Origin of the sequence: Xanthomonas dyei, from assembly GCF_002939865.1 — a bacterium.
In the GTDB taxonomy this organism is placed as follows: Bacteria; Pseudomonadota; Gammaproteobacteria; order Xanthomonadales; family Xanthomonadaceae; genus Xanthomonas; species Xanthomonas dyei.
Genome location: NZ_MDEE01000006.1, coordinates 57,233 through 145,884, shown reverse-complemented (window position 1 = coordinate 145,884; position 88,652 = coordinate 57,233). Strand labels below are relative to the sequence as shown.

Genomic DNA, 88,652 nt, shown 5'->3' with positions numbered 1-88,652 from the left:
CAGCGGTCAACGTGGTCTTGCCATGGTCAACGTGACCGATGGTGCCGACATTGACGTGCAGCTTGGTGCGCTCGAATTTAGCTTTTGCCATGGGTGCAAGTTCTCGGTAATCGTTTGGAGTTTAAGACGATTGAGTAATGGTGCTCACGAAAGGAATCGAACCTTCGACCTCCTCCTTACCAAGGAGGTGCTCTACCGACTGAGCTACGTGAGCGAGTTTTGCATTATGCCATGCATTTGCGTTCAATGGAGCGGGAGACGGGAATCGAACCCGCACCATCAGCTTGGAAGGCTGAGGTTCTACCGTTGAACTACTCCCGCGCCGGGAACTGCATGCCACAACATGAAACTGGTGGAGGGAGGTGGATTCGAACCACCGAAGGCGTAAGCCAGCAGATTTACAGTCTGCCCCCGTTGGCCGCTTGGGTATCCCTCCAGCTTTTACTACCGGACCGTAGCGCGGTGAGGCGATTCGGTTCGGGGTGAAGCAGCCCGTTATTTTGTTATGGGACACACCCGGTGTCAACAAAAATTTTGAACCCTTCGTCACTGCTGAATACGCGCGACGCTCGGCGCCGCACGCACCGGATCAGACGTTGAAACGGAAGTGCAATACATCGCCTTCCTGGACCCGATATTCCTTGCCTTCCAGGCGCAGACGACCCGCGTCTCGCGCGCCAGCTTCGCCGCGATACTTGATGAAATCATCGAAGCCGATCGTCTCGGCGCGAATGAAGCCCTTCTCGAAATCGGTATGGATGACCGCCGCCGCCTGCGGTGCAGTGGAGCCAGCCCTGACCGTCCACGCGCGGACTTCCTTGACGCCTGCAGTGAAGTAGGTCTGCAGGCCGAGCAGCGTGTAAGCGGCGCGAATGACGCGATTCAGACCGGGCTCGCTCAAACCGAGATCGGCCAGAAAGGTGTCGCGATCTTCATCATCGAGCTGGGACAGCTCTTCTTCGATGGCGGCCGAGACCGGCACCACTTCTGCACCCTCGGTGGCGGCGTGCGCACGCACTGCGTCCAGGTGCGGGTTGTTTTCAAAGCCGTCTTCCAGCACGTTGGCGATGTAGAGCACCGGCTTGAGCGTCAGCAGGAACAGGTCGCGCACCAGCGCCTTCTCTTCCTCGTCCAGACCCGCTGCACGACCGGATTTACCCTCGGCCAGCGCGGCCTGCAGCTTGGCCAGCACCGGCTTGCGTGCCGCTGCGTCCTTGTCGCCGCCCTTGGCGCTGCGTTCGGCGCGGTTGAGCGCCTTTTCCACGCTGTCCAGATCGGCCAGCGCCAGCTCGGTATCGATGGTTTCGATATCGGCGATCGGGTCGACCTTGTTGTTGACGTGGATGATGTCGTCGTTCTCGAAGCAACGCACCACGTGGGTGATCGCATCGACTTCGCGGATGTGCGCCAGGAACTTGTTACCCAGGCCTTCGCCGCTCGCCGCACCGGCAACCAGGCCGGCGATATCGACGAACTCGACCGCAGTGGGAATCAGCTTCTGCGGCTTGACGATCTCGGCCAGCTGGTTGAGGCGTGGGTCCGGCACCGGCACGATGCCGACGTTCGGCTCGATGGTGCAGAACGGAAAATTGGCCGCAGCGATGCCCGCCTTGGTCAGCGCATTGAACAGAGTCGACTTGCCGACATTGGGCAGGCCGACGATGCCGCATTTGATACCCATGGGTCACATCCGGGATTCGGGATTCGGGAGTGGAGATTCGTCGCCGCGCGGCTGCGAATCCCCACTCCCCAATCACGCGTCCCTGGCGGTATGCAGGCGCTTCATCGCTTCGTTGAAATTGCCGCCCATCGCCAGCGGCAGCACATCGATGGCCGCATCCACTGCAGTACCGATCGCCGCGTCATCGTCACGCCCTGCCCGCCCCAGCACCCACGGCACAACACGGTCCTTGTGACCAGGGTGACCGATACCGACGCGCAAGCGGTGAAATTTGCCGTGCCCGAGCAGGCGGATCGTGTCACGCAGGCCGTTCTGACCGCCGTGTCCACCGTCGAACTTGAGCCGTGCCGTGCCCGGCGCCAGATCCAGTTCGTCGTGTGCGACGAGCATCTGCTCCGGTTCGATCTTCCAGAACCGCAGGGCGGCGGTGATCGATTTGCCACTGAGATTCATGAAGGTGGCCGGCTTGAGCAGCCAGACCGGTTGCCCCGCGATATCGACCTTGGCCGTTTCGCCGAACAACTTGCTGTCCAGACCCCAGCGGGCGCCACTGCGCTCGATGAGGGCATCGACGAAACGAAACCCGGCGTTGTGCCGGGTTTGCGCGTGTTCCGGGCCCGGATTGCCGAGCCCGACGATCAGCCGAAGTGCAGACATGCCAGTCACCGCGGCCGATTCCCCGCAGATGCGAGGAACCGGCCGACGGATTACTTGGTTTCTGCGCCTTCGCTGCCTTCTTCACCGGCAGCGTCTTCTTCTTCGACGCGCACGTGCTTGGCAGCAACCACGGCAACGTCATGTTCCTTGCCCAGCTTCAACTCGGGGATTTCCACACCGGCCGGCAGCTTGATTTCGGACAAGTGGATCACGTTGCCCACTTCCAGCGCACCGAGGTCGACTTCGATGAACTCCGGCAGATCCTTCGGCAGGCAGACCACCTGGACTTCGTTGAGCTCGTGGGTCACGACCACTTCGCTCGACTTACCAGCCGGCGAAGTTGCTTCGTTGACGAAGTGCAACGGCACCGCGGCGCTGAGCTTCTCGTTGGCGCTGACGCGCTGGAAGTCGATGTGGATGATCAACTGCTTGAACGGATGGCGCTGCATGTCACGCAGCAGCACCTGCTGCACGTCGCCATTGAGGTTCAGGTCCAGGATCGACGAGTAAAACCACTCGTTCTGCTGGGCGAGCCAGATCTGCTCGTGGTTGAGCTGGATGCTGACCGGCTCGAGTTCGCCACCGTAGACGATGGCCGGAATGACGCCAGCGTGACGTAGGCGGCGGCTCGCACCCTTCCCCTCGTTCGCGCGGCGCTCGACCTTGATTTCGTGAGTCTTTGCCATGTTGTTTCACTACCTAGATTGGAATACCGCCTCGCGGCGATGAAGCGTCTCACCCGCGACCAGGAGAGACGTAGTACGGCACCCGGAGATCCGGGCGCCGAATGGGATATCAGTCGACGTAGAGCGAGCTGACCGATTCGCCGAAGGCGATGCGGCGGATGGTCTCTGCCAGCAGTTCGGCCACGCTCAACTGACGAATCTTCGGGCAGGTACGCGCCGCTCCGTTCAACGGAATCGTGTCGGTGACCACCAGCTCGTCGAGCTGTGAGTTATTGATGTTGTCCACCGCCGGGCCGGACAGCACCGGATGAGTGATATAGGCCACCACCTTGAGCGCGCCGCGCTGCTTGAGCGCTGCGGCGGCCGCACACAAAGTGCCGGCGGTATCGACCAGATCGTCGACCAGCACGCAGGTCTTGCCCTGCACGTCGCCGATGATGTTCATCACGGTGGCGACATTGGCGCGCGGACGGCGCTTGTCGATGATGGCCAGATCGGCGTCGTCCAGGCGCTTGGCGACGGCGCGCGCGCGCACCACACCACCCACGTCGGGCGAGACCACGATCAGGTTGTCGGTGCCGTAGGCGCGCCAGATGTCGGCCAGCAGCAGCGGCGAAGCGTAGACATTGTCGACCGGGACATCGAAGAAGCCCTGGATCTGGTCGGCATGCAGGTCGACCGTCAACACGCGGTCGGCCTCCATCGCGCAGATCATCTTGGCGGCGACCTTGGCGGTGATCGGCACGCGCGAGGAGCGCATGCGACGGTCCTGACGCGAATAGCCGAAATACGGGATCACCGCAGTCACCGAGGCGGCGCTGGCGCGCTTGAGCGCGTCGATCAGCACCAGCAGCTCCATCAGGTTTTCCGCGCTCGGCGCGCAGGTCGGCTGGATGACGAACACTTCCTGCCGGCGCACGCTCTCCTCGATCTCGACCTGCACTTCGCCATCGGAAAAGCGCGTGACCAGCGCTTTGCCCATGCGCACACCGAGCTCCTTGCAGATGCTCTGGGCAAGCGGCTTGTTGGCATTGCCGGAGAACACCAGCAGGTTACGTTGGTCTTGCATGGGATCTCTCGGGCGGCGGCGAAGAGCGGGCGGGCGATGGTGGAACGGGAGAGCCGACCTAATGCCGGGCTTTTCTTTGAACCCCCGCACATGGAAGTGCGAGCTGTTGCAGAGGGACCTGCATGTACGACTTTTGCAGAGGGACCTGCATCAACAACTGGCAGGGGCGGTAGGATTCGAACCTACGAATGCCAGGATCAAAACCTGGTGCCTTGGGCCTCTTGGCGACGCCCCTGCATCAAAACGTTGTTGCATCCAGTGCGTCGAGCAATGGCGAGTGCGCTGCACCCTCCACCACCCACGCCCGCAGGCTGTCCGGCAACTGCGCCAAGGCCTGCTCTGCGGCAGCACGCGTGGCGAATTCGACGAAACACCCACTTCCCGACCCGGTCAAACGTGGCGTGCCGATCTGGGATAGCGCCTGGAACACAGCCTCGACGGCGGGTTCGCGGCGCCGCAGGACCGGCTCGAACGCATTGTCGAGCAGAGAACCGGAAGCGAAGTCCGCTATTTTCACGGGAGCAGCATCCCGCGTCAATTCCTGTGATTGAAATAACGCCGGCGTGGGCACGTGAACGCCTGGATCGACCAGCACATACGCGGCCTGCGCAAGCGCAATCGGGGTGAGTTGCTCGCCCACGCCCTCGGCCCAGGCATTGTGTCCGCGGACGAAGACCGGCACGTCCGCACCCAGCTGCAGACCCAGCGCGGCCAATGCATCGACCGGCAAGCCCAGGCTCCACAAGGCGTTGAGCGCGACCAGCACAGTTGCCGCGTCCGACGAACCGCCACCAAATCCGCCACCGGCGGGGATGCGCTTGTCGACGCGGATCTCCGCACCCGCCCGCGAGCCGGTGGACGATTGCAGCAGGCGCGCGGCGCGGATCACCAGGTCATCGTCTTCAGCGACGCCGGGCAAACTGTCGCCGATGCGCCGGATCAGGCCGTCGCTGCGCAAACGAAGATGAATGGTGTCCCCCCAGTCCAGCAGCCGGAACACGGTCTGCAGCAGGTGGTAGCCGTCGGCACGGCGCCCGACGATCTGCAGAAACAGGTTCAGCTTGGCCGGCGCAGGCCACGCCGACCAGCCGTCCAGCGCTGCCATCAGGGCGATACCGTCCACTGATCCACCAGCAGACGGACCTTGGCGCTGCCGTTATGGGCTTCGATGCGTTGCGGCAGCGTGGGCTGGCCGTCGCCGGCCGGCGCCCAGGCGAGAAATTCGATGGTCCAGCCATCCTGTTGCACGGTGCGCGGGCGCCCGGCAGCGTCGAGATCGACGCGCTGCGTGCCGGCATCGGCAATGCGCAGCGCGCGCACCCAGTCCGGCATCTGATTGAACGGGATGGTCCAGCCGGTCGCTTCCAGCAAGACCTGCTCGGCATCTGGGCCGCTGCGCGGACCGCCGTCCAGCCCTTCGAGCCGACCGGCGCCGGTAGTGGTATCGCCGGTGAGCACCCAGCTCTGCCGGGTCACCGGGGCACTGAGCTGCACGCGGTACTGCGGGCCGTTCTGCTGCCAGTCGATGCGTCCGCTGCCGCCGTTACGGTCCTTGCTGATCGCTACCCGCCCCTGAAACGACCATTGCGGATGGGCCTGCAGCCAGGCCTGGCGCGCCGCTTCGGCAATACGTGCTTGATCCGACACGCGCTCGACCACCGCCGCGCCGCCGCCCTGCCCGCGCGGCACGCTGACGCAGCCGGACAGGCCGACCAGCACCAGCCCGCTCAGGGCCAGCGCGCGTCGTACAGCGCTCATAGCCCGAACTTTTCCACGGCGCGTTGCAGCGCGCGGTTGTCAGGATCCAAGCGGCGGGCTTCGTCGAAGTAGCGCCGCGCCTCGTCCTGCTTGCCGCTGACCCACAGCACCTCGCCCACGTGCGCGGCGATTTCCGGGTCCTTGACCAGCGCCCAGGCGCGGCGCAGCTGCACCAGCGCTTCCTTGGTGCGGCCCATGCGATACAGCACCCAGCCATAGCTGTCGACGATGGCCGGGTTGTCCGGGTCGGCGGTGCGGGCGCGGTCGATCAACGCCAGCGCTTCCTTGTAGCGGGTGGTGCGGTCGGCCAGGGTATAGCCCAGCGCGTTCAAGGCTGCGACATTCTCCGGCTCGGCGACCAGGATCTTGCGCAGGTCGGCCTCGGCGCGCGCCACGTCGTCGCGACGCTCCCAGGCCAGGCCGCGGGCGTACAGCAGCGCACCGTCGTCCGGATACGCGGCCAGGCCACGCTCGAAGGCATCCAGCTCGCCCGGGGCGTCGTCGGCACGCTGATGCAGCTCGGCTTCCAGCACATAGGCATCGCGACGGGCATCGTCGTCGGCGCTGGCATCGCCCTGCAATGCACGCACTTCGGCCAAGGCTTCCGGCTTGCGACCCAGCTCGTACAGCGCGCTGGCGGCGCGCAAGCGCGCTTCGCTCAGTTGCGGCCCACCGGGCACGCCGCGGTACCACTCCACCGCTTCGTCGTAACGTTTGAGGAATTCGGCGATCTTGCCCAGCAGCAGGCGGCGGTCCGGGTCGGGCTTGGTGGCGTTGCTCTTGAGCTCGCCATACAGCGCCTCCAACGCGGTGCGGTCCTTCTCTTTGGCCAGCATGGACGCGCGCAGGCCGTAGGTCTGGGTGTCCTGCGGCCCGGTGGACAGCACGCGCGCGGCCGCTTCGGTCTGGCCCATGGCGTCGTAGGCGAAGGCCAGCGCGCCGCGCAGCTCGGAATCCTTCACCGCCTGCGGTTCGACGTTCTTCAGCAGCGCCAGCGCTTCGTCGTTCTTGCCTTCCTGCTGCAGCTGGGTGGCATGCAGCAAGGCCACGCGCGGCTCTTCGGGGAAGCGGCGCACCACTTCGTCGACGATGCGTTTGGCCAGCGCCGGGCGCTCCATGCGCAGCGCGAGCCGGCCGAACTCCTGCCACACCTCGATCTGGTTGGGGATGGCGCCGGCCTTGACCAGGTCTTCGAGTACGTCGGCGGAGGCTTCCGGCTCGCGGCCGCCATTGGCCAGCGCGATCAATGCAAAGCGCCAGCCGCGCGGGTCGGGTTCTTTGAGCAGGCCCAGCAAGTCGCGGCGCGCGGTGCGCAGATCGTTACGGCGCAGGGCCAGCGAGGCTTCGGTGCTGCGCATCGACATCGACGATGGCGCGCGTGCGCGCCATAGCGCCAGGGCTTCGATGGCACGCGGGTCGTCGTTGGCCAGCATGGCGATGCGGGCGGCGCGCTCGGCCAGCCCGGCGTCGCCGGCCTCGGCCTTGGCGGCGTCCAGATAAGCGCGTGCAGCTTCGTCCAGCTGCCCGGCCTGCAAGGCGAATTCGCCGGCGAGCACAGGTTCCAGCGAGGTGGCGCCGGCACTGCTGGCGGGTGGAGCGGGCGGTGCTTTCTTGGGTGCTGCCGTGGCGTTGGCGGACACTGCTACCAGCAAAAGAACACTCAGGATGCGAATCGGTACAGGCATCGGGGGCAACCGGGCCGTAAAATGGGGCCCTGAATGGCCGCCAGCTTATCGCAAGCAACTGAACAATGACGTTGTGGGTGCTCGGACTGAATCACCAGACCGCACCTGTGGACCTGCGCGAACGCGCGGCGTTCGCAGGTGACGCGCTACCGCGCGCGCTCGAATCGTTGCGGGCCTTGCCGCAGGTGCGCGAGGCCGCGCTGCTGTCCACCTGCAACCGCACCGAGCTGTATGCGGTGGCCGACGATGCACAGGCGCTGGCCGGCTGGCTGGACGCGCATGCGCCGGGATTGAGTAGCTATCTGTACCAGCATCAGGATGCCGACGCGGTGCGCCACTTGTTCCGGGTCGCTACCGGGCTGGATTCGATGGTGCTGGGCGAGCCGCAGATCCTGGGCCAGGTGAAAGATGCCTGGGCGGTGGCGCGCGCGCATGGCGCACTGGGCAGCGGGTTGGATCGGCTGTTCCAGCAGACCTTTTCGGTGGCCAAGCGGGCGCGGACCGATACCCGTGTCGGCGCCAACCCGGTGTCGGTGGCCTCCACCGCCGTGCGCCTGGCACAGGAGTCCTTTGCCCGGCTCAACGAATCGACCGTGTTGCTGGTCGGCGCCGGCGAAACCATCGAGCTGGCCGCCAAGCACCTGAGCGAAGGCCGCGTGCGGCGCCTGTTGATCGCCAATCGCACCCTTGCGCATGCGCAGACACTGGCCAGCCAGCACGGCGGCTATGCCTTGCCGCTGACGGATCTGGAACGCCACCTGGCCGAGGCCGATGTGGTGTTTTCGGCCACCGCCGCGCGCGAGCCGGTCATCACGCGGGTGCAGGTGGAACAGGCGCTGCGTGCACGCAAACGCAAGCCGATGCTGTTGTTCGACCTGGCGGTGCCGCGCGACATCGAAGCCTCGGTAGCCACGCTGAGCGATGCCTACCTGTACACCGTGGACGATCTGGAACGCGCGGTCGAAGACAACCGCCGCAGCCGCCGCGAAGCCGCAGACCAGGCCGAGGCGATCATCGACCTGCAGGTGGCGCGCTATGTCGAGACCGTGCAGGCCAACGCGCGCCAGGCACCGCTCAAGCGGCTGCGCGCGTTCGGCGACAGCACCCGCGACGAACTGCTGGCCAAGGCGCGTCAACAGTTGAGCAACGGCAAGCCGGCCGACGAAGTATTGGAGCAGCTGGCGCATGCGCTGACCAACCGCTTGTTGCACCCGCCGACCGCCGCGCTGCGCGATGCCGCGCTCAACAACGACCTGGAATTGACCAGCGCGGCCGACCGGCTGTTTCCGGAAAAGCCCGGTTATCAACATCCCCCTGTAGCTACCCCGATCGTGAGGACTGATGACGCCGACCCTGCGCCGTAAGCTCGAAGCGCTGGCCGAGCGCCGCGAAGAACTGCAGCACCTGTTGTCCGACCCGGACGTGGTCAACAACAACGACAAGTTCCGCAGCCTGTCGCGCGAGCTGTCGCAACTGGAGCCGGTGGCCGTTGCGCTGGAAGACGAGGCGCGCGCCAAGGCCGACCTGAGCGCGGCCGAAGCCATGCGCAACGACCCGGAAATGCGCGAGTTGGCCGAAGAGGAGATTGCTGCGGCACAAGCGCGCCTGGACGAACTGGATGCGCAGCTGGCATTGCTGCTGGTCCCGCGCGATCCGCGCGACGACGGCAATCTGTTCCTGGAAGTACGCGCCGGCACCGGCGGCGACGAGGCCGCGATCTTTGCCGGCGATCTGTTCCGCATGTACGCACGTTATGCCGAGCGCCAGGGCTGGAAGGTCGAAATCGAATCCGACAGCCCCGGCGAGCACGGCGGCTACAAAGAAGTGGTGGCGCGCGTGGTCGGGCGCGGCGCGTATTCGCGGCTGAAGTTCGAATCCGGCACCCATCGCGTGCAACGCGTGCCCGCAACCGAGTCGCAGGGCCGTATCCATACCTCGGCGGCGACGGTGGCGATCATTCCCGAAGCCGACGACGTGGAAGAGATCGCGATCAATCCGGCGGATTTGAAGGTGGATACCTTCCGTTCGTCCGGCGCCGGCGGCCAGCACGTCAACAAGACCGAATCGGCCATCCGCATCACCCACGTGCCCAGCGGCGTGGTGGTGGAATGCCAGACCGAGCGCAGCCAGCACGCCAATCGCGACAAGGCGATGAAGCGCCTGAAGGCCCAATTGGTGGAAGCCGAACGCAGCAAGGCCGCAGCGGCCGAAGCGCAGACGCGCAAGTTGCAGGTGGGCAGCGGCGACCGCAGCCAACGCATCCGCACCTACAGCTTTCCGCAGGGCCGCATCACCGACCACCGTGTCGAAGGCCTCACGCTATACGACCTGCCCAACATCATCGAAGGCGATCTGGATGCGTTGGTCGCACGGTTGCTGCACGAGCATCAGGCCGACGAACTGGCGCGGTTGAGCGACAGCCCGTGAGTGCCAACGTCCCGCGCGAGCTACTGCAGCTGCGCGAAGCGGTGCAGCGGCAGCCCGGCGATTTCGTTGCGTGGTTGATGCTCGCCGATGCCGAACTCGGCATGGGCGGCATCGCAGCTGGCGAGTTGGCCGTGCAACGCGCGTTGGCCTTGCATCCCGGCCACCCGGAAGCGATCGCGCGGCTTGGGCGCGTGCGTTGGGCGCAACAGCGGCGCGCCGAGGCGTCGCGTCTGCTGCAGCAGGCATCGGACCTGGTGCCGCAGCATCCGGGCATTGCGCTGTGGCTGGGCCATGCCTTGGAAGACGCCGATCAGCCGGAGCAAGCGGCAGCAGCCTATACACGCGCGTATCACCTGCTGCCCGACGAGCCGTACATCGCCGCGCAGCTGCTCAACTGGCGACGTCGTTTATGCAATTGGCGCGGTCTGGATGCCTTGGCCGCGCAGGTCCGTAACGCCGTGGCGCATGGCGCAGCGGCGGTGGAGCCGTTCGCGTTCCTGAGCGAAGACGCCACTGCGGCCGAGCAACTGGCCTGTGCGCGCACGCGCGCGCAGGCCATCGCTTCAAGCCTGCAGCCACTGCCACCAGCTGCGATCCGCAGCCGCGGCGGGTTGCGCGTGGGCTTCGTGTCCAATGGCTTCGGCGCGCATCCCACCGGTGTGTTGACGGTGGCATTGTTCGAGGCATTGCAGCGGCGCCAACCGGAGCTGCAGCTGCACCTGTTCGCGACCAGCCACGACGACGGCAGCGCGATTCGCGCGCGCCTGACCCAGGCCACGACGCTGCACGATGTCACCGCGCTTGGGCATCTGGCCACCGCCCAGCACATCCGTGCGCAGGGCATCGACGCGTTGTTCGATCTGCGCGGCTGGGGCGGTGGCGGACGCCCGGAAGTCTTCGCGCTGCGGCCGGCGCCGGTGCAGATCAATTGGCTGGCATACCCGGGTACCTCGGGTGCGCCGTGGATGGACTACGTGCTGGGCGACGCCTTTGCGCTACCACCGTCGCTGGCGCCGTTTTACAGCGAGCAGGTGCTGCGCTTGAACCGCGTGTTTCAGCCGTCGGACACCACGCGCACGCCTGGCGAGCCGCCATCGCGCACCGCGTGCGGTTTGCCCGCGCAGGGCCGGGTGTTTTGCTGTTTCAACAACAGCTACAAACTCAATCCGCGCAGCATGGCGCGCATGCTGGCGGTACTGCGTGCGGTGCCCGGCAGCGTGCTGTGGCTATTATCGGGGCCGGGCCAGGCCGATGCGCGGCTGCGTGCGGCAGCACAGGCGCAAGGCGTGGATGCGCAGCGCCTGGTCTTCATGCCGAAGTTGCCCCACCCGCAGTATCTGGCGCGTTACCGGCACGCGGATCTGTTTCTGGATACGCATCCTTATAACGCGCACACCACCGCCTCCGATGCGTTGTGGGCGGGTTGCCCGGTACTGACCACGCCCGGCGAAACGTTTACCGCGCGGGTGGCGGGCAGCCTCAATCAGTATCTGGGGCTGGAAGAGATGAACGTGGCCGACGACGCTGCATTTGTGGCCAAGGCAGTGGCATTGGCAAGCGATGCGGATGCGTTGGCCGATCTGCGTGCGCGGCTAGCTGAGCAACGACAGCGCAGTGGCGTTTTCGATATGGATGGCTTTGCGGACGATCTTGCGGCCCTGCTGCAGACGATGGCGCGGGAGCGTGGTTGGTTGGGGGTTTAGATGGTGGTTGGTGGGATGCGGCGCTGAAGCGATGGTGTGGGCCGCTGTGGCTCAAGGCGCGATTTAGAACAGCTAACAACACTACTGTGCAGCCGCCAGGCCGGCGCGGCCGGTGCTCGGTGCGGCATGGATCGCTCCGTACACTCCGGTTCTGAGCGCGTCATCCACACCTACCTGACAACTGCTCGCTACGTTTGTTACCCGCTCTTACTGCAGCGGCATTAGGCCAAAAACTGCCGATAGACCTGCTCGCTTCTCTCGTCGGGAGAAGGTGGCGCGCAGCGCCGGATGCGGGTGCGAGCAAGCCTGCCATGCGCAGGCTGCGACCGATCGCCGATCCTCGGGGCTCTGCTGATCGCTGCGGCCTTGTGCTCAGCTATGTAGCAAGTGCTGCCATTGAGGCTTCGCCCGTACCCTCACCCCAACCCCTCTCCCGCAGGAGGGGGGCTTTTGTCACTGCACGCTGAGAGTCGCAGCGCGCGTAGTGGCTGACGCTCGATAGCCCAACACTGATCGACGTCCACCATTGACCGAATTCCAGCAGTGAGCGATCCCCACCGCTCGGCTTCCCTCAAATTCACACCGCGGCGCTGTACCCGGCCGCGGCAGCTGGTTACGCTGCGGCCATGCCTTCTACTCCCGACTTCATCCCCCTGCGCCTGTGCGTGCTGACCGTGTCCGACAGCCGCACGCTGGCCGACGACCGCTCCGGCGATTACCTGGCCGATACCCTCACCCAGGAAGGCCACGTGCTGCACGACCGTGCGCTGTGTCCGGACGACCGTTACCGCATGCGTGCAATTGTTTCTGCGTGGATTGCCGATGCGCAGGTGGACGGCATCCTGGTCACCGGCGGCACCGGCTTTACGGGCCGCGACAGCACGCCGGAGGCGATCACACCGCTGCTGGACAAGATCATGCCGGGCTTCGGCGAGATGTTCCGCGCCATCAGCATGGAAGAGATCGGCACGTCTTCGCTGCAATCGCGCGCGTTTGCGGGGCTGGCCAATCACAGCTTCGTATTCTGCCTGCCCGGCTCCACCTCGGCGTGCCGCACGGCGTGGGAAAAGATCGTAGGTGCGCAGTTGGATGCGCGCACCAAGCCGTGCAATCTGGCGACATTGCGTCCACGGCTGGGCGAATAGCCTGGGTGTTCGATCGCCGAACGGAACCTGCATGTCGCACCTGAAACGCAAGGCCTACAAAAAGTTGCTGGCACCGCTGCAGTTGGAGTTGGTCGGCATGGCGCGCTGGCTGCGCCACACCAATCAACGCGCCCTGGTGCTGGTGGAAGGCCGCGACACCGCCGGCAAGGGCGGCGTGATCCAGACCATCGCCAGCCATCTCAATCCGCGCCAGTGCCGGGTGGTGGCGCTACCCAAGCCCAACGACCGCGAAAGCACGCAGTGGTATTTCCAGCGCTATGTGGCGCATCTGCCGGCCGGCGGCGAGTTGGTCCTGATGGACCGCAGCTGGTACAACCGCGCCGGCGTGGAGCGGGTGATGGGCTATTGCACCGACGCGCAATACGAGGCGTTTCTGGAGCAGGCGCCGCGCTTTGAACAGATGCTGGTCGATGACGGCATTCTGCTGTTCAAGTACTGGTTGTGCGTGGACCAGGCCGAGCAGGAAGAACGCTTTGCCGAGCGTCACGAAGACCCGCTCAAGGGCTGGAAGCTGTCGCCGGTAGACTTGCAATCGCGCACCAAATACGACGATTACACCGCCGCGCGCGAGCGCATGCTCGAAGTGACCCATATCCCGGATGCGCCGTGGACGCTAGTGGACTTCAACGACCAGAAACGTGGCCGGCTGAGCCTGATCCGCGATCTACTGGATCGGCTGCCGGATACTTCGGTGCCCGACGAGCCGCTAGCGCTGCCGCCCTTGCACGGCAAACCGCACAAGGAGCGCTACGGCGTGCTGGAACCGATCGACGATTACGCCGGCCAGTCCTGAGAGACTTCGTCGCTGGCCGCGGTGGCGCGCGGCAGCGGATGCAGGCCGGCCTGGCGTTCGGCCTGCTCGGCCTGCAGCACCAGCTGGCTCAGGCGCTGACTAAACAACTGCATGAAACCGCGGTGCAGCGGGCGCATCGCTTCCATATAGTCCACATCGTCGGCCTGCGCGCCGAGCGGGCTGCAGGACGACAACAGCACTTCATCCAGGCGCAGGGCGCTGTCGGGCAAACGGACCAGCGCAGCGCGGCGCAACCAGTCGCGCATGCCTTCTCGGTATTCGGCGGCCAGGATGTAGGCCACTTCGACCTGGTCAAGGTCCACGTCCGGGTTCCATGCCAGCACCTGGATCACCTGCGAGCGCTCGTCCAGCATGCGGCCTTCGGCCACCAATGCATGCAGTTGCTGCAGCAGCCGCCACTGCACGCCGGCCGCATCGCGTTGTGCGGCAGGCATCGCCTCGATGGCCAAGGCCAGGCGGCGTGCGAACAGGGCCGGCACATCGGCCAGCACGATCGGGCCCGCGTCGGCGCCCAGCAGAAAGCGCTCGGTGCGCAGTGCGGCGGTGTCGGGCAGGTAGCCGTCCTGCAGTGGGCGCATCACGCCGTGATCGAGCAGCGACAGCACCACGTCGAGCCAATAACGGCGCTCCTGCTGCAGAGTACGGTTGACCGAGGCGTTTTGCCAGGCGATGCGCACTTCGTCCAGGCGTGCGATGCAGGCCTGGGCGTCCAGTCCATCCCATGGCGCGCGGGTGGCATCGTTGGGGTCGAAGGTTTCGGCGCTGAGCATGCCGGCGCCGAAGCGGTGCCAGGCGGCGCCACGCTGGGTGTCGGTCGGGTCGAGGCGGGGGGTGGCAGGCGCGGCCGGAGCCGCCGGGCGCAGCAACGCCGCATAGGCATCGGTCCACGATTCGGGCAGGCGTGCCGACATCGGGTAGGTCGCCGATGGCTGCACCAGGCCGCGACGGGCCAGACGCAGGCTCCACGCCACCGCACCGATCACGATGCCGCCGAACGTCCACGCCAGCAGCCAGCTGGTGGCCGCCTGTTCGGGCTGCAGGACGCGGGTGGACGGCTGCACGAACAACAACCAGCCACTGCCCAGCAGCGCGCCGAGATACAGCCACGGCCCGACCTGCGTCAGCTGGCGATTGCGGCGATGTGCCGCCGGAGCGTGCCCGTCGTTGTGATCTTGAGATGGAGCGGCCATTACATTCCCCTGAACGCCTGATCGCGTTGAGAAGGTTATCGGCGACGCAACGCAACACTGTTGCCCCGCCGTGGCGGCACGCACTCAGCCAGTTACAAATTCTTCAGTCGGCGGACCCGCGCACGCCGTGCGTGTCACCGACGTCACCTGCGCCGCTGGCGGGCCCTGCCACAGCCAGATTTCCAACGCATCCAGTGCGGCCTGGCTGCCGGCGGCGACCACCTCCACGCTGCCGTCCGGCTGGTTGCGGGCGTGCCCGTACAGGCCCAGCGCCAGCGCGCGCTCGCGGGTGGAGGCGCGGTACCACACGCCCTGCACTGTCCCGCTGACCACAAAGCGCGCCGCCTGCATCACCCCGCCTTGCCGGTGATGCCGACCGCCGCTTCGATGTCGCGGGCGGTGACCGGGCCGAGAAACTGCTTGGCGACCTTGCCGTCCGGACCGATCAGATAGGTCATCGGCAGGCCGCGTGGCGTGGCGAAGTCCTGCGGCGGCTGATACGGGTCCAGGATCGCCACCGGGTAAGACACCGGGTGATCCTTCAAAAACGCCTGCATGTCGGCGGCGGTGATGTCTTCATAGGCAAGGCCGACCACTTCGACGCTGTCGCGCATGGTGTGCAGTGCCGACAGCTCCGGCATTTCCTTCAGGCAAGGCGCGCACCAGGTGGCCCAGAAGTTGACCACCACCCACTTGCCGCGATGCGCGGCCAGGTCGTAGGTCTCTCCCGACACCGTGGGCAGCGACAGCTTGGGCATCTCGGCGGTCTGCTGCACCACCGAGGTATTGGCCGCGCTTGCCGGGTCAGCGGCGGGTTTTTCGGGTGTCTGGGTGGTTGCGGCAGGCGCAGCCGCCGAATCGGCTGCAGCGGGGGTGCCCTCGCCGGTAGGCTTGCAGGCGGTCAGGATCAACAGCGGCAACAGCAGCGCGCATGCGCCGCGCACAAGGCGCATCGTCATGGAGGATCTCCGGGGAGGTGGGTGTAGAGGTCGCCGACCGGTTGCGCCAGCACACCGCGCAACGGTTGACGCAATTGTTCCAGCGCGGCGGCGGCGGCCTGGCCGTAGGCATCGTCGCGGCACGGCAGCGGGCGGTCTTCGATCGGCACGCGCAGCTGGCAGTTTTCGTAGAGTTCGGCCATTGGCACCACGTCCAGATCGCGCGCCAGCAGCCATTGGCCGCGTTCGTCGCGCCGCAGCAGGCGGATGCGTTTGAGCTCGCACAGCAGCTCCTGCATCAGCGTGTCGGTGAGCATCGGCTCCAGCGCCAGGATGCGGTCTTCGTCCAGGCCATTGCCGTGGATGCGCGCCTGCCGGAACCGGCCGAGCAGGCGCAGCAGGCCATAAATTTCGAAGCCCGGCGGCAGGCGCATGGCTTCGGGCTGATAGCGGAATGCGGACATCGACGACGCCAGCGACGCGCCCAGCAACACCGACACCCAGCTCAGATAAATCCACAGCAGCAGGATCGGCAGCGCCGACAGCGCGCCGTAGATGCGCTGATAGGTCTGGAAATTGCCCAGATAGAAGCCGAAGCCCCACTTGACGATTTCCATCAGGATCACCGCCAGCAGCGCGCCAGGCAGCGCGTGCCGCAGGCGCACCGCATGCTGCGGCACCACGCGGTAGATCAGCACGATGCAGACGAACTCCACCGCCATCGGTGCCAGCCGCCAGGCGAATTCGGCCAGCCACTGGCCTTCGGTGGTGCGGAACAGCGGCAGCGCGAACACGTAGGCCGCCATCGCCATCGAGGCGGCGGCGAGCATCGTGCCAAGGGTCAGCACGGTCCAGTAAATCAAGAACCGCGTCACCTTGGGCCGCGCGGCAGCCACCCGCCAGATGCTGTTGAAGGTCTGCTCGATGCTGTGCAGGGTGATCAGCAACGAGGCCACCAGCGCCACCATACCGGCGACGGTGAACTTGCCCAGATCCTCGAGCGAGCGGTTGAGATAGTTCTGCACCGAGCGCGCGGCGCCGGGCACGAAATTGTTGAAGATGAAGTCGGTGAGCGCGTCCTTCCACTCGTTGAATGCAGGAAACGCCGACAATACGCCGAACACCACGATGGCCAGCGGCACCAGCGCAAACACCGTGGTGTAGGCCAGCGAGGCCGCTGCCTGGAACAGGCGGTCGTCCAGAAAGCGGCGCCACAGAAAGCGCCCGAAGCTCACCGTCCGCGCGCGATCGCGCAGACGCTCTTTCCATTGGTGGAGTTTGTTCACACGCGACATCGCGCAAGGGTACCCGATGCGCCGTCATCGCGGCCTTGTCGCACCTGCGGCGTGCAGGCAGGCGGCGGCATGGCCGATACTGCGGCAACTCAACAGGCGGCAGAGGCACGATGGCGGAGATTCTGGTGCTGTATTACAGCCGCGGCGGCTCGGTGGCGCGGCTGGCGCGGCAGATCGCGCGCGGCATCGGCGAGGTGCCGGGCATGAATGCGCGGCTGCGCACGGTGCCGCCGGTGGCTGCGGTCACCCAGACCAGCGCCCCACCGGTGCCTGACGAAGGCGCGCCGTATGTGGACCGCGTCGATCTGGCCGAATGCAGCGGCCTGCTGCTGGGCAGCCCGACCCGCTTCGGCAACATGGCCGCACCGATGAAACACTTCCTCGACAGCCTGGGCGCCGAATGGGCCACCGGCACCCTGGCCGGCAAGCCGGCAGGCGTGTTCACCTCCACCGCATCGATGCATGGCGGCCAGGAATCCACCCTGCTGTCGATGCACCTGCCGTTGCTGCACCACGGTTGCCTGATCGTCGGCATCCCGTTTACCGAGGCCGCGCTCAGCCACACCACCAGTGGCGGCACTCCGTACGGCGCCAGCCATGTGTCCGGCGCCGCTGGCGACCCGCAACCCAGCGAGGACGAAACCCTGCTGGCGCGCGCGCTCGGCCGCCGCGTGGCCGACATCGCGCGCCGGCTCGCCACGCCGTGAGCCTGCGCGCCGTGCATTGGCTGCTGACGCTTGCGCTGCTGGCGCTGGCGGTGGTGTACGTGATCTGGTTTCACGACGACCCGCATCGCACCGCCGCCTTGCTGGTCTTCGCGCTGCCGCCGGCACTGACCGGCGTGCTGGCCGTGCGCAGTGCCCGTGCCCGCTTCTGGGCCGGCACCTTTGCGCTGGGCTGGTTCAGTCACGGCGTGATGGCGGCCTGGAGCCAGCCCCACGTCCGTGGGCTGGCGTGGCTGGAACTGCTGCTGGCGCTATTGGTCATCGGGCTGGTCAGCGGGCCCGGCGTTGCCGCGCGCTTCGGCAAGAAACGTACCCCGCGCTAACGGCTGCGCCCTGCAGCGCGGGGCGCCGCGCCGTATCATGACGGCCCTCGCGCGGCCTGCACCGCGCACGTTTGAAGGATTGGCAGCAATGGAAGACCTCCTGATCGTCACCACCGGTGGCACGATCGACAAGATCTACTTCGACGACAAATCCGATTACCAGATCGGCGACCCGCAGATCGGCCAGATCCTCAAGGAGCTGGGCGTGACCTTCCGCTTCTCGGTCATTCCGATCATCCGCAAGGATTCGTTGCACATCACCGATGCCGATCGCGAGCTGATCCGCGCCACCATTGCCGCCCAGCCGACCCGCCACGTACTGATCACCCATGGCACCGATTCGATGGTGGCAACCGGCAAGGTGCTGCAGTCGATCGTCGACAAGACCATCGTGATGACCGGCGCGCTCAACCCGGCGCGTTTCCGCGGCTCGGATGCGGAGTTCAATATCGGTTGCGCGGTCGGTGCGGTGCAGTCGCTGCCGGCCGGCGTCTACATCGCCATGAACGGGCGGATCTGGAACCCGGAACAGGTTCGCAAGAACGTCGCTGCCAACCGCTTCGAATCGGTCTGAGGCGATGAGCAAGGCCACCCGCGCGACCAAGGCATTGGACGCTGCCGGCGTGGCCTACGTGCTGCATCCTTACGACTATCAACCCGACGCAGATGCCAAAGGCCTGCAGGCGGCAAACGCGCTGGGGCTGGCGCCGCCGACGGTGCTGAAAACATTGATGGCCTGGGTCGACGACCTGGCCGTGTGCGCGGTCATTCCCTACAACCGGCGCCTGTCGCTGAAACAACTGGCCAGCGCGTGCGGCGGCAAGTCCGCTCGCATGATGGACGTGGCCGATGCCGAACGTCGCACCGGCTACAAGGTGGGCGGTATCAGCCCGCTCGGCCAGCAACGGCAGGCACCGGTGCTGATCGAAGCCACCGCGCTGGACGCACCGGCGCTGTGGATCAATGCCGGCCAACGCGGGTTGCTGCTGGAATTGCCCGGCGCGCAGCTATTGCAGGCCCTCAGTGCACGGGCTTGCGTGCTGTGCGAGTAGGAGCGGTCAACAAACCGTAGCGCGCCCCCGTCAGGTCCGCATGGACGGCATGCTCAGCACCGGAACGTACGCGTGGCACAACCGCAGCCAGCATCGGCCGCGCCCACCTGGTGGCGAGCGCAGCCGGTGTGTCGGCGGCCTTACGCCGCATCGGCAGCGGTGTTCCCGCGATACTCAGTACGCCGCCGTGACGCTGACGCCTGAAAACGCCAACGTCGCTTTCAACCGCACGTAATACGTGCCGGCCACCGGTGCGTTCAGCGTGCAGCTGTCGGCATTGCCCGGCAGCAGGCTGCGGCAGGTGTAGGCGGTGTCGGTGGGCAGTGCCGCTGCGCGTAGCGACAGATCGGCATTGCCGCTGCCCCCGTTGAGCGCCACCTTGAGCGCGCGCGTGCCGGCCGGCACATCGATCTGGTAATACAGCACATCCGACTGCGCTGCACTCAATCCGGTACGTGCCGCATTCCTGGCCAAGGTGGTCGACGCGATCACCGCCGCCACCGCGCCATCGGCATTGACCAGCCCCGCACCGCACCCCTGCGTGCAGGCAATCGGCAACGGCCGGGCGCTGCTCTTGAGCAGTGCTTTCACCGTGGCCGGCGTGAGCGGATTCAGTGCCACCGACTGCATCAGCGCCACCACGCCAGCCACATGCGGCGCGGCCATCGAGGTGCCGCTGTAGGACGCGTAGGCCGCAGTCCCCGGCACCGTGGTGCCGCTGTTGAGCGTGGAGACGATGGCCTGCCCCGGCGCTGCAATATCCACGCCTTTGCCGAAGTTGGAGAAGCTGGCCTTGGCGCCCGCCGAGGTGGTGGCCGCCACTGCGATCACGTTCGGGCAATTGGCCGGCACGCTGGTGGCCACATCCATATTGCTGTTGCCTGCCGCCACCACCACCGAGCTCCCCCGCGTCACCGCACCGGCGATGGCCGTGCTCAGCGTTGTCGAACAACTCCCCGCACCGCCCAGCGACAGATTGATCACCGTGGCCGGATTCGGATTGGCCGGCGCACCGGTGACCTTGCCGCCCGATGCCCAGACGATCGCATCGGCGATATCGGACATGTACCCGCCGCAGCGGCCCAATACGCGCAGCGGCAGCACCTTGGCATTGAACGCCGTGCCGACCACGCCGCCTGCATTGTTGCCGACCGCCGCCACGATGCCGGCCACATGCGTGCCGTGCCAGCTGGAGCTGGAGGCGGACGCACCGGGCCCGCATTCGTTTGCCGCCGTCCAGTCGCCCTGGTCGGCGGCAGTGGCGTCGCGCGCATTGCCGTCGCGCGCGGTCGCCGGGTCGACGATGAAGTCGTAGCCGGGCAGCACATTGGCGTCCAGATCCGGATGTTTGGTGATGCCGGTATCGATCACCGCCACCACGATGCCCTTGCCGGTGGTGCGGTCCCATGCCGGCCGGATGTTGAGACCGGCGGTGCTGGTGCCCATCGCCCACTGCTGGGACACGCCGGGATCGTTGGGCACCAGCAAGGGGCGCATCAATACGTCCACTTCCACACGTTTGACGGCCGGGTCGGCGGCAAGGCGCCGCATCAGGCTTTCCGCATCCACGCGATCCAGTTTGCGATCGGCCACCAACAGCATCGGGCCGGTGCTGAGCCGGCGCGTGGCGGACAACCCCAGCACGCGCCCGCGCTGTGCAGGCACGACGCTGGCGATCTCGCGCCACGGCGCAGACAGGCCGGTCGCGCGGCTGCTGCCGACACGGTCCTTGTAGCTGACGATGAAACGTTGATGGGTGGAACTGGACGCCAGCCCTTGCAGACTGACCTCGCCGGCCGTGGCATAAAACGTGCAGGACAACGCACAGACAAACACAGCGTGGCGCAGCACACCAACCGAGACATGCGACATGGATCAACCCTCCCCAAGGCGTTGAACGTTCGGAAGACAACGCGCTGACACCCTCTGCGACGCGCACTGCCTGATCGTGGGGCGGTTGCACACGGCCATACCTCACGTCGGCTGGCTATCGGCATGCCATCCGCGTGGCTGAAGCGGTCGGTAGTCAATGCCAAGCGCTTTGTTCAGCCATTGCCGCCGCCGGTTGACCAATGCCCAGGTCTGGCCAAGGCCCAAACGCACACTGCCCCGCCGAAGCGGGGCAGTGCAGGTTTCAAAACACCGACAGCGGCGTCGGGGCCGGCCCGACGTCGATGCCGGCGGTCAGGCCGGCATCGCGCCTCGCCGTCGCCTTACGGGGTCTGGCTGACCGCACCGGCCGCGTTGACGATGCCGGCACCGCAGCCGCCCGAGCAGGCACCCGGCAACGGACGTGCGGTGTTCTTCAGCAGGGTTTCCACCGCCGCCGGCGTCAGCGGACGGCTGGCCGCCGATTGCACCAGCGCAACCACGCCGGCCACGTGCGGGGCCGCCATCGAGGTGCCGTTGTAGGACGCGTAGCTGGCGCTGCCCGGCGTGGTGGTACCGCTGTTCAAGGTCGACAGGATCGCCGAGCCCGGACCGGAGATGTCGATGGTGCTACCGAAGTTGGAGAAGCTAGAACGCGCGCCGGCCGAGGTGATCGACGCCACCGAGATCACGTTGGCGCAGCTGGCCGGGGTGAAGTTGGCCACGTTGGCATTGCTGTTGCCGGCCGCCACCACCACCGTGGTACCGCGCGACACCGCACCGTTGATGGCGTTCTGATAGGTGCTGGAACAGGTGCCGTTGCCGCCCAGCGACATATTGATCACCTCGGCCGGATTGGCGTTGGCCGGTACGCCGGACACCGTGCCGCCGGAGGCCCACACGATGGCGTCGGCGATATCGGAGGTGGTGCCACCGCACAGGCCCAGGGCACGGATCGGCACGACGCGCGCATTGAACGCGGTCCCGGCCACACCGGTGCTGTTGTTGGTGACCGCGGCAATCGTGCCGGCCACGTGGGTACCGTGCCAGCTCGAGTTGGAAGCCGGCGAACCCGAGAAGCACTGGTTGGCTGCGCTCCAATCGCCCTGGTCGGCCGGATTGTTGTCGCGGCCGTTGTTGTCGCGTGCGCGCGCCGCATCGCTGATGAAGTCGTAGCCCGGCAGTACATTGGCGTTGAGATCCGGGTGGCTGGTGATGCCGGTGTCGATCACCGCCACCACCACGCCGGTGCCGGTAGCGGTGTCCCAGGCCGGGCGCACGTTGATGCTGGACGCGGTGGTGCCGAAGCCCCACTGCTCGGACAGCCGCGTGTCGTTCGGGGTCAGGGTCGGATACATGATCTGGTCGACTTCCACATAGTCCACGCTCGGGTCGGCGGCGATGCGGCGCATCAGCGTTTCGGCCTCGGCACGGTCCAGGCCACGGCTGGCCTTGAGTACTTCCGACCCCAGCGCAGTGCGGCGCACGTGACTCAGACCCAGCGCGCGACCGGCGCGGGCCGGCACCGCGCTGGCGACGGAATTGAGCGATGCGCGCATCGACGTCGGACTCACTGCCGGGCTGCTGCCGTCCTTGTACTTGACGATGAAGCGGTCCAGCGTGGGCTGCGATTCCAGGCCAGACAAATTGACCTGACCGGCAAACGCCGGCACGGCCAGCAGGGAGGTCAGCGCGGAAACACCCAGCACCACCAGTGCGCGTGCAGGTGCACGACGTTGCGACACATTGGACATCGATCGTTCCTCAAGAAGTAGAAGTGCCGCAGCTGCGGCGAGATGACCGAGCCCTTGCCGCAACACCGCGGATCGGGCCGGACGAAACGGGCGATGACGCCCGTCGAAACGACTGACCGGTGTCCATTCCGGCCGAGCGGCACTGCCCTGCCTGCGCCTGCCGAAACGGCAGACGTGGGCGGACATCGCAGATGGGATGTAGCGCTGGGTCGGCGCTGCCTGGCCAGCCGGCCAGACAGCGCAACAGCGTCGAGCGGCAACGTTTAGTAGCTGGCGCTCAAGGTCACGCCAGAGAACGTGCTGTACGCCTTGACCCGCACGTAGTACGTGCCCGATGGCGCGCTGATGCTGCAGGTTTCGGCATTGCCGCTGAGGTACGGACGGCAGGCGTAGGTGGTGTCGGTCGGTGCGCTGCCGGCGCGCACGTACAGGTCTGCATCGCCGGTGCCGCCGCTGATCGCCACGGTCAGCGTGCCGCTGCCGGCGGGAACGGCGATGGTGTAGTTCAGCTCCGCACCGCTGGACGCGCCCAGGCCGGTGACCGGCGTGCCGTTGGTCAGCGTGTTGCCGGTTCCGCCACCGCCACCGCCGTTGCTGCCGCTGATGGCCGCCGTCACTGCGGCGTCGGCATTGACGATGCCGGCGCCACAACCGCCGGAACAGGCACCCGGCAACGCGCGCGCGGTGTTCTTCAGCAAGGTTTCCACCGCTGCCGGAGTGAGCGCGGTCGGTGCGACCGACTGCACCAGCGCGACCACGCCGGCCACATGCGGCGCCGCCATCGAGGTGCCGTTGTAGGACGCGTAGCTGGCACTGCCCGGGGTGGTGGTGCCGCTGTTGAGCGTGGACAGGATCGCCGAGCCGGGCGCTGACACATCGATGCCGGCACCGAAGTTGGAATAGCTGGCCTTGGCGCCCGCCGAGGTGGTGGCCGCCACCGCGATCACGTTGGCGCAGTTGGCCGGCAGCGAGCCGGACACGTTGGCCGAGCTGTTGCCCGCCGCCACCACCACCGTGGTACCGCGCGACACCGCGCCGCTGATCGCGTTCTGCATGGTGGTCGAGCAGGCACCACCACCGCCGAGCGACATGTTGATGACCTCGGCCGGGTTGGCGTTGGCCGGAATGCCGCTGACGCTGCCGCCCGACGCCCAGACGATGGCGTCGGAGATGTCCGACAACGAGCCGCCACACTTGCCGAGCACGCGCACCGGCACGACCTTGGCGTTGTAGGCGGTACCAGCCACGCCGGTACTGTTGTTGGTCACCGCGGCAACCGTGCCGGCCACATGGGTGCCGTGCCAGCTGGAGTTGGAGGCCGGAATCCCGGTGCCGCACTCGTTGGCGGCATACCAGTCGCCCTCGTCCGCAGGGTTGCTGTCGCGTCCATTGCCATCGCGCGCAGCCGTCGCGTCGCTGATGAAGTCGTAGCCGGGCAGGATGTTCGCAGCGAGGTCGGCATGGGTGGTGATGCCGGTATCGATCACCGCCACCACGACGCCGGTGCCGGTCGCCTTGTCCCAGGCCGGACGGATGTTGAGGCCGGCGTTGGTGGTGCCAAAGCCCCATTGCTCGGACAGCCGGGTGTCGTTGGGTGTCAGCGTGGCATGCAGGATCTGGTCGACTTCCACGCTCTGCACATTCGGGTCGGCGGCCAGCTGGCGCATCAAGGTTTCGGCCTCGGCGCGGTCCAGCGCGCGGTCGGCCTTGATCAATTCAGGCCCCAGCGCCAGACGGCGGACAGAAGCCAGGCCCAGTGCCTTGCCGGCCTTGGCCGGCACCGCACGTGCGGCGGTGCGCAGCGAAGTGCTCAGCACGGTGGGACTGGCCAGCGCCGTGCTGCCGTCCTTGTAGGTCACGATGAATTTCTGATGGGTTTGGGCGGTGGCAAGACCGTCCAGGTAGACCTCGCCGGCAAACGCAGGCGTTGCCAGTAGCAGGCAAGTCAGGGCGGTGGCGCCCAGGACGGTAAGCGTGCGCGGACGCTTGCGGAAAGACTCGTTCGACATTGAATTCCCTTCCAAATCAAAGAGAACCGCCTTGGCGGTGTAATCCGGCACCGCCTACAATAGGTCGGCGCCGAGTCCCCGGAATCAATCCCCTGTTATCGATCCGTTCAGCGAACCTATCTCACTGCAACCAAACTGTACAATACGAAATCGACACTTTTGAAACTTGAATATCATTTTTGTGACAAAAATCATGTCTGTTCAGCCCGCTTCCCACAGTTTTTTGACCGTCAGCCTGTCGGCGTGCTGCACGGCAGGCAAAAAAAAGCCCCTGCGCTGACGCGCAGAGGCCTGTTTTTGACGCTTTAGCGCTGACTCAGGACAAGCGCACCAGCCAGCCATGCCGGTCCGGCACGCGGCCGTACTGGATATCGGTCAATTCCTGGCGCAGCGACATGGTCACCTCGCCCGCCGGCGCGGACAGATCGCCCACCGCAAAGCCGTCACCCTTGAGCTCACCGATCGGGGTGACCACCGCGGCGGTGCCGCAGGCGAATACTTCAGCGATTTCGCCCGACGCCACACCCTGCTTCCATTCGTCGATGGACACCTTGCGCTCGACCACGCGCATGCCGCGGTCGCGGGCCAGCTGCAGGATGCTGTCGCGGGTGATGCCTTCCAGGATGCTGCCGGACAGTTCCGGGGTCACCAAGGTGCCGTCCTGGTAGACCAGGAACACGTTCATGCCGCCCAGTTCTTCGATGTACTTACCTTCCACCGGGTCCAGGAACAGCACCTGCGAGCAACCCTGCGCATAGGCTTTTTGCTGCGGCAGCAGCGAAGCGGCGTAGTTGCCGCCGCACTTGGCCGCGCCGGTGCCGCCCTTGGCCGCACGCGCGTATTCGGTGGACAACCAGATCGACACCGGCGCCACGCCCTTGGCGAAGTACGGGCCGGCAGGACTGGCGATGACGTAGTACGAGGCCTTGTGCGCAGCGCGCACGCCCAGAAAGGCCTCATCGGCAATCATGAACGGGCGGAAATACAGGCTGGTTTCCGGCGCCGACGGCACCCAGCCGGCGTCCACGGCCACCAGCTGGCGCAGCGATTCGACAAACAGGTCCACCGGCAATTCCGGCAGGGCCAGACGGCGCGCCGAGCGCTGCAGGCGCTCGCCATTGGCCTGCGGGCGGAAGGTCCAGATCGAGCCGTCGGCATGCCGGTAGGCCTTGATGCCTTCGAAGATCTCCTGGCCGTAATGCAGCACCGAGGCAGCCGGGTCCAACTGCAGCGGGCCGTAGGCACGCACTTGCGCGTCGTGCCAGCCCTGCTCGTTGTTCCAGGAAATGGCGACCATGTGGTCGGTGAAATGCAGCCCGAAGCCGGGCGCGGCCAGGATCACGGACAGTTCGTCGGCACTGCGCGGCGACGGAGAACGGGTGGAAGCGAAGGACACGGACACCGGAAGATTCCTGTATGGCGGGCGAAAGGACGCGGCGCCACATCTGCGGACATGGCGCCTGACGATCAGAGCATGCCGGTCTCGAGACGGGCCGCTTCGGACATCATATGCCGGCCCCACGGCGGGTCGAACACCAGCTCGACATCGGCCTCGGCAATGGTCGGGATCATTTCCACCTTGCTGCGCACGTCGTCGACCAGGATCTCCCCCATGCCGCAGCCGGGCGCGGTGAGCGTCATCTTGACGTCCACCCGGCGCTGGTTGTCCTCTTCGCGATGGCTGACCACCGCCTCGTAGACCAGGCCCAGATCGACGATATTGAACGGAATTTCCGGGTCGAAGCAGGTACGCAGCTGCTGCCACACCAGCGCTTCCACTTCTTCGTCGCTGGCGTTGGCGGGCAATTCCAGCCCCGGCGGGGCCTCCTTGCCGATCGCATCGCCATCCTTGCCGGCAATGCGGAACAGATTGCCTTCGACAAAGACCGTGTAGCTGCCACCCAGGGCCTGGGTGATATAGCCATAGCTGCCTGCGGGCAGGGTCACCGAATCGCCCTGCGGCACCATGACGGCATCGCAATCGCGTTCGAACTGGACGGGTTCGCTGCTACGGGAGTACATGGGCTGGATATGGGGCCGCGCCGGGTGCGCGCAAGTCGGCCATTCTAGCCGACCGTGGTGGCGCCACCGCCGCCGGCCGCCCATTCCATCGACGACGCTGCATTCCATCTGCCGACGCAGTGCATCGCAAAGTGCGGCATGCGCTCTATCATGTGCGCACTGTCAGGAGCTCCAATGCCGCCCACCTCCGCGTCCGCCAGAAGCGCCCACTGGCTCTGGCCCCCGCTCCTGTTGCTGGGAAGCGTCACCGCCCTCATCGCCTGGCTGCTCATCGCCCTTGCGCTGGGCAACCAGGCCGGCTGGATGGCAGTGCTGGTTGCGCTGGAAGTGGCATGGATGCTGCGCCTGGGCACGTTGCGCGCCGGCCGGTTGCGGATTGGCGTGGCGGTGGCGACCACCGCACTGATCATCGTCGGCGCCAATTGGGGCATCGCCTCGGCGCAACTGGGCGGATCGCTGGGCCTGGACCCATGGACCTCGGCGCAGAAAATGGGCCCGCGCCTGGCCTGGACCCTGCTGCAACTGGCCACCAATGCGTTCGATCTGTTGTGTTATTTCGCAGCGGTGCTCGTGGCGTGGTGGGCTGCGCGCTGAATCAGGCGCGTTTGTCGCGGTAGCCCAAGCACAGATGTGTTGAAGCGGATGCCTCAGTCACACAGATCCAGATGGCGCTGTTCTTCGAAGGCTGTCATGCCTCATTGTGCCGACGCAGCGATGCCTGAAGCTCTGCAACTTGGCTGCAGGCCCTTACCCGCCCACCCTCGCGGGACACGCTGCAAGTACGTCCTTGTAAGCTCTTTGGCGGCATCCATGCCGCCAAAGGTCACGCGACGGTGAGCGGGCAAGGACCAGTCAAGCTGGTCGGTGTGTGTGGTTGCGAGCAGGGCATGACGTGCGCTGATCGGCTCACTTTGCGTCTGCCAGCTTCTCACCACATTCTCATCGCAAGCCGAGCAGCAGACCGGCTTTCAACACGCAATCCAAAAACTTTCGTTTGCATAGCGCAGCGCAACACCCGCAGCACGCTTTCAAGAAAGCAGCCGACCAACTCTCTGGTGCGGTGTCCTCGCCGCTTGCGGGACCCCTGGCGGCATGGATGCCGCCAAGGAGCCTCCACGGACGGATTCACGGCGTGTCCCGCAAGCGGTGAGGGCACCGCGCCCTCGACGAGCTGAGCGTTGGACTACCCCTGAACACTGCTGCGATTCGAAAGCTCGGCAGCTTATGTGCGACTGGCTGGAGATTGCGGATGGCTCACGCGTGAGCTGCCGATCTGGGCCTTAGCTGCGAGGAACTTGGCAGCGAGCACAGCGCCCTAGACCAATCGGCTTCTCAAGTGCATCCGCGACATCAGTCGTACGAGGCCTCAATGCCCGCCCCCATCCAGCGCCTTCAACTCGCTGACCAGCGCGCTGGCCGCTTCGGCACCGTCTCCGTAGAGCATGCGGGTGTTGTCGGCGTAGAACAGTGCGTTTTCGATGCCGGCAAACCCGGTGCCCTTGCCGCGCTTGATCACCACGGTGTTGCGTGAATTGACCACGTCCAGGATCGGCATGCCGTAGATCGGGCTGGCCGGGTCGGTCTTGGCGACCGGGTTGACCACGTCGTTAGCGCCGATCACCAGCGACACATCGGTGCTGGCGAACTCGGGATTGATGTCGTCCATATCGGCGATCAGGTCGTACGGCACGCCGGCTTCGGCCAGCAGCACGTTCATATGCCCGGGCATGCGCCCGGCGACCGGGTGGATCGCAAACTTCACCTTGACCCCGCGCGCGATCAGCCGCTGCGCAAGCTCCCAGATCTTGTGCTGCGCCTGCGCCACCGCCATGCCGTAGCCGGGCACGATCACCACCCGCTCGGCGAAGGCCATCATCGCGGCAACATCGCCGGCCTCGATGGGTTTTTGCGCGCCACTGATTTCCTGCGCCTGTCCGCCGCCACCGAAGTTGGAAAACAGCACGCCGCTGATCGGCCGATTCATCGCCTTGGCCATCAGCCGGGTCAGCAGGATGCCGGCCGCACCCACCATCATGCCGGCGATGATCAGCGCTTCGTTACCCAGCACATAGCCTTCGAACGCCACCGCCAGGCCGGTAAAGGCGTTGTAGAGCGAAATCACCACCGGCATGTCGGCACCGCCGATCGGCAGCGTCATCAACACGCCTAGCGCGAGCGCCATGGCAAAGAAGGCGATGATCGCCAGCGGCTGCAAACTGGTGGCGGCCCAGATGCCGAGCGCCAGGACCGCGAGCGCCACCAGCAGATTGACCGCCTGCTGGCCGGGAAAGGTCACCCGTCGGTCGAGCCGGCCATCCAGTTTGGCCCAGGCGATGATCGAGCCGGACAACGACACCGCTCCGATCGCCGAGCCGATCACCGCCAGCATCACCGTGGTGGTGTCCGGCCGCCGCGCCGCCAGCTCGGCGATCGCCTGCGCGCTCCAGTGCGCGGTGTCGCGATTGGCAAAGAAGGAAAACCGCAGCAATTCCACCGCGCCGATCGCCGCCGCCGAGCCGCCGCCCATGCCGTTGTACAGCGCCACCATCTGCGGCATGTCGGTGATGGCCACTTTCCTGGCCGACCACCACGCCACCCCGGTGCCGATCGCCAGCGCTGCCAGGATCAGCGGCACGTTGCGCAGTTCCGGCAGGAAGAACGTGGCCACCGTGGCGATCAGCATGCCCAGCCCGGCCCAGCGGATGCCGCTACGCGCGGTCAGCGGCGAGGCCATGCGCTGTAAGCCCAGCAGGAACAACGTAGCGGCAACCAGATAACTGGATTTCACCAGCCACGACAGTAATTCAGCGGTAGAAACCGTCATGTCGCATCCCCGCTGGGCGGCTTCTTACTCGACTTGAACATGTCCAGCATCCGCTCGGTCACCACGTAACCCCCGGCCGCATTGCCCGCGCCCAGCACCACCGCGACGAACCCCAGCGCTTTTTCCAGCGTGGTATCGGCATGCCCAAGCACCACCATCGCACCGATCAGCACGATGCCATGGATGAAGTTGGAGCCGGACATCAGCGGGGTATGCAGGATCACCGGCACCCGCGAGATGATCACGTGGCCAGCGATGGCCGCCAGCATGAAGATGTACAGCGCTACGAACCCGTCGCTCATCGTCTTTCGCTCCACTGGCCGGTGCGGCCCGCCGATCATACCCACGCATCGGGCATGTCAACCGAATCGGCGCTGGGCCGTTGACGTCGTATCGTCTTCGCGGAAGCTACGCTGTGCTGGTGGGAACCTCTTTCGATCCGCAGCCTTCTGCAACGGCCGCCGCCGTCCCGGTGTCGCTGGACGCCTTTCTGGCCGGCATCGGTCCGCGCGCGTTCCGTTTTGCCGAGGCCGGTCTGCGTCACCGCGAAGACGCGCTGGATGCCGTGCAGGACGCCATGGTCAAGCTGCTCGGCTACCGCGAGCGACCGGCCGAGGAATGGACGCCGTTGTTTTGGAGCATCCTGCGCAGCCGCATCATCGACCTGCAGCGCCGCCGCACGTTCCGGCTGAAATTCTGGGCACCGGCCGAGCGCGCCGATGACGAAGGCCCGATCGAGTGGGCCGACCCCGGCATCGGCCCGGTCGGCGCGCAGCAACATCAGCAGGCTTACCAGCGGCTGGTCCAGGCGCTACGCAACCTGCCGGCACGCCAGCGCGAGGCATTCACGCTGCGTGTGCTGGAAGACCTGGACGTGGCCACCACCGCCAAGGCGATGGGCTGCTCCGAAGGCTCGGTCAAAACTCACCTGTCGCGCGCGCGCGACGCGTTACAAAAACAGTTCGAGGATTTCCTGTGAACCGCTCCCACGATCCGGCCCAGTTCGATGCGCAACTGCGCCAACTGCACGCCGCAGCGCTCACCAGTCTGCCGCCGCAGACCCTGGCACGCCTGCGCCAGGCCCGCCACGCGTCGGCGGCGCGTCCACGCCGCGGTTATTGGTTGCTGGCCACCGCCTGCTCCGGGCTGCTGGCCATCGGTATCGGCCTGCAATTGCGACCGGGCGACAGCGCGTCCGCAGGCGTGGCCCCGACCCAGTCCGTGGCCACCGCCGGCAATGCCGCCAGCACCGATACCGACGACCTGCTGACCCAGAACCCCGACCTGTATGTCTGGCTCGGGTCCGACACCGCTTTGGCCATGGAATGAGCACGATGACCCGCACCACCCGCCTGCTGTTGACCCTGCTGCTCTGCGCCGGGCCGTGCGCGTCGCTGTTGGCCCAGGACCGCCCGCCGGGCCCGCCAGGGCCACCGCCGATGGACGGACCCGGCCCTCATGGCCCGGGCCCACGCAACGAAACACCGATGCCGGAGTGGGACAAGCTGACCCAGCAGCAGCGCCAGGTGCTGATCGATGCGCTGCGCGAGCGCTGGAACGATGTGCCCGAAGAACGTCCGCGCATGTACCGGCATGCCAGTCGCTGGCTGGACATGACCCCCGAACAGCGCAAGCAGGCCAAGGCTGGCATGGACCGCTTCCGCAACATGAGCCCGGACCAGCGCCGCGAAGCCAAGGCCTTGTTCGACCGCATGCGCGCGCTCAACCCGCAACAGCGCAATGAGCTGCAACAACGCTGGCAGAAGATGAGCCCGGCCGAACGCAGCGCCTGGTTACGCGACCACCCGCCAACGGACGATTGAACGCGGCCGCACTGGCTGCCCGGATGCTCCGGCGTGCGATCACACCTTCAGAGTTCAGACACCAGCGCGCGCCAGCGGGTCTTCGAAAGTCGCCGCGTGCGTTGCAGACAGACGGCGCGTTACGTCGCCGCTGTCGCCGACCAACGCGTCTTCGCGAGCAACTCATCGTCCCAGTCGAATGACAGCGCACCGTCGCTGATCAACAACGCGGCGAACGCGTAGACGTTGCGCGCAAACATCTCGCTGGCATGCACGGCGCCCTGGCTTGCCAGATTGAGCGGCCCGGCGACCACCACGCCATCGAGCTCAACGGTTTCGCCCGGACGCGTGGCCGCGCAATTGCCGCCGGTTTCCGCCGCCAGATCCACGATCACGCTGCCGGCGCGCATGCCCTGCACCATCTGCGTGGTCACGATCTTTGGCGCCGGCCGCCCAGGCACGGCCGCGGTGCAGACCACCACATCCACGCCTTTGAGATGCTCGGCCAGGCGGCGCTGCTGCTCGGCGCGTTCGTCGTCGGTGAGTTGGCGCGCATAGCCGCCTTCGCCGGCAGCGCTGACGCCCAGATCCAGAAAGCGCGCGCCTAAGGACGCGATCTGTTCGCGGGTTTCCGGGCGCACGTCGAAGCCTTCCACCTGCGCACCCAGCCGTTTGGCCGTGGCGATCGCTTGCAAGCCGGCCACGCCTGCACCGATCACCACCACCTTGCAAGGGCGCATGGTGCCGGCGGCGGTGGTGAGCATCGGGAAGAACCGCGGCGCCAGTTGCGCGGCCAGTAACACGGCCTTGTAGCCGGCCATGCCGGCCTGCGAACTCAGCACGTCCATCGATTGCGCGCGCGTGGTCCGCGGCAGGCGCTCCAGCGGAAACGCAACCAGCTCGCGCGTGGCAAATGCCTGCGCGCGCGCCGGGTCGGCATCGGGTGCGAGCATGCCGATCACCACCGTCTGCGGCTTGCAGTGCAGCAGGACATCGGCCGGCGGCGCCTGCACGCAGAGCAGCATGTCGGCCTGATCGAGTGTCTGTGCATGGGCAAGTTGCGCACCGGCCTGCAGATACGCCGCATCGTCCATGCTGCTGGCGCGGCCGGCAGCCGGCTCGATCCACACATGGGCCCCAAGCGCGACCAGCTTCTTGACCGTTTCCGGCGTTGCCGCCACCCGGCGTTCGCCCGCCGCCTGTTCTTTCAGCACCAGCACCTGCACAGCCATGGGTTGCTCCGGTCTCGCGCTCAGTGCGGCGATGCTAGCAGAGCGTGGCCGCGGCGCCTGGCACATGTGCCGCGCTGGCTGTCGGTCAGGTCGCACGTCAGCCCGCACCGCGCTTTCCCCACAGATCGCGCCTCAGGGTTCAAGCACCGCGTGCAGCAACGGGGCGAACACCAGTTCCGGCGCAAACGCGCGCAAGGCGTCGTGCTTGCGGTCGATCGCCAGCGACGCATAGCCATGCACGGCGCTCCACGCCAGCAGGGTGCGTTGTTCCAGCAGCTCGGCACCTGGAGCGCTGCCGTGACGGGCAATCCACTGCGCGCGCACCGTATCGCGCAGGCAGGCCATGGCCGCCTCGCTGGCCTGCAGCAACCGTGGCAGGCGGCGCGAACGCAGGTCCAGACCCAACATCAGCCGGAACTGCTGCGGATAGTCGATGGCAAATCGCAGGTAGCCCAGTCCGCAGCCCAGCAACGGGTTGGCAAGTTCCTGTTGGGTTGCGTGGATGCGCGCAAGCATGCGTTCGTAACCATCGGCCGCCAGTTCCGCCACCAACCCGTCCAGCGAGCCGAAGTGGTGCGCGGGTGCGGCATGCGAGACCCCGGCGCGGCGCGCGCATTCGCGCAAGGTCAGCCCACGCACGCCCGATTCGCCGACCAGCTCCCAGCCAGCGCGACGCAATGCGGCCGGCAGATCGCCGTGGTGATAGCCAGCAGGAACGTCTGATCGCGACATGGCGGCTTCGTTTATCGGGAGCTCAGTGGAGCAGATCATCTTGACGCTGACAAGATTGAATCGGCAAACTTGTGGCGCATCTTGTCACCGACAAGATATGCGACGTGCCCTCACCCCACAAGGACTCCCCCATGAGCTCGTCCATCGCCAAATTGCGTGCGCGGCTGCTCCGCGGTCTGATGAGCGGCATCAGCCGGCTGGCCCCCGGCCCGACTGGCCGCTCTCTGGCGCGCCGTTTCGTCACCCCGGGTGCGGCCGGGCGCCGGCAGGCCGCCGCTATCGCCGCAACGCTGACCGATGTGCAGCAGCAAACCCTGCGCATCGACGGCATCGACATCGCCGTCTATCAATGGGGCGACCCCGCGCAGCAGCCGTATGTGCTGCTGTCGCATGGCTGGGCCAGCTACGGCCTGCGCTTTGCGGCCTGGGTACCGCAGCTGCGCGCACGTGGCTATGCAGTGCTCGCGTTCGATCAGGCGGCACATGGCCTGAGCAGCGGCAAGATCAGCAACATGCCGCATTTCGTGAAGATGCTGCGCCAGATCGGCGAGCGCTTCGGCCGCCCTGCGGTGTTCATCGGCCACTCGCTGGGGGCGGCATCGGTGGTGTTTGCCGACGCCCCGGCATGGCGTCCGTCCCGTTATGTGTTGATCGCCCCGCTGCTGGCGCCGGCCGCCAGCGCGCAACGTCAGTTCCGCGCGTTCGGTATCGCACCCGGCGCATTCGTACCGTTCGAAAACTGGCTGATCCAGATTACCGGCAAGCGTTTTGCCGACTTCGATGCCACCGCGTACCTGCCGCACTTCGATCGCCCGGCGCTGATCATCCACGACCGCCGCGACCGCGAGACGCCGTGGGAAGAAGGCGCGCGTTTTGCCGCACTGTGGCCAGGCGCACAGCTGTTCAGTACCGAAGGACTGGGCCATAACCGTATGGTCGATCACGCCTCGGTGATCGCGCGGGCGTTGGAGTTCATTGGCCCGGCATCGGGCTGAAGACTGCGCTCCGGGATGCGGTCATCCCAGGCGTGGCTGCCGGAGTGCGAGGATCAAGGCAACTGCATCGGTTAAGAGCGGCCGACAAAAGGACTGTACTCACCGCCAAACGGACGCGGCCGGTGCTCGGTGCTCGGTGCGGCATGTACCACGCGTGCACCCCGGTTCCTCCGCACCGTCCGCACCCACCTGGCGACTGCTCGCTACGTTTTGTTCGCCGTTCTAAGCGTGTTGCGCAATCCGATCGCAAATTCAGCGCTTAGGTATTGCGCGATAAGGCAGCACACGTCGCGTTTGCTGCTGCAATGATTCCGCGCCTGCCGATGAGTCACTTCGAAAGAGTCGCCTGGCCATCCGAACCGCCACGACGCCGCAAACATCCGGCGTCTGCCGCAGGAGCCCAACGGCTCTAGGAGTCCGAACGCCGACCCGGCAAGACCCTCGCGATGGCCGCGCCAGCGACGCATATCCACTCTCGAACGCACGCTCGCCGAAGACAGCGACACGGCCTCCGCGGCGCAGCGAAATCGCCGCGCAGTCCATGCAATCGCTCAGTGCACCGTGCCGCTGTTGTGCAGCGGATCCAGCCGGTCGATCACGCCCTGCATCGCACTGTCGAACGCGCCATCGTTGATGTGTTCGCGCAGGCGACCCAGCCGCACCATCACCGCCAATTCTTCCGGCGAGGCGACGCAGAAACGCACACCGCGGCGGTTGACGAACAACAGCCGCTGCGAGATCGGGCTGACCCACGACAGCTTGCCAGCCTGCACCTTGCCGTCCTTGTCGACGAAATCCAGCCAGGTGCCGATGTCCATCGCACGGAACCGTTCGGCGTCGGCACTGTCGATGCTCTGCGCCACCGCTTCGGCACCCAACACCACGCTGACGCTTTCGGCCGCTGGCGGCGGCAGGTTGACCTGCGGCAGTTCCGGCAAGGCTTTTTCCAGCTCCGGGCGTGCCTCGGCGATGGCTTGCAAGGTGTCGTGCAATGCCGTGATCGCTACCACCACCGCGTCGCCATGCAGGCCAACGCTGGCGAACACGCGATGCAGCGCCGGTTGCCAGACCTGCAGCCACGGCTTGCCGATGATGTGGCGGCGCGCCTCGCTCAGTTCTTCCAGCACGCCATCGGCTAGCGCCAATGCCTCGACCGTGCCGGGACCTTCGTCGCCGTCGCGCAGGATCGCCATGGTCAGGTGATGCAGCCACGGCTGGCGCAGGAAGTCTTCCACTGCCTTGGGCAACGGCGCACCGGCCAGCACGCGCTGCTCCAGCTCCGCCAGCGCGCGGTTACGCGCCAGCTCCAGTTTTTCCTGGCCGCGCTGGGTTTCGGTGGCGCGGCGTTCGGCAATTTCCACACGGCGGCGGTGCTGCGACAGGAAATCGCGGAACTCTTCTTCCAGGGTCAGGAAGATCGCCAGATTCTCGTTGAATTCGGCCACCAGGCGGTCGACGATTTCTTCGACCTTGCCCATCAGCACGCGCTCGGCGGCGCTATCGCCGTTATTGCCCTCGCAGGCCTCGGCCAGCGAGTTGAGCAGGCGCCGTGCCGGGTGGGTCTTCTGCACGAACATCTTGCGGTCCAGCAGCGCCACCTTGACGAAGGGCACCACCAGCCGGCCGATCATCTCGCGCGAGCGGTTTTCCAGATCGCGCTCGTCCAGCATCACGTCGAACAGCATGCCGACCAGGTCGATCGCATCCTCGTCCATCGGATCCAGCCGTGCGGTGGCCGGGTCCACGCCCAGACGCGTGGCGCTGTTGAGCACTTCGTTCTTCAGGCGCTGCGCAAGCGATTCGTTGTCGTCGCCGATGGCCGCCTGCAGCGTTGCGCTGGGCGTGGCCTGCAACAACGACAACACCGACATCATTTCGCGCTGGCTCAGCGGGCGTTGCTGGCCCACCGCCACCGACGCGGCCGAGGCTGCGCTGTCGCGCACGCTACGGGTCTGCTGCAACAGCTCATGCAGCGCATCCAGCAGCATGCCCTGGCTGCCACCCGGATGATCGGCCTCGCCTTCCATGCCGCCAGCGCCGCCACCATCGGCATCGCCGCGTTGCGCCGCGGCCTGCATGCGGCCGCGACTATGCGCCCAGCGGTCCAGGAAGCGATTGGCCCAGGCTGGCGCGTATTGGTCGTTCTGATCGTCGCCGCCCATCTCGGCATTGCCGCCATAAGCGTCGGCCTGCGTGCGCGCTTCGGGCGTCTGCCCGCGTGGCTGCATGCGCGGCGGCGGGCGCTTGGGCTGCGAAATCTCCGGCATCACGCCAGCCTTGGCCAGGGTTTCGTCCAGGCGCGCGTACAACTTGCCGATCGGTTCGGCCAGGTCGCGCTCGCATAGCTTGATCACCACCAGGCGCACTTCCGGCGCCAGATCGCAGGTGGCGAACGCTTCGTGGATCGCCACGCCCAGATGTTCCGGACCGAACGGATTGGTGTCGGCCACCAGTTCCAGGCCACCGGCAATCCAGCCCAGGCGGCGGTCGACACGCGCCAGCACCTGCTTGAAATCGCGCAGCAGCACGGTGGCAAGGTTGCGCACTGCCAAGCGCGATTCGAGGACATGCTCGGGCACCAGACTGAGCGGGCCGGCGCCCATGTCGCCGGCCAGTACCACTTCGGCCGACAACGGCGTGCCGAGCAACAACGCCTGCCAGCCATCTTCCAGCTGTTGGCGGAATTGGGTGGTCACGTCCTCGCGCTTGCGGCGCAGCTCGCGCATGCCATCGAGAAACAGCAACTGTGACGCGCCAGCGGATTCGGCGCGATCGAACAGCACATCATCGAAATGTGCGACTGCAGCTGCAAACACCTGCACCAGCGCGGGCACAAACGCGTCGTGCGCCTGCTCGAGCAAGCGTTGGTCACGGCCCGGGTGTCCCGACGGACTGGGCTGAAAAGTCATGCGCAAAGGCTCCCCGCCTCTGCAGGCGTGAAAATATTCAAACGAGGAAAAACAGACGCGGCCCCAAATTCCGCCCTCGCACGGTAGGCGTTTCGCTCGTTCGTTAAGTGTGACGCAACTCTCACTTTACTCGTGACCGCCCAGGGTTTGCGTGTCAAGCCGCCATCCTAGCTCGCAACGCCGCGGTGGAGCCTGCCGTTGGTCCTTATACGCCTGCGGGGGTTAAGGCTTCAGGTTGGCTGCCGCGTCCAGCCCGTCGACCACGCCCTGCATCGCGCTGTAGAAGGCGTCTTCTTCGCGATGCAGACGCAGCCAGTCCAGCCAGACCCATCATGACTCGGCCTCGCGCGGCCCAATGCCGGCAAGGGCAAGGCCTCCAGCAGCGCCGCCCGCCGCGCGTCCAGCGCGGTATCGCCGCGTGCAGGCGTCAGCTGCGCCAACACGGCGTCGCCCACTGCAATGGCAGCGTCCAGGGCCGGGCCGGCATCGACGCGCAACGCAACCTGTTGCACGCTCGGACGCCAGACACGGCTGAGAAAGTGCTCCACCACCGCCGGCAGCGATCCGTGTGCCAGCCGCTCTGCCAGCACCTGCGCGGCAATGCGGGCAGGAAGGAGCGATGCCATGACGGCAGGCATCGCCTGGCCGGCCAGCATGCGACAGGCATCGGGAAGAGCCCGTCTATAATTGGTATATCCGTTGCCCAGAACCGCAAATCATGCACGCACCGTATTCGCTACAAGCGCTGGACGCGCGTCGTTCGGTCCCCTCCAAACAACTGGGTGAGCCCGGGCCGGATGAAGACACCTTGCTGCGCATGCTGACATCGGCCGTGCGCGTGCCCGACCACGGCAAGCTGGTGCCGTTCCGTTTCCTGCGCATCAGCGGCGACGCGCGGCATGCCTTGGGCGACTTTCTGGCCGACCGCACCCAGGCCGCCGATCCGCTGGCGCCGCCAGCCGTAGTCGAAAAAGACCGCAAGCGCTTCAGCGACGCACCGCTGGTGATCGTGGTCATCGCCGCGCTGCGCCCGGAGCACAAGGTGCCCGAGCAGGAACAACTGCTCACCGCCGGCTGTGTGTGTTTTGCATTGCTGCAGGCCGCGCAGGCGCATGGTTTCGGCGCGCAGTGGCTGACCGCCTGGATGGCCTACGACCCGGCCGTGACCGGCTACCTGGGCCTGGGCGAAAACGAGCGCATTGCCGGCTTCATCCCTATCGGCACGCCGCGCATGCAGGTGCCCGAGCGCGAGCGTCCGGACCCGCGCGCCTTATTGCGCGACTGGACCCCGTGAGCACGCTGCCGGGTGCCATTGCCGCGGCGCTGCCGGGCGGTCCGCGCCCGGAGCCGCTGTATCTGATCGATGCCAGCCTGTACGTGTTTCGCGCCTGGCATTCGATCCCGGACGAGTTTCAGGACGCGCAAGGCTGGCCGACCAATGCGGTGCACGGCTTTGCGCGGTTTCTGCTGGACCTGCTGGAACGCGAGCGCCCGCAGTACATCACCATCGCCTTCGACGAAGCGTTGGACAGCTGCTTTCGGCATGCCATCTACCCGGCCTACAAGGGCAACCGCGAGCCGGCACCGGATGCATTGCGGCGCCAGTTTGCGCATTGCAAGGCACTGTGCGCGGCACTGGGCCTGAGCGTGCTGGCGCACCGTGAGTACGAGGCCGACGATCTGATCGGCAGCGCCTTGCACAGCGTGCGCGCGCAAGGCTTGCGCGGGGTGATCGTGTCGGCCGACAAGGATCTGTCGCAGTTGCTGTTCGAGCACGACGAACAGTGGGATTACGCGCGCAATCTGCGCTGGGGCATGGATGGGGTCAAGGCGCGCCATGGCGTGCATGCGCATCAGATTGCCGACTATCTGGCGCTGTGCGGCGATGCGATCGACAACATTCCCGGCATCGCCGGCATCGGCGCCAAATCGGCAGCCGTGCTGCTGGCGCATTTCGGCAGCCTGGATGCCTTGCTGGAGCGCATCGACGAGATCCCGTTCCTGCGCTTGCGCGGCGCCGCGCAAATGGCCGTGCGGCTGCGCGAACAGCGCGACCATGCGCTGCTGTGGCGCCAGCTCACCACCATCGCGCTGGATGCACCGCTCGACCTGACCGACGCCGGCTTCACGCGTGCACCGGCCGATGCGGACATGCTGATCGGCTTGTGCGACAGCCTGCGTTTCGGGCCGCTTACGCGCCGACGCCTGCTGGCCGTGTGCGACGGCGCCGCACTGCCGCCCCCTCCCGCTTCCCTGTCTCAAGGCACCTACCCATGAACCGACACGACACCCCGCCCACCGTGGTTTACGAAGGCAAGTACCAGCGCATGGTCGTACGTGGCACCTGGGAATATTCCGAGCGCGTGCACGCCGGCGGCCTGGCCGCGATCATCGTGGCGGTGACGCCGGACGATGCGATGTTGTTCGTCGAACAATTTCGCGTACCGCTGCAGGCGCGCACCATCGAAATGCCGGCCGGGCTGGTGGGCGATGTGCATGCCGATGAATCCATCGAGCTGTCGGCGATCCGCGAACTGGAAGAAGAAACCGGCTGGACCGCCGAACACGCCGAGGTACTGATGATCGGCCCCACTTCGGCCGGCGCCAGCAGCGAGAAGATCGCCTTCGTGCGCGCCACCGGGTTGCGCAAGGTCGGCGCCGGCGGCGGCGATGCCAGCGAAGACATCACCGTGCACGAAATCCCGCGCGCGCAGGTCGGCGCCTGGCTGGTGCAGAAGATGGCCGAGGGCTATCAGATGGATCCAAAGTTGTGGGCCGGGCTGTATCTGGTCGATCACGCACTGGATGGCACGCCGCGTGGTTGATGCCGCTGCCGGTCACTTGCTTGGCCCCGAGGATCCGCCAGCGTTCACCGTGCACAACGCGCAGGCGGCATCGCCGTGGCTGTTGATCGCCGATCACGCCGGCCAGCGCGTGCCCGCACGGCTGGCCAATCTGGGCCTGCCGCAGCAGGAGCTGGACCGCCATATCGGCTGGGATATCGGCATTGCACAGGTCACCCGTCTGCTGGCCGAGGCGCTGGATGCGATCGCCATCGCCCAGACTTATTCGCGGCTGGTGATCGACTGCAACCGGCCCGATGACGCGGCCAGCCGGATGCCGGAGATCAGCGACGGCACATCGATTCCCGGCAATCTGGCGTTGACCGCCGCCGATCGCCAGCAACGTATCGATGCGATCTTCGCGCCCTACCACGCACGCATTGCGGCCGAACTGGATGCACGCGCGCAGCGCGCCCAACCGACGCTGCTGGTGTCGATGCACAGCTTCACCCCGGTGATGGCCGGCAACGCGCGGCCCTGGCATGCCGGCGTGCTGTACCACCGAGACGCGCGGCTGGCGCATCGCTTGCTGGATGCCTTGCGCGCAGAACCGGACCTGGTGGTTGGCGACAATCAACCGTACGCGGTAAGCGATGCCACCGACTACGCCATCCCGGTACACGGCGAAGGCCGCGGCCTGCTGCATGTGGAACTGGAAATCCGCCAGGACCTGATCGGCGACGCCACCGGGCAACAGGCATGGGCAGATCGATTGGCGCGCATCCTGCCGCCGCTGGCCCAGGCGCTGTTACCACGCTGAAACGACAACCACCGTAGGAGCGTGCCTGCGCGCGAGGAAGCGTTATCGATCACGCCTCATCGCGCGCAGGCACGCTCCTACGGGTCATGCGCTCGTGTGACCGGGCGCATCACTCGCCTGTGCCCGACGGCGTCGCTCAGGCGAACCCGTCGGTCGCGCGCACCAGTGCATCGACATTTTCCGGCTCGAAGGCCGAATGTCCCGATGCCGGGCTGATCTGCAGCTGCGCCTTCGGCCAGACCTTGTGCAGATCCCAGGCGCTTTGCAGTGGGCACACCACATCGTAGCGGCCATGCACGATCACGCCGGGGATGTCGGCAATGCGGTGCGCATCGCGCAACAACTGGCCTTCCACCTCGAAGAAGCCCTTGTTGACGAAGTAGTGATTTTCGATGCGGGCGAAAGCCAACGCAAAGTGCGCGTCTTCATGCCCGGTAACGAAGTCTTCGTCCACATGCAAAAAGCTGGTGGCGCCTTCCCACACGCTCCAGGCCTTGGCGGCGGCCAGGCGCGTGGCCTCGTCGTCGCTGGTCAGGCGGCGATGGAAGGCGGCGACCAGATCGCCGCGTTCGTCGGCCGGGATGGCGTTGATGTAGTGCTCCCATGCATCCGGGAACAGCCGGCTGGCGCCTTCCTGATAGAACCAGTCCAACTCGAAACGACGCAGCAAAAAGATGCCGCGCAGCACCAGTTCGGTGACCTGCTGCGGGTGGGTTTGCGCATACGCCAAGGCCAGCGTCGAGCCCCAGCTGCCGCCGAACACCTGCCAGCGGTCGATGCCCAACTGCGTGCGCAAGCGCTCGATGTCGGCGACCAGATCCCAGGTGGTGTTGTCGGTGAGATCGGCATGCGGGGTGGACCGGCCGGAGCCGCGCTGATCGAACAGCACGATGCGGTACTTGGCCGGGTCGTGGAAGCGCCGCATTTTGGCGTTGCAGCCGCCGCCCGGGCCGCCGTGCAGCATCACCACCGGCTTGCCCTGCGGGTTGCCGCACTGTTCGAAATACAGCGTGTGGCGGTCGTCGACCTTCAGGCTGCCCTGCTCGTAGGGCGTGATCTCGGGATAGAGCGTGCGCATGCGTCGGTCCTGGGCGAAAACCCGCATTGTAGCGATCGACGATGGAGCCAACGGCTGCGTCTTCCCGTGGCGAGGTGTGACTGCGCAGGCCGGCGCGCAATGCCGGCGTGACCACCAACGCTGCGTCATCCACCAGCATCACCGCATAGTCCCCTCCTCCCAGCAGCCCAACGTCACACGATCGCGCTGTTCCAGATCCTGATGCGTGGCCACCTGCGTAAACCCGCGCGTGCGCAGCAACTCGGCCACGGCCGCGCCCTGATCCCAGCCATGCTCCAGCAGCAACCAGCCGCCTGCGCGCAGATGGCCGGGCGCATCGGCCACGATCAAGCGAATGTCGTCCAGCCCGTCGCTGCCCGATGCCAGCGCGCTGGCCGGCTCGTGGCGCAGATCGCCCTGCGCAAGATGCGGGTCGCCGGCTGCGATATACGGCGGATTGCTGGCGATCAGATCGAAGCGCTCGCCGGCCAGCGGCGCGAACCAGCTTCCGTGGCGGCAGTGCACGTTCGATAGGCGGTGACTGTCGGCGTTGCGCTGGGCGATGGCGAGCGCGGCCGCGCTGGCGTCGGTGGCGATCACCTGCGCCTGCGGCCGCTCGCTGGCGATCGCCAGCGCGATCGCGCCGCTGCCGGTACCAAGATCGGCCACGCGCCGGCCGGGCGCCTGGTCCAGCCGTTCCAGCGCCAGCTCGACCAACGCTTCGGTGTCGGCACGCGGAATCAGCGTGGCCGTGGAGACGGCCAGGTCCAGGGTCCAGAACCCGCGCGAACCGGTCAGGTAGGCCACCGGCTCGCCCGCCTGCCGCCGCTGCACCAAGGCGTCGAAGGCCTGCGCGACGGTCGGCAGCACCGGGTCGCGGCCGTGCGCGAACAGCCAGGCGCGGTCGCGGCTCAACGCATGCAGCAACAACGGCTCGGCATCGGCACGACCGATCCGCAGCGCGGCCTGCCGCAGCAGCTGTTCGGCGGGGATGCCTGCAGGATCGTCGCTCATACGAATCATTCACTTGTGCGAAACATCGGCCGACCATTATCGGAGATGGAACGGCCCACCCGCAGCGCCAGATGCCGTCTGCAAAATCGATAGCCAAAACCTATCTATGCAATTCCATCAATCGATTTGAGATATCTATCGATCCTGCCTACCATGGCCACTGTTCCATCCCCCGCCCCCCTTTCATCGCACGAGGAAACTCAATGTCTCTCATCAACACCCAGGTCCAGCCGTTCAAGGCGAATGCGTACCACAACGGCAACTTCATCGAAGTCACCGAGGCCAGCCTGAAGGGCAAGTGGTCGGTGCTGATCTTCATGCCGGCTGCATTCACCTTCAATTGCCCGACCGAAGTGGAAGACGCCGCCGACAACTATGCCGCGTTCCAGAAGGCTGGCGCCGAGGTGTACATCGTCACCACCGACACGCATTTCTCGCACAAGGTGTGGCACGAGACCTCGCCGGCCGTGGGCAAGGCGAAGTTCCCGCTGATCGGCGACCCGGCCCACAAGCTGACCCGCGCCTTTGGCGTGCACATTGAAGAAGAAGGCCTGGCCCTGCGCGGCACCTTCATCATCAATCCGGAAGGCGTGATCAAGACCCTGGAAATCCACGACAACTCGATCGCCCGCGACGTCACCGAGACGCTGCGCAAGCTGACCGCAGCACAGTTCGTGGCCAACAATCCTGGCCAGGTCTGCCCGGCCAAGTGGAAGGAAGGCGCCAAGACCCTGGCTCCGTCGCTGGACCTGGTCGGCAAGATCTAAGCCGCCGCGCATCCCTGGCCCGGTCCATCGGGCCGGGGGTGAACCGGAACCGGTGCCGGGCTGCCCGCCAGCCATCGCCAGCACGCATCCCGACCTCGCGCCGGCTGCGGTTCACCTCCTTCCTTCCCCGGCGACCTGCCCTGCGGCAGCGACGCCACGCCCTCCCCTTGCCCATTCCCAGGAGTTTTCCATGTTGGATGCCAATCTCAAGACCCAGCTGACCGCCTACCTGGAACGGGTGACGCGCCCGATCCAGATCCATGCGTCGATCGACGACAGCACCGGCTCGCGCGAAATGCTCGACCTACTCGAAGACCTGGTGCTGCTGTCGGACAAGATCAGCCTGGACGTCCACCGCGACGATAACCAGCGCAAGCCCTCGTTCGCGCTGACGACCCCGGGCCAGGATATCTCGCTGCGGTTTGCCGGCCTGCCGATGGGCCACGAGTTCACCTCGCTGGTGCTGGCGCTGCTGCAGGTCGGCGGTCATCCGTCCAAGGCCACCGCCGAGCTGATCGAGCAGGTGCAGCATCTGGATGGCGACTACCAGTTCGAAACCTATTTCTCGCTGTCGTGCCAGAACTGCCCGGACGTGGTGCAGGCGCTGAATCTGGCGGCCGTGCTCAACCCGCGCATCAAGCATGTCGCCATCGACGGCGCATGGTTCCAGGACGAGGTCGAAACCCGCCAGATCATGTCGGTGCCCACCGTCTACTTGAACGGCGAGCTGTTCGACCAGGGCCGCATGACGCTGGAGCAGATCGTCGCCAAGCTCGACACCAACGCCGCCAAGCGCGACGCTGCCAAGATCGCCGCCAAGGAGGCCTTCGACGTGCTGGTGGTCGGCGGTGGCCCGGCAGGTTCGGCAGCGGCGGTGTATGCCGCGCGCAAGGGCATCCGCACCGGTGTGGCCGCCGAGCGTTTCGGTGGGCAGGTGCTGGACACCATGTCGATTGAAAATTTCATCTCCGTGCCGGAAACCGAAGGCCCGAAGATGGCCGCCGCGCTCGAACAGCACGTGCGTCAATACGATGTGGACATCATGAATCTGCAGCGCGCCGAGCAGCTGATCCCGGCCGGTGCCGATGGCCTGATCGAGATCAAGCTGGCCAATGGCGCCTCGCTCAAGAGCAAGACCGTGATCCTGTCCACCGGTGCGCGCTGGAGGCAGATGAACGTGCCGGGCGAAGATCAATACAAGAACAAGGGCGTGGCCTATTGCCCGCACTGCGATGGCCCGCTGTTCAAGGGCAAGCGCGTGGCGGTGATCGGCGGCGGCAATTCGGGCGTGGAAGCGGCGATCGATCTGGCCGGCATCGTGGCGCATGTCACGCTGGTGGAATTCGACGACAAGCTGCGCGCCGATGAAGTGCTGCAGCGCAAGCTACGCAGCCTGCACAACGTGCGCATCATCACCAGCGCGCAGACCACCGAAGTGCTGGGCGACGGGCAGAAGGTCACCGGCCTGGTCTACAAGGACCGCACCGGCGGCGATATCCAGCACATCGATCTGGAAGGTGTGTTCGTGCAGATCGGCCTGCTGCCCAACACCGAGTTCCTGCGCGGCACGGTCGAGCTGTCGTCGCGCGGCGAGATCATCGTCGACGACCGCGGCCAGACCAGCGTGCCCGGCGTGTTTGCGGCAGGCGATGCCACCACGGTGCCGTACAAGCAGATTGTGATCGCAATGGGCGAAGGCTCCAAGGCCGCACTGAGCGCATTCGATCACCTGATCCGCTCCAGCGCACCGGTCAGCGCCGAAAACGTTGCGCAAGCCGCGTAAGCGCAGCCATCGCCCGGCCATGCCGGGCGCTAAGCTGGATCACGCGTCAGTCGTTAACCGTCACCGCCTTGAGGGCTGCTGCACATGAATCTGCGTGACCTGAAATATCTGGTAGCCCTGGCTGACCAAAAGCATTTCGGCCGCGCCGCGACGGCGTGTTTTGTCAGTCAACCGACGCTGTCCACCCAGATCAAGAAACTCGAAGACGAGCTGGGTGTGCCGCTGGTGGAACGCGCACCACGCAAGGTGATGTTGACGCCGGCCGGCCGCGAAGCGGCGATGCGCGCGCGCGGCATCGTTGCCGAAGTGGAACAGATGAAGGAAGCCGCACGCCGCAGCCAGGACCCGGAGGCGGGCACCGTGCGGCTGGGCATCTTCCCCACGCTGGCGCCGTATCTGTTGCCGCATGTGGTGCCGCGCATCCGCGAGCGCTTCCCGCGCCTGGAGCTGCTGTTGATCGAAGAAAAAAGCGATCAGCTGATACACCAGCTGCGCGAGGGCCGCCTGGATGCGGCGCTGCTGGCGCTACCGTTGCAGGACGACCAGTTGCATGCCGAATTTCTGTTCGAAGAACCCTTCGTGCTGGCGGTGCCGGAGGGCCACCCGCTGTCGCGCCACGACAGCATGACGCTGGACGATCTGTCCGAACAGCGCCTGTTGTTGCTGGAAGACGGCCACTGCCTGCGCGAACAGGCGCTGGATGTCTGCCATCTGGCCGGTGCGCTGGAAAAGTCGGAATTCCAGGCCACCAGCCTGGAAACCCTGCGTCAGATGGTGGCCGCCAATGTCGGCGTCACCCTGCTGCCGCTGCTGGCAGTCAAACCGCCGGTGGCCCGGTCGGAAAACATCCGCCTGATCCGCTTCCGCGAAGACAAGCAACCCAGCCGTCGCATTGCCATGGCCTGGCGTCGCAGCTCGGCCATGACTGCCTTCCTGGAGCAGTTGTCGCAGTTGTTCAAGGAATTGCCGGACAGCCTGTTTACGCTGGATCAACCTGCGACCGGCCCCAAGGCGGTTGCGGCTTAGGGAATCGGGAATCGGGAATCGGGAATCGGGAATCGTAAAAGCGTTTCACGGATGTGGTCGCTTTGCGCGACATTCGTAGACAACACACATTGGCGGCGCGGAAGCGGCGCCTTTGGTTTTTCTTCAGCTGCTGTTTTTGTACGTCTGCAGATTCATCTGTGCAGCCACTTCCGTCTGGTGGCGTACATGCGCGGCGTTCGATCCGGCCATCTGCGCCCTGGAACTCGCTCACCGCGCTCGCTTGATCGCCGCGTTAACGCCAGTGGCTTGAAAAAAGAACCGCGTCGGCCTGAGACAAGTCACCGCACGTTTCCGCCGGGCAGCATGTATTGGGATCGGGCCACCGCGCCCTCATATTGTCGATTCTGCTTACCGTGTTGGTAGGCCGTATTCGTCAGGAGAGTGCCATGACTTCGCAACATCACAGCGGCTTGCCGCCATCGATCCTTGTCTCCAGCCACGACCTCGCACGGCTTGAGGCCTTGCTCGATTCCCCCGCGTTCAACAAGCATCCCGCCGCCACTGCGCTGAGCGACGAACTGGGCCGCGCACGCGTGCTGCCGCCCGACCAGATTCCCGGCGATGTCGTCACCATGCACTCGCGCATCGAATGCGAAGACCAGCTGCACGGCGAACGGCATACGCTTACCCTCGTGTACCCGCATGAAGCCGATGTCCAGCACAGCCGCATCTCGGTGCTCGCGCCGGTCGGCAGTGCGCTGCTTGGCCTGTCGGTTGGCCAGAGCATCGACTGGCGCACGCCTGACGGGCGCGACCTGCGCTTGCGCGTGACCGCGGTGCACGATCAACCCGCAGCCGCGGGCGACTTCCAGCGCGCGGCGCGCTAACGTAGCGCGCTGCGTCATCCCCGACCCGTTCCACGATTCGAGAGAACCCGCATGACTGCATCCCCCTCCAAGCTTGCCCAACTGCGCGACCTGTCTGTCGTTGTTGCCGACACCGGCGATTACGACGCCATCAAACGACTGAAGCCGGTCGATTGCACCACCAATCCCACCCTGGTCAAGAAGGCGCTGGACCTGCCGGTCTATGCCGACCTGATCGAGCGCGAACTGGCCTGGGGCCGCGAGCACGGCGGCGACGACCGCACTGCCACCATCCACGAGGTCGCCGACCGCCTGACCATCGGCGTGGGCGTCAAGCTGGCCGAACTGGTGCCGGGGCGCGTGTCTACCGAAGTGGACGCCGACCTGGCCCACGACACCGAAGCCACCATCGCCAAGGCGCGCAAGTTCATTGCGATGTACGCCGAACGTGGCGTGTCCAAGGACAAGATCCTGATCAAGATTGCAGCGACCTGGGAAGGCATCGAAGCCGCCCGTCAGCTGCAACGCAAAGGCATCGACTGCAACCTCACCCTGATCTTCAACCGCTCCCAGGCGCTGGCCTGCGCAGAAGCGGGCGTGTTCCTGATCTCTCCGTTCGTGGGCCGCATCCTGGATTACTACGTCGCCCAGGGCCAGACCCCAGCCAACATCGATGAAGACCCGGGCGTGGTGTTCGTGCGCACCGTCTATGACGAGTTCAAGCGGCGCGGCTCGTCCACCGTGGTGATGGGCGCCTCGTTTCGCTCCACCGCGCAGATCGAAGCGCTGGCCGGCTGCGACCGCCTGACCATCTCCCCGGACCTGTTGGAAAAGCTCGACGCAGAGCACGGCGAGTTGCCGCGCAAGCTCTCGCCGGCCAAGGCCGACAATGCGCAGATCACCCCCATCAACAGCGACAGCTTCGCCACCGACCTGGCCGCCGACCCGATGGCCACCGAAAAGCTGGCCAGCGGCATCGACACCTTCGCCAAGGATCTGCAGGCCCTGCGCAAGACCATCGCCGACAAGCTGGCCGGCTGATCGTCTTAGCGTACACGCGCGACCACCAACGCCCGCAGCCGATGCTGCGGGCGTTGTCATTTCCGACGTGCAGCGGGGATCGCACTGCGGTGTTCAAGCCCGCGCGGACACGACGGCCCGCGTATCCGACGCAACGCGCAAGCGTCGCGCACCTCTCTGACGCTGGCACACGCTGTCTATCGAGTTAAAGCAGGTAACGCGACGGATCTGATCGACACTGCGTGCCTCGCACATCGTTGCCCTCCTCCACCGCTCCGCGCATCGCGCAGGCAACCCCCGTTCGAGCAGCCGATGGATCAGATCGCGATATGGCCGCCCGCCCCGCCTGTCTGTCTGTCTGCACACCCTGCTTACAATCGCCGCGCGCGCACTGCCTAGAATCCGGTTACCTCAACTGGCGTAGCGGACAATGGCAAACATTGCAGTGGTGATGGTCGACGGCGTGGCCGATTGGGAAATCGGTGTGGTGCTGCCAGCGGCGCGCGAATGGTTTGGCGATCAGGTGGTCATTGCCAGCATCGATGGCCAGCCGGTGCAGTCCATCGGCGGTCTGCGCATCACTCCGGAATTTGCGCTTTCGGATCTGGCGCCGCTGGATGCCGACCTGTGGATATTGCCCGGCAGCGAGCGCTGGCAGGCGGGGGAAATCCCCGGCTTGAGTGGTCTGTTGGTGGAGCGCGTGCAACACCAGCGTCCGGTCGCGGCGATCTGCGGCGCCACCATCGCGCTGGCCTATGCCGGCCTGCTCGACGACCGCGCACATACCAGCAACACGCTGGCATTCTTGCAGGAACACGTGGTGCCGTATGCCGGCGCCGCACAGTATCGCCACGAAAAAGTCGTTACCGCCGACAGCGTGATTACCGCACCAGGCACCAGCCCGGTCGGCTTTGCGCTGGCCTGCATGCGTTTGCTGCATCCCGAACGCACCGAGACGCTCGCGCAGCTGCGCGGCATGTTTGCCGGCGAATTCGTCTGATCCAACGGACTCAAGCACGCCTAGCGCATTGGCTGCATGCAATGACTGCTGCGATTCGCCGCACCGACGCATTGCAGCAATTGGCTGCAATGATCCGCTGGGCCAGTTCGCCTATCAGGCACACATGGTAGTGGCGGCGCGCCTTGCGCACGCCACACAAAAAAAGATGGCCACGCCGTCTCCGACGCAGCCATTCAAGTTGCCTGGCATGCACTCCCATGCGCGCCTGATCGTGATAACGCTGCCGGTCACTGTTGGCCATCGGCACGCTGCCACGATCACGTGGTTGTCAGCGTTTCAATCCGGCCCGCCTTTCCGTCAGGCATCCAGCCCGATCGGGCAGCTCACTCCCGTGCCGCCAAGCCCGCAATAGCCATTGGGGTGCTTGGCGAGATACTGCTGGTGATCGTCTTCGGCGTAGTAGAACGTGGGCGCCGGGAAACGGATCTCCGTGGTGATTGCGCCATACCCTGCAGCATCCAGCTGCTGCTGATAGGCGTCGCGGCTGGCGAGTGCCGCATCGTATTGCGCCTGCGTCGTGCAATAGATCGCCGAGCGGTATTGCGTGCCGACATCGTTGCCCTGCTGCATGCCCTGGGTGGGGTCGTGGCTTTCCCAGAACGTGCGCAGCAACTGCGCAAACGACACCGACGTTTCGTCGTACACCACCAACACCGCTTCGGTATGGCCGGTCTGTCCGGAACACACTTCGGAGTAGGTCGCATTAGGTGTCTCACCGCCGGCATAGCCCACTGCGGTGGTGTACACCCCCGGCACGTTCCAGAACTTGCGTTCTGCGCCCCAGAAGCAACCAAGCCCGAATTGCACCTGGGCCAGGCCGGTAAATTCCCCGCGCAACGGGTGACCGTTGATCAGGTGCGTGTTATGCAACGGCAGCGCTTGCTCGCGGCCAGGCAGTGCCTCGCCCGGACGTGGCATGCGTTGTTTGAAGGCGCCGATTCCCAGCATGGTGCAACTCCGCAATCGTGAGGATTGCCTGCTGGATGGCGCCGGCCGCAGCAGCTTTCAAGCCTGCCCGGCCGGCGCGCGTTGCCGATGCAGCACTTACTTGGTCTTGGCGACTGCCGCTCGCGTGTCCACTTCCGGCATCGCCGAGCTGTGGTGGTTGATGATCAGCCACTTGCCGTCGCGCTTTTCGTACACGAAGGTGTAGCGCGCCTGCACATTGCTCTTCTTGCCGGCCTTGTCGGTCAGCGTGAAGGTGTACACGCCCGCATCCACCGCGCTGTCGTCATCGAGCACGCGCACGGTGCGGTAATTGACCACGCCCTGCGGCTTTTTGGTCAGGAACATCTCGAAGTACTTTTCGATCTGCTCGCGCGAGGCACGCACTTCGTTGGAGACCGTCGGCAGCAGCACGCCATCGGGTGCGTACAGATCGGCCACCTTGTGCGGGTTGCCCGTCGCCAGCGCGGCGTTCCAGGTATCGAACAGCGCGGCGACTTCACGTGCTTCACCGTCGACAGGCAGCGCCGCCTTTTCGGTGTAATGCATCACGCCGGCGGCCAGCGCCGGGGTGGCAGCCAGAGCCAAAGCCAGAGAGAACAGGGTGCGACGCATGGGAAATCTCCGTTGGGTTGTTGTGGGGTGCCTCATCGGGCGAGCTCAGTATCGAAATCCAGCACCCCCAACAATTCTGCCGATTGGCATATACTCAAATATGCTGATCGGCCTAGAGCGAACCCATGGAAACCCCTACCAATGCTGGCGATTGGCGCCTGAGCTTGCGACGCGAGGCCTCCGATAGCGCACGTTGGCAGGCGTTATGGGAGGCGGCCGTGGCGCTGCGTCAGGCGAACACGCCCGAGCACGCCTGCGATGCAGTGCTTGGCCGCGTGCTGCTGTTGCTGGGCCTGGAACACGGTGCTGTGCTGGCGCAGCGCGGACCGCGCGCGCAAGTGCTTGCCAGCCGCGGGCGGGCACTGCCGCCCGGTGCCAGTGCGGCCGGCGACGGCCACGAAGCCGCCTGGTTGATGCCGCCGCGCCCCAGCGACATACGCGAGGCCAAGGTGCCGATCCATGCACTGGGAACGACCCACGGCATGCTGTGCGTGGCCTGGAACGACAACCGCCCCGCGCCCGGCAACGACGACGTTCAGGCGCTGCAGGCCTTCGCACTGCTGCTGCCGGCGATGGTGGCCGAACCGGCCAAGCCGATCGCCACGCGTCGGCGCAAACCGATGCAGGACGACCGCCTCAGCGCGCTGAGCAAGCGCGAAAAACAGGTGCTCTCACTGCTCCCGCGCGGACTCACTAACGCGACGCTCGCAGCTGAACTGGGGATTTCTCCCGGCACGGTAAAAGTGCATGTGGAGCGAATCCTGCAGAAACTTGAGGTAAAAGATCGCACCCAGGCCGCGGTGTACGCGGTCCATGCCGGACTCGCGCTATGAATGCATTGGCGGTGCGTTGGAACGATTGGCCGATCACCCGCAAGAGCCTGGCGGTGGTGACCCTGCCGCTGCTGTTGCTGGCCGTGGCGCTGATGGCGATCTACAGCGTGGAGCGGCAGAACATCGCCGCCGAAAACGACGTGCGCCAAACCTTGGAAGTGTTGAGCGATCTGTACGAAGCACATGCGCTATTGGCCGAAACCGCGGCCGGTGTGCGCGGCTATCGGCTGGTGCGCCGCGATGAATTCCTTACCCCTTACCGCGATGCCGAACCGCGGTTGCAACGCGTGGCCGAACGGCTCTCGCAACGCATCACCGACCCGGTGCAGGCACAACGGTTTGCGCGCATCAAGCCGCTGTTTGCGGAAAAAATGCAGGGTTGGCGGCGGTTGCTGGCCCCGGACCTGAGCCGCGAAGAAGAGATCCGTCAGCTCTGGGACGGCAAGTACAAGCTCGACATCCTGCGTGCGGAACTGCGCGAGTTGCGCAACTACGAAACCGCGCAGTTGCAAGTGCGCACCGCCAAGGCGCAAGGGCTGCGCCAGCGCAATCTGATCATCACCTTGAGTGCGGCCATGCTCGGCGGCCTGGGCGCGGTGTTTGCGGTGGCGTGGTTCGCCTCGGCCTTGTCCGGGCGGCTGCGCACGCTGGCGGCCAACGCCGACCGCCTGGGCGAAGGCCTGCCGCTGGCGCCGCAACCGCGCGCCGGCGATGAGTTGGGCCAGGTCGGCCAGCGGCTGGCGCAGGCCAGCGAACTGTTGGCCGCACGCGCGGCCGAAGCGCAACTGGCACGGCGCGAGGCAGAAACCGCCAACCGCGCGAAAACCGAATTTCTCTCGCGCAGCAGCCATGAACTGCGTACGCCGCTCAACGCGATTCTGGGCTATGCGCAGGTGCTGGAAATGGACCTGCCCGAACCGGGCCACCGCCGCCATCTGCAGCACATCCTGGGCGCCGGCCGGCACTTGCTGGGGCTGATCACCGAGTTGCTGGACATCGCGCGGATCGAGGCCGATCAACTGGATCTGAGCCCGGAACCCATCTCGGTGCGCGCCGCCGTGCACGAAGCGCTGGGCCTGATCGCACCGGATGCCGACAAGTACGGCATCGCGTTGCAGCCGGCCGCCATCGAAGGGCCGTGGACGGTGCGCGCCGATGCGCAGCGGCTGCGTCAGGTGCTGCTGAATCTGCTGTCGAACGCGGTCAAGTTCAATCGCCCCGGCGGCCAGGTGCAGGTCACCGCACAGGCAGATGGCGAACAGGTGCGCATCACCGTGGCCGACCAGGGCACGGGGCTGACGCCGGCGCAGATCGAGCGCTTGTTCACGCCGTTCGAGCGACTGGGTGCCGAGCGCTCGGCGGTGGAAGGGACCGGTCTGGGCCTGGCACTGAGCAAGCGTTTGATCGAGGCGATGAGTGGGCAGATCGGCGTGGACAGCAGCCGCGATGGCGCACGGTTCTGGATCTCGCTGCCGCAGGGCGAGCCGCAACGCAGCGAGCCGGCGCGCACCCTGCTGCCGCCCAGCACCAGCGGCAGCGGCGTGTGCCGGCTGCTGAGCATCGAGGACAATCCGTCCAACCAGGCGCTGATCCGCACCCTCACCGAGCGTCGCCCGCAATGGCAGTTGCTCGAAGCCGCCAGCCTGGCGCAGGCGCGCGACTTGCTGCAGCACGGCGTGCCGGATCTGATCCTGCTGGATCTGCACCTGAGCGACGGCAACGGCGAGGAACTGTTGCGCGAGTTGCAGGCGCAACCTGCCACGGCGCAGGTGCCGGTGGTGGTGATCAGCGCCGATGCCACCACCGCCACCCTGGCGCGCGTCGGCAATCAGGGCGTGCGTGCGTATCTGACCAAACCGCTCGACGTGGCGGAATTCTTCACCGTGATCGACAGGTTGCTGGCATGACACGCGACGAAATTTTGGGCTCCCGCATCCTCATCGTCGACGACGAGCCGGCCAATGTGCGGCTGCTCGAAGACCTGCTGCAGCGCGAAGGCTTTCAGCAGGTCATCGCCACCACCGACCCGCTGCGGGTCATGGGGCTGGTGTCGGCATTCGCGCCGGACCTGATCCTGCTGGATCTGAAGATGCCCGAGCTGGACGGTTACGCGCTGCTGGAGCAGCTGGCGCGGCTCTCCGACCCAGGGCATTTTTTGCCGGTGATCGTGCTCACCGCCGACCCCAGCCGCAGCGCGCGCCACCGCGCCCTGGGCCTGGGCGCCAAGGACTTCTTGACCAAGCCGCTGGATACCTTCGAAGTCGCGCTGCGGGTCTGGAACGTGGCCGAAACCACGGTGCTGTTCAAACGCCTGCGCGCGCTGGCTGCGCCAGAGGCCGCGCCGCCAGGATGGCGTCAGCCGGAATGATGCCTGCGCGTCGTAGGAGCGCGCCTGGGCGCGATGGGGCTTTGCCGATAAACGCCACATCGCGCCCGGGTGCGCTCCTGCAACGCTACAGCGCGCGGGTGACCTCGCCGCACAGGCCGATCTCGGCCAGCACGGTCTGCGCCTGACTCAGATGGATGTCGGCCACGCACACCTGCAGCACGCCGAAGGCCGGCAATTCGCCGGCGCCACCCAGCAGCGATTCGCCGAACACGAAGGCGGTGATGCCGGCATCTTCCAGCGCGTGCTTGGCCAGATGGGCATCGATGATGTGACTGGCGCGATAGGCGATCTGCATCAGCCGCGCTCCGCGCGTTCGCGTTCTGCGCCGTTGCGCCATTCGCGCAGCGCCGGCAGCGCATCCAGGGCGGCCAGGTAATCGCCGGCGGCCTCGAACAGCGGTACGCCATAGCTGGCAAAGCGCAGCGCCACCGGGGCATACATCGCATCGACGATGCCGAATTCGCCGCACAGGAAGTTACCGGCATGGCCGTGCTCGGCGCGCAGACTGGCCCATAACGCCTGGATACGGGTGATGTCGCGCTCGGCCGCCGCATCCCACTGCGCCGAACCAGGCGGACGCGCCAGATCCATCGGCAGTTGCGTGCGCAGGGCGGCAAAGCCCGAATGCATTTCGGCCGCAGCCGCGCGCGCCTGGGCACGCACCGCCAGGTCCGCGGGCCAGCCGCGGCCGTCGAGCCAGCGTTCGTTGATGTATTCGCAAATCGCCAGCGAATCCCAGACGTGCAGGGTGTCGTCCCACAGCACCGGCACCTTGCGGGTAGGCGAATACCCGGCGATGCGCGACTGGAACTCGGGCGTGTCCAGCGGCAGGCAGACTTCCTCGAACGGCACCTGGAAATGCCGCAATAGCAGCCACGGCCGCAACGACCAGGAAGACAGGGTTTTGTCGCCGATCACCAGGCGGGGCAAAGGCATGCGCAGCTCGCTGCAGAGGGTCGGCGCAGCGTACGCGTCGGGGCCGGCGACCGCCAGCGGTGGACGATCGGGCGCTGCCAGCGCCTTTCACGCAGCATCGCAAGCGCATCACTGCCCGCCACACCTTGCGACCCTGGAGAATGCCCATCGCACCACCGGATGGCGCCAGTGGCCGGGACAACAGGGCCGGCTGATGGGCCGAGCGGCGACAGAAAACACCCGCCGACCACGCAACACGCCCAGCCGCCTACCCCTAACCGGTGCCACCGCCTAAACTTGCGGTTTACTTATTGCCGATGCCCCGCATGTCCGAGATTCCAGCCACCGACGCCACCGCCCCGGCGGAGAAGAAAGACTTCATCCGTCAGATCGTTCGCGAGGACCTGGCCAGCGGCAAGCACACGGTCATCCGCACCCGCTTCCCGCCCGAGCCCAATGGCTACCTGCACATCGGCCACGCCAAGGCGATCTGCCTGGACTTCGGCCTGGCAGCCGAGTTCGGCGGGCTGTGCAACTTGCGCCTGGACGATACCAACCCGGCCAAGGAAGACCCCGAGTTCGCGGCCGCCATCCAGGACGACGTGCGCTGGCTGGGCTACGAATGGGCGCAGCTGCGCCACGCGTCGGACTACTTCGAGGTGTACTACCTGGCCGCGCAGAAGCTGATCCGCGACGGCCACGCGTTCGTTTGCGATCTGAGTGCAGAGCAGGTGCGCGAATACCGCGGCACCTTGACCGAGCCGGGCCGCAATTCGCCGTACCGCGAGCGCAGCGTCGAAGAAAACCTTGACCTGTTCGGGCGCATGCGCGCAGGCGAGTTTCCCGATGGCGCACGCACGCTGCGCGCCAAGATCGACATGGCCAGCGGCAACATCAACCTGCGCGACCCGGCGCTGTACCGCATCAAGCATGTGGAGCATCAGAACACCGGCAACGCCTGGCCGATCTATCCGATGTACGACTTTGCGCATTCGCTGGGCGATGCGGTGGAAGGCATTACCCACTCGCTGTGCACGCTGGAATTCGAAGACCACCGCCCGTTGTACGACTGGTGCGTGGACAAGGTGGACCTGGCCGGGCATCCAGCGCTGCTGCAGCCGCTGCTGGACAAGGGCCTGCCGCGCGAAGCCGCCAAGCCACGCCAGATCGAGTTTTCGCGCCTGAACATCAACTACACGGTGATGAGCAAGCGCAAGCTCACCGCGCTGGTGGAAGAACAGTTGGTGGATGGCTGGGACGACCCGCGTATGTACACGCTGCAAGGCCTGCGTCGGCGCGGCTATACGCCGGCGGCGATGCGGCTGTTTGTGGACCGGGTGGGCATCAGCAAGCAGAACTCGCTGATCGACTTCTCGGTACTGGAAGGCTGCCTGCGCGACGATCTGGATGCCGCCGCCGCGCGCCGCATGGCGGTGATCGACCCGCTCAAGCTGGTGCTGACCAACCTGCCCGACGGCCATACCGAGACACTGCAGTTCTCCAATCATCCCAAGGACGAGAGCTTCGGCACACGCGAGGTGCCGTTCGCGCGCGAGCTGTGGATCGAGCGCGAGGATTTTGCCGAAGTCCCGCCCAAGGGCTGGAAGCGGCTAGTGCCGGGCGGCGAGATCCGTCTGCGCGGCGCCGGCATCGCGCGCGTGGATGAGGTGATCAAGAACGACGCCGGGCAGATCGTCGAACTGCGCGGCTGGCTGGATCCGGAATCGCGCCCGGGCATGGAAGGCGCGAACCGCAAGGTCAAGGGCACCATCCATTGGGTCAGCGCGGTGCATGCGGTGGAAGCGGAAATCCGCCTGTACGACCGTCTGTTTTCGGTGGAAAAGCCCGACGACGAATCCGAAGGCAAGACCTACCGCGACTATCTCAACCCCGAGTCCAAGCGCAGCGTGCGCGGCTATGTGGAACCGTCGGCGGCGCAGGCGGCACCGGAGCAGGCGTTCCAGTTCGAGCGCACCGGGTATTTCGTGGCCGACCGACACGACCACAGCGCGGCCACGCCGGTGTTCAACCGCAGCGTGACCTTGCGCGATACCTGGGCAAAGTAATCGCGACAGCCACGTCGGCGATGCTTGCTGCAAGGCAGGCGTCGCTGCGTGTTTGGAGCGGCGAACAAGACATAGCGAGCAATCGTGAGGTGGGCGCGGACGGCGCACTCAGCACCGGAGTGTAGAAGCGGCACATGCCACGCCGGGTACCGACCTCGCCCGTCTGGCGGCTGCACAGTAGTGTTGCCAGCTGTTCTGGATGTGGGCATGGAATCGTTCGCCCACTTTGTTCGAACAACCCGCTTTCGGCCATCCGGCGGCTGATCGCTGCGGTGCCGTGGGCCACAACGCCCACCCGTGGACGCGGCGGCCAATCATCCGGCACGACGTCGGCAATCGAATGATCGCTGAGAGCAATGCCAGATCGCATTGGGTACGCGGCTTACGGGCACACGACTGTTGACCCCTTTATCGCCACAGACAACCACCTCACGGCAGCGAGCATGCGTGATCGGCGAGCTTGATCAACGCTGCGCCGCACTGCACGCTGCAGTGCATGGCATGAAGGAGACGCACGATGCGTGAGCGCCTGATGATGGGCGTGGCCTGCGGCATCGGTGCGGGCGCGTTGTGGGGACTGGTGTTTCTGGCACCGCAGTTGTTGTCGGCGTTCACGCCGCTGCAATTGGCGGTAGCGCGCTACCTGTCGTATGGCGCGGTGGCCGCGCTGGTGCTGGCACCGCGTGCACGACAAACCGCCGCCCGGCTGGGCCGTGCCGAGTGGTGGGCGCTGGTCCGTCTGAGCCTGATGGGCAATCTGATTTATTACATATTGCTAGGCAGCGCCGTGCAGTGGGCCGGTAGCGCGGCCACGGCGCTGATCATCGGGTTGCTGCCGGTGGTGGTCACCATCATCGGCACGCGCGCGGCCGGCGCGGTGCAATTGCGGCAGCTTGCCGCGCCGTGCGTGCTCTGCGTCATCGGCGTGGCGCTGGTCGCGCTGGACACCGTGCAGGACGACTCCGGACAGCAGGCAAGCGACAGGCTCACCCGCATCGCCGGCTTGCTTTGCGCAATCGGTGCACTGGTCTCGTGGTCGGCATATTCGATCGCCAATGCGCGCTGGTTGCGCCGCCGTCCCGACCTGTCCGGTGGCGACTGGTCGCTGCTGACCGGCGTGGTCACCGGGGCGCTGGCCGCATTGCTGGCGCCGGCGGCGCTGATCGGCAGCGCAGCGCATGCAGCGATCGACTGGGCCAGTTTCTGGGGCGTTTCGCTACTGCTGGGCATCCTGGCGTCGGTGATCGGCAATGCTTTGTGGAACCGCGCCAGCCGCGTGCTGCCGCTGACCCTGGTCGGGCAGATGATCGTGTTCGAAACCGTGTTTGCGCTGCTGTACGGCTTTGCCTGGGAAATGCGGCTGCCTACGCCACTGGAGCTGGCCGCGATCGCCTGTTTGCTGGTCGGCGTGCTGTGGTGCGCAGCGCTGCATGCGGAAGCGAATTGACGCAACCGACCTGCGCGCGCATCGGCCTAGATTGCACGCTGTCTCCAATGGAACACCGCCATGTGCCTCCCACAATCAGGCCAGCGAGCACTCTACGGAGCCGTCTTTTCGCTTTCGATCGGCTTGGCGGGCTGCTCGAAGCCGCAGCAAGACGTACAAGCGGTCACTCCGGCCGACGTGCTGTGCATGTTCGTCCCCAACCCGCCGGACGCCGAGCTGCCCAACGCTGACCGCGACGAAAGCATGCAGCAGCTGGCGCTTGCCACCCGCTGCAGCTCTGCGCTGCGCCGTCATCGATGATGACGTCGCAAAAATCGGCAGCTCCGACCAGCGGATGGCGATTGCCTGCGACAGCGCCCGCCATTGCGATGAGCAATGCGCGTTTCAGCACTGCATATCGGTGCGCCCTTCTACGGCCGGCTCGCTCTTGCGCGCGTTGTGACCGGCAAATGGCGCAGTGCGTCACCCGGCCGGGCACTCTGCGATGCGTCAGGTGGCATGCGGACCACAGTTGCGGCGGCCAGGACTTACCATGAAACTTACTTACCGTGATCGGAGCAGCCACATGTCCCGTGCCTTGTCCTGGTGTCTGAGCACTCTGTTCCTGATCGCGCCCGTGGTTCTGATGGGCTGTGTCATTGCACCGCCCACCGAAGCGGCAACCCGTCCGGCGGCCTCGCCGATCAAGCTCGCTCAGGTGGATACCACCTGCCGCACCGATGCCGACTGCACGGTCAAGAACGTGGGCAGCTGTTGCGGCGCGTCGCCGGCCTGCGTCAACGTCAACAGCCCTACCAATCCCAAGGCCGTCGCGGCGCAATGCCGGGCCAGCGGCATGATGGGCGTCTGCGGCTTCCGCCCGATCGACGCCTGCCAGTGCGTTTCCGGCCAATGTGCCGCAACGCGGGCAACGACCGATACACTGAGACCTTGATTCGTCTCAGCAACCGGCCCACTGATGCTCTACGCGCAAGTCCACCTCACCCTGCCCGCCTGGATTCATGAGTTTGTAGACGCCAGCCGCGCCTATCCCGGCGACGACGACAAGGTGGCGCTGGCCATCGCGCTGTCGCGGATGAACGTGGAAGCGCGCAGCGGCGGCCCGTTTGGCGCTGTCGTGTTCGGCCCGGATCATCACATCATCGCGGCTGCGGTCAACCGCGTGGTGCCGCAAAATACCTCGCTGGCGCATGCAGAGAACATGGCCTACATGCTCGCGCAACAGCGCCTGCAGACGCCACGCTTGAACGATGTGCTGTCGCCGGTGACGCTGGCCACCTCTGCGCAGCCATGCTGCCAGTGCTATGGCGCCACGGTGTGGGCCGGTATCGACCGGCTGTTGATCGGCGCACGCGCCGAAGACGTGATGGCACTGACTCAATTCGATGAAGGCCCGCTGCCTGCTGACTGGGTGGGCGAGCTCACCCGCCGTGGCATCGAGGTGGTCCGCGATGTGCAACGCGAACAGGCCTGCGCGGTGCTGCGTGGTTACGGCGAGGGCGGCGGTGATCATTATTGACCTGTCCTTGCGAGCGCTGCGATGAGCGGTCTGCTGTGTTATTGCCGCCAAGGCTTCGAGCCGGAACTGGCGGCCGAACTGAGCGCGCGCGCCGCGTTCGTCGGCATCGCCGGCTATGCGCGTACGCAGCGCAACGATGGCTATGTGCTGTTCGTCTGCGATGAGGCCGCGCAACTGGCGGCAAAGCTGCCCTGGCGCGAGCTGATCTTCGCGCGACAGAAACTGGTGGTACTGGCCGAGCTCAAGGGCATCGACCCCAAAGACCGCATCACTCCAATCCTGGCCGCGCTGGAAGGGCAAGCGCGCTTTGGCGATTTGTGGGTTGAGCACCCGGATTCGGACGCCGGCAAACCGCTGGCGGGCCTGGCGCGCAGCTTCGGCAATGCGTTGCGCCCGGCACTGCGCAAGGCCGGCCTGCTCACCGACAAGCCGCAACCGCGACTGCCGCGCTTGCATGTGTGTTTTCTCGATGGCGACCACGCACTGCTGGCGGTGGCCGATGCCGACGACAGTGCGCCGTGGCCACTGGGCATTCCGCGGCTGAAATTGCTGCCGGAAGCGCCATCGCGCTCGGCACTGAAGCTCGACGAAGCGCTGCTCACCCTGCTCACGCCCGAGGAACGCGAGCGTCTGGTCAAACCCGGCATGCGCGCGGCCGATCTGGGCGCCGCGCCCGGCGGCTGGACCTGGGTACTCACCCGCCAGCACGTGCATGTCACCAGTGTCGACAACGGCCCGCTACGCGAGCATGTGCTGGAAACCGGGCTGGTCGAACATCTGCGCGCCGACGGCTTTCACTGGAAGCCGGCGCAACCGCTCGACTGGATGGTCTGCGACATGGTCGAGCAACCGCGCCGCGTGGCCGAACGCATGGCCATCTGGGTGCGCGAAGGCTGGTGCCGCCACACCATCTTCAACCTCAAGCTGCCGATGAAAAAGCGCTGGGACGAGACGCGCCTGTGCCTGGATTTATTCGAACAGCAGGCCGAAAAATCGCTGACCGTGCGTGCCAAGCAGCTGTATCACGATCGGGAGGAGATCACCGTGCTGGCGATGCGCGACTGAGCTGAGCTGGGATTGGGGAGCGGTAGAAGCGGTTGGTCGGCGTGTTGTTTGCATGTGTTGGCCGTAGATTCCGGCAGTCATTGCGCGGTGAGCACGGTGTTTGTGATGCGCATGCAGACGCTGGAGCAGATGCGGGGATGCGGGAGTTCAAGAATCGGGATTCGTAGAAGCGCTTGATCGGCGCGTTGCCGGCACATGCTCACCGTGACTTGCGCCAGTCATTGCGCGCTGAGCGCTGTGCCTGACGTGCACAGGCGCTGGAATGGAAGTGGAACAGCGGTGGCTGGTGGTGGATCTTGAAAGCTGCTGAAAGCGTCCGCCCCCATGCTCCGGTCGCCCATTGCCACGACTTGCTGCTTCACTGTTTCGGCGGCCCAGCGACCGCCGAAACCTGCCGACTTACAGCACGATGCGCTTGCTGCCTTCGCGCGCGGAGCGGTAGATCGCATCGACGATGCGGATATCCCGCAAGCCTTCTTCGCCCGGGGCGCGCAACGGTGTGCCATGCATGATCGCCAATGCGTCTTCGTCCATCTGCAAGGCCTGCTGATGCGGCACTTTGGCATCGAAGACGCGGCCGTCGCTGGCCTTGCCGGTGACGCCTTGATAGCTCTGAAACGGCGACAGCTCGTACCAGCCGCGCTCGCAGTCGGCGCGCAGCACATTCATGTTGGCACCGAAGCTGGTCTTGCACGCCGCCCGCACGGCATTGGGAAATTCCAGCGTGAAATCCATATGCTCGTCGACCTCGTCGAACAACTCGGGACGGTCGGTCCAGCGCTTGGCGGTGACTGCCAGCGGCTCGGCACCCACGGTGTAACGCGCGGCATTGAGCGGATAAACGCCCATGTCGTACATCGCACCGCCACCGAATTCCGAGCGTAGCCGCCACGGGCGATCGGCCTTGGTCGTATCGCGATAGCCGTTGTAACCGGCCTCGGCACGCACGCGTTGCATCGCGCCGAACGGCTTCTCGCCGGCCATCGCAATCAGGCGCCGCGTATTGGGTTCGTGCTGCATGCGGTAGCCGATCGTCAACGCCACCTTGTTGCGTTTGCAGGCCGCAATCATCGCTTCGCATTCGCCCGCATGCATCGCCATCGGCTTTTCGCACCACACGTGCTTGCCGGCCGCCGCCGCACGCAATGCCAGCGGTGCATGCATGTGAGTCGGCGTGACGATATAGACCACATCGATGTCGTCGTTGTCGGCGATACGGTCGAAGTTGTCGTAGTTGTAGACGTTGCGATCGGCAATGCCGTACTTGGATTGCCACTGCGCAATCTTCGACGGCGTGCCGGTCACGATGCCTGCCAGCTTGCAGTGTTTGGTCAAAGCCAGGCCCGGCGCGAGTTGCTCGCTGGCATAACTTCCCAGCCCGGCCAGTGCCACATTGAGCGGTTTTCCAGGCTTCTTTTTCGGCAACGCCCATGCAGGTGCGCCAAGCAGGATGCCGGCGCTGCCAAAGGCGGCAAGCAGGCGGCGACGCGTCAAGGATTCCACGGACATGCAAACCTCCTTCGTAGAGAGAATAGCGACCAGCGTTTGACCAGCGGCCTCATGCAGGCAGCGTCAGCGCATCGGACATTGCGACGCGTGCACGACATGGCACGCATCAGCCACATCGGCTCGACGACACGCCTTGATGTATCGGCTGCTCCGATCCACTACTGCCCGCGCACCTTACTTGATCGCACGTGATCATCGCCATGGTCGCGCTGCACGGTCTGGCACACTGCCGACGATCGTCTATGGAGGATTCCGCATGACCACGGCTGCCCGCCATCGTTTACTGCCACTGGTGTTCTTGTTGTCCAGTTCGCTCGCCATCGCTGACGACACGCCATTTGTTGCACGCGACCTGATTGGCGATGGCGCATTCACGCATAACGCCGAAGGCCCGGCCGCGGGCCCGGACGGCGCACTGTATGCGGTGAATCTGGGCAAGGACGGCACCATTGCACGCATCGCGTTGCACACAGACGGCAGCGCAACTGCCGAGGTGTTCGTCACCTTGCCTGCCGGCAGCACCGGCAACGGCATTCGCTTTCGCGATGGCGCGATGTACGTGGCCGATTACACCAGCCACAAGATCCTGCAAGTGAATCTGCACACGCGCGCGGTGAGCACCTTCGCCTCGCTGCCCGATTCCGATGGCCCCAACGATCTGGCATTGGCGCCCGATGGCAGTTTCTATGCCAGCGACCCGAACTGGAAAGACAACAGCGGCCGCTTGTGGCACATCAGTCGCGACGGCGCAGTGCGGCTATTGGAATCGGGCATGACCACGCCGAATGGGCTGGACGTCAGCCCGGACGGCAAGCGCCTGTACGTCAACGAAAGCATGTCGCGCAAGGTGTGGGTGTACGACCGCCTGGACGATGGCAGCGTGCGCAACAAACGCCTGCTGATCGCGTTCCCCGATTTCGGTATGGACGGCATGCGCTGCGATGCCGACGGCAATCTATATATCGCCCGTTACGATGCCGGACAGATCGCGGTGGTGTCGCCGGCAGGCAAATTGCTGCGCACCATCGCACTCAAGGGCCGCAAGGCCAGCAACGTCGCCTTCGGTGGCAGCGATGGCAAACAGGTGTTCGTGACCTTGCAGGATCGCGGCGCAGTTGAAACGTTCAGATCCGATCGCCCCGGGCGCGAAACCGGACGTTGAAACTGCTGCGCGCGTCGCATCGGTTCTCAGGCCGCGCAACAGCATCCTGGCATCCTGCAAGTCACCCGCGGAGGACTCCCCCATGCAACCCATCGAACTCAAGGACGCGGCCGCCTTTGGCAGCGAATTCCTGCGACTGACCCTGTTGCAGGGGTTTCAGTCGCTGACCAAACGCGACCTGGAACTGTTGATCTTCGCGCTGCTGGAGCGCGATGGCGCGATTTCGCGCAATAGCTCCAACGCGCTTGTCGCACTGCAGCTGCGTGTCACCTCGGCCAAGGTCAAGGCCTTGCGTCGCGATGGCTATGCCCGTTGGCGCGCGTTGGTGCCCGAAGAAGGCGACGCGGCGATGCAGCGCATCGTGGCCAACGTGCTCACCGAAGACAACCTGCGCTCCGGTGCCAAGCACGTCAGCGAACGCAGCCGCAAGGAAGGTTTTCTGGCGGTGCGGATCGAACATCCCGACGACGCCCAGCAGTTCGAACAAGCCATTCTCGATGTCGGCGCGTTGCCGGTATACGAACGCAATCGCGAAGTGGTGGCAGTGCGCTTCGACACGCTGCTGAAAATCGCCGAACGCTGGGGCTATCTGCAGCAGGATCCGCAGGCAGCGGTACGCGAATTGCAAAAGCTCACGCCCACTGCCGAAGAAGTGGCGGATCTGTTGAAAAAGGACATCGCGCAGCTGCGCTGGGATGATGTGCGTCGCGCACTCAACAGTCTGGGTGCCAAGGCCGTGGCCAGCACGGCAGAAGGCGGCTTGAAGGGCTTGCTCAAGATCGTGTTTCCCTTCATCCCCGGCTGAGTGGCTTGCAGGGCGACGGCAACGCGCCGTCGCCCTGTCAGACCCAGCGTTGATGTCCCCGGCTCCGCGCTTGCGCTGCGGCCAGCTTGCGTAATGAATCTTGCGATGCGCTGCCTCTACCGCGCGCGCCACCCACCGCAAGCTGCCCACAGCCTCTATCCTTACCAGCTGTTCCACATCAGGGGGATCTGATGACCATCTGCCGTCTTGCAACATGTACCGCACTGCTGCTCGTTTGCGGCCTCGCCTCCGCCCAGCAGGCACCTACGCCGGCCAGCAGCATGCCGCTGGTCGATGTGCCCAATGTCATCCGCACCCAGCCGCTGTCCAGCGGTGAGGTCACCCATCAGACCCGACTGGAGCGCCCGCGCGGCGAATCCAGCGTGATCGTGCGTTCGATCCAGCCCAGCAGCGTGGTCGGCAGCTACCGCATCGATTTCCACGCCATGGACGTGGATGGCGACGGCCGCATCAGCCGTGCCGAAGCCCAGGCCAACCCCGCGCTGGGCGACGAATTCGATGCGCTCGACACCCGCCACAGCGGTTACCTGACCCGCGAGCAGTTGGCCGGCTGGCTGACTCTGTGATCTCCCCGCACACCTGAGCGGCAGGCAGGCGCGCCGGCAGGACGCGGGCGCGCACTGCACTTCAGGTTCCGATGCCAACACCTCTTGCAGCGCCCGCTTCGGTCGGCTAGATTGTATTTAACGGATACAGTTTGGATGGATCGATGACCGCTCGCCTGGCACTTGCCAAAGACCTCGGCTACCAACTGCAACTGGCCACCTTGGCGTCCAGCCATGCCGCCCGCCAGGAGCTGGCCGAGCTGCATCTCACCCCGGCACGCGTCACTGCGTTGATCCACATCCGCGACCAGCCCGGCTGCGACCAGACCGAACTCGGCAACCGCCTGCTGGTCAATCGCGCCGCCGGCATGAAGATCGCCAACGCGCTGGCCGAGCAAGGCCTGATCGAACGCCTGGCCGGCCGCGACCGCCGCAGCAAGGGCCTGTACCTGACCGACCAGGGCCACCGCACGCTCGAGGTGGCGCAAGCCTGCCTGGCGCGCGCCGTTGCGCGCACCTGCACCGGCCTGCAGGCCGGCGAACAGCAAACCCTGCTCCGCCTGCTGTGCAAATTGAATGCCAGCGCCACGCTGGAGCGGACAACTGCGGCAGAGACCGCGTTGGCCGAAGACCTCTGATCCCGCAGCCCCCGACTTGAAGGAGACGCCGCTTGAACGAGCATGACGTGGTATCGGTTCGCATCGAAAACCGCATTGCCTGGGTGAAGTTCGCACGCCCGGACAAGCGCAACGCGATGAGCCCGGCGCTCAACCGCCGCATGATGGATGTGCTGGACGAACTGGAATTCGACGACAACGTCGGTGTGCTGGTGCTCGGCGGCGAAGGCACCGCCTGGTCGGCCGGCATGGACCTCAAGGAATACTTCCGCGAGACCGAAGCGCAGGGCCTGCGTGGCGTGCGTCGCTCGCAACGCGAATCCTACGGCTGGTTCCGTCGCCTGCGTTGGTACCAAAAGCCCACCATCGCGATGGTCAACGGCTGGTGCTTCGGCGGCGGCTTCGGCCCATTGTTCGCCTGCGATCTGGCCATTGCCGCCGATGAAGCGCAGTTCGGCCTGTCGGAGATCAACTGGGGCATCCTGCCGGGCGGCGGCGTGACCAAGGTGGCGGTCGAGCTGCTGTCCATGCGCGATGCGATGTGGATGACGCTGACCGGCGAAATGATCGACGGCAAGAAGGCGGCCGAATGGCGCCTGGTCAACGAAAGCGTGCCGCTGGAACGGCTGGAAGCCCGCACGCGCGAAGTGGCCGAGCTGTTGCTGCGCAAGAACCCGGTCGCGTTGAAATACGCCAAGGACGCGGTGCGTCGCGTGGGCACCCTGACCTACGACGAAGCCGAAGATTATCTGGTGCGTATGCAGGAAGCGGCCAACTCGTTCGACAACAACGCCCGCAAGGAAGGCATCCGTCAGTTCATCGACGAGAAGAGCTACAAGCCCGGCCTGGGCGAATACGACCTCACCAAAAACAGCGCCTAGCACGTCCCATGGCGCCTGAAGCGATGCGTGCACGCCACGCATCGCTGGCGCTGCCAGTGGTTTTCTGCACCGAGGAGGGAGTATGGAAGCCTTATCCGCAACGCTGCGCGGGATCGCCGCGCGTGGGCCGCTGGGCCTGTTCATCGATGGCCGGTGGCGGGCAAGCAGCGGCGATCGCCATGTCGATGTAATCGCCCCGCATACCGAACAACGCCTGCTGCGCTACACCGAACCATCGCACGCAGATACCGAGGCCGCGGTGGCCGCGGCGCGTGCCGCCTTCGACACCGGCCCCTGGCCGCAGCTGTCGCCTCCCGAGCGCGGGATGATACTCAAGCGCGTTGCCGACCAGCTGCGTGCACGCATGCCGGAACTGGCCGAAGCGTGGACCGGCCAGGTTGGCGCCACCATCGGTTTCAGCCGGCGCGCCTCGCAACAGGCGCCCGGCCTGTTCGATTACTACGGCGACCTGATCGCCATGCACCCGTTCGTGGAGCCACGCGCACGCGCCAATGGCGGCCGCGTGCACGTCGTGCAGGAACCGGTGGGTGTGGTTGCGGCGATCACGCCCTGGAACGCGCCACTGGTCTTGCTCTGTTACAAGGTGGCCGCCGCACTGGCCGCCGGCTGCACGGTGGTGGCCAAGCCCTCGCCGGAAACCCCGATCGATGCGTACATCCTGGCCGAATGCATCAGCGCCGCAGGCGTGCCCGATGGCGTGTTCAACCTGTTGCCGGCCGGTCGCGAAGTCGGCGACCAGCTGATCCGGCACCCGCTGGTCGACAAGGTCAGCTTCACCGGCTCCACCCAGGCTGGACGACTGATCGGCATGGCCTGCGCCGAACGCCTGGCGCGGGTCGGCCTGGAGCTGGGCGGCAAGTCGGCCGCCATCGTGCTTGAAGACGCCGACCTCTCCAAGGTGCTGCCCAGCCTGGTGCCCTACTCCATGCCGATCACCGGCCAGGTGTGTTTCTCGCTGACCCGCGTGCTGGTGCCGGCGCAACGGCGCGACGAAATCCTGCAGGCGTATTGCGCGGCACTGGGCGCACTCAAGCTCGGCGATCCGTTCGCCGCCGATACCGGTATGGGCCCGCTCGCGCTTGGCCGGCAACTGGAACGTGTGCAGTCCTATATCGCGCAGGGCAGCGCCGAGGGTGCGCAGCTGGTGATGGGCGGCAACCGCCCGGCGCATTTGCCGCGTGGATTCTTCATCGAGCCGACGGTGTTCGCCAACGTCACACCGGACATGACCATCGCACGCGAAGAAATCTTCGGCCCGGTGGTGAGCTTCATCGACTATCGCGACGAGTCCGATCTGATCGCCAAGGCCAATGCCAGCGACTACGGCTTGCACGGCACCGTCTATGGCGAGGATGTCGATCGCGCGTATCGCATCGCACGGCGCGTGCGCAGCGGCAGCCATTCGATCAACGGCATGTGGGTGGATATCGACATGCCGTTCGGTGGCGTCAAGCATTCCGGAATCGGTCGCGAAGGCGGCATCGAAGGCCTGCATGCGTTTCTCGAAACCAAGACCGTCTATCTCAGTTGAGTTTTACGTCACCGACGACGCGGCGAGCATGCCGACGTAGTCGCACTGCAGTGCGCTGCACACCACGGCATCTCATCTCCAGTGGTGCGTTAGCAACGTATTCGGTGAACGCGAACTGCCGCGTTGTGCACGCGCGCCAACCTTCCTGCCATCTCTGTCGCACGCACGTTTGTCACTCCCCCATTGCGCCCTCGGAAGACAACGCCATGACCATGCCGACCGACTCGATTTCCTTCCATGCCCGCCTCACACCGCAACGACTTGCCGCGCGCGACCTGGTGCTGGAGCACGAATGGACCTATGCCGAACTGGACACCCTGATCGGCCAGCTCGCCGCCTTGCTGCAGACGCGCGGCTGCGTCGACGGCGAACGGCTGGCGGTGCTGGCCCGCAATTCGGTCTGGCAGGTTGCGCTGCATTTCGCCTGTGCGCGGGTCGGCGCGATCTATGTGCCGCTCAACTGGCGGCTGAGCGCCACCGAGCTGGACACCTTGCTGCAACGCGCGCAGCCGCATCTGCTGCTGGGCGATGACGTCGCGGCCGGACGCGCGCATGTGGAAGCCTTGGCCAGTTTTATCGACAGTGCCAAGGCGCTGGCGCCCGCCGAAACGTCGTACATCCCGCCCGAGCGCGTGAGTCTGATCCTGTTTACCTCGGGCACGTCCGGCCAGCCCAAGGGCGTGATGTTGAACGAGCAGAATCTGCAGCAGGTGGCGCACAACTTCGGCGTCACCACACGTGTAGATGGCAACAGCAGTTTCCTGTGCGAGGCGCCGATGTTCCACATCATCGGCCTGGCCACCAATGTACGTCCGGCGCTGGCGGTAGGCGGGTCGATCCAGGTGTCGAGCGGCTTCGAACCGAAGCGCACATTGGGCTGGCTCGGCAACCCGGCGCTGGGCATTACCCACTATGTCGGCGTGCCGCAGATGATGCAGGCGTTTCGCAGCCAGCCCGGTTTCGATCCGGCAACGCTGCGTCACCTCACCGCACTGGTCAGCGGCGGCGCGCCGCACGCCGCCGACGACCTGCTGGGCTGGCTGGACGATGGCATCCCCATGGTCTGCGGCTTCGGCATGAGCGAAGCCGGCACGGTGTTCGGCATGTCGGTGGATTGCGCTGTGATTCGTCGCAAACTCGGTGCGGCAGGTATTTCATCGCCCAGCGTGCAGACGCGGGTGGTGGACGGTGGTGGACGGCGATGGCAACGACTGCCCGACAAGCGTACCTGGCGAATTGTTGTTGCGCGGCCCCAACCTCAGCCCAGGCTACTGGCGCGAACCGCAGGCCACCGCTCAGATGCGCGACGCACAGGGTTGGTTCCGCACCGGCGATATCGTTAGACGCGATGACGACGGCTTCTTCTGGGTGGTGGACCGCAAGAAGGACATGTTCATTTCCGGCGGCGAAAACGTGTATCCGGCCGAGATCGAAGCGGTGCTGGCCGATCACCCGGACATCCGCGAATGCGCGGTGGTCGGCATGGCCGACCCGCAATGGGGCGAAGTGGGCTACCTGGCGATCGTGCCCGCCGCTGAGGCGACGGATCTGGAGCAGATTCGCAGTTATCTGATCGAGCGCCTGGCCAAGTACAAGGTTCCCAAGCACCTACGCCTGGTCGAGGCGCTACCACGCACGGCGACCGGCAAGCTGCAGAAGGCGCGATTGAAGGATGCCTTGGCCAAGGAAGCCTGATGGCATTGGCAGCCATGTCACGCGAGCGTGCGCATCACCGCGCACGCTCGGACGGGACCGATGTCGGTCACCGCACTCCATGGTGCTTGATTCCGCCCGACGCAGGATCAGCCGGGCGCGGCGCGGGTTTCAATCAAACACACACGGCCGTCGAGTCCATCCACAACTGCATTCGAACAGCGCAACTGTCCAAGCAAGCGATAGACAGTACTCGTCCCGCTCGGCGATACACCTTGCGCCTGGCAATACGATCATCCGTTACGCAGACGCATCCAGCAGCATGTCGTCTTCGCCGATATGCTCATCCACCCACACCGCGCCCTGCTGCGCCATCAGCGCCAGTTGGTGTTCCAGCTCACGCATCAACAACCGCACACCGGGTTTGAGGATGGCACTGCTGTCGCGATAGATCACGCCACCTGCGCGCGCTTGCGAGGGCTGCTGCAGCTGGAAGGCACGCAGTTCGCCGCGTGCGATGTCGCCGGCCACCATCATGCTTGGCATCACCGCAATGCTGTCGGTGCCGAGCAGGATCTCGCGGGTGAAACTGGCAGAGCTGGAACGCAGTTGATCGCGCGTGGCCAGCCCGTGCTCGCGCATGACCTGCGCCACGTCGCGCTCCACATGCTGACTCAGGGTCGGCAGCACCTGTCGGTACGCAGCCGCTTCGGCGATACGCACCGGGCCATTGGCAAACAACGGATGGTCGCTCCGCGCCACCAGCGCAATCGGGTCCTGGTACAGCACCTTGCGCACCAACGCGTCGTAGCGCGCCAGCGGATACAACCGGCCAACGACCAGATCCACCTCGTTTCCGGCGAGCTTTGGCAGCAACTCATCGGTGCGTCCGTGCAGCAGCCGCACACGCAGCGTGGGTTCGGTACGGTACAAGGCTGCCAGCACTGCCGGCAGCAGGCCGCTCGCCGCCACCGGCAACGCGCCGACAGTGATAGTGAGCGCATCGTCCTGCAGCAACCCTTCGAACGTGTCCTGCGCGCGGCGTAACTGGCCCAGCACGACGTGCGAGGTCTGCACCAGCACCTCGCCCATCGCATTGGGACGCACGCCACGCGAATGGCGCTCGAACAAGGGCGCGCCGACGATCTCTTCGATCTCCTGCAAGGCACGCGTGAGTGCAGGCTGGGTCACGTTCAAGACGCGTGAGGCGCGAAGCAGGCTTTTTTGCCGGTCCAGCGCCTCGATGACACGTAGATGCCGGACCTTGATGCGGTGTTCGAAGAACACGGAGGACATGGTCATGGGGGTGGGCCTTACGTTGGGAAGTCGGGTGGAAGCGCCCGGCCACTGGCCGGGACGCGCAGCTCAGCGTGCCTCGGGCACACGCCGGGTCTGCATGAAGTCTTCGAACGACTCGCCGCGCATGATGGCGTAGACCTGCAGATTGGTCATGCGCACCACGCGGGCGAACTTTTCGATCACAAAAAAATTGGCGCCGTACTGCACCAATCCAAGCCAGTCGCGCGCACGCACCAGCGCTTTCTCGCGCTCGGTAAGCTCGGCTTCCTGCATCAACACTTCCGCGTCCTGCAAAAAGCGATCGCGCCATGGGGCGCGGATCATGTGCCAGAAAAAACGATTGAGGCGCAGTGCGCGATTGCTGGTGCGCAGATCGAACAGATAGGTACCGTCGATCTTGTCCATGCCGTCTACTTGCGGATTCATCAGCAGGCCCTCATGCCGCGTTGGCGGTGCGCGCCAGCAACTCTGCCGAGCGCGGTGCGTCGGCGCGTTCTTCGCCCGGCTCGTACAACACCACGGTCATCGCGGTGGTCGTCATCAGGTAGTAGTTTTGATGCAGCTTGCGGATCGGCCCATCCAACGCGCCGCGCATGGCTAGCCACATGATCTGCTCCACGCTCTCGGCACCGCCCAGGCGCACGTAGTCGGTGTGGGTGAGATCGGTCAGGGTTTCCGGCGCGTGCTGGAAGCGATCCAGAAATTCCATGTCCCAGTCGGTGTTGTTGAAGCCGGTGCGTTCGCCATGGATCTGGTGCGACAGCCCACCGGTGCCGACCACCACCACCCTGAGATCTTCCGGATACGACTCGATCGCACGACGCACCGCCTGGCCCAGCCGGTAGCAGCGGCGTGCGGTCGGCAGCGGGTATTGCAGGACGTTGATCGCAATCGGCACCACCGTGCCCGGCCAGTCCGGCACATGCGGCCACAGCAGCGGCAACGGGGCCGCGCAGCCGTGGTCGATCGGTTTGTCCTGAAACACGGTCAGGTCGAATTCGTCGTTGACCAGGCAATCGGCGATATGCGCCTGCAGCTGCACATCGCCGCGGATCGGAGGCAGATTACGCAGCCCTGCGCCTTCGTCGGCGACCGGGAAGCGCTCGCCCACGCCTAGCGCAAAGGTCGGATACAGATCGAAGAAGAAGGTCGTGCAGTGGTCGTTGTAAAAAAACACCAGCACGTCGGCACGTTGTTCGGCCAGCCACTCGGCCACCGGCGTGTAGCCGTCGAACAACGGCTTCCACACCGGATCCTGTTGTTTGCCCTTGTCGTAGGCCACGCCGATGGTGGGAACGTGCGAGGTCCCGATGCCGCCGATGATGCTAGCCATGCTTTGCTCCTGCGACGCAGCGCTGCCAGGTAAAGGCAGAGCGCACGTCATTGATTGAGTCAGGATTGACGATGCAATGGATCCCAACACGGACGACCAAGCAATCCGGATCGCCAAAACGGTATCCTTGGGATCCAAATTGCCATCAAGCGATCTCATCCGCAAGGTTTTTATACAAGTAATTGCTAGTTTTCCCCTTCGAAGGAACGTGCGCTGCGGTACGGCGCGAGAGAATGGAGCCAATGGCGAACAACCACCGATTGCAAGCGGTCCAGCAGCTACGCGAATTGATCCTGTGCGGCACCTTCGCCCCGGGCGAGCGCATCACCGAGGCAGCCCTGGCCGAGCGCCTGGCCATTTCGCGCACGCCCATCCGCCAGGCGTTGCCGGCGTTATGCCAGGAGGGCCTGCTGGTGCAGGTCGGTAACCGGGGCTATGCGGTCCGCCGTTTCAGCCAGCAGGAAAGCCTGGATGCGCTGGCGGTACGCGCGCTGATGGAGGGCATGGCGGCGCGCACCGTGGCCGAACAGGGCGCGTCGGCCACATTGCTCTCCACCCTGCACGATTGTCTGTGCGAAGGCGACCGGCTGTTTGCCAAGCGCAGCCTCGATGTCGGCGATGAGCAGACCTACGGCGCGATCAATGCCCGCTTCCATCGCGCCATCGTGTTGGCGGCCAACAAACCGATCCTCACCGAGACGGTGGACCGCTGCACGTTGGTACCGTTCGTCAGCCCGGTCAACGTGGTGTTCGGCCAGCGCTCGCCCACCCTGGCCTATGACGATCTCTATTACGGCCACCGCCAGCATGGCGCGATCGTCGCCGCCATCGAACAACGCGATGGCGCACGCGCGGAATTGCTGTTCCGCGAACATGCCAATACGCAGCGGCATAGCATGGGGCTGTGAGTCGCCGCCGGTCCTCGCAGCACCGGCGCCGCGATTGTGGCGGGCACTCCATTGGCTGGCCCCACCGCGCCTGCCGCCCTTGCGGAGCAACAGGCATGGTGCATGCACGCAAACGGTTGGCGACTGCACGGACCGCGTGCCAGCCAGCTCGGCGCGCTATAGCGAATGCACGAACATCAGGTTGAAGGTGTTTCCGGCCACCGAGTTCTTGACCTCGACCGGCAGGTAGACATTGAAATTGAGCACGTTCTTCGCGTCCAACCGCCACGAGAGCCCTGGCCCCATGTAGAACTGTGTGCGTTTGCTGTCGGGCACGCGCTGGCCATTGGTCCGGTTGTCTTGCAGCTGCCGTAGGTAGAAGCCGTTGACACCGACCCGCAGCTGCTCGGTCAGCTTGACCGAGCTGGCAAAATTCAGCCACGCCAGATCGCCTGCCTGGCCGTTGCGGAACTGGAAGCCGGGAATTGGCGGCACCCCACCGGCACGGTCGGTGCGGAAGTTGTACATGTAATGCAGCCGCATGCTGACCTCCCAGTTATCGGTGGGCTGTACCGTGAATGCCCAATGCGGCGAGAACGACCAGTAGCCGGTGCTCTGGTTGATCGCGATATCGCGATCGAACTTGCCCACCGGTGCAAATGCCACCAGTGCGAAGCGCTGAAACAGCAGGATCCGGTCGTTGCGCATCACCGGCGGCATCTGCAACGCCGCCCCGACCGCGATATCGCCAATGCCGAATCCGTTGTCGCTCAACCGCACCGGGCTGTCGGCGGCAAACGCGGCATTCTGGTTGACCAGCGGCACGATGGCATCGACGGCAATCGTGCCGCCCAACCATTTGTAGGGCGTTACGTAGATGAGCTGGGTCAGCGCTGCCGAGCTGCTGATCTTCGGATCACGAAACGCCGGCGAATCGTTGCCTTGCGCATCCAGCACGGCATTCAGATGCGCATGGCGCAGATATTCGACCACCGTCCAGCCGGGTTGGGTGGAGCCAAAACCGTCGAAAAAGCTGGTGCCCCCCAGATTGATGCCTTGCGGCACCGGAACCGTGTCAGGCACGGCCTGTGCGAAGGCCGCCGCTGGCGCCAGCGCAGCCAGCAGCAGAGTCAAGCTGCCGGCGCGCAGGCGATGCGACCGGGGCGATGAGCGACGGCGACCAACAGACGAACATGCGCGTTCCACTAGGCGATTCTCCAACGAAGATGGGCGATTGAGGCAACGCGACTTGGGGGAGAGCAGTGTCGAGATGTCGCCTGCAATGGCCGGCGGCATCGTTGAACAGGCAGGCAGCGATCACTCTCGGTCAGTGCGCCTCGACGCGCAGCAGCAATGCGCCGAGGCGTTGCTTGAACAGCCATTGGTTGTCCTGGTGCACCAGCACATCGTCGAAGGTGCCGATCAGTGCAGGCGCCTGCGCCGTCCAGGGAACAGACGCATCGGTCTGCGGTGCGCTGTAGAGCAGCACATGGCTATGCGCATGGGCCAGCGTGCTCGATTGGACGCTGACCAGGGTATTGAGCATCAAATGACAGGTGTTGCGTGGCGCGCGAGCGCGGAAGGCCTCCAAGATCGCGTCGCGTCCATGCACGGGCACGTCCGGCGCGCTCGGTCGTGCAAAGACGCCGTCGGCAGTGAACAGGGCAGCCAACGCCTGGTGCTCATGGCGGTCGTTATGCAGGGCAAACCGACGAATCAATTGTTCGCACGCAACGATGATCGAAATGTCTGCAGACACGCAGCAGCCTCCCTTGGCGGTGGAATGACACAACTAAAGCGCTGGCGATGTTTCAGCGCAGGGCAATGACCGAGACGACCGAACTGCCGCCGCCTGCGATACGGGCGATCACGTGCTCAGCCACTCGCGCAGCGCGGTGCTGACTGCAGCCGGTGCTTCCACCGGCGCCATATGCCCGCAATCTTCGAATACGACCAGACGCGCCTGCGGAATCTGCCGCGCCATGTCCTGATGCCGTGCCAGCGGGCTCCAGGCATCCTGGCGCCCGACCCCCAACAAGGTGGGGCAGCGAATCTGCGCAAGCACCGGCGCGGCATCCGGGCGCTGCAGCAAGGCGTTGACCTGGCCAGCGAAACTCTGCGCGCTTTGCCGCTGCACCATCGCGCTGAGGTCTTGCATCAAACCTGCATCGGCGCTGCGTGCGGGGTGCAGCATCGGTGGCAACCAGGCCAGTGCCAGCGCCTGCATGCCTTGCGTCTGCGCCAGATCCACCAGCGCCTGGCGTTCCTCGCGTTCGCCGTCGCGACGCGGCGCAATGCCGGTATCGAGCAGTGCCAGCTGCGTCACCCGCTCGGGCGCCTGACGCATGATGTCCAGCGCAACCCGCCCACCCATCGAATGCCCGGCCAACGCAAACTGTGGCGGTGCGCCAGCCAGCACGTGGGCCGCCATCTGCGCGATGCTGTCGAACCCGGGAAAATCCAGCACCTGCACATCGGCCAGATCCGCCAGCGCGTCGCGCTGCGGTTGCCAGATAGCGGCGTCGCAGAGCAGGCCGCAGAGCAGCAGCAAGGTGGGTCTGGAGGTGTGCGAAACGGAAGTCATGGCGCGACTGTAGCCACGCCGGCCGCGTGCGTCGTATGGAAGATGCGGCCTGCGCTATAAGCTCAAAGACATAGAACGTCAGCTATGCCGGCCAGCCACAGCGCAGGCCGGCAGACGCGAGATGGCTTACGCGCCGCCGGAGGCGCGTTGCCACAGCACATCGACCAGCGGCGGCAACCTGCCGGCGAGGCCAAGCGCGGCACCGCGCAACAGGGTCAGGTGCATCTCGTCGTTGGAAAACACGTTGTTGATCGCATCGAAACCGTAGGCGGCCACGGTATTTTCGCTGCGGCGGGTGCGCGCCCAGCGCTGCAGCCGGTGCGGCGCGGCCCAGTCCGCACGTTTGGCCAGCGCGGCGCGCACTTCCGCGCGAAGTGCAGCGACATCGCGCAAGCCCAGGTTGACGCCCTGCCCCGCCAACGGATGCACCACATGCGCCGCATCGCCCAGGGTCAACACGCGGCCACTGACGTACTGCTCCACCAATTGCCGTTGCAGCGGGAACGCAGTGCGTGCGGAAGTGACACGTACCGCGCCCAGGCGCGCAGCAAAGGCCTGGGTCAGCTCGCGCGAAAACGCCGTATCGTCCAGTTCCAGCACGCGCTCGGCCTCGCGATCGGGCAAGGTCCAGACAATCGAACTGCGGCCTTCGGCAAACGGCAGGAACGCCAGCGGCCCGGTGGTCAGAAAGCGCTGCCAGGCCGTGGCCTGGTGCGGTTGTTCGGTCTCCACGAATGCAACCACGCCGCGTTGTGCGTAGGCGTGCCGCGACACCGGCAGGCCGGTCAAGTCGCGCAAGGTAGACGACGCGCCATCGGCGGCGATGGCAATGGCCGCTTCCAGCCGGCTGCCATCGTCCAGCCGCAGGCGCACGCTGTTGGCGTCCTGCTCCAGTTCGGCCACACGCGCCGGGCAATGCACTTCGATCCCCGCGCTGTGCACGGCCGCCCACAGGCGATCGACCAGCAGCGCATGTTCGACGATCCAGCCGAGTTGTTCGCGGCCCAGGGTGTCGGCGTCGAAACGCAGCTCGCCGCCACCGCCGGCATCCCAGACCCGCATGCGCCGATACGGCTGCACGCGCCCGGCGCGCACGCTGGCCCACACGCCAAGACTGTCGAGCAGCGCGGCGTTGTCGGCGGCGAAGGCATAGACACGCAGGTCGGGCTGATCGGCATGCCAGCGCGCGGGCTCGCGCCCTTCCACCAGCGCAACGCTCAAACCAGCGTCGGCCAGCGCCAGCGCGCAGGCGGCGCCGACCACGCCACCGCCGACGATCACCGCATCGCGCGTACCGCGGCGGCTCATGCGATCCCCCGGCACAGCTGCGGCACATCGCCACGGAACCCCATCGCCCCGCCGACCAGCATCGATTGCAGCGGCGCGGCCTGCGAGGTCGCGAGCAATCCCAGGCTGCGCAGCGGCCGCAGCAAGGGTGCCGGATTGCCGGTCAGCCGCGCCAGCCCGCTGGAGAAGCCGATCGTCTGCTCGCGGTCCACGCGTCGACGCGCCACATAGTCGGCCAGCAGCGCGCCGGCTCCGGCATCGCTGCGATCGTGTTCGATCAGCTCTGCCAAGGTGAGCGCGTCGCGCAATCCCAGATTGAAGCCCTGCGCGCCGATGGGGTGCAGCGTCTGCGCGGCATTGCCGAGCAGCACCACGCGCTCGGCGATCAGGTTATTGGCCAGCACCTGCACCAGCGGGTATGCGCTGCGTTCGCCGCTGGCGATAAAGCGCCCGGCGCGCCAGCCGGCCGCGCGCTGCAGCAGGGCCAGCCAGCGGGCCTCGTCGAGCGCGGCGACCATCTCGGCCTCAGCGCGTGCCACGCAGTGGATCGCGCCGTAATGGCGGTCGCCCCGCGGCAACAGCGCGGTCGGCCCGTGCTCGCCGAAGCGCTCCCACGCGGTGCCGTCCGGCGGCCGGGAGGCGCGCACACGCGCCACAAACAAGGTCTGCAGGAAATCGTGCGTGTCGGTCTCGATATGCAGCAGTTCGCGCACTGCGCTGTGGCTGCCATCGGCACCGACCACCAGCCTGGCGCGGACACGCTGCTCGCCGTCGTCGGTCGCCAGCCGTAGCGTGCGCACGCCATCCTGCACCGGTTCCACGCCGATGCAGCGCGCCGGACGATACCGGCGCAGCTGCGTCAATTCGTCCAGGCGTGCCTGCAAGGCGTCGCCGAAGTCGCGAGCCACCACCACGTGCCCGAAGCTGTCGCGCCCGTAGTCGGCGGCGTCCAGCTGCACGCGTCCGAAATCGCCGGCGCGGCTGACGTGGATGCGCCGGATCGGTCCGGGTGGGCTGCGCAACTTGGCCATCACGCCCAGCACGCCCAAGGCGTTGACGGTGGCGGCGGCGAAACTCAGATTGCGTTGATCGAACACGGCCGGCGGCGTGCCGGCTGGCGTGGCTTCCACCAGCCCGACATCCAGGCCGAGGCGGTCCAGCGCAATCGCCAGGCTGGAGCCGACCAGGCCGCCGCCAACGATCAAAACGTCATGTGGATGTGTCATTCCCCCATGATAAGCCCTCGCCAGCAGCGCATCGTGCGCGCCGGATGAGACACGTTGACGCGTCCAGCCGGTCTGCCGTTGTCATGCCGGCCGATGCCGGGCGCAGGCCAGGCAGTGGCGCGGGCACGCCAGGTTCCACGCTACACTCCCGCACCTGTAATCCGGCAACCCCCGCGCATGACTTCTCGCTCGCACGACACCCTGATTTTGAGCCTGCTTGCCGTCCTGATGGCGGCCACACGAATCAATCACTTCGCGCCGGTCCCGGACGCGTCCTGGGCGGTGTTCTTCATCGGCGGGTTTCATCTGGCTGCGCGCAGCAAACTGGCGTTCCCGCTGCTGATGGGCCTGGCGGTCGCGGTGGACTGGCTGGTCATCACCCAGCAGGGCATGAGCTTCTGGCAGCACTACTGTGTGTCGCCGGCGTACTGGTGCCTGATCCCGGCGTACTTCGCGCTGTGGGCCGGTGGTGTATGGCTGCGCCGGCACTATCACGGGGCACAATGGACTGCGCTGGTCGCGCTGGTGCCTGCCCTGCTCATCGCCGTGGCGCTGTGTCAGCTGATCGCCCAGGGCAGCTTTTACTGGATCAGCGCCAGCGTGAGCGAACCCACCCTCGCCGGCTGGTTCAAGAACTACAGCGACTGGCTCTGGCCGTACCTGCGCAGCGCCGCGCTGTACGTCGCGGCCGCAGCCGTCATCCAGGTGGTTGCCGAGCGCCTGGCTGCGCCCCATCGCCAGCGTCAGGCCGGCTGAGTCATGGGCAGCCGGCTTTCACGTATCTATACGCGCACCGGCGACGACGGCAGCACCGGATTGGGCGATGGCAGCCGGACCGGCAAGGATGCCTTGCGCGTCAACGCCTACGGCATCGTGGACGAGGCCAATTCGGCGCTCGGCGTGCTGCTGGCCGCGCCCGGCGTGCCCACTGCGATTGCCGAGCTGCTGACCACCGTGCAGCACCAGCTGTTCGACCTGGGCGGCGAGCTCTGCATCCCCGGCCATGCTGCGATCGAGGCGGCCGACATCCAGGCCCTGGAACGCCACCTGGACCACTTCAACGACAGCTTGCCGCCGCTGCAGGAGTTCATCCTGCCGGCCGGTGGCGAAGCGGCCGCGCGCTGCCACCTGGCCCGCACCATCGTGCGCCGGGCCGAGCGCGAGACCGTGGCGCTGTCGCGCCAGGAAGCAGTGCGCAGCGAGGCGATCGGCTATCTCAATCGACTGTCGGACCTGCTGTTCGTGCTGGCGCGCGTGCTGGCACGCGTGGATGGCCAGCAGGAAGTGCTGTGGCGGCACGACCGCCGGCGCGGCTGACCATGTGCGCGGCACGGCAAAAAGGCTAACGTCATCTCATGCTGGTCTTCACCCATCCCGCCTGTCTCGGTCACGACGCCGGCCCTGAACACCCCGAAAGCCCTGCCCGCCTGGAGGCGGTCGTCGACGCCCTACGCGCGGCCTTTCCGGACCTGGACTGGCGCGAGGCGCCGCTTGCCAAGCTGGGCGACCTGTGCCGCGTGCACGAGCGCGAACAGGTGGACGCGGTGCTGGAGACCGCGTTCGAAGGCTATCGCCAACTGGATGTGGACACCCGCATGGTACCGGCCTCGCGCGCGGCTGCCCTGCGCGCCGCCGGCGCCGGCATCGCCGCCGTGGACGCGGTGATGCAGGACCTCACCCGCACCGCCTTTTGCGCCGTCCGCCCGCCCGGCCATCACGCCACCGCGCAGGTGTCGATGGGGTTCTGCCTGTTCAACAACATCGCCGTGGCCGCCGCTCATGCACGCGACCGGCATGGCCTGGAGCGCATCACCATCGTCGATTTCGACGTGCACCACGGCAACGGCACCCAGGCGATCTTCGAACGCGACCCGGCCGTGCAGTATCTGAGCACGCATCAGTCCGGGCTCTACCCGCACTCGGGCAGCGTCCATGAGCGCGGCGTCGGCAATATCCACAATCTGTTGCTGCCGCCCGGCAGCGATGGCTTGCGCTTCCGCAACGTGTGGGAAGACGAGATGCTGCCGCTGATCGACGCCTTCCGCCCGCAGCTGATCCTGATTTCGGCCGGCTTCGACGCGCATCTGCGCGATCCGCTGGCCGATCTGATGCTGGACGACGATGATTTCGCCTGGCTGACCGGCGCGCTACGTACCCTGGCCGAGCGGCATGGGCGGGGTCGGGTGGTGTCCATGCTGGAGGGCGGTTACGACCTGCAGGCCTTGCGCGAAAGCAGTGTTGCCCACGTCGCCGCCCTGCGCTGACCTCTAGCAGAATGCCGGTCGCGCCACGGTTTGCGATGAACCTCGTCCTCTTCACGCTGGCGCTCTTCATTGCCCCTATGCGGGGTATGCGGCAAGCTAGTCGCCATTTTACTGGTTGAATCCACGCGTGCGCCGAGTTCTCCGCCTGCTGCCCCTGCCCTTGAGCATCGCCATCTGCCTTCCGGCCATGGCTGCCGACAAGCCGTTGAATTGGGGACTGTGCCCGGCCGTGGACCCGTTGCCTGGTTTCGAGGGCGCCCCTGCCGCCGACGCCAAGGCCGCCGAAATGCGCCAGCAGCTGCCGACCGACATCGAGGGCGACCAGCTGTCCGGCACTAGCACCACTCCGCAGTACCAGGGCAACGTGGCGCTCAAGCGCGGCGACCAGTTCCTGGGCGCGGATAACCTACGCATGGATACCGAGACCGGCAATTACATCGCCGAGGGCAATGTCCGCTACCAGGACACCTCCTTCCGCATGGTCGCCGACCGCGCCGAGGGCAATCAGGACACCGACGCCCACAAGGTCTCCAACATCCAGTATCAGATGGTGGACCGCCGCGGCAATGGCGTGGCGGAATCGGTGGACCTGCAAGGCCAGGTCGGCCAGATGCATCGTTCGACCTACACCACCTGCGATCCCTCGCAGCCGATCTGGCGGGTGCGCGCGCCCGAAATCGACGTCGACAACGAAGAAGGCTTCGGTACCGCGCGTAACGCCGTGCTGCAGATCGGCAAGGTGCCGGTGCTGTACTTCCCGTGGTTCAAGTTCCCGATCGACGACCGTCGCCAGACCGGCCTGCTGTTTCCGCAGTTCGGCCTGTCCGGGCGTAACGGTTTCGACTACCTGCAGCCGATCTACCTGAATCTGGCGCCCAATTACGACGCCACCTTGTTGCCGCGCTACATGAGCAAACGCGGTTTCATGTTCGGCACCGAGTTCCGCTATCTGTACGACGGCGGTCGCGGCGAAATCACCGGCAACTACCTACCCAACGACAAGTTGCGCGAGAAGGACCGTGGCAGCGTTTTCTATAGCGGCTACCACAACGTCAACAGCCATTGGCAGGCGCGCAGCAGCATTTCCTGGGTCAGCGACACCCGCTATGTGGAAGACTTCACCAGCCGTCTGAACGGCATGGGCTCGGCGTCCAGCCTGCAGAGCACCATCGGCATCTACGGCACCGGCGAAACCTGGACCGCCGGCCTGATGGCCGACCGCTGGCAGCTGACCGACTACACCCTGGACGAGCAGGCGTTGCCCTACAACCGGCAGCCGCGTGCGTATTTCACCTGGGAAAAGCCGTTCGGCATTTTTGAGGCGGGTGTGTATGCCGAGGCGGTGCGTTTTACGCATGACGACTCTTATCTGGTTAGACCCCCGTTAAATGGGGGCAATACTGGCAATGACGACGATGATGATTACGTCCGCACCAATATCCGCAACAGGGAATATGGCAGCGGCTCGCGGCTGGACGTCAAACCCTATATCTCGATGCCGTTGTCGGGTGCAGCCTGGTTCGTAACGCCAACGGTGGCCTGGCGTTACACCGCCTACCAACTGGATTCGACGCTGGCCAATACCCCGCCGTTGACCGGCAATCGCACGCCCACGCGCAGCCTGCCGATCGCTTCGCTGGACGCCGGCCTGTACTTCGACCGGGAAACCTCGCTGTTCGGCACCAATTATCTCAATACGCTGGAACCGCGCATGTACTACTTGTACGTGCCCTACCGCGACCAGGACGACCTGCCGGTCTTCGACACCCGTCCGTTCACCTTCAGCTACGGCCAGCTGTTCCGCGACACCCGCTATACCGGCGCAGACCGCCAGAACGATGCCAACCAGTTGACCCTGGCGGTCACCTCGCGCTGGCTGCGCCAGGACGACGGGCGCGAGAAGCTGTCGCTGAGCGCCGGCCAGATCCTGTACTTCAACGACTCGCTGGTCACCATCAACAACAGCACCAACTCCGCGGCAGGCAGCGAACAGCCCATTGAGCAGGGCAAGTCCGCCTGGGTGGCCGATGCCAACTACATGATCAACGATCGCTGGTCGATGGGCGCCACGTATCAGTGGAACCCGAACTCGCGTAAGGAAGACCTGGCCAGCCTGCGCACCCGCTATCTACTGGGCAACGACGGCATCATCAATCTGGCCTACCGCTACCGTCGTAACCTGATCGACGACAGCGACCAGCTCAAGCAGGCCGACTTCTCGTTCCTGTATCCGATCAATCCCACCTGGAGTGCGGTCGGTCGCTACTACTACTCGCTGCTGGACCGTAAACCGCTGGAGATCATCGGCGGCGTGCAGTGGGACAGCTGCTGCCTGGCGGTGCGCGCGCTGGTGCGCCGGTTCGTGCGCAACCGCGACGGCGAGATGGACAACTCCATCCAGTTCGAGTTCGTGCTCAAGGGCTTGAGTTCGTTTGGCCAGAACACGGACCGCACTTTGCGCCGTGCTATTCTCGGCTATTACCGCGACGACCTGTACCTGGTCCCGCCCAGCAACACCACGACCAATCCGGACGATTACGATCCGAACCTGATTCCATGACCAAGCCTTTCTCTGTTCTTCTTGCCTCGTTGCTGGTAATCACCAGCACGGTCTCGCCGGTGGCATCGGCGCAGCAATCCCAGCCGCTGGATCGTATCGCCGCTATCGTGGACGAAGACGTGGTGCTGCAGAGCGAGCTCGATCGCGCTGTGCGCAACGTCAAGTCGCAGTATGCCGGTCGCGAAAACCAGCTGCCGCCGGACGATGTCCTGCAGCGGCAGGTGCTCGAGCGCCTGGTCCTGGTCAAGTTGCAGGTCGGCCGTGCCGATGGCAGCGGCATCCGCGTCAGCGACGAGGAACTCAACCGCGCCATCGCCAGCATCGCCCAGCAGAACGGCACCACCGTGGATGGTCTGCGCCAGAAGCTGGCTGCCGACGGCATGGCTTACGGCGACTTCCGTGCTTCGGTGCGCGACGAAATCATCGTGCAGCGTCTGCGCCAGAGCTTTGCGCAGAGCCGCATCAGTGTGAGCGAAGGCGAAGTGGATACCGCGCTGGCCCAGCAGGCCACGACCGGTAGCCAGTATCACCTGGCGCATATCCTGGTGGGCCTGCCGGAAGGCGCGACCGCCGACCAGATCGCCACCGGTCAGAAGAAGGTCGATGGCGTCAAGGCATTGATCGACAAGGGCGAGCTGGATTTCTCTGCGGCGGCGGTGCGTTATTCCGATAGTCCGAACGCGCTGGAAGGCGGCGACCTGGGCTGGCGCAGCCTGGACGAAATCCCCAACGCATTTGCCCAGCTGATCCGCGACATGAAGCCTGGACAGGTCGCCGGCCCGCTGCGTGGCCCGAGCGGTTTCCAGCTGCTGAAACTGGTGGAAATGCGCGACGCCAATGCCGGGGGCGAAAAGAAGATGGTCACCGAGTACAACGCGCGCCATATCCTGGTCCGCATCGGCGACAACCAGACCGACGCGCAGGCTAAGGCCAAGATCGATACGCTGCGGGCACGCATCGCAGGCGGCGCCGATTTCCAGGCAACGGCCAAGGAGTCCTCAGAGGACACCAACAGCCGCGGCCAGGGTGGCGATCTGGGTTGGTTCCCGGCCGATGCGTTCGGCCCGGATTTCGGCAAGCAAGTCGAAGGCCTGGCTGACGGCGCAGTGTCCGAGCCGTTCCGCACGCAGGCCGGTTGGCATATCGTGCAGCGCGTCGGCAGCCGTCAGACCGACGTCAGTGCCGAAAACCAGCGTGCCCAGGTCCGTGAAACGATCGGCCGTCGCAAGCTGGAAGAGGAATACAACCGCTATCTGCAGGAACTGCGTGGCGAGGCGTATGTGAGCTACCGTACCGGCGATCGCGCCGACGGCAATGCCACCGCCGAGCCGACCAAGCCGGCAGAACCCGCAGCCCCGACCCCGCCGCCGGCACAGCCGGCGCGCTGAGTCGATGATGGTCCCGTCGCTCGCGCTGGTGCCAGGAGAGCCGGCCGGGATCGGGCCGGAGCTGTGCATCCGGCTCGCTCAACAACCGCGCTCCGATGCGCGGCTGGTCGCTTACGCAGATCCCGATACCCTCAACAGCGCCGCAAAGGCGCTGTCTTTGTCTGTGCGCCTGCTCGACCCCGATCAGCCGGCACGCATGCCCGGCGATCTGCCGCTGTTTCCGATTCGTCAGGCCGTCCCGACCCGCTTCGGCACTGCAGACCCCGCCAATGCAGCGGCCGTCATTGCAGGCCTGCGTACCGCTGCGGGCGACTGTCTTGCCGGCCGACGGCAAGGCATCGTGACCGGCCCGGTACACAAGGCAGTCATCAACGCCGGCGGGATCGCCTACACCGGCACCACCGAATTGCTGGCCGAACAGGCCGACTGCCCGGTGGTGATGATGCTGGCCAACAGCATCGTGCGCGTGGCGCTGGTGACCACGCACCTGCCGCTGCGTGCGGTGGCCGATGCGATCACCGCCGACGCGGTTGCGCGCTGTCTGCGCATCACCCACGCCGCGATGCGCCGCGACTTCGGCCTGGAGCACCCACGTATCGCCGTGCTCGGCCTCAATCCCCACGCAGGCGAAGAAGGCCACCTGGGCCGCGAAGAACTGGACATCATCATCCCGGTGCTGGAGCAGCTGCGCGGCGAAGGTATGCAGCTGATCGGCCCGTTGCCGGCGGACACCGCGTTCTTGCCGCAGAAACTGAGCGGCTTCGACGCAGTGGTGGCGATGTACCACGACCAGGGCCTGCCGGTGCTCAAGTACAGCGGTTTCGAGCAGGCGGTGAACATCACCCTGGGCCTGCCCTACCCGCGCGTGGCGGTGGATCACGGCACCGCGCTGGAACTGGCCGGACGCGGCATCGCCGATCCATCCAGTCTGATGGCGGCAGCCGCGTTGTGCGCGCGCTTGGCGGCACGCGGCTAAGCGCGTCGCACCTGCGCGATCGCCGCAGGTTATGAGCGACTTATCGGACTGTGACAGCCTGGACGCGCAGCACCGACACCGCGTGCAGCCGCCGGCTCCGTTAAACTGCGCGTATGAATTATTCCTTCAGCGCACCGGCCAAGAAGTCGCTTGGCCAGCACTTTCTTGCCGACCGGTATTACATCGACCGGATCGTCCAGGCGGTGGACCCGCGCGCCGGACAGCACCTGGTCGAAATCGGCCCCGGTCAGGGCGCGATCACCTTCCCGCTCCTACGCAAGCATGGCGCGTTGACGGTGATCGAGTTCGATCGCGACCTGATTGCACCGTTGACCGAGGCCGCCGCACCGATCGGAGAACTGAGCATCGTCCATCGCGACGTGCTCAGCGTGGATTTCACCGAACTGGCCAACGGCACGCCGATCCGGCTGGTCGGCAACCTGCCTTACAACATCTCCTCGCCGATCCTGTTCCATGCGCTGGACCATGCCGCTGCGGTGGCCGACATGCACTTCATGCTGCAGAAGGAAGTGGTCGACCGCATGGCCGCCGGTCCCGGCAGCAAGGTCTACGGCCGGCTCAGCGTGATGCTGCAGGCGTACTGCGAGGTCACCGCGCTGTTCGTGGTGCCGCCTGGCGCGTTCCGGCCGCCACCGAAGGTGGATTCGGCGGTGGTGCGGCTGGTGCCGCGCGACCCGGCAACGGTGATGATCAACGACCGCCGTCGCTTCGCCGATGTGGTGCGCGCCGGCTTCGGGCAGCGTCGCAAGACCCTGCGCAATGCCTTGTCCACCGTCTGCGAACCCGCACATTTCGAGGCAGCGGGCGTGCGTCCGGATGCCCGCGCCGAACAACTCGAGGTCGCCGATTTCATTCGGCTGGCCAATGTCGAGCTGGCTTGAGCGCCGTTCCCACACCGTTTTATTTAGACTTTTCCCATGCAAGATGATCCACGCTATCGGGTCGAGGTCGAGGTGTCGCCGCGCTTCCTCGCTCATCAATCGACCCCGGAAGAAGGCCGCTATGCCTTCGCTTACAGCATCCGTATCCACAACGCGGGCGCCGTGCCTGCACGCCTGATCGCGCGCCACTGGCAGATCACCGACGCCAACGGCCGCACCGAGCAGGTGGATGGCGAAGGCGTGGTCGGCGAGCAGCCATGGCTGCGCCCCGGCGAAGCCTTCCATTACACCTCCGGTGTGCTGCTGGAAACCGAGCAGGGACAGATGCAAGGCCACTACGACATGGTGGCCGACGATGGCACCGAATTCACCGCCCCGATCGCCGCCTTTGTGCTGAGCGTACCCAGGACGCTGCACTGATGACTGCTGGATTGATGGAGCGCACACGATGAGCGTCTGGGCAATTGGCGACCTGCAAGGGTGCTACGACATTACCCAGCGGTTGCTGGAAAAGATCAATTTCGACCCCGCACAGGACACGCTGTGGTTCTGCGGCGATCTGGTCAACCGCGGCGGGCAATCGCTGGAAACGCTGCGGCTGGTGCATTCGCTGCGCGCACACAGCGTGGTGGTGCTGGGTAATCACGATCTGTCGCTGCTGGCGATCGGTGCGCGCTCGGAGGAAGAGCAGCGCAAGGTCAATCCGGATCTGCAGCGCGTCGTGCTGGCGGAGGACCGCGACGTGCTGCTGGACTGGCTGCGTCTGCAGAAGCTGGCCCACGTGGACCGCGAGCTGGGCTGGATGATGGTCCACGCCGGGCTTGCGCCGAAGTGGACCACGCAGCTGGCCGAAAAGCATGCGCGCGAAGTCGAGCAGCAGCTGCAAGGCGGCGGCTATCGCAAGCTGTTGCGCAACATGTACGGCGATCAGCCGGGATGGTCGCCAGGCCTGAGCGGGTACGACCGCAGCCGCGCGATCATCAACCTGTTCACGCGCATGCGCTATTGCACGCCGCGCGGCCGCATCGCCACCGACGACAAGGGCACGCCGGGCACGCAGGCACAAGGACTCTACCCGTGGTTCGAGGTACCGGGCCGGGTCGAGCGCGATCTCAAGATCGTGTGCGGGCATTGGTCCGCGCTGGGATTGACGATTACCCAGGGCGTGCATGCCATCGATACCGGTGCGGTGTGGGGCGGCAAGCTCACCGCCCTGCAACTGGATACCGACGAATTGCGCGTGGTGCAGGTGCCAGGGCGCGAAGTCACTGCCCCGGCCGCACCTGCCACGAATGCACCACGGCGTCCACGCGAAGGTCAGGGCCGCCCGCGCGGGCGTGGCCGAGGACGTGGCAATGGCGGTGGCAATGGCAATGGCGGTGGCGGTGGCGGTGGCGGTGGCGGCAACAATGCGGGAAATGCGGGTAGCGGCACCGCTGCACCGGCCAAGCCGCAGAGTGGCGTTGTTCCTGAGTAAGAGCGACTCACCAACCGGCTGCGCCCCGATGCGGGAGCAGCCGTTGCTCTGACCGGCATGTGCCACGCATCCGCTGCGCTCCAGTGCGCCGTCCACGGTCACCGGGCAGCCGCTCGCTAGGTTTTTCTTTAGCGGCGCTTAGTTGTATGGAATCGGGCGCGCTGATCGCGCGCTGCGTCCTTGCCGGCTCAGCGACGCAGGTAATCCACAAAGGAAAACGCGAACGCATGGCGGTCATCGGCCGCATGCGTCTGGCGATGCCCTGGCACCCATACCGCCGGGTCGATCGGTGGGAAGTGCGTGTCGGCCCCATCCACCGCGGTGTCGACCTCGGTCACCGCCAGCATGTCGGCGCGCGCCATCGTCAGGCGGTACACCTCGCCGCCGCCGATCACGCATAACTCCTGCGCGCCCTCCCGCTCGGCACGCGCGATCGCCTGATCGACCGATGCCACCGCGTGCATGCCCTCGAACGGCACCTGCCCCGAGCGCGTC

General features: G+C 65.8%; 88 protein-coding genes, 4 tRNA genes, 3 other RNA genes and 1 pseudogene (1 of these 96 cut by a window edge). 52 read left to right on the top strand and 44 right to left on the bottom strand.

Annotated features, from left to right (window positions below; all coding sequences use genetic code 11):
- From XdyCFBP7245_RS23725 to XdyCFBP7245_RS06905, 12 genes are all read right to left on the bottom strand, one after another.
- Window positions 1-91, bottom strand: a 91-nt coding sequence (locus tag XdyCFBP7245_RS23725) for a GTP-binding protein (protein WP_146091651.1), incomplete at its 3' end; no start/stop codon positions are given.
- 47 nt (window positions 92-138) lie between these two features.
- Window positions 139-214, bottom strand: a tRNA-Thr gene (locus XdyCFBP7245_RS06955).
- 33 nt (window positions 215-247) lie between these two features.
- A tRNA-Gly gene (locus tag XdyCFBP7245_RS06950) sits at window positions 248-321 on the bottom strand.
- A 29-nt stretch (window positions 322-350) separates the two neighbouring features.
- Window positions 351-436: transfer RNA gene (locus XdyCFBP7245_RS06945), tRNA-Tyr, on the bottom strand.
- A 153-nt stretch (window positions 437-589) separates the two neighbouring features.
- Window positions 590-1,681 (bottom strand): redox-regulated ATPase YchF, encoded by a 1,092-nt coding sequence (gene ychF, locus XdyCFBP7245_RS06940; protein WP_104614989.1) that lies wholly within the window; start codon window positions 1,679-1,681, stop codon window positions 590-592.
- Between the two features lie 72 nt (window positions 1,682-1,753).
- Window positions 1,754-2,338, bottom strand: a complete 585-nt coding sequence (gene pth / locus XdyCFBP7245_RS06935; protein ID WP_104614988.1) for an aminoacyl-tRNA hydrolase — start codon at window positions 2,336-2,338, stop codon at window positions 1,754-1,756.
- A gap of 50 nt (window positions 2,339-2,388) precedes the next feature.
- On the bottom strand, window positions 2,389-3,024 hold the full coding sequence (locus tag XdyCFBP7245_RS06930) for a 50S ribosomal protein L25/general stress protein Ctc (protein WP_104614987.1): 636 nt from the start codon (window positions 3,022-3,024) through the stop codon (window positions 2,389-2,391).
- A gap of 109 nt (window positions 3,025-3,133) precedes the next feature.
- Window positions 3,134-4,093: a ribose-phosphate diphosphokinase gene (locus XdyCFBP7245_RS06925; RefSeq protein ID WP_104614986.1), complete on the bottom strand. Its 960-nt coding sequence runs from the start codon at window positions 4,091-4,093 to the stop codon at window positions 3,134-3,136.
- A 158-nt stretch (window positions 4,094-4,251) separates the two neighbouring features.
- Window positions 4,252-4,328, bottom strand: a tRNA-Gln gene (locus tag XdyCFBP7245_RS06920).
- A 3-nt stretch (window positions 4,329-4,331) separates the two neighbouring features.
- The gene (gene ispE / locus XdyCFBP7245_RS06915; RefSeq protein WP_211287655.1) at window positions 4,332-5,198 is read right to left on the bottom strand and encodes a 4-(cytidine 5'-diphospho)-2-C-methyl-D-erythritol kinase; all 867 of its coding nucleotides are present in this window, start codon (window positions 5,196-5,198) and stop codon (window positions 4,332-4,334) included.
- Window positions 5,198-5,851: a lipoprotein insertase outer membrane protein LolB gene (gene lolB / locus XdyCFBP7245_RS06910; protein ID WP_104614984.1), complete on the bottom strand. Its 654-nt coding sequence runs from the start codon at window positions 5,849-5,851 to the stop codon at window positions 5,198-5,200. Before lolB ends, ispE begins: the two co-directional genes overlap by 1 nt.
- Complete coding sequence (locus XdyCFBP7245_RS06905; RefSeq protein ID WP_104614983.1) at window positions 5,848-7,536, bottom strand: tetratricopeptide repeat protein; 1,689 nt, start codon at window positions 7,534-7,536, stop codon at window positions 5,848-5,850. The genes lolB and XdyCFBP7245_RS06905 overlap by 4 nt, the downstream gene beginning before the upstream one ends.
- Before the next feature lie 65 nt (window positions 7,537-7,601).
- Between XdyCFBP7245_RS06905 and hemA the strand changes: the two genes are divergently transcribed.
- From hemA to ppk2, 6 genes are all read left to right on the top strand, one after another.
- Complete coding sequence (hemA, locus tag XdyCFBP7245_RS06900) at window positions 7,602-8,900, top strand: glutamyl-tRNA reductase (protein ID WP_104614982.1); 1,299 nt, start codon at window positions 7,602-7,604, stop codon at window positions 8,898-8,900.
- On the top strand, window positions 8,878-9,963 hold the full coding sequence (gene prfA, locus XdyCFBP7245_RS06895; protein ID WP_104614981.1) for a peptide chain release factor 1: 1,086 nt from the start codon (window positions 8,878-8,880) through the stop codon (window positions 9,961-9,963). The genes hemA and prfA overlap by 23 nt, the downstream gene beginning before the upstream one ends.
- Complete coding sequence (locus XdyCFBP7245_RS06890) at window positions 9,960-11,666, top strand: O-linked N-acetylglucosamine transferase, SPINDLY family protein (RefSeq protein ID WP_104614980.1); 1,707 nt, start codon at window positions 9,960-9,962, stop codon at window positions 11,664-11,666. Before prfA ends, XdyCFBP7245_RS06890 begins: the two co-directional genes overlap by 4 nt.
- A 126-nt stretch (window positions 11,667-11,792) precedes the next feature.
- Window positions 11,793-11,869, top strand: a non-coding RNA gene (locus XdyCFBP7245_RS06885) — sX9 sRNA.
- A 423-nt stretch (window positions 11,870-12,292) separates the two neighbouring features.
- Window positions 12,293-12,811, top strand: coding sequence for a molybdenum cofactor biosynthesis protein B (moaB, locus tag XdyCFBP7245_RS06880; protein ID WP_104614979.1), 519 nt, complete (start codon window positions 12,293-12,295; stop codon window positions 12,809-12,811).
- 31 nt (window positions 12,812-12,842) lie between these two features.
- Window positions 12,843-13,625 carry a polyphosphate kinase 2 gene (gene ppk2 / locus XdyCFBP7245_RS06875; protein ID WP_104614978.1) on the top strand — a complete coding sequence of 261 codons (783 nt, stop codon included), beginning with the start codon at window positions 12,843-12,845 and terminating at the stop codon, window positions 13,623-13,625.
- Here the strand turns inward: ppk2 and XdyCFBP7245_RS06870 are convergent.
- The 4 genes from XdyCFBP7245_RS06870 to XdyCFBP7245_RS06855 all read right to left on the bottom strand — a co-directional run bounded on the left by XdyCFBP7245_RS06870 (window position 13,607) and on the right by XdyCFBP7245_RS06855 (window position 17,069).
- Entirely contained in the window at window positions 13,607-14,836 is a 1,230-nt protein-coding gene (locus XdyCFBP7245_RS06870) for a hypothetical protein (RefSeq protein WP_104614977.1), read from the bottom strand. The two genes, ppk2 and XdyCFBP7245_RS06870, sit on opposite strands and share 19 nt — an antisense overlap.
- A gap of 84 nt (window positions 14,837-14,920) precedes the next feature.
- Window positions 14,921-15,187, bottom strand: coding sequence for an acylphosphatase (locus XdyCFBP7245_RS06865; RefSeq protein WP_104614976.1), 267 nt, complete (start codon window positions 15,185-15,187; stop codon window positions 14,921-14,923).
- Window positions 15,187-15,795 (bottom strand): TlpA family protein disulfide reductase, encoded by a 609-nt coding sequence (locus XdyCFBP7245_RS06860; protein ID WP_104614975.1) that lies wholly within the window; start codon window positions 15,793-15,795, stop codon window positions 15,187-15,189. The genes XdyCFBP7245_RS06865 and XdyCFBP7245_RS06860 overlap by 1 nt, the downstream gene beginning before the upstream one ends.
- The gene (locus XdyCFBP7245_RS06855; RefSeq protein ID WP_104614974.1) at window positions 15,792-17,069 is read right to left on the bottom strand and encodes a YihY family inner membrane protein; all 1,278 of its coding nucleotides are present in this window, start codon (window positions 17,067-17,069) and stop codon (window positions 15,792-15,794) included. The genes XdyCFBP7245_RS06860 and XdyCFBP7245_RS06855 overlap by 4 nt, the downstream gene beginning before the upstream one ends.
- 110 nt (window positions 17,070-17,179) lie before the next feature.
- On the opposite strand from XdyCFBP7245_RS06855, the gene wrbA reads away from it, so the two are divergent.
- The 4 genes from wrbA to ybaK all read left to right on the top strand — a co-directional run bounded on the left by wrbA (window position 17,180) and on the right by ybaK (window position 19,169).
- Complete coding sequence (gene wrbA, locus XdyCFBP7245_RS06850) at window positions 17,180-17,776, top strand: NAD(P)H:quinone oxidoreductase (RefSeq protein WP_104614973.1); 597 nt, start codon at window positions 17,180-17,182, stop codon at window positions 17,774-17,776.
- Entirely contained in the window at window positions 17,773-18,117 is a 345-nt protein-coding gene (locus XdyCFBP7245_RS06845) for a DUF2069 domain-containing protein (RefSeq protein WP_104614972.1), read from the top strand. Before wrbA ends, XdyCFBP7245_RS06845 begins: the two co-directional genes overlap by 4 nt.
- An 88-nt stretch (window positions 18,118-18,205) precedes the next feature.
- A complete protein-coding gene (locus XdyCFBP7245_RS06840; RefSeq protein ID WP_104614971.1) occupies window positions 18,206-18,691 on the top strand; it encodes an asparaginase domain-containing protein in 486 nt (161 codons plus the stop codon).
- 4 nt (window positions 18,692-18,695) lie between these two features.
- Entirely contained in the window at window positions 18,696-19,169 is a 474-nt protein-coding gene (gene ybaK / locus XdyCFBP7245_RS06835) for a Cys-tRNA(Pro) deacylase (protein WP_104614970.1), read from the top strand.
- 174 nt (window positions 19,170-19,343) lie between these two features.
- On the opposite strand, the gene XdyCFBP7245_RS06830 is transcribed toward ybaK, so the two are convergent.
- The 5 genes from XdyCFBP7245_RS06830 to sufT all read right to left on the bottom strand — a co-directional run bounded on the left by XdyCFBP7245_RS06830 (window position 19,344) and on the right by sufT (window position 26,823).
- The gene (locus XdyCFBP7245_RS06830) at window positions 19,344-21,041 is read right to left on the bottom strand and encodes a S8 family peptidase (RefSeq protein ID WP_104614969.1); all 1,698 of its coding nucleotides are present in this window, start codon (window positions 21,039-21,041) and stop codon (window positions 19,344-19,346) included.
- Window positions 21,042-21,382: 341 nt separating this feature from the next.
- Window positions 21,383-22,792, bottom strand: coding sequence for a S8 family peptidase (locus tag XdyCFBP7245_RS06825; protein ID WP_170068553.1), 1,410 nt, complete (start codon window positions 22,790-22,792; stop codon window positions 21,383-21,385).
- A 263-nt stretch (window positions 22,793-23,055) separates the two neighbouring features.
- Entirely contained in the window at window positions 23,056-24,801 is a 1,746-nt protein-coding gene (locus XdyCFBP7245_RS06820; RefSeq protein WP_104614968.1) for a S8 family peptidase, read from the bottom strand.
- A 316-nt stretch (window positions 24,802-25,117) separates the two neighbouring features.
- Window positions 25,118-26,203 (bottom strand): branched-chain amino acid aminotransferase, encoded by a 1,086-nt coding sequence (locus tag XdyCFBP7245_RS06815; RefSeq protein ID WP_104614967.1) that lies wholly within the window; start codon window positions 26,201-26,203, stop codon window positions 25,118-25,120.
- Window positions 26,204-26,268: 65 nt separating this feature from the next.
- Window positions 26,269-26,823, bottom strand: a complete 555-nt coding sequence (sufT, locus tag XdyCFBP7245_RS06810; RefSeq protein ID WP_011260066.1) for a putative Fe-S cluster assembly protein SufT — start codon at window positions 26,821-26,823, stop codon at window positions 26,269-26,271.
- A gap of 174 nt (window positions 26,824-26,997) precedes the next feature.
- Between sufT and XdyCFBP7245_RS06805 the strand changes: the two genes are divergently transcribed.
- Window positions 26,998-27,417, top strand: coding sequence for a hypothetical protein (locus XdyCFBP7245_RS06805; RefSeq protein ID WP_104614966.1), 420 nt, complete (start codon window positions 26,998-27,000; stop codon window positions 27,415-27,417).
- 772 nt (window positions 27,418-28,189) lie between these two features.
- Here XdyCFBP7245_RS06805 and XdyCFBP7245_RS06795 read toward each other — a convergent pair.
- Both XdyCFBP7245_RS06795 and XdyCFBP7245_RS06790 read right to left on the bottom strand, forming a co-directional pair.
- Entirely contained in the window at window positions 28,190-29,647 is a 1,458-nt protein-coding gene (locus tag XdyCFBP7245_RS06795) for an NAD(P)(+) transhydrogenase (Re/Si-specific) subunit beta (protein WP_104614965.1), read from the bottom strand.
- The gene (locus XdyCFBP7245_RS06790; RefSeq protein ID WP_104614964.1) at window positions 29,644-29,949 is read right to left on the bottom strand and encodes an NAD(P) transhydrogenase subunit alpha part 2; all 306 of its coding nucleotides are present in this window, start codon (window positions 29,947-29,949) and stop codon (window positions 29,644-29,646) included. Before XdyCFBP7245_RS06790 ends, XdyCFBP7245_RS06795 begins: the two co-directional genes overlap by 4 nt.
- A 113-nt stretch (window positions 29,950-30,062) precedes the next feature.
- Between XdyCFBP7245_RS06790 and XdyCFBP7245_RS06785 the strand changes: the two genes are divergently transcribed.
- The 3 genes from XdyCFBP7245_RS06785 to XdyCFBP7245_RS06775 are packed head-to-tail and all read left to right on the top strand — an operon-like array spanning window position 30,063 to window position 31,470.
- Window positions 30,063-30,626, top strand: coding sequence for an RNA polymerase sigma factor (locus XdyCFBP7245_RS06785; protein ID WP_104614997.1), 564 nt, complete (start codon window positions 30,063-30,065; stop codon window positions 30,624-30,626).
- On the top strand, window positions 30,623-30,976 hold the full coding sequence (locus XdyCFBP7245_RS06780; RefSeq protein ID WP_104614963.1) for a hypothetical protein: 354 nt from the start codon (window positions 30,623-30,625) through the stop codon (window positions 30,974-30,976). The genes XdyCFBP7245_RS06785 and XdyCFBP7245_RS06780 overlap by 4 nt, the downstream gene beginning before the upstream one ends.
- Window positions 30,977-30,981: 5 nt before the next feature.
- Complete coding sequence (locus XdyCFBP7245_RS06775) at window positions 30,982-31,470, top strand: DUF3106 domain-containing protein (RefSeq protein ID WP_104614996.1); 489 nt, start codon at window positions 30,982-30,984, stop codon at window positions 31,468-31,470.
- A 119-nt stretch (window positions 31,471-31,589) separates the two neighbouring features.
- On the opposite strand, the gene XdyCFBP7245_RS06770 is transcribed toward XdyCFBP7245_RS06775, so the two are convergent.
- Window positions 31,590-32,681 carry an NAD(P) transhydrogenase subunit alpha gene (locus XdyCFBP7245_RS06770; protein ID WP_104614962.1) on the bottom strand — a complete coding sequence of 364 codons (1,092 nt, stop codon included), beginning with the start codon at window positions 32,679-32,681 and terminating at the stop codon, window positions 31,590-31,592.
- A 132-nt stretch (window positions 32,682-32,813) separates the two neighbouring features.
- Window positions 32,814-33,413, bottom strand: a complete 600-nt coding sequence (locus XdyCFBP7245_RS06765; protein ID WP_104614961.1) for a TetR/AcrR family transcriptional regulator — start codon at window positions 33,411-33,413, stop codon at window positions 32,814-32,816.
- 131 nt (window positions 33,414-33,544) lie between these two features.
- Here XdyCFBP7245_RS06765 and XdyCFBP7245_RS06760 point away from each other — a divergent pair, with 131 nt between their 5' ends.
- Both XdyCFBP7245_RS06760 and XdyCFBP7245_RS06755 read left to right on the top strand, forming a co-directional pair.
- Window positions 33,545-34,408, top strand: coding sequence for an alpha/beta hydrolase (locus tag XdyCFBP7245_RS06760; RefSeq protein ID WP_104614960.1), 864 nt, complete (start codon window positions 33,545-33,547; stop codon window positions 34,406-34,408).
- Window positions 34,409-34,551: 143 nt separating this feature from the next.
- Window positions 34,552-34,627: non-coding RNA, sX9 sRNA (locus XdyCFBP7245_RS06755), on the top strand.
- A 332-nt stretch (window positions 34,628-34,959) separates the two neighbouring features.
- Here XdyCFBP7245_RS06755 and XdyCFBP7245_RS06750 read toward each other — a convergent pair.
- Window positions 34,960-37,317, bottom strand: a complete 2,358-nt coding sequence (locus XdyCFBP7245_RS06750; protein WP_104614959.1) for a DUF1631 domain-containing protein — start codon at window positions 37,315-37,317, stop codon at window positions 34,960-34,962.
- A gap of 230 nt (window positions 37,318-37,547) precedes the next feature.
- Entirely contained in the window at window positions 37,548-37,943 is a 396-nt protein-coding gene (locus XdyCFBP7245_RS06745) for a DUF1631 domain-containing protein (RefSeq protein ID WP_244907776.1), read from the bottom strand.
- A 92-nt stretch (window positions 37,944-38,035) separates the two neighbouring features.
- Between XdyCFBP7245_RS06745 and XdyCFBP7245_RS06740 the strand changes: the two genes are divergently transcribed.
- The 4 genes from XdyCFBP7245_RS06740 to XdyCFBP7245_RS06725 are packed head-to-tail and all read left to right on the top strand — an operon-like array spanning window position 38,036 to window position 40,920.
- The gene (locus tag XdyCFBP7245_RS06740; RefSeq protein WP_104614958.1) at window positions 38,036-38,611 is read left to right on the top strand and encodes a nitroreductase family protein; all 576 of its coding nucleotides are present in this window, start codon (window positions 38,036-38,038) and stop codon (window positions 38,609-38,611) included.
- Entirely contained in the window at window positions 38,608-39,594 is a 987-nt protein-coding gene (locus XdyCFBP7245_RS06735; RefSeq protein WP_170068552.1) for a 5'-3' exonuclease, read from the top strand. The genes XdyCFBP7245_RS06740 and XdyCFBP7245_RS06735 overlap by 4 nt, the downstream gene beginning before the upstream one ends.
- Window positions 39,591-40,142, top strand: coding sequence for an NUDIX hydrolase (locus XdyCFBP7245_RS06730; protein WP_005988855.1), 552 nt, complete (start codon window positions 39,591-39,593; stop codon window positions 40,140-40,142). Before XdyCFBP7245_RS06735 ends, XdyCFBP7245_RS06730 begins: the two co-directional genes overlap by 4 nt.
- Window positions 40,123-40,920, top strand: a complete 798-nt coding sequence (locus XdyCFBP7245_RS06725) for an N-formylglutamate amidohydrolase (RefSeq protein ID WP_104614956.1) — start codon at window positions 40,123-40,125, stop codon at window positions 40,918-40,920. Before XdyCFBP7245_RS06730 ends, XdyCFBP7245_RS06725 begins: the two co-directional genes overlap by 20 nt.
- A 136-nt stretch (window positions 40,921-41,056) precedes the next feature.
- Here XdyCFBP7245_RS06725 and pip read toward each other — a convergent pair whose 3' ends face one another.
- Window positions 41,057-41,998 (bottom strand): prolyl aminopeptidase, encoded by a 942-nt coding sequence (pip, locus tag XdyCFBP7245_RS06720; RefSeq protein ID WP_104614955.1) that lies wholly within the window; start codon window positions 41,996-41,998, stop codon window positions 41,057-41,059.
- A 138-nt stretch (window positions 41,999-42,136) separates the two neighbouring features.
- Window positions 42,137-42,991, bottom strand: a complete 855-nt coding sequence (prmC, locus tag XdyCFBP7245_RS06715; RefSeq protein WP_104614954.1) for a peptide chain release factor N(5)-glutamine methyltransferase — start codon at window positions 42,989-42,991, stop codon at window positions 42,137-42,139.
- 203 nt (window positions 42,992-43,194) lie between these two features.
- Here prmC and ahpC point away from each other — a divergent pair, with 203 nt between their 5' ends.
- The 6 genes from ahpC (at window position 43,195) to XdyCFBP7245_RS06685 (ending at window position 49,414) form a co-directional block, all read left to right on the top strand.
- Window positions 43,195-43,758: an alkyl hydroperoxide reductase subunit C gene (ahpC, locus tag XdyCFBP7245_RS06710; RefSeq protein WP_010381556.1), complete on the top strand. Its 564-nt coding sequence runs from the start codon at window positions 43,195-43,197 to the stop codon at window positions 43,756-43,758.
- 190 nt (window positions 43,759-43,948) lie between these two features.
- Window positions 43,949-45,541, top strand: coding sequence for an alkyl hydroperoxide reductase subunit F (ahpF, locus tag XdyCFBP7245_RS06705; protein ID WP_104614953.1), 1,593 nt, complete (start codon window positions 43,949-43,951; stop codon window positions 45,539-45,541).
- 84 nt (window positions 45,542-45,625) lie between these two features.
- Window positions 45,626-46,567, top strand: a complete 942-nt coding sequence (locus tag XdyCFBP7245_RS06700) for a LysR substrate-binding domain-containing protein (RefSeq protein ID WP_104614952.1) — start codon at window positions 45,626-45,628, stop codon at window positions 46,565-46,567.
- A gap of 407 nt (window positions 46,568-46,974) precedes the next feature.
- On the top strand, window positions 46,975-47,415 hold the full coding sequence (gene rnk, locus XdyCFBP7245_RS06695) for a nucleoside diphosphate kinase regulator (protein ID WP_055851460.1): 441 nt from the start codon (window positions 46,975-46,977) through the stop codon (window positions 47,413-47,415).
- A 51-nt stretch (window positions 47,416-47,466) separates the two neighbouring features.
- Window positions 47,467-48,435: a transaldolase gene (gene tal / locus XdyCFBP7245_RS06690; protein WP_104614951.1), complete on the top strand. Its 969-nt coding sequence runs from the start codon at window positions 47,467-47,469 to the stop codon at window positions 48,433-48,435.
- A gap of 409 nt (window positions 48,436-48,844) precedes the next feature.
- Window positions 48,845-49,414: a type 1 glutamine amidotransferase family protein gene (locus tag XdyCFBP7245_RS06685; protein WP_104614950.1), complete on the top strand. Its 570-nt coding sequence runs from the start codon at window positions 48,845-48,847 to the stop codon at window positions 49,412-49,414.
- Window positions 49,415-49,732: 318 nt separating this feature from the next.
- Here the strand turns inward: XdyCFBP7245_RS06685 and msrA are convergent, their stop codons facing one another.
- Together msrA and XdyCFBP7245_RS06670 are read right to left on the bottom strand one after the other, a co-directional pair.
- Window positions 49,733-50,383, bottom strand: a complete 651-nt coding sequence (gene msrA, locus XdyCFBP7245_RS06675; RefSeq protein ID WP_104614949.1) for a peptide-methionine (S)-S-oxide reductase MsrA — start codon at window positions 50,381-50,383, stop codon at window positions 49,733-49,735.
- A gap of 96 nt (window positions 50,384-50,479) precedes the next feature.
- Window positions 50,480-50,995, bottom strand: a complete 516-nt coding sequence (locus XdyCFBP7245_RS06670) for an SgcJ/EcaC family oxidoreductase (RefSeq protein ID WP_104614948.1) — start codon at window positions 50,993-50,995, stop codon at window positions 50,480-50,482.
- 125 nt (window positions 50,996-51,120) lie between these two features.
- Here XdyCFBP7245_RS06670 and XdyCFBP7245_RS06665 point away from each other — a divergent pair, with 125 nt between their 5' ends.
- From XdyCFBP7245_RS06665 to XdyCFBP7245_RS06655, 3 genes are read left to right on the top strand one after another with little or no spacing between them, the layout of a single operon-like run.
- Window positions 51,121-51,828 carry a helix-turn-helix transcriptional regulator gene (locus XdyCFBP7245_RS06665; protein WP_104614947.1) on the top strand — a complete coding sequence of 236 codons (708 nt, stop codon included), beginning with the start codon at window positions 51,121-51,123 and terminating at the stop codon, window positions 51,826-51,828.
- A complete protein-coding gene (locus tag XdyCFBP7245_RS06660; RefSeq protein ID WP_104614946.1) occupies window positions 51,825-53,735 on the top strand; it encodes an ATP-binding protein in 1,911 nt (636 codons plus the stop codon). Before XdyCFBP7245_RS06665 ends, XdyCFBP7245_RS06660 begins: the two co-directional genes overlap by 4 nt.
- Window positions 53,732-54,196 (top strand): response regulator, encoded by a 465-nt coding sequence (locus tag XdyCFBP7245_RS06655; protein ID WP_104614945.1) that lies wholly within the window; start codon window positions 53,732-53,734, stop codon window positions 54,194-54,196. The genes XdyCFBP7245_RS06660 and XdyCFBP7245_RS06655 overlap by 4 nt, the downstream gene beginning before the upstream one ends.
- 85 nt (window positions 54,197-54,281) lie before the next feature.
- Here the strand turns inward: XdyCFBP7245_RS06655 and XdyCFBP7245_RS06650 are convergent, their stop codons facing one another.
- Both XdyCFBP7245_RS06650 and XdyCFBP7245_RS06645 read right to left on the bottom strand, forming a co-directional pair.
- The gene (locus XdyCFBP7245_RS06650; RefSeq protein WP_104614944.1) at window positions 54,282-54,512 is read right to left on the bottom strand and encodes a putative signal transducing protein; all 231 of its coding nucleotides are present in this window, start codon (window positions 54,510-54,512) and stop codon (window positions 54,282-54,284) included.
- Window positions 54,512-55,153 carry a glutathione S-transferase family protein gene (locus XdyCFBP7245_RS06645; RefSeq protein WP_104614943.1) on the bottom strand — a complete coding sequence of 214 codons (642 nt, stop codon included), beginning with the start codon at window positions 55,151-55,153 and terminating at the stop codon, window positions 54,512-54,514. Before XdyCFBP7245_RS06645 ends, XdyCFBP7245_RS06650 begins: the two co-directional genes overlap by 1 nt.
- Window positions 55,154-55,458: 305 nt before the next feature.
- Between XdyCFBP7245_RS06645 and XdyCFBP7245_RS06640 the strand changes: the two genes are divergently transcribed.
- A complete protein-coding gene (locus XdyCFBP7245_RS06640; protein WP_104614942.1) occupies window positions 55,459-57,198 on the top strand; it encodes a glutamine--tRNA ligase/YqeY domain fusion protein in 1,740 nt (579 codons plus the stop codon).
- A 59-nt stretch (window positions 57,199-57,257) separates the two neighbouring features.
- On the opposite strand, the gene XdyCFBP7245_RS06635 is transcribed toward XdyCFBP7245_RS06640, so the two are convergent.
- A non-coding RNA gene (locus XdyCFBP7245_RS06635) (sX9 sRNA) lies at window positions 57,258-57,334 on the bottom strand.
- A 381-nt stretch (window positions 57,335-57,715) separates the two neighbouring features.
- Between XdyCFBP7245_RS06635 and XdyCFBP7245_RS06630 the strand changes: the two genes are divergently transcribed.
- The 5 genes from XdyCFBP7245_RS06630 (at window position 57,716) to rlmM (ending at window position 61,229) form a co-directional block, all read left to right on the top strand.
- On the top strand, window positions 57,716-58,645 hold the full coding sequence (locus XdyCFBP7245_RS06630) for a DMT family transporter (protein ID WP_104614941.1): 930 nt from the start codon (window positions 57,716-57,718) through the stop codon (window positions 58,643-58,645).
- A 60-nt stretch (window positions 58,646-58,705) separates the two neighbouring features.
- Window positions 58,706-58,945, top strand: coding sequence for a hypothetical protein (locus tag XdyCFBP7245_RS23720; RefSeq protein WP_146091650.1), 240 nt, complete (start codon window positions 58,706-58,708; stop codon window positions 58,943-58,945).
- Between the two features lie 265 nt (window positions 58,946-59,210).
- On the top strand, window positions 59,211-59,579 hold the full coding sequence (locus XdyCFBP7245_RS06625) for a hypothetical protein (RefSeq protein ID WP_104614940.1): 369 nt from the start codon (window positions 59,211-59,213) through the stop codon (window positions 59,577-59,579).
- Window positions 59,580-59,603: 24 nt separating this feature from the next.
- Entirely contained in the window at window positions 59,604-60,164 is a 561-nt protein-coding gene (locus XdyCFBP7245_RS06620; protein WP_104614939.1) for a nucleoside deaminase, read from the top strand.
- 21 nt (window positions 60,165-60,185) lie between these two features.
- Complete coding sequence (gene rlmM / locus XdyCFBP7245_RS06615) at window positions 60,186-61,229, top strand: 23S rRNA (cytidine(2498)-2'-O)-methyltransferase RlmM (RefSeq protein ID WP_104614938.1); 1,044 nt, start codon at window positions 60,186-60,188, stop codon at window positions 61,227-61,229.
- Window positions 61,230-61,628: 399 nt separating this feature from the next.
- Here rlmM and XdyCFBP7245_RS06610 read toward each other — a convergent pair whose 3' ends face one another.
- Window positions 61,629-62,738 carry a Gfo/Idh/MocA family protein gene (locus XdyCFBP7245_RS06610; protein ID WP_104614937.1) on the bottom strand — a complete coding sequence of 370 codons (1,110 nt, stop codon included), beginning with the start codon at window positions 62,736-62,738 and terminating at the stop codon, window positions 61,629-61,631.
- 256 nt (window positions 62,739-62,994) lie between these two features.
- On the opposite strand from XdyCFBP7245_RS06610, the gene XdyCFBP7245_RS06605 reads away from it, so the two are divergent.
- The 7 genes and pseudogenes from XdyCFBP7245_RS06605 to XdyCFBP7245_RS06575 all read left to right on the top strand — a co-directional run bounded on the left by XdyCFBP7245_RS06605 (window position 62,995) and on the right by XdyCFBP7245_RS06575 (window position 70,016).
- On the top strand, window positions 62,995-63,900 hold the full coding sequence (locus tag XdyCFBP7245_RS06605) for an SMP-30/gluconolactonase/LRE family protein (protein WP_104614936.1): 906 nt from the start codon (window positions 62,995-62,997) through the stop codon (window positions 63,898-63,900).
- A gap of 82 nt (window positions 63,901-63,982) precedes the next feature.
- Window positions 63,983-64,705, top strand: coding sequence for a hypothetical protein (locus XdyCFBP7245_RS06600; RefSeq protein WP_104614935.1), 723 nt, complete (start codon window positions 63,983-63,985; stop codon window positions 64,703-64,705).
- A gap of 191 nt (window positions 64,706-64,896) precedes the next feature.
- A complete protein-coding gene (locus tag XdyCFBP7245_RS06595) occupies window positions 64,897-65,292 on the top strand; it encodes an EF-hand domain-containing protein (protein WP_170068551.1) in 396 nt (131 codons plus the stop codon).
- 143 nt (window positions 65,293-65,435) lie between these two features.
- A complete protein-coding gene (locus XdyCFBP7245_RS06590) occupies window positions 65,436-65,909 on the top strand; it encodes a MarR family winged helix-turn-helix transcriptional regulator (protein ID WP_104614934.1) in 474 nt (157 codons plus the stop codon).
- 32 nt (window positions 65,910-65,941) lie between these two features.
- A complete protein-coding gene (locus XdyCFBP7245_RS06585; RefSeq protein ID WP_104614933.1) occupies window positions 65,942-66,769 on the top strand; it encodes a p-hydroxycinnamoyl CoA hydratase/lyase in 828 nt (275 codons plus the stop codon).
- Between the two features lie 82 nt (window positions 66,770-66,851).
- Window positions 66,852-68,321: an aldehyde dehydrogenase gene (locus tag XdyCFBP7245_RS06580; protein ID WP_104614932.1), complete on the top strand. Its 1,470-nt coding sequence runs from the start codon at window positions 66,852-66,854 to the stop codon at window positions 68,319-68,321.
- Window positions 68,322-68,527: 206 nt separating this feature from the next.
- Window positions 68,528-70,016, top strand: a pseudogene (locus XdyCFBP7245_RS06575) (AMP-binding protein).
- A 258-nt stretch (window positions 70,017-70,274) separates the two neighbouring features.
- On the opposite strand, the gene XdyCFBP7245_RS06570 reads toward XdyCFBP7245_RS06575, so the two are convergent.
- The 3 genes from XdyCFBP7245_RS06570 to XdyCFBP7245_RS06560 all read right to left on the bottom strand — a co-directional run bounded on the left by XdyCFBP7245_RS06570 (window position 70,275) and on the right by XdyCFBP7245_RS06560 (window position 72,606).
- The gene (locus tag XdyCFBP7245_RS06570; RefSeq protein ID WP_104614931.1) at window positions 70,275-71,276 is read right to left on the bottom strand and encodes a LysR substrate-binding domain-containing protein; all 1,002 of its coding nucleotides are present in this window, start codon (window positions 71,274-71,276) and stop codon (window positions 70,275-70,277) included.
- Between the two features lie 63 nt (window positions 71,277-71,339).
- The gene (locus tag XdyCFBP7245_RS06565; RefSeq protein WP_104614930.1) at window positions 71,340-71,699 is read right to left on the bottom strand and encodes a protocatechuate 3,4-dioxygenase; all 360 of its coding nucleotides are present in this window, start codon (window positions 71,697-71,699) and stop codon (window positions 71,340-71,342) included.
- A 10-nt stretch (window positions 71,700-71,709) separates the two neighbouring features.
- Window positions 71,710-72,606, bottom strand: a complete 897-nt coding sequence (locus tag XdyCFBP7245_RS06560) for a gallate dioxygenase (RefSeq protein WP_104614929.1) — start codon at window positions 72,604-72,606, stop codon at window positions 71,710-71,712.
- A 233-nt stretch (window positions 72,607-72,839) separates the two neighbouring features.
- On the opposite strand from XdyCFBP7245_RS06560, the gene XdyCFBP7245_RS06555 reads away from it, so the two are divergent.
- Entirely contained in the window at window positions 72,840-73,514 is a 675-nt protein-coding gene (locus tag XdyCFBP7245_RS06555; RefSeq protein WP_104614928.1) for a GntR family transcriptional regulator, read from the top strand.
- 156 nt (window positions 73,515-73,670) lie between these two features.
- On the opposite strand, the gene XdyCFBP7245_RS06550 is transcribed toward XdyCFBP7245_RS06555, so the two are convergent.
- From XdyCFBP7245_RS06550 to ubiH, 5 genes are all read right to left on the bottom strand, one after another.
- Entirely contained in the window at window positions 73,671-74,618 is a 948-nt protein-coding gene (locus XdyCFBP7245_RS06550) for a SphA family protein (protein WP_244907777.1), read from the bottom strand.
- 202 nt (window positions 74,619-74,820) lie between these two features.
- Window positions 74,821-75,252, bottom strand: a complete 432-nt coding sequence (locus tag XdyCFBP7245_RS06545) for a nuclear transport factor 2 family protein (RefSeq protein WP_104614926.1) — start codon at window positions 75,250-75,252, stop codon at window positions 74,821-74,823.
- 108 nt (window positions 75,253-75,360) lie between these two features.
- Window positions 75,361-76,077 carry an alpha/beta fold hydrolase gene (locus tag XdyCFBP7245_RS06540; RefSeq protein WP_104614925.1) on the bottom strand — a complete coding sequence of 239 codons (717 nt, stop codon included), beginning with the start codon at window positions 76,075-76,077 and terminating at the stop codon, window positions 75,361-75,363.
- Between the two features lie 126 nt (window positions 76,078-76,203).
- Entirely contained in the window at window positions 76,204-77,385 is a 1,182-nt protein-coding gene (locus XdyCFBP7245_RS06535) for a UbiH/UbiF family hydroxylase (RefSeq protein WP_104614924.1), read from the bottom strand.
- Window positions 77,382-78,590, bottom strand: coding sequence for a 2-octaprenyl-6-methoxyphenyl hydroxylase (gene ubiH, locus XdyCFBP7245_RS06530; RefSeq protein WP_104614923.1), 1,209 nt, complete (start codon window positions 78,588-78,590; stop codon window positions 77,382-77,384). Before ubiH ends, XdyCFBP7245_RS06535 begins: the two co-directional genes overlap by 4 nt.
- A gap of 177 nt (window positions 78,591-78,767) precedes the next feature.
- On the opposite strand from ubiH, the gene XdyCFBP7245_RS06525 reads away from it, so the two are divergent.
- The 9 genes from XdyCFBP7245_RS06525 (at window position 78,768) to XdyCFBP7245_RS06485 (ending at window position 88,157) form a co-directional block, all read left to right on the top strand.
- The gene (locus tag XdyCFBP7245_RS06525; protein WP_055851139.1) at window positions 78,768-79,346 is read left to right on the top strand and encodes a hypothetical protein; all 579 of its coding nucleotides are present in this window, start codon (window positions 78,768-78,770) and stop codon (window positions 79,344-79,346) included.
- Between the two features lie 3 nt (window positions 79,347-79,349).
- Complete coding sequence (locus XdyCFBP7245_RS06520; RefSeq protein WP_104614922.1) at window positions 79,350-79,907, top strand: cob(I)yrinic acid a,c-diamide adenosyltransferase; 558 nt, start codon at window positions 79,350-79,352, stop codon at window positions 79,905-79,907.
- 38 nt (window positions 79,908-79,945) lie between these two features.
- On the top strand, window positions 79,946-80,854 hold the full coding sequence (locus XdyCFBP7245_RS06515) for a histone deacetylase family protein (RefSeq protein WP_104614921.1): 909 nt from the start codon (window positions 79,946-79,948) through the stop codon (window positions 80,852-80,854).
- A 127-nt stretch (window positions 80,855-80,981) separates the two neighbouring features.
- Window positions 80,982-83,414: an LPS-assembly protein LptD gene (gene lptD, locus XdyCFBP7245_RS06510; RefSeq protein ID WP_104614920.1), complete on the top strand. Its 2,433-nt coding sequence runs from the start codon at window positions 80,982-80,984 to the stop codon at window positions 83,412-83,414.
- On the top strand, window positions 83,411-84,802 hold the full coding sequence (locus XdyCFBP7245_RS06505) for a peptidylprolyl isomerase (RefSeq protein WP_104614919.1): 1,392 nt from the start codon (window positions 83,411-83,413) through the stop codon (window positions 84,800-84,802). The genes lptD and XdyCFBP7245_RS06505 overlap by 4 nt, the downstream gene beginning before the upstream one ends.
- A 4-nt stretch (window positions 84,803-84,806) precedes the next feature.
- On the top strand, window positions 84,807-85,778 hold the full coding sequence (pdxA, locus tag XdyCFBP7245_RS06500) for a 4-hydroxythreonine-4-phosphate dehydrogenase PdxA (RefSeq protein WP_170068549.1): 972 nt from the start codon (window positions 84,807-84,809) through the stop codon (window positions 85,776-85,778).
- A gap of 113 nt (window positions 85,779-85,891) precedes the next feature.
- The gene (rsmA, locus tag XdyCFBP7245_RS06495; protein ID WP_104614918.1) at window positions 85,892-86,680 is read left to right on the top strand and encodes a 16S rRNA (adenine(1518)-N(6)/adenine(1519)-N(6))-dimethyltransferase RsmA; all 789 of its coding nucleotides are present in this window, start codon (window positions 85,892-85,894) and stop codon (window positions 86,678-86,680) included.
- A gap of 36 nt (window positions 86,681-86,716) precedes the next feature.
- Window positions 86,717-87,100, top strand: coding sequence for a Co2+/Mg2+ efflux protein ApaG (apaG, locus tag XdyCFBP7245_RS06490; protein WP_046964432.1), 384 nt, complete (start codon window positions 86,717-86,719; stop codon window positions 87,098-87,100).
- A 28-nt stretch (window positions 87,101-87,128) separates the two neighbouring features.
- Window positions 87,129-88,157, top strand: a complete 1,029-nt coding sequence (locus XdyCFBP7245_RS06485) for a symmetrical bis(5'-nucleosyl)-tetraphosphatase (RefSeq protein WP_104614917.1) — start codon at window positions 87,129-87,131, stop codon at window positions 88,155-88,157.
- 188 nt (window positions 88,158-88,345) lie between these two features.
- Here the strand turns inward: XdyCFBP7245_RS06485 and XdyCFBP7245_RS06480 are convergent, their stop codons facing one another.
- Window positions 88,346-88,652 carry the 3' portion of a dihydrofolate reductase gene (locus XdyCFBP7245_RS06480; RefSeq protein WP_104614916.1) on the bottom strand. It continues 188 nt past the right edge of the window, so only the last 307 of its 495 coding nucleotides appear in the window; its start codon lies beyond the right edge, outside the window; it ends in the stop codon at window positions 88,346-88,348.

Coding starts and splice junctions, on each gene's coding strand:
- XdyCFBP7245_RS06930 (WP_104614987.1), bottom strand. CDS start 3,024: ATGGCAAAGACTCACGAAATCAAGGTCGAGCGCCGCGCGAACGAGGGG.
- XdyCFBP7245_RS06830 (WP_104614969.1), bottom strand. CDS start 21,041: ATGTCGCATGTCTCGGTTGGTGTGCTGCGCCACGCTGTGTTTGTCTGT.
- apaG (WP_046964432.1), top strand. CDS start 86,717: ATGCAAGATGATCCACGCTATCGGGTCGAGGTCGAGGTGTCGCCGCGC.
- XdyCFBP7245_RS06630 (WP_104614941.1), top strand. CDS start 57,716: ATGCGTGAGCGCCTGATGATGGGCGTGGCCTGCGGCATCGGTGCGGGC.
- XdyCFBP7245_RS06655 (WP_104614945.1), top strand. CDS start 53,732: ATGACACGCGACGAAATTTTGGGCTCCCGCATCCTCATCGTCGACGAC.
- XdyCFBP7245_RS06750 (WP_104614959.1), bottom strand. CDS start 37,317: ATGACTTTTCAGCCCAGTCCGTCGGGACACCCGGGCCGTGACCAACGC.
- rsmA (WP_104614918.1), top strand. CDS start 85,892: ATGAATTATTCCTTCAGCGCACCGGCCAAGAAGTCGCTTGGCCAGCAC.
- XdyCFBP7245_RS06535 (WP_104614924.1), bottom strand. CDS start 77,385: ATGAGCCGCCGCGGTACGCGCGATGCGGTGATCGTCGGCGGTGGCGTG.
- XdyCFBP7245_RS06730 (WP_005988855.1), top strand. CDS start 39,591: ATGAACCGACACGACACCCCGCCCACCGTGGTTTACGAAGGCAAGTAC.
- XdyCFBP7245_RS06685 (WP_104614950.1), top strand. CDS start 48,845: ATGGCAAACATTGCAGTGGTGATGGTCGACGGCGTGGCCGATTGGGAA.
- XdyCFBP7245_RS06770 (WP_104614962.1), bottom strand. CDS start 32,681: ATGGCTGTGCAGGTGCTGGTGCTGAAAGAACAGGCGGCGGGCGAACGC.
- XdyCFBP7245_RS06505 (WP_104614919.1), top strand. CDS start 83,411: ATGACCAAGCCTTTCTCTGTTCTTCTTGCCTCGTTGCTGGTAATCACC.
- XdyCFBP7245_RS06790 (WP_104614964.1), bottom strand. CDS start 29,949: ATGAGCGACGGGTTCGTAGCGCTGTACATCTTCATGCTGGCGGCCATC.
- XdyCFBP7245_RS06485 (WP_104614917.1), top strand. CDS start 87,129: ATGAGCGTCTGGGCAATTGGCGACCTGCAAGGGTGCTACGACATTACC.
- ppk2 (WP_104614978.1), top strand. CDS start 12,843: ATGTCGCACCTGAAACGCAAGGCCTACAAAAAGTTGCTGGCACCGCTG.
- XdyCFBP7245_RS06700 (WP_104614952.1), top strand. CDS start 45,626: ATGAATCTGCGTGACCTGAAATATCTGGTAGCCCTGGCTGACCAAAAG.
- XdyCFBP7245_RS06925 (WP_104614986.1), bottom strand. CDS start 4,093: ATGCAAGACCAACGTAACCTGCTGGTGTTCTCCGGCAATGCCAACAAG.
- XdyCFBP7245_RS06820 (WP_104614968.1), bottom strand. CDS start 24,801: ATGTCGAACGAGTCTTTCCGCAAGCGTCCGCGCACGCTTACCGTCCTG.
- XdyCFBP7245_RS06650 (WP_104614944.1), bottom strand. CDS start 54,512: ATGCAGATCGCCTATCGCGCCAGTCACATCATCGATGCCCATCTGGCC.
- XdyCFBP7245_RS06520 (WP_104614922.1), top strand. CDS start 79,350: ATGGGCAGCCGGCTTTCACGTATCTATACGCGCACCGGCGACGACGGC.
- wrbA (WP_104614973.1), top strand. CDS start 17,180: ATGGCGGAGATTCTGGTGCTGTATTACAGCCGCGGCGGCTCGGTGGCG.
- XdyCFBP7245_RS06590 (WP_104614934.1), top strand. CDS start 65,436: ATGACCGCTCGCCTGGCACTTGCCAAAGACCTCGGCTACCAACTGCAA.
- XdyCFBP7245_RS06660 (WP_104614946.1), top strand. CDS start 51,825: ATGAATGCATTGGCGGTGCGTTGGAACGATTGGCCGATCACCCGCAAG.
- XdyCFBP7245_RS06620 (WP_104614939.1), top strand. CDS start 59,604: ATGCTCTACGCGCAAGTCCACCTCACCCTGCCCGCCTGGATTCATGAG.
- rlmM (WP_104614938.1), top strand. CDS start 60,186: ATGAGCGGTCTGCTGTGTTATTGCCGCCAAGGCTTCGAGCCGGAACTG.
- XdyCFBP7245_RS06540 (WP_104614925.1), bottom strand. CDS start 76,077: ATGACTTCCGTTTCGCACACCTCCAGACCCACCTTGCTGCTGCTCTGC.
- XdyCFBP7245_RS06795 (WP_104614965.1), bottom strand. CDS start 29,647: ATGACGGTTTCTACCGCTGAATTACTGTCGTGGCTGGTGAAATCCAGT.
- ahpF (WP_104614953.1), top strand. CDS start 43,949: ATGTTGGATGCCAATCTCAAGACCCAGCTGACCGCCTACCTGGAACGG.
- XdyCFBP7245_RS06670 (WP_104614948.1), bottom strand. CDS start 50,995: ATGCGTCGCACCCTGTTCTCTCTGGCTTTGGCTCTGGCTGCCACCCCG.
- XdyCFBP7245_RS06645 (WP_104614943.1), bottom strand. CDS start 55,153: ATGCCTTTGCCCCGCCTGGTGATCGGCGACAAAACCCTGTCTTCCTGG.
- XdyCFBP7245_RS06560 (WP_104614929.1), bottom strand. CDS start 72,606: ATGGCTAGCATCATCGGCGGCATCGGGACCTCGCACGTTCCCACCATC.
- XdyCFBP7245_RS06725 (WP_104614956.1), top strand. CDS start 40,123: ATGGCACGCCGCGTGGTTGATGCCGCTGCCGGTCACTTGCTTGGCCCC.
- XdyCFBP7245_RS06865 (WP_104614976.1), bottom strand. CDS start 15,187: ATGCAGGCGGCGCGCTTTGTGGTCAGCGGGACAGTGCAGGGCGTGTGG.
- ychF (WP_104614989.1), bottom strand. CDS start 1,681: ATGGGTATCAAATGCGGCATCGTCGGCCTGCCCAATGTCGGCAAGTCG.
- XdyCFBP7245_RS06905 (WP_104614983.1), bottom strand. CDS start 7,536: ATGCCTGTACCGATTCGCATCCTGAGTGTTCTTTTGCTGGTAGCAGTG.
- XdyCFBP7245_RS06825 (WP_170068553.1), bottom strand. CDS start 22,792: ATGTCCAATGTGTCGCAACGTCGTGCACCTGCACGCGCACTGGTGGTG.
- XdyCFBP7245_RS06665 (WP_104614947.1), top strand. CDS start 51,121: ATGGAAACCCCTACCAATGCTGGCGATTGGCGCCTGAGCTTGCGACGC.
- XdyCFBP7245_RS06775 (WP_104614996.1), top strand. CDS start 30,982: ATGACCCGCACCACCCGCCTGCTGTTGACCCTGCTGCTCTGCGCCGGG.
- ahpC (WP_010381556.1), top strand. CDS start 43,195: ATGTCTCTCATCAACACCCAGGTCCAGCCGTTCAAGGCGAATGCGTAC.
- pdxA (WP_170068549.1), top strand. CDS start 84,807: ATGATGGTCCCGTCGCTCGCGCTGGTGCCAGGAGAGCCGGCCGGGATC.
- XdyCFBP7245_RS06805 (WP_104614966.1), top strand. CDS start 26,998: ATGCCGCCCACCTCCGCGTCCGCCAGAAGCGCCCACTGGCTCTGGCCC.
- hemA (WP_104614982.1), top strand. CDS start 7,602: ATGACGTTGTGGGTGCTCGGACTGAATCACCAGACCGCACCTGTGGAC.
- XdyCFBP7245_RS06555 (WP_104614928.1), top strand. CDS start 72,840: ATGGAGCCAATGGCGAACAACCACCGATTGCAAGCGGTCCAGCAGCTA.
- XdyCFBP7245_RS06600 (WP_104614935.1), top strand. CDS start 63,983: ATGCAACCCATCGAACTCAAGGACGCGGCCGCCTTTGGCAGCGAATTC.
- pip (WP_104614955.1), bottom strand. CDS start 41,998: ATGCGCACGCTCTATCCCGAGATCACGCCCTACGAGCAGGGCAGCCTG.
- XdyCFBP7245_RS06595 (WP_170068551.1), top strand. CDS start 64,897: ATGACCATCTGCCGTCTTGCAACATGTACCGCACTGCTGCTCGTTTGC.
- XdyCFBP7245_RS06625 (WP_104614940.1), top strand. CDS start 59,211: ATGTCCCGTGCCTTGTCCTGGTGTCTGAGCACTCTGTTCCTGATCGCG.
- XdyCFBP7245_RS06605 (WP_104614936.1), top strand. CDS start 62,995: ATGACCACGGCTGCCCGCCATCGTTTACTGCCACTGGTGTTCTTGTTG.
- XdyCFBP7245_RS06855 (WP_104614974.1), bottom strand. CDS start 17,069: ATGTCGCGTGTGAACAAACTCCACCAATGGAAAGAGCGTCTGCGCGAT.
- XdyCFBP7245_RS06840 (WP_104614971.1), top strand. CDS start 18,206: ATGGAAGACCTCCTGATCGTCACCACCGGTGGCACGATCGACAAGATC.
- XdyCFBP7245_RS06765 (WP_104614961.1), bottom strand. CDS start 33,413: ATGTCGCGATCAGACGTTCCTGCTGGCTATCACCACGGCGATCTGCCG.
- XdyCFBP7245_RS06760 (WP_104614960.1), top strand. CDS start 33,545: ATGAGCTCGTCCATCGCCAAATTGCGTGCGCGGCTGCTCCGCGGTCTG.
- rnk (WP_055851460.1), top strand. CDS start 46,975: ATGACTTCGCAACATCACAGCGGCTTGCCGCCATCGATCCTTGTCTCC.
- prmC (WP_104614954.1), bottom strand. CDS start 42,991: ATGAGCGACGATCCTGCAGGCATCCCCGCCGAACAGCTGCTGCGGCAG.
- XdyCFBP7245_RS06580 (WP_104614932.1), top strand. CDS start 66,852: ATGGAAGCCTTATCCGCAACGCTGCGCGGGATCGCCGCGCGTGGGCCG.
- XdyCFBP7245_RS06740 (WP_104614958.1), top strand. CDS start 38,036: ATGCACGCACCGTATTCGCTACAAGCGCTGGACGCGCGTCGTTCGGTC.
- lolB (WP_104614984.1), bottom strand. CDS start 5,851: ATGAGCGCTGTACGACGCGCGCTGGCCCTGAGCGGGCTGGTGCTGGTC.
- XdyCFBP7245_RS06610 (WP_104614937.1), bottom strand. CDS start 62,738: ATGTCCGTGGAATCCTTGACGCGTCGCCGCCTGCTTGCCGCCTTTGGC.
- XdyCFBP7245_RS06570 (WP_104614931.1), bottom strand. CDS start 71,276: ATGACCATGTCCTCCGTGTTCTTCGAACACCGCATCAAGGTCCGGCAT.
- XdyCFBP7245_RS06525 (WP_055851139.1), top strand. CDS start 78,768: ATGACTTCTCGCTCGCACGACACCCTGATTTTGAGCCTGCTTGCCGTC.
- XdyCFBP7245_RS06515 (WP_104614921.1), top strand. CDS start 79,946: ATGCTGGTCTTCACCCATCCCGCCTGTCTCGGTCACGACGCCGGCCCT.
- ubiH (WP_104614923.1), bottom strand. CDS start 78,590: ATGACACATCCACATGACGTTTTGATCGTTGGCGGCGGCCTGGTCGGC.
- prfA (WP_104614981.1), top strand. CDS start 8,878: ATGACGCCGACCCTGCGCCGTAAGCTCGAAGCGCTGGCCGAGCGCCGC.
- XdyCFBP7245_RS06640 (WP_104614942.1), top strand. CDS start 55,459: ATGTCCGAGATTCCAGCCACCGACGCCACCGCCCCGGCGGAGAAGAAA.
- pth (WP_104614988.1), bottom strand. CDS start 2,338: ATGTCTGCACTTCGGCTGATCGTCGGGCTCGGCAATCCGGGCCCGGAA.
- XdyCFBP7245_RS06870 (WP_104614977.1), bottom strand. CDS start 14,836: ATGGCCGCTCCATCTCAAGATCACAACGACGGGCACGCTCCGGCGGCA.
- ispE (WP_211287655.1), bottom strand. CDS start 5,198: ATGGCAGCGCTGGACGGCTGGTCGGCGTGGCCTGCGCCGGCCAAGCTG.
- moaB (WP_104614979.1), top strand. CDS start 12,293: ATGCCTTCTACTCCCGACTTCATCCCCCTGCGCCTGTGCGTGCTGACC.
- XdyCFBP7245_RS06745 (WP_244907776.1), bottom strand. CDS start 37,943: ATGGCATCGCTCCTTCCTGCCCGCATTGCCGCGCAGGTGCTGGCAGAG.
- tal (WP_104614951.1), top strand. CDS start 47,467: ATGACTGCATCCCCCTCCAAGCTTGCCCAACTGCGCGACCTGTCTGTC.
- XdyCFBP7245_RS23720 (WP_146091650.1), top strand. CDS start 58,706: ATGTGCCTCCCACAATCAGGCCAGCGAGCACTCTACGGAGCCGTCTTT.
- XdyCFBP7245_RS06565 (WP_104614930.1), bottom strand. CDS start 71,699: ATGAATCCGCAAGTAGACGGCATGGACAAGATCGACGGTACCTATCTG.
- ybaK (WP_104614970.1), top strand. CDS start 18,696: ATGAGCAAGGCCACCCGCGCGACCAAGGCATTGGACGCTGCCGGCGTG.
- sufT (WP_011260066.1), bottom strand. CDS start 26,823: ATGTACTCCCGTAGCAGCGAACCCGTCCAGTTCGAACGCGATTGCGAT.
- msrA (WP_104614949.1), bottom strand. CDS start 50,383: ATGCTGGGAATCGGCGCCTTCAAACAACGCATGCCACGTCCGGGCGAG.
- XdyCFBP7245_RS06860 (WP_104614975.1), bottom strand. CDS start 15,795: ATGACGATGCGCCTTGTGCGCGGCGCATGCGCGCTGCTGTTGCCGCTG.